The sequence below is a fragment of the Pseudomonas sp. SJZ103 genome (assembly GCF_007828335.1).
Classification (GTDB): Bacteria; Pseudomonadota; Gammaproteobacteria; order Pseudomonadales; family Pseudomonadaceae; genus Aquipseudomonas.
The window spans coordinates 287,783-401,642 of sequence record NZ_VIUN01000003.1 but is presented as its reverse complement, the minus strand read 5'-3'; the positions used below and the strand labels follow the sequence as shown (position 1 = coordinate 401,642).

Sequence of the window (113,860 nt, the reverse complement as noted above, 5' to 3'; positions counted from 1 at the left end):
CGATGACCTTGCCCTTCAGGTAGCCGGCGTCAGTCTTGAAGTCTGCGGTGGCTTTAGGTGCGATGAACTGCAGCTTGTTGGAGTAGTACGGGTCGGTGAAGTCGACGGCTTGCTTGCGCTCGTCGGTGATCGACAGCGAGGACACCAGGAAGTCGAACTTCTTGGCATTCAGGGCCGGGATGATGCCGTCCCAGTCGGACACATACACGTCGCACTTCTCGACTTTCATCTTCGCGCACAGGGCGTCGCCGATGTCTTTGTCGAAGCCGACCACGTTGCCGCTGGCGTCTTTATTGTTGAACGGCGGGTAGGCCGCTTCGATCCCCATGGTCAAGGTTTCTGCCATGGCCGTGGCGCTGAACGCCATCGAGACGGCCGCGGCCAGAAGGAATTTTTTATAGTTCTGCATGCATGTTGCTCCGTTAGCGGTTGCTGGACATGAATTGTTTGCAGCGCGCCGAAAACGGGTTTTCAAACACCTGCTGTGGCGATCCTTGCTCTTCGATCAGGCCCTGGTGGAGGAACACCACTTCACTGGAGACCTGACGGGCGAAGCCCATTTCGTGGGTGACCAGCAGCATGGTGCGGCCTTCTTCGGCCAGCGCGCGGATCACATTAAGTACTTCCTGGACCATTTCCGGGTCAAGGGCTGAAGTGGGCTCGTCGAACAGGATGACCTTGGGCTGCATCGCCAGGGTGCGCGCGATGGCGGCCCGTTGTTGCTGGCCGCCGGACAATTGCGCGGGGTAGGCGTGGCGCTTGTCGGCGATGCCGACCTTGTCCAGCAGGGCTTCGGCCACTTCTATTGCCTCGGCCTTGCTTTGGCCGAGCACGCGACGAGGGGCCTCGATGATGTTGTCGAGGATGCTCATGTGTGGCCACAGGTTAAAGTTTTGAAACACAAAACCGATTTCGCTGCGCAGGCGGTTGATCTGCTTGCCGTCGGCGGCCATCAGCTCGCCGTTTTTCGCGGCCTTGAGCTTGAGTTCTTCGCCGGCCACGAGGATCTGGCCCTGGTGCGGGTTTTCCAGCAGGTTGATGCAGCGCAGGAACGTGGACTTGCCGGAACCGGAGGAACCCAGGATCGAGATCACATCGCCGTCGCGAGCGGTCAGCGAGATACCTTTGAGTACCTCCAGCTCACCATAGCGTTTATGCAAGTTGCGGATTTCAAGCGCGGGCGTGGCCTCGGCCATGTGGGGTCCTCATTGTGTTCATTGCGATCTTCGCTGTTGGGCCGCCTTCCTGGCGAGGCGCCAAGCTAGCATAGCGTCTTGATGGCGGCCAACAGCGCGGCGGGCGGTAAACGGGCGGTGTGCGGCAGGGTGTCGCATCGGTACAGCAGGGTGTCGCGCCATCAACAACCGAACAACCGTTTGAACCCGTGAATCCCGCAGGCTTCGCGTAAAAAAGGGCGCGATGGTGCCAGCTTTGGACGGGTGTTGGAAGGGTTAAACGGGCAAACGGTACCTATCGGCCCTTTTATGGCGCGCGGTGTACTTTTTGTGTGTGCTTTTGGTGCGTTTGTTCGTGTTGAAAGTGAGTCGCACGGTAACGCTATAGCGAAATGCCATTGTTCTCAATGACTTGCGATGACTGTTGAATCGTCCTACAGGCCGCGTCAATCGCGGTCTTGTAACATTTTGGCGCAAATCTTGCGTAAAAAATAAAGAACGCCCTGTTGGTTTCTTTTCACGAGGAAGAGCCCAGGCCGGGCGGACCGTTTTCGCAATTCCTCGCAAAGGTGTGTCAATGAGTAGTACGCAAAGCTCCAATGACCTCGAACAGGGGCTCAAACCGCGTCACGTCACCATGCTGTCGATTGCCGGCGTCATTGGTGCCGGTTTGTTTGTCGGCTCCGGCCACGCGATTGCTGCCGCCGGCCCTGCGGTCCTGCTGGCGTATGCCGCAGCGGGTACGCTGGTGGTATTGGTGATGCGCATGCTGGCCGAAATGGCCGTGGCGTCGCCGGACACCGGTTCGTTCTCCACCTATGCCGACCGTGCGATCGGTCACTGGGCCGGTTTTACTATCGGCTGGCTGTACTGGTGGTTCTGGGTGCTGGTGATTCCGTTGGAAGCCAACGCCGCCGCGACCATTCTCCACGCCTGGTTCCCGGATGTGGCCATCTGGGCCTTCACGCTGATCATCACCCTGCTGCTGACGGCTACCAATCTGTTCAGCGTGAAGAACTACGGTGAGTTCGAGTTCTGGTTTGCGTTGATCAAGGTCGTGGCGATCGTAGGTTTTGTGATCCTCGGCCTGGCGGCGATTTTCGGCTTCCTGCCGACCAGCCAGGTCAGCGGTGTTTCCCACCTCTTTGACACCCAAGGCTTTATGCCCAACGGCATGGGCGCGGTATTGGCGGCGATCCTGACCACCATGTTCTCCTTTATGGGCACCGAGATCGTCACCATCGCTGCAGCCGAATCGAAGAACCCGGGCCAGCAAATCACCAAGGCCACCAACTCGGTGATCTGGCGGATTGGCTTGTTCTACCTGTTGTCGATCTTCATCGTCGTGTCCCTGGTGCCTTGGAATGATCCGACCCTCGCGGCCGTAGGTTCCTACCAGACCGTGCTGGAACGCATGGGTATTCCGAACGCCAAGCTGATCGTCGACCTGGTGGTCTTGGTTGCCGTGACCAGCTGCCTGAACTCGGCGCTGTATACCGCTTCGCGCATGCTGTTCTCCCTGGGCCGTCGCGGCGATGCACCGGCCGTGGCCAAGCGCACCAACAAGAGCGGCACGCCTTACTGGGCGGTGTTGCTGTCCACTGGCGCGGCGTTCCTGGCAGTATTTGCCAACTACGTGGCACCGGCTGCGGTGTTCGAATTCCTGCTGGCCAGCTCCGGCGCCATCGCGCTGCTGGTGTACCTGGTGATTGCAGTGTCGCAACTGCGCATGCGTCAGAAACGCATGGCTGCGGGCGAGAAAATTGTCTTCAAGATGTGGCTGTTCCCAGGCCTGACCTACGCGGTGATGGTGTTTATCGTCGGCACGTTGACCATCATGCTGTTCCAGGAAGCGCACCGGGTCGAGATCATCGCGACTGGGGTCTTGAGCTTGCTGGTGGTGGCGGCGGGGTTGTTTGTGTCGAGCCGTCGCAAGGCGCAGAGAGCAGGCGCTGTGGTGCTGAATTGATGTGATGGAATGCGGTGCTTGATTGCGCCGCAGTTCAAATGTGGGAGGGGGCTTGCCCCCGATAGCGGTGCGTCAGTCGACATCTAATTGACTGATACCACGCTATCGCGGGCAAGCCCCCTCCCACATTTTGTTTTGCGTCAGTCTTGGGAGTTGGTGAGCGCCTGGGATGCGGCGACGTAATCGGCCTGGAACTGCGGCGATTCAATCCACGCCAGTGCGGCGGTTTCATCGTCGCTGTCCGTGGCCCACTGCCGATACTCGATCAGTGCCGCCAGGATAAAGTCGGTGGCTTCTTCTTCGCCTTCCTGCTCCAGCACCAGCGCGAGCAGGGGGTGGGCCAGGAATACCGCGCAGAGGGCCTGCTGGCTGGTCTCGCCGGCGGTGCGCATCTCGACGAACAGCTCGGTCAAATCCACCGACTCAAGGTCAATCCGGTCGTCATCGCCGGCAAACGCATCCGGCTTGCTCGCGACGGCGCGTTGGGTGCGGTTCTGCTTGGCCTTGGCCTTGGCCCGGTGGGCACGTTTTTGCTGCTTGTTCGGCGAGGCCATGGGCTCACGTCCTTGGGTCAGGATCTGGGTGGGGTATTGAAGCGCAGGTTGAGGGAAATCCCAAGGGTATCCGCCGTTAATTGGCCGTGTTGAAGCCATGTCAATGCAATCGGCCACAACCGATCCTGATACTCGCTGCGAAAGAACGCGAAATGTCCGATCTGTTTTTCGCCGATATCTTCCGGGGCGATGCGCAGATGGGTGCGCTCGCTGTTTGCGAAATAGCCCAGCAATCGCTCAATCGCCGCCACGGTGCCGAACGGGTCGTCGGTGATGCTGATCGCCAGCACCTGCGCCTTCACACGACTGAATGGCACGTCGGCCAGGGCACGCCCGCTGGGTCGCGTCTCATACCTGGGCGTTGGCGTGCTCCAGTCACGCACCACGCCTGCCGGCGTATCCTCCAACCAACCCAGGCGCTTGCCGGGGAAATACCCGCAGAGTGCCGTGACCAACGGCATTACCACATGCCATTTGGCAAACATCTGCCAGCGCCCGGCGGCTGCGTAATCGCGCCAGTAGGCGAACTGCGCGCCCACGGTCACGATTCGCCGGATCACCGCGCCGGATGCACCCAGCCCCGCCGCACAGCCGCCAAAACTGTGGCCGACCACATCAATCGGTTGGCCTGGAAACTCCCGCTGTGCCCGCAGCAGGATCGCTTCGAAATCCAGCGTGCCCCAATCCGACCACGACGCCTTGAAACCGCGCAACGAACCGCTGCGCGACTCGCCGATGCCGCGATAGTCGTAGGTGATCACGTCGAAGCCGTTGGCGAACAGGTAATCGGCGAACCGTGAGTAGTGGCGGCAGCGCACGGATGTGGCGGCATTGATGATGACGACCGGGCGTCCAAGGTCGGTGCGCGGGTGGCGCCAGGTGAAGCCGCCGAGGGGGTGGCCGTCTGCGGCGGATTCTTTGAAGGATTCGCTTTGGCTATTTCTGGGTGTAGTTGCAAGTTCTACTGAAGAGGCGTCATTCAAATTCATCGTTTCGAAGCCCCTGCCTGGATTATTATTTTTTAGTAACAGTTAGCCAGTTTGCCAGCACTTGTCTGCCCTTTGATTGGCTCATTAAGCTTCGGCGCTCGCAAAGCGTGCAGAGCCTCGGCGAAAGCCATACATCCGAGAGAAACGACAGCAAACCATGGACAGATTAGACTGGCAGGCACCCATTCCGGAGGTCTCCATGAGCATCCCACGTTCTCCCATCGTTTCAGAGTTTGAAACTGAAGAGCAGGCTGCCAGCTACGACCGTTGGTTTCGTGCCAAGGTACAAGCTTCAATTGATGATCCTCGCCCAAGTATTCCACATGATGAGGCAATGGCCGAAGTCGAGAGGATGCTGGAAGAGAGGCGCAAGGCTCGCCGTGCTGCTCGTTAAATGGCGACCTGAGGCTATCGTCGCCTTGACCGAAATTATTGATTACATCGAGCAGTACAACGCCGCTTCCGCCGCTTCGTTGCACCATACGATTGTGGCGGCCACTGAGGGTTTGTCGTCAATGCCATACGGATTCAGGCAAGGGCGCTTGTCCGGCACTCGTGAAATGGTCGTTCATCCAAACTATCTGGTCGTCTATCGCGTTATGGAACAGGTCGAGATCCTGACCGTATTGCATACGCGCCAAGAATATCCTTCAGAGGCGACCGGTCCGCGTCACTCGACCTCGTGCCAGTAGACGCATAGGCTTGCACCTCTGCGATCCACCAGAGCGTTTTCATGACTCGCGACACCCTCGAACACAACCAGATCCCCCTCTACTTCGCCGCTGTCCTCCTGGCTGCCGCTTTCGGCCTGCTCGCGCCTTCGTTGGCCCATGGCCTCGGCGTGCTGGTCACGCCCGCCATTGCGGTGTTGATGTATGCGATGTTCCTGCAAATCCCTTTTCTGGATCTGCGCCAGAGCTTGAGTCACAAGCGCTTTCTGTCGGCGTTGCTGTTGGCCAATTTCATCCTCGTGCCGTTGCTGGTGTGGGTGTTGACCCGTGGCCTGGTGGAGCGCCCGGCGTTGCTGGTGGGCGCATTGCTGGTGTTGCTGACGCCGTGTATCGACTACGTGGTGGTGTTTACCCATATCGGTAAAGGCGATTCACGCTTGATGCTGGCGGCGACGCCGGTGCTGTTGTTGCTGCAGTTACTGCTGTTGCCGGTGTACCTGGGGTTGATGCTGGGGGCGCAGTCCGGGGTGGTGGTAGCGGTGGGGCCGTTTATAGAGGCGTTTGTATTGTTGATTGTGGTGCCGATGGTGCTGGCGGTGATCACTGCATCCCTGGCGCGCAGATCGGCGATTATCAATGCCTGGAACAATGCCTGGGCATGGTTGCCGGTGCCGGCGATGGCGGGGGTGTTGTTCGTGGTGATCGGTTCGCAGATCACTTCGGTGGTACGTGACATCAGCCTGCTGCTGCCGGTGATCCCGGTGTATATCGGCTTTCTGGTGCTGGCGCCGTTAATGGGGGCGCTGGCGTCGGGGCTGTTCGCGCTGCCGGCGGTTACGGCCCGGGCAGTGACGTTCAGCGCGTCGACACGGAATTCGCTGGTGGTGCTGCCCCTGGCGCTGGCCTTGCCCGACGATGTGCGTGGGCTGGCGGCGACGGCGGTGATCCTGCAAACCCTGGTCGAATTGGTGGGCGAGTTGATTTACGTGCGCCTGATCCCGAGGCTGGTGTGGCCTGCAGGTCGTTGAAATGTGAATGTTCAGGTTTGTTCAGGCGCTATTAGGGATACGTTCGGCACCCTAGGTCGGCGCTCCCTACCTGACAGGCCAACCCATGGATCACAGCAACCGCTTCCGCCTGGAGTCTCTGGGCATTTTCCTGTTCGCGCTGTTGCTGTTCACGCTGGGTATCTGGGACCAGCAACCTCAGGGGTTTGACGGGCGCTGGGCGCTGTTCCTGCAGGAAATGTTTCGTCATGGTGCGAGTCTTTTCCCCACCACCTATGGGCAGCCTTACGCGGACTACCCCGGTACCGCGACCTTCTTCAGTTACGTATTTGCCCGGCTGTTCGGTGCGCCCAACCACTTGGCCAATGTGCTGCCCACTGCCCTTGCATCCGCCGGGGTCGTGGCCTTGATCTATCGCTTGCTGGTCCCGGCGAGTCGCCCATGGGCGCTGCTCACGGTGCTGCTGACGTTGCTCACCACCCAACTGCTGGAAAAGTCGCGCTCGGTCTGTCTGGACCAGATGGTGGCTTTGCTTTGTGTGGGCAGTTTCTACCTGCTGCACAGCGGTGAGCGCCTCGGCTCGCGATGGCGCCAGCTCGCGGTGTTCCCGCTGTTCATCCTGGGGTTTGCGATACGCGGGCCATTGGGCTTGATCGAGGTCTGTGGCGTGGTGTGCGTGTATTGGGTGCTGGGTCGTCCCGGCGAGCGGGTCAAGCAGGTTTTAGCTCACGGAATCGTGGGCCTGGTGTTGCTGGCGGCATGTTGGTGGCTGCTGGTGAAGCTGGCGCGTATCAGCGGTGGCGATGCGTTTGCAGATGAGGTGTTCAAGATGCAAGTGGGCGGGCGCCTCGATGAAGCCGGCGAGCCGTTATATTTCTATTTCCAGCTGAGTTTGTACCGCTATTTCCCTGTGGTCCCGTTGGCGTTGGCCACATTGGTTGCGCTTCGTCATCGCTGGAGTGAACGGTTCGATGACCCTGTGCAACTGGTGATGCGGCTCGGTGCCTGCGGCTTGATGATCTTGATCGGGTTGTCGGTGCCGCACTTCAAACGCGCCTATTACATTCTGCCCATGGTGCCAATGTTTGCCGCTGTCGCTGCTTATGGGCTGCTCCAGGCGCAAGGCTGGCTCGCCGGGGTGCGTCGATGCTACGAGGGGCTTGTCGCGGCGCTGCCGGCGTTGTGCGTGGTTGCGGTGTTTGTCTGTCGACATGGGTGGCAGGAGCATGGTTACTGGCCTGACGTCTCGTTGCCGTTGTTGATTAGCGCGCTGGTGGTGCTGCAAGTGGCGGCGCTGATTGCCTGGCGACGCATTGAGCGGCTGGTGTGGCTCAGCGTATTCGCGCTGGCTGCACAGTGGCTGGTGCTGGTGACGGTGGTGGAGCCCGCCAAGGATTTGCAGTTCGACACTCGGCAATTCGTCCGTCAGGTGGAAGCACTTCGCGTATCGCAGCCTGGGCCACTGGTGTTCCTGAATCTCGGCAGGGACACCTGGGCGGTGCGCTACATGATGAATCTGGATCATGACGAGCAGCCGTCGTTTATCAGCGCTGCAGACATCGAACGATTGAGCGCGTTACCGCGACCTTCGTGGGTCATTGTGGCGCGCAAGGAAACCGCGTTGCTCAAGGGCACGCCTCTGGAGCATCAGGCGCCAAGTTTTGAAGGGCGTTTGAATGACAACCCACTGATGGTGTTTCGGCTGGAATGAATCAGCCGCCTCATCTCAAAATTGCGACTTGGATAGCTCAAATTGCAGGCAACAAAAAACCCGCACTAGGCGGGTTTTTTGTGTGTTTCAGATGACATTTGCACCACCTGAAACTAATGAGTGGTGCCCAGAGACGGAATCGAACCGCCGACACGGGGATTTTCAATCCCCTGCTCTACCGACTGAGCTATCTGGGCAACGGGGCGCATTAAACGGGTTTTTCAGGGGGTCGTCAAGCAAGTTTTCAAAAAATATTTAATTATTACCGTCGCTTACGTGCCGACCCCGGTTTTTGATCAATTATTGAGCAGGTGGCACGTAGCCGTCGGCCTTGGCGTAATCCTCGCCGGAAAAGAACTTGTCCATTTCGCCTGACAGGTATTTACGGTCTTCGGCGTTCATCATGTTCAGGCGTTTTTCATTGATCAGCAGCGTCTGGTGTTTCAGCCAGTCGCCCCATGCCTGAGCGGAGATATGATCGAAAATGTCCTGGCCCTTCGCACCTGGGTACGGAGGGCGTTCCAGGCCTGGCAATTCTTCGTTGTACTTGCGGCACATTACGGTGCGGGTCATGACGACTCTCCTGCGTTCAATACATCGGACGCGCGCTTCAGCAGTTTCTTTACCGGGGCGGCAAGGCCCAGGCGCGGCGGGGTGGCGAGGTTATACCAGAGCCAGTCGGCCTCGGCCACGTGATGGGCAGTTTCCTCGACCTGGACCAGCCAGGGTTCGATGGCCAGTTGGAAATGACTGAAAGTGTGGATCAGCCCTGGCAGTGCCTGGTGCTTGCCCAGTTCGAGCGCGTGCTGGTTGGCCAGGTGTTCGAGGTCTTGCAGGTCGTCCAGCTCGGGCAGGCTCCACAAACCGCCCCACAGGCCTGTGGAAGGGCGACGGTAAAGCAGAATCGCCCCTTCGGCATTGGCCAGCAGCGGCATCAGCGTGCGCTTCTGCGGGATGGTCTTGCGCGGCTTGGGGATCGGGTAGCGGGTCTCCAGGCCGAGCATATGGGCTTCGCAGTTTTTTTCCAGCGGGCACAGCAGGCAGCTGGGCTTGCTGCGGGTGCAGAGGGTGGCGCCCATGTCCATCATCGCCTGGGTGTAGGCATTAACGCGATCATGGGGGGTGAAGCGTTCTGCGGTGGCCCACAGCTGCTTGGCCACCTTCGGTTCGCCTGGGTAGCCCTCTTGCGCGGTAAAGCGTGCCAGCACGCGCTTGACGTTGCCGTCGAGGATCGGCGCGCGCAGGCCCATGCTCAAGCTGGCAATCGCGCCAGCGGTAGACAGGCCAATGCCGGGCAACTCAGTGAGCTTTTCGACATCCCTGGGAAACTCGCCGCCGTACTCCGCCACGATGATCTTCGCGGTCTTTTGCAGGTTGCGTGCTCGAGTGTAATAACCCAGGCCGGTCCACAGGTGCAGCACCTCGTCTTCCGGCGCGGCGGCGAGGGCTTCGACCGTTGGCAGCGAGGCCATGAAGCGGTCGAAGTAATTGAGTACGGTGCTGACCTGGGTCTGTTGCAGCATGATCTCCGAGACCCACACCCGGTAGGGCGTGATGCCCTGTTGCCAGGGCAGGTCATGGCGGCCGTGGCGGTCGTACCAGTCCAGCACCGCCGTTGAAAACTGCTCGTTTCTCATCGTTTGAACAGGCCTTTCAAAGCATCTTTGAGCTGCGGGTTGACCTTGTCGAGCTTCTCTTCCAGCTTCTCGCTGAGTTTGTTGCCGGCCGCCTTGATCGCGACCTGGCTCAGGCCGTCCTTGTCCAGGCGGCAAGCTTTGGCGCCGAGTTCCAGCGGGCCACGGCAGCGCAGCGGCACTTCGATGCCCTGGAAGTTGGCGCCGACTTCGCAGGCTGGGTCCGGTACTTCGCGCTGGTCGCCTTCGACGATGATGCCGACGCGGTAATCCATACCCAGTACGCGTAGGTCGACGTCACCGTTGCCGTTGACCGCCAGCCCTGGGATGCGCACTTTCAGGTCGGGGTTGTTGGCGACGCCATTACGGAAGGTCAGGTTGCCCTTCAACTCCTGGAACGGTGTGTCCTTGCCGCGTTGTTCGCCGCTCAAGGTCTTGCGGTTGAGCAGGGCGATACCGGTGCACAGTTGCTGCTCGAGATTGGCGTTGAGCAGCACGCCGTTGTTGATCACAAAGCTGGCGGTACCGTTGAGGCTGTCGATCAGGGCTTTCTGGCTGTTGCCGCGGCCGCTGAGGTTGCTGTCGAGGGTGACCTGGCCTTTCACCGGTGGCGTTTGTCCCTGGGCCTGCAGGATGCGTTCGACCGGTACCTGCTTGATCCGGCTTTGCAGGGCCAGCAGCGGAATGTCCTGGCGTACGTCCAGGCTGCCGTTGGCCTGGAAGGTGCCGTTGTAGAGCCCGCCGCTCAGGGTGTCGAGCTTGAGTTGGCCGTCGACGCCGGACGCCTTCAGCACGGCATTCTGGATCGGCAATTTACTCAGGGTCAGTTGGCCGAAGGCAAGGTCGGCATTGACATCCAGCTTGCGCAGGTGGGCCAGTGGCCGCAGTTTGTCCGTGCTCCAGGCGCCTTTGGTCGGTGCTTCCGGCAGTGGAGTGGTGCCCCCGGCCGCCATGGCGCCGGCTTCGCTGTTCTGCACTTCGGCCTGGCGGGCGGCGGTTGCGCCCTTGGCGGATTCGGACTTGGCCGGCAGGTAGTTGTCGGCGTTGAAGGTATCGCCCTTGAGCTGCACGCGTAGCGCTTGCTTGGCAAAGTCGTCCACGGCGACGCGGCCGGTGAAGGTGCTGCCATCGAGTTTCAGGTTCAGGTCTTCCAGCGCCAGGCTGGTCGGAGTGCCCTTGAGGCGGCTGACCAACTCGACCTTGCTCAGGCTGCCCTCGGCCATGGGCGGCAGCGGGTTGCCGACGCTGTCGAGGAACTTGGCCAGGTCAAACTGGGCGATGGACAGCGCGCCGCTGAGCTGCGGGGTCTTGTCCAGGTCGTTGACCTTCAGCTCGCCCAGGGCGCGCAGTTGGTTGGCCGAGAGTTTGAGGTTGGTCCATTCGGCGATATTGGCCGCCTGGTCCACCAGTAACTGGCCCTGGGTGGAGAAGGTCACGGTCTTGCCTTGCAGCGGCTCGCCCGTGGCTTCGCCGGTAACTTTCATGTCTTCGAACTGGTAGCGCTTGAGCGCGCGCTCGATACGCAGGTTGCCGTTGAGTTCGGTCTTGACGCGCATCACCGGCTGGTTGCTGCCGAAGAAGGCGGTGAGTTTCACCGGGATGCTCGCACCTTCGTGCACGGCGCCGGTGCTCAGCTGGATACTTTCGGCGCTGAATTGCTTGCCGGTCTGTTCATCGTTGTATTCGACGCGGGCGTTGTTGACCGTCAGGCTGTCGATGTCCAGGCGGATCGGCTTTGACGGTTTTTCCGCTTCGGGCTCAGCAGGCGCTTGCGCTGGCGCGGGGGTTCCGGCAGTTGCCACCGGCGCGTTCTTGCCGATGTCTTCCCAGTTGCCATGGCCCTGCTTGTCGCGGTTCAGGCGCAGGTTGAGGCCTTCGACACGCACATCGCTCATCTGCACCTCGCGACGCAGCAGCGGCAGCACGCGCACCGACAGGCCGAGCATTTGCAGGTCGGCAAAGGGTTGGGTCGGCGTGGTCAGGGTCGCCACGCTGGCCTCGTGCAGTTCCAGGCCGAGCCAGGGGAACAGGCTCCAACCGATATCGCCATTGAGTGTCAGCTCGATGTGGGCCTTGTCGCGGGCAATCTGGCGAATCTCGTCTTTATAGTCGTTGGGATCGAAGAGGTGGGTCAGGGCAAAGCCCAGAGCCACAATGATCAGCAACAGCCCGAGAAGTACCAGACCCAGGATTTTGCCGAACGCTTTCATGGGCGAGTCCTTGTATGTCGATTTCAAAATTTAGCCGCAGAGTATAACGCCCGACGGCCTGCGTCAGGTCACCGATCGTTACATTGTATCCATGGCGGCGAAAGCGGGTTTTTGACGTCAATAAAACCGAAAAATCGCAAAAAGATGATGTCATTTTGGTTTTTCTGTCATCCGCTAATGCTAATCTTCGGCCGTTCGTTCGCCTTCTGCGACTTATCGTCGCGCCAAATGGAGCTTCACTCTACAAAAACGGCCACGCTTTGCGTGCAAGGCCGAGGGAGAGAGCGCCTGACGAACGCATACTAATAACTGGGGGATTCATCAATGAGCACTAGCACTGTGGCCGGCACTACCGCCGCACAGCCTGCGTTCCTGTCCAAGGAGCGCATTATCGCCAAGCCCGGGTTCAACCGCTGGCTGGTTCCACCGGCCGCCCTGGCCATCCACCTGTGCATCGGCATGGCCTACGGCTTCTCGGTGTTCTGGTTGCCGCTGTCCAAGGCGCTGGGTATCACCAAGCCGGTCGCCTGCGCACCGGACATGAGCTTCATCGCCCAAGTCTTCTCGTCCCAATGCGACTGGCCCATCTCCATGCTGGGCTGGATCTACACCCTGTTCTTCATCTTCCTGGGCTGCTCGGCAGCGATCTGGGGTGGCTGGCTGGAACATGCCGGGCCACGCAAGGCCGGTGTTGTGTCGGCGCTGTGCTGGTGTGGCGGTCTGCTGATCTCGGCATTGGGTATCTATACCCACCAGATCTGGCTGATGTGGATCGGCTCCGGGGTCATTGGCGGTATCGGCCTGGGCCTGGGGTATATCTCGCCCGTATCGACCCTGATCAAGTGGTTCCCGGACAAGCGCGGCATGGCCACCGGCATGGCGATCATGGGCTTCGGCGGCGGCGCAATGGTGGGCGCCCCGCTGGCTGCTGCGTTGATGGGGCACTTCGCTTCGCCGACCAGCGTGGGCGTATGGCAGAGTTTCCTGGTGATGGCCGCGATCTACTTCGTGTTCATGATCGGCGGCGCGCTGTCCTACCGCGTCCCACCGACCGGCTGGAAGCCTGAGGGCTGGACCGCACCGGCGAAAAAAGCCAGTAACGCGATGATCACTCACCGTCACGTGCACGTGAATGTGGCGTGGAAAACCCCGCAATTCCGCCTCGTATGGCTGGTGCTGTGCCTGAACGTATCGGCCGGTATCGGCATCCTCGGCATGGCTTCGCCGCTGCTGCAGGAAGTGTTCGGTGGCAAGCTGCTGGGTGTTGATGTGCCGTTTGGCCAGTTGGACGCCGGGCAATTGGCGTCGATTGCTGCCATCGCTGCGGGCTTTACCGGTTTGTTGAGCCTGTTCAACATCGGTGGCCGGTTCTTCTGGGCGTCGTTCTCCGACTACCTGGGCCGTAAAAACACCTACTTCGTGTTCTTCGCCCTGGGCTTTGCCCTGTATGCGCTGATCCCGAACCTGGGGCACCTGGGCAACGTGGCGCTGTTCGTCGCGGCGTTCTGCATCATCCTGTCGATGTACGGCGGTGGTTTTGCGACCGTCCCGGCCTACCTGGCCGACCTGTTCGGTACCCAGATGGTCGGCGCGATCCACGGTCGCCTGCTGACCGCATGGGCAGCCGCGGGCGTATTGGGCCCGGTGCTGGTGAACTACCTGCGTGAATATCAACTGAGCATCGGCGTCGAACGCGCTGCGGCCTATGACATCACCTTGTATATCCTCGCGGGTCTGCTGGTGCTGGGCTTTATCTGCAACATGCTGGTCCGCCCTGTGGCCGACAAGTACTTCATGACCGATGCAGAACTTGCCGCAGAGCAAGCGCTGGGCCATGACAAAGGGGCTGATGCCACCACTTCCCTGGAGTGGAAAGCCGCGTCCGGCACCGTGCCATTGGCGATCGCCGCCTGGTTGGTGGTGGGTATTCCGTTGGCGTGGGGTGTGTGGGTGACCCTGCAGAAGACGGCGGTACTGTTCCACTAAGTTGACTGCAAGCGGGCGCACCATCCTGGAGCGCCCGCTTGTATACACATGTCTATCCCCGACACTCCCCGCTTCAACTCGTCAGTCTTATCCCCTTCGATGTTTCTGTTTAGCGCCCGCGCCCCTATAATGGCTGCCTTTTTCGCCCAATGATTTTGCGGAGCTGGTGATGGCCGAACGTAAGGCGTCCGTCGAGCGCGACACTCTGGAAACCCAGATCAAAGCCTCGATCAACCTGGATGGCACCGGAAAGGCCCGATTTGATATCGGTGTACCTTTTCTTGAGCACATGCTGGACCAGATCGCCCGTCACGGGCTGATCGACCTGGATATCGTCAGCAAGGGCGACCTGCATATCGACGACCACCACACGGTGGAAGACGTAGGCATCACCCTCGGCCAGGCGTTTGCCAAGGCCATCGGTGACAAAAAAGGCATCCGTCGCTACGGCCACGCCTATGTCCCGCTGGACGAAGCGCTGTCGCGTGTGGTCATCGACTTCTCCGGCCGCCCAGGCCTGCAGATGCACGTGCCGTACACCCGCGCCACCGTGGGCGGCTTCGATGTCGACCTGTTCCAGGAGTTCTTCCAGGGCTTCGTCAACCACGCACTCGTCAGCCTGCACATCGACAACCTGCGCGGCACCAACACCCACCACCAGATCGAAACCGTGTTCAAGGCTTTCGGCCGCGCGCTGCGCATGGCCGTGGAGCTGGATGACCGCATGGCCGGGCAAATGCCCTCGACCAAGGGCGTCCTGTAATGCAGACGGTCGCGGTTATCGATTACGGCATGGGTAACCTGCACTCGGTGGCCAAGGCCCTCGAGCACGTAGGGGCCGGCAAGGTGCTGATCACCAGCGATGCCAATGTGATTCGCGAAGCCGACCGCGTGGTGTTCCCCGGTGTAGGTGCAATTCGCGATTGCATGGCCGAAATTCGCCGCCTGGGCTTTGACAGCCTGGTGCGCGAAGTCAGCCAGGATCGCCCGTTCCTCGGCATCTGCGTGGGCATGCAAGCCTTGCTCGACAGCAGTGAAGAGAACGACGGCGTTGACTGCATCGGCCTGTTCCCGGGCAAAGTGAAGTTCTTCGGCAAAGACCTGCATGAAGACGGCGAACACCTGAAAGTCCCGCACATGGGCTGGAACGAAGTCCGCCAGACCGTGGATCACCCGCTGTGGCACGAAGTGCCGGACATGGCGCGTTTCTACTTCGTGCACAGCTACTACATCGCCGCCGGTAAACCGGGCCAGGTGGTGGGGCGCGGGCACTACGGCGTCGACTTCGCCGCAGCGTTGGCCGAAGGTTCGCGGTTTGCCGTGCAGTTCCACCCGGAGAAGAGCCATACCCATGGCCTGCAATTGCTGCAGAACTTCGCCGCCTGGGATGGACGCTGGTAAATGGCCAGGAAGCCGAAGCTGCCAATCTTGAACCTCACGCCCGAACAGGAGAGTGAGGCTACCCTCAAGATCAAGCGCTTCATGGAAGACCGCTTCGAGCTCAAGCTGGGCTCGTTCGAGGTCGCCGAGATTCTTGAGCTGTTCACCACCGAAGTGGCTCCGCATTATTACAACAGGGCGATTTTCGATACGCAGACGCTCCTTAAAGAAAGGTTCGAAAGCATCGAAAGCGACCTGTGGTCGCTTGAGAAACCCTGATTTCCAAGCATTGCTGAATATCGAATAAGGTTTGCCAGATGCTGATTATCCCCGCTATCGATCTCAAGGACGGCGCCTGCGTACGTCTGCGCCAAGGCCGTATGGAAGATTCCACCGTGTTCTCCGATGACCCGGTGAGCATGGCTGCCAAATGGGTGGAAGGGGGCTGCCGTCGTCTGCATCTGGTGGACTTGAACGGCGCCTTCGAAGGCCAGCCGGTCAACGGCGAGGTGGTCACCGCGATCGCCAGGCGCTACCCGAACCTGCCGATCCAGATCGGCGGCGGTATCCGCTCCCTGGAAACCATCGAGCATTACGTCAAGGCCGGCGTGAGCTACGTGATCATCGGCACCAAGGCCGTGAAAGACCCGGCCTTCGTCGCCGAAGCCTGCCGCGCGTTCCCGGGCAAAGTGATCGTGGGCCTGGACGCTAAAGACGGTTTCGTCGCTACCGACGGCTGGGCTGAAATCAGCACCGTGCAAGTCATCGACCTGGCCAAGCAGTTCGAAGCCGACGGCGTGTCCGCCATCGTTTATACCGACATCGCCAAAGACGGCATGATGCAGGGCTGCAACGTGCCGTTCACCGCTGCGCTGGCCGCTGCGACCAGGATCCCGGTGATCGCTTCCGGCGGTATTCACAACCTGGGCGACATCAAGTCGCTGCTGGACGCCAAGGCGCCAGGGATCATCGGCGCCATCACCGGCCGTGCGATCTACGAAGGCACCCTGGACGTCGCCGAAGCCCAGGCTTACTGCGATGCCTACAACGGCTGAGGACTGACCATGGCGCTGGCCAAACGCATCATCCCTTGCCTGGACGTCGACAACGGTCGCGTGGTCAAGGGCGTCAAGTTCGAGAACATCCGTGACGCCGGCGACCCGGTGGAAATCGCCCGTCGCTACGATGAGCAAGGTGCCGACGAGATTACCTTTCTCGACATCACCGCCAGCGTCGACGGCCGCGACACCACGCTGCATACCGTCGAGCGCATGGCCAGCCAGGTGTTTATCCCGCTGACCGTCGGCGGTGGCGTGCGCACCGTGCAAGACATTCGCAACCTGCTCAATGCCGGTGCGGACAAGGTCTCGATCAATACCGCTGCGGTGTTCAACCCGGAGTTCGTCGGCGAAGCCGCGCAGCACTTCGGCTCGCAATGCATCGTGGTAGCCATCGACGCCAAGAAAGTCTCCGGCCCGGGCGAAACCCCGCGCTGGGAGATCTTCACCCACGGCGGTCGCAAGCCGACCGGCCTGGACGCGGTGGAGTGGGCGATGAAGATGGAAGGCCTGGGCGCCGGGGAAATCCTGCTGACCAGCATGGACCAGGACGGCATGAAGAACGGCTTCGACCTGGGCGTGACCCGCGCCATCAGCGATGCGCTGGGTATTCCGGTGATCGCCTCAGGCGGTGTCGGTAACCTGCAACACCTGGCCGACGGCGTGATCGAAGGCCATGCCAGCGCGGTGCTGGCGGCGAGTATTTTTCACTTTGGCGAATACACCGTTCCTGAGGCCAAGGCCTACATGGCGGCGCGCGGTATCGTCGTTCGCTAAACGTTGCTGGACACCATGGCAGGCGCGCGGCACTCTCTGCGCTTGCCATGGATTCCGGTAGCCTTCATGTTCAAACAACTGCTTCTTGCTGTCGCCAGCACGTCCATTCTCTTGGCCGGCTCGGCCCATTGCACAGAGGAACCGTCTGACGCCTCCCTGGTGTTGCTGACGGAAAATTTCCCGCCCTACAACATGGCCAAGAACGGTAAGAACTTCGCCAAGGACGAGAACATCGAAGGCATCGCCGTGGACATCGTGCGCGAGACCTTCAAGCGTGCCGGCATTTCCTACAATCTCACCCTGCGTTTTCCCTGGGAGCGAATCTACAAACTCGCCCTGGAGAAGCCCGGCTATGGCGTGTTCGTGATGGCGCGTCTGCCGGATCGTGAAGCGCTGTTCAAGTGGGTCGGCCCCATCGGCCCGGATGATTGGGTGCTGCTGGCCAAAGCCGACAGCAAGATCCAGCTCGATGACCTGGAGCACGCGCGGCGCTACAGGATCGGCGCCTATAAAGGCGACGCCATCGCCGAGACCCTGGAGAAGCAGGGCCTTAACCCGGTGGTGGTGTTGCGCGACCAGGACAACGCGCAAAAGCTTATGGATGGCCAGATCGATCTGTGGGCCACCGGCGACCCGGCCGGGCGTTATCTTGCGCGCCAGGTCGGTGTGACGGGGCTCAAGACCGTGCTGCGGTTCAACAGTGCTCAGTTGTACCTGGCGCTGAACAGGGATGTGCCGGATGAGACGGTAGCCAAGCTGCAGGCGGCGTTGGATCAGTTGCGCTCTGAAGGGCGGGTGGAACAGATCATGGCGAACTATTTGTAGCGGTAGGTGCCGTTCTTGCCGTGTCCAGCCATGGCTTGATTGCTGCGCACACTGATCATCAACTTGATATCTATCCAGTCGATGCCCTGGGCCTTGAGCTTGGGCAACTCGCGCTCCAGCACTGCCAGGGTTTGTGGGTAAGGGTGGCCGATCATCACCACCGAGCCCTGTTTGTGCGCCAGTTTGATAGCGGTTTGCAGTTGCGTGGTGATCGCCGCTTCGGTGCGTTCGTCATCGAGAAACACATCCCGCGAAACATGCGCCAGGCCAATCTTCTGCGCTTCGGCAGCGGCTACGGTCTGCGCGCTGGTGCGGCTGTCGACGAAGAACTTGTTGCGCCGTTGCAGCTCGGCCATCAGCCAGGCCATGGCGGCCGGTTGCGCGGTCATGCGGCTGCCCATGTGGTTGTTGATACCGGCGGTATAGGGCACGGCGTTGAAGGCCGCGTCCAGGCGTTTGCCCAACTCTTCGATAGGCAGCTCGGGGTGCCAGGCGAACGGGCCGGTGGCGGGGTCCATTGGCATGTGCAGGATCACGATCTTGCCGGCCTTGTGCGCTTCGCGGGCGAATTCGGCGGCGTGGGGCGTGTCGGGCATGATCGCCGTGGTCACCGGCCCAGGCAGGGCCAGCACGCGACGATCCCGGGTCAGGTTTTGCCCCAGGTCGTCGATGATGAGGGTCAGGTAGGCTTTGTGGGATTCGCTGGCAGGGGCCGCGTGGGCGACCCCTGCCAGGCTGCATAGCACAGCGATGATCAGGGCAACACGCATATCAACGACTGCGTGTAATGCTCAAGCCCTTGAGCAGGCTCAGCGCCTGGGCCAGCTGGTAATCATCGTCCTGCGGCATCGGCTTGGCTTTCTTGCTGCTGCCGGTTGGCTGGTCGGCACCGCCGTTGCCATTGCCCAGGTGACCTTGCAGGTCCGCTTCCTTGTAGTACTCGCTGTCGATTTCGTTGGTGATCTTGGCCTTGCGCACTTCGATGTCCGGCACGATGCCCTGGGCCTGGATCGAGCGGCCGTTCGGCGTGTAGTACAGCGCGGTGGTGATCTTCAGCGCACGCTCGTTGTTCAGCGGCAACACGGTCTGCACCGAGCCTTTGCCGAAGCTGGTGGTGCCCATCAGCACGCCGCGTTTCTGGTCTTGCAGGGCGCCGGCGACGATTTCCGACGCCGAGGCGCTGCCGCCGTTGATCAGCACAGCCAGTGGTACGTTTTCGCTGAGGTCGTTGCCGGTGGCCGAGAAGCGCAGCTCGGAGTTGGCGATACGACCCTTGGTGTAGACGATCAGGCCCTTGGTGATGAAGTGGTCGACCACTTCCACCGCCGACTGCAGCACGCCGCCTGGGTTGTTACGCAGGTCGAGCACGATGCCGCTGAGTTTCTTGCCGTTGTCCTTGCGCAGCTTGGCCAGGGCCTTGGCCACTTCGTCGCCGGTCTTGACCTGGAATTGGGTGATGCGGATGTAACCGTAGCCCGATTCCAGCAGCTGGCTCTTCACGCTCTTGACCACGATGGTTGCGCGGGTGAGCGTCACGTCAAACGGGTTGCCGCCGTCGCGCACCAGGGTCAGGGTGATTTTCTGGCCGATCTTGCCGCGCATCTTGTCGACGGCTTCGGTCATGGTCTGGCCACGGGTCGGCTGGCCGTTGATCTTGACGATAAAGTCACCGGCCTGGATGCCGGCCTTGGACGCCGGGGTGTCATCGATTGGCGAGACCACCTTGATATTGCCGTCTTCGGCGCCGACTTCAATGCCCAGGCCGCCGAATTCGCCGCTGGTGCTTTCCTGCAGCTCGGCGAAATCTTCCGGACCGAGGTAGGCGGAGTGCGGATCGAGGTTGCTGAGCATGCCCTTGATGGCATTTTCCAGCAGGGTCTTGTCGTCTACAGGTTCGACATAGGCTGCCTTGATCCGGTCCATGACCTCGGCAAAGGTGCGCAGCTCGTCCAGCGGCAACGGCGCCTTGGTGGTCGCGGCCGTGGCGGCGGGTGCAGCCGGGGCGGCCTGGTCGGCAAAAGCCAGAGGCGCGCCGATCACCAGGGCGATCGTCAGGGCCAGCGAAGTGAGGCGGGACAAATGCAGCATGTCGAACGAACTCCTAATGTAGATGCGACCCTATCCTTGGGACCGGCACCATTGTGCGGGATCGCTCGGGCGACCCTGCTGACGAATAGCGAAGTACAGCGCTGGGGTGTCCTGGCCGCCACTGTTACCGACAGTGGAGATGGATTCACCGGCTTTTACAACATCACCTGCCGACTTGAGTAACGTCTGATTGTGGCCATAAAGGCTTAAATAGCCATTACCGTGGTCGAGAATCACCAACAAACCGGCGCCCCTCAGCCAATCGGCAAACACCACGCGCCCACCGTGTACGGCATGGACCTGGCTGCCGGCAGAGGCGCTGATCATCACCCCGTCCCACTTGGCGCGGGTGTCATCGCCACGGGTTTCCCCAAAGCGTGCCAGTAGTCGACCATCAACTGGCCATGGAAGTTTGCCGCGCGCTGAAGCAAAAGGCCCGCCGAAGGACTCGCCAGCACTGGAAACCAGCGGGCCAGGAGCGGCATGCGCCGGTTTGCGGGGCGCCGGGGCATCGGTGGTGGCTGCCAGTTCGGCCTCACGCTGGCGCTTTTTTTCGGCTTCCTGCTGGGCGATCAGCGCTTTCTGTCGCGCTTCTTCGGCCTCACGTGCCTGGCGTGCCAGGGTTTCTTCAATGGTCTTGAGCACTTTGGCCAGGTCGGCCTGGTCTTGCTCGCGGGCCTGGAGCTTGGCGTCGCGGGCCTTCACGTCGTCATTGAGCTTGGCCAGGGCCAGCTGGCGCTCCTTGCGGACCTTGTCCAGCTCGTCGCGCTGGGCGTTGAGGCTGGCTTTCTGGTCCTCCAACTGCGACTGCTGGTTGGCGATTTCCTGTTCGACGTTGACCAACTGGCGCAGGGTCTCGTTGAAGCTTTTCAACTGCTCCAGTCGGGCCTTGCTCAGGTAGTCGTAGTAGGTCAGGGTGCGCGCGAATTTTTCCGGGTTCTGCTGGTTGAGCAACAGTTTGAGGTATTCCTGGCGGCCGCTCTGGTAGGCGGCGCGGGCCTGGATTGCGATCAAACGCTGCTGTTCAACGCGTGCGCTCTGGAGTTTTTTTTTCTCAGCGTCGAGTCGCTCCAGTTCCGACTCGCTCTTCTTTAGTTCTTTTTGCAGCTCCTGGACCTGCTTCTCCAGCTTGCCCATTTCGGTTTCCGTGCCGCGCAGGTCTTTCTGCACCCCGGATTTTTCTTCCTGGAGCTTGCCGAGCAGTTTTTTCAGCTCGGTAATGTCCTGACGCGTAGCGTCCAACTGTTGTTGAGTTTGTGCACGCTCGTCGGCAAACGCCGGTTGGAGCAGGCAGACAAGAGCAAGGGTAATCAAGGCGCGAAGCATAGAGGCGGGCGACACCAGGGAAAGGGACGGCCTAGTATGCCCGCCAAGCGCCGCAAAAAAAACGCCCAATTCGGACTGGAAGGCAAGATAGGTGCCGAGTGGTGGCGGTATGGCAAAAAGACATCTACCAAACACCGCGAAGCTAATGTGGGAGGGGGCTTGCCCCGATTGCGGTGTGTCAGCTGAATAGGTGTTGGCTGACCCACTGCTATCGGGGGCAAGCCCCCTCCCACACTGTTGTTTGGATCAGACCAGGATCGAGGTCCCGGTCATCTCTTTCGGCTTCTCCAACCCCATCAGCATCAACATGGTCGGCGCCACATCCGCCAGCACGCCGCCATCACGCACTTTGAAGTCGCGCTTGCCGACGTAGATGAACGGCACCGGCTCGGTCGTGTGGGCGGTGTGGGCCTGGCCTGTGGATTCGTCGGACATCTGCTCGCAGTTGCCGTGGTCGGCGGTGATCAGCGCCTCGCCGCCGACTTTTTCCAGGGCGTCGACGATGCGGCCGACGCACAGGTCCAGGCATTCCACGGCCTTGGTCGCAGCTTCCAGGTTGCCGCTGTGGCCCACCATGTCACCGTTGGCGTAGTTGACCACGATCACGTCGTAGCGCTGGTGGTCGATGGCGTCGACGATCTTGTCGGTGACTTCCGGCGCGCTCATTTCCGGCTGCAGGTCGTAGGTGGCGACTTTTGGCGACGGGATCAGGATGCGCTCTTCGCCAGGGAACGGTTCTTCACGCCCGCCGGAGAAGAAGAAGGTCACGTGGGCGTATTTCTCGGTTTCGGCAATACGCAGCTGGGTCTTGCCGTTCTTCGCCAGGTAGTCGCCCAGCACGTTGTCCAGGCTGCCGGCAGCAAAGGCAGCGGGGGCCGGGATGCTGGCGGCGTATTGGGTCAGGCCGACGTATTGGACTTTTGGCTGGCGCGCACGCTCGAATTCCTTGAAACCGTCTTCGACAAACACACGGCTCAGCTCGCGGGCACGGTCGGCGCGGAAGTTCATGAACACCACGGCGTCACCGTCTTCGACCTTTACCGGCTCGCCGATGGTGGTGGCCTTGACGAATTCATCGCTCTCGCCACGGGCGTAGGCAGCTTCCAGGCCTTCCTGGGCGGTGGCGGCGTGGAATTCGGCCTGGCCGTCGACGATCAGGTTGTAGGCCTGGGATACGCGGTCCCAACGGTTGTCGCGGTCCATGGCGAAGTAGCGGCCCACCAGGCTGGCGATGCGGCCCTTGCCCAGGGCGGCGAAAGTGGCGTCCAGCAGCTCGATGGAGGATTGCGCGCTTTTTGGCGGGGTGTCGCGACCATCGAGGAAGGCGTGCAGGTAGATCTTGTCGGCGCCGCGCTTGAAGGCCAGCTCTGCCATCGCCACCAGATGGTCCTGGTGACTGTGAACGCCGCCGTCGGACAGCAGGCCCATGAAGTGCACGGCCTTGCCGGCGGCCACTGCTTTATCTACCGCTGCGCAGATAGTCGGGTTCTCGAAGAACTCGCCATCGCGGATCGATTTGGTCACGCGAGTGAAGTCTTGATATACCACTCGTCCGGCGCCGAGGTTCATGTGGCCGACTTCCGAGTTGCCCATCTGGCCGTCCGGCAGGCCCACGTCCATGCCCGAGCCGGAGATCAGGCCGTTGGGCACCGTCGCGGTCAGACGGTCGAGTACCGGCTTCTTGGCCGCGTACACCGCGTTGTCGTGGTGGCTTTCACTGTGTCCGAAGCCATCGAGAATTATCAGGACCAAAGGTTTAGGCGTGGTAGTCATAGATCCTCTCGCGGCGGTAATAAAGGAAGGCAATTGAAAAGGGAGTGGCAGTTTAAAGCGAAGTTCCGACCACGTCACCGCTTTACGGGGGTTGGCCCCCCCTGACGGCTGTGTATACTTACCGCCATTTTAACGCCCTGGAACCTCCTTGATGGTTGATCACCTGATTGCATTTGCCACTGCCCACTATCTGCTCGTGGGTGCCTTCGTCATCCTGCTGGCGCTGCTGATCGCTCACGAATTGAGCCGTGGTGGCCGCAGCCTGAGCACGTCGGAGCTGACCGCGCTGGTTAACAAGGACGAGGCCATTGTGGTGGATATTCGCCCGGCCAAGGATTTTGCCACGGGCCATATCGTCGGTGCCCTGAACATCCCTCAGGACAAGCTGATCGCGCGCCTGCCCGAGCTGGAAAAGCACAAGGCCAAGACCATCATCCTGGTCGACGCTCAGGGCCAGCACGCCGGCACCCACGCCCGCGAAATGCTCAAGACCGGTTTCATCGCCGCCAAGCTGTCCGGTGGCATCAGCAGCTGGCGCGCCGACAACCTGCCGCTGGTGAAGTGATATGAGCCAGGTCGTCGTATATTCCAGCGATTGGTGCCCTTACTGCATGCGGGCCAAGGCCCTGCTTGAGAAGAAGGGCGTTGCCTTCGAAGAAATCAAGGTCGATGGCAAGCCCCAGGTGCGTGCCGAAATGGCCCAGAAGGCGGGGCGCACGTCCGTGCCGCAGATCTGGATCGGCGCCAGGCACATCGGTGGTTGCGACGACCTGTTTGCCCTGGAGCGCGCCGGTAAACTCGATGCGTTGCTGCTCGTCTGACTCCTAACCCCTAAAAGACCCCAAGATCAAGAAGGATCTGCGATGACTGACCAACAGAACACCGAAGCAGCAGAAGCCCAAGGCCCACAATTTTCGCTGCAGCGTATCTATGTGCGTGACCTGTCGTTCGAAGCGCCGAAAAGCCCGGCGATCTTCCGCCAGGAATGGACTCCAAGCGTTGCCCTGGACCTGAACACCCGTCAAAAGGCACTGGAAGGCGACTTCCACGAAGTCGTGCTGACCTTGTCGGTCACCGTCAAGAATGGCGAAGAAGTGGCCTTCATCGCTGAAGTGCAACAGGCCGGTATCTTCCTGATCCAGGGCCTGGACGAAGCGTCCATGAGCCACACCCTGGGTGCGTTCTGCCCGAACATCCTGTTCCCGTATGCCCGCGAGACCCTGGACAGCCTGGTCACCCGTGGTTCGTTCCCTGCGCTGATGCTGGCTCCGGTGAACTTCGATGCCCTGTACGCTCAAGAGCTGCAGCGCATGCAACAGGAAGGCGCGCCGACGGTTCAGTAATCTCGAACCCGACGCAGAACCCAATGTGGGAGGGGGCTTGCTCCCGATAGCGGTGGATCAGTCACCTAGATGTCGACTGACACTCTGCCATCGGGAGCAAGCCCCCTCCCACATTTGTTATGTGTGCTATTTGAAGCCGAGTTGGCGCCAGCCTTCGTAGACGGCAACGGCGACGGTGTTCGACAGGTTCAAGCTGCGGCAGCCTTCGCGCATCGGCAGGCGCAGGCGATGGCCGTCGGGCAGGGCGTCGAGTACCTCGGCTGGCAGGCCACGGCTTTCCGGGCCGAACAGGAAGGCGTCGCCCTCGGCAAAGCTGGCATCATGAAACGGCCGCGAGCCTTTGGTGGTGAACGCGAACAAGCGCGGGTGTCCGAGGCTTTCCAGGCAGCTGGCCAGGTCGGCATGGCGCTGGAGGGTGGCGTACTCGTGGTAGTCCAGCCCGGCACGACGAAGACGCTTGTCGTCCATGTCGAAGCCCAGGGGCTCGATCAAATGCAGGTGGCAGCCACTGTTGGCGCACAGCCTGATAACGTTGCCGGTATTCGGCGGAATTTCTGGTTGAAAAAGGATGACGTGAAACATGCACGGCTCCGAAGGCAAAGATGCGCTGCATTCTACCCCTGAAGAAGACCCAAGGCCGAAGCTAATGCCGAGGGTCATGGGCTCATTGGCGATTGTCGGCCTGATGGTGGGCCTGATGATCGGCCGCCTGACCACTCCTGACCCGGTCGAGTTGCAGCAGGTAGAGACGGCTGCGGACGGTGTGGTGGTGTGGTTCAACAGCGAACCCAAGCTGCACGGCGAGCACATCGACGGCACCGTGGCGCTGTTGTTCGACGCGCAAGGCAAGGCCGCCAGTGGGCAGCTCAAGGTCAACGACAAGGATGTGAACTGGCGCGTGCGCAAGACCGATGCGGGCTTGCTGCTGAACCTGGTGGCGGCTCGGCCGTTGCGCGGGGAGTGGAAAGGGGAGAAGGCCGATGGCCGCTGGCGGCTGGAGATCCATCTCCAAGAGCAATAAAAGAGGGAATCCCCGGCCTGCCTGTACCAAGGTTCCCAAAACGGGCTGGAGCTATGGGCGCTGAGCCACATAAGCCCCGGGTGTAAAGAAGGGAGTTCCCGGCCTGCCTGTACCAGGGCTCCCAAAACGGGGTGAAGCCAAAGGCTTCGGTGTTAAAGAGGGAGTCCTCGGCCTGCCTGTACCGAGGTTCCCGAAAGCGGTGTGGAGCGCGACGCGGTTCGCATCAAGCACCCCGGGTGTAAAGAGGGGATTCTCGGCCTGCCTGTACCAAGGTCCCCGAAACTGGGTTGTACTGGGGTTATTGCAGGGCGCGTGCCAGAGTGGCTAAGTTGTGGCAAAAAATTTCTCCAGAAAGCGCAAAGCCCCGGAATACGGGGCTTTGGTGTTTTCGAGGTTCAGCATTTTCTTAACAAAACGTTAGTTTCGGGCGTGGAACGTGTGCGCGATGCTAGAACAGGGTGCATTGAAGCGGTGCACGATTCTGAGTCCGTGTGGAGGTCCAAATGTGGGAGGGGGCTTGCTCCCTCCCACATTAGACCTCGGTAGATTGGAGATCAGGCGTCGTCGCCCTCATCGTCATCACCACCATCGACCTTCATGCCCAACTCCTTGATCTTGCGCGTCAGGGTGTTGCGACCCCAACCCAGCAACACGGCGGCGTCGCGACGGCGGCCGGCGGTGTGCTTCAGGGCCGTTTCGATCATGATCCGCTCGAACGCCGGCACGGCGCTGTCCAGCAAGTTCGACTGGCCGCGTGCCAGGGCCTGGTCGGCCCATTGGCGCAGTGCCTGCTCCCAGTTGGTCACAGGGGCCGAATCCTGCGGCAGGCTCAGCAGCTCCGGCGGCAGGTCGCCGATGTGCACTTCGCGGCCGGACGCCATCACGGTGATCCAGCGGCAGGTGTTCTCCAGCTGGCGCACGTTGCCGGGCCACGGCAGGTTTTTCAGGTATTCCTCGGTCTCGCTTTTCAGCAACTTCGGCTCGACGGCCAGCTCCTGGGCGGCGCGGCTGAGGAAGTGGCGGGCGAGGGTCGGAATATCTTCGCGGCGGTCCGACATCCGTGGGATATGGATGCGGATCACGTTGAGACGGTGGAACAAGTCCTCACGGAACTTGCCTGCGTGCACCAGGGTTTCCAGGTTCTGGTGAGTCGCGGCGATGATGCGCACATCGACCTTGACCGGTGTGTGCCCGCCCACGCGATAAAACTCGCCGTCCGCCAGTACGCGCAGCAAGCGGGTCTGGGTGTCGGCCGGCATGTCGCCGATTTCATCGAGGAACAGCGTGCCGCCGTCCGCCTGTTCGAAACGCCCGCGACGCAGGTTGGCTGCGCCGGTGAACGCGCCTTTCTCATGGCCGAACAGCTCGGACTCCATCAGATCCTTGGGAATCGCCGCCATGTTCAGCGCGATAAACGGCGAGGCCGCGCGCGGGCTGTGACGGTGCAGGGCGTGGGCCACCAACTCTTTACCGGTACCCGACTCGCCGTTGATCAGCACGGTAATGTTGGAGTGGCTCAAGCGACCGATGGCGCGAAACACTTCCTGCATCGCCGGCGCTTCACCGATGATTTCCGGGGTGCGGGTCAGGGTCGGTGGGGCTTCCTGGTTCTGTTGTTCCTGGGCGTGCTGGTTGGCGCGCTTGACCAGCGCCACGGCCTCGTCCACGTCAAACGGCTTGGGCAGGTACTCGAAGGCACCGCCCTGATAGGACGCGACAGCGCTGTCCAGATCCGAGTGCGCAGTCATGATGATCACCGGCAGGCGCGGGTGCTGCTCGCGAATCCGCGCCAGCAGGTCCAGGCCACTGGCGCCGGGCATGCGGATGTCGGAGATGATCACGTCGGGCTGCTGACGCGCCAGGCGGCTCATCACCCCGTCGGCGCTGTCGAAGCTCTGGGTGGTCATGCCTTCCTGTTGCAAGGCTTTCTCGAGGACCCAGCGGATAGAACGGTCGTCATCGACGATCCACACAGTTTCACTACGGCTCATGTCGATGAGGCTCCTTGTTCCAGAGGCAGAAAGATCGAGAATGTGGTGTGGCCGGGATGGCTCTCACATTCGATCAGACCCTGGTGCTGGCTGATGATGTTCTGGGTAATGGCCAGGCCCAGCCCGGTACCGTCCGGGCGGCCGCTGACCATGGGAAAGAAGATGGTTTCCTGAAGTTCCGCAGGGATGCCTGGGCCGTTGTCGATGATCTCAACCTTGGTCACCAGGCGATGGCGCACGTGGCCGATGGTGAACTGGCGCAGGGCGCGGGTGCGCAGGCTGATGCGGCCCAGGCGCAACTCGTTCTGGCTGCTGATGGCCTGCATGGCATTGCGTACGATATTGAGCACCGCCTGGATCATCTGCTCGCGGTCGATCAATACGTCGGGAATGCTCGGGTCGTAGTCGCGCACCAAGGTGATGCAGCCCTGGCTTTCGGCCTCGACCAACTGACAGACGCGCTCCAGTACTTCGTGCACGTTGGTCATCGCCAGCGACGGCAGCTTGTTGGAGCCGAGCATGCGGTCCACCAGGTTACGCAGGCGGTCAGCCTCTTCGATGATGACGTTGGTGTAGTCCTTGAGGTGCTCGTCCGGCAGCTCGCGGGCCAGCAACTGCGCCGCGCCGCGAATGCCACCCAGCGGGTTCTTGATCTCATGGGCCAGGCCGCGTACCAGCATCTTGCTGGTTTCCTGCTTGGACAGCTGGGCTTCTTCCTTGGTGATTCGCAGCAGGCGGTCGCGGGGGTGCACTTCAAGCAGCAGCAGGGTGGCGCCGTTGCTCAGGATCGGGGTCACGGCGTAGTCGACGGTCAGCGTCTGGCCGGTCAGTGCCGTGAGCATCGCTTCACGCTTGGTGAACGGATGTGCCTGCTCCACGGCCTGGCGCAACGAACTCAAGGCTTCGGCCGACTCGGTGAACAATTCGCTGATGAACTGCCCATGGCTGCGCTGGCCACTGATGGCCAGGAGCATTTCCGCCGCCGGGTTCATGTACTCAAGGCGCAGGTCGTCATTGAGCAGGATGGTCGCGGTGGTCAGGTTGTCGAGTAGCAAACGGTGCAGTGCATCGCTGATGGTCATCGGGACCTCTTTTGGAGCAAGGCGCGGGCTTGAGGCACACGCTGATACAAGGAAAATGCAAAAAACAAACCAAGGCTCCGAAAAGAAGCGTTAAACCCCTGAAATAGGGGTTTAAGGCGCGAAACTGTGGCGTTCTGCCAGCTTGATCGGGAAGTTTCGAACCAAAATGGTGTGAGTCGTTGGGAAGGGTGCAGGATGTCGCACCAATATAGTGCGGTTTTGTGAAGGTTGTTCAGGAAGTGCCGAAATCACACAAATCAAATCTGGGAGGGGTTGCCCCTCTCCCACATTTTTGGATCGGGTTTACAGTTTTAGTCTTTGTAGATACACAGCTCGGCCGTAGCGCGGATCATCGCCAGTTGCCGCAGTGGGTCGTTCAGCGGCTCATGCACTGCTTCGGCCAGCCATTGAGGGCACTGCGGGTCGGTACGTTGTGGGGTGAAGTCCGCCAGTTGTTGCAGCAGGCGTTTTTGCAATTGATCCAGTTGCGGGCGAATCTGCTTCACCAGGTCCGGGCGCGGGTCGTCGGGTGCCTTGCCCTGGAACTGCCAATCGGACAAGTGGGTGTACTGCACCAGCTTGTTTGCCTCGATCTGTGCCGAGAAAAATTGCTCGGCGGCGGCGGGGGCCAGTTTGTAGCTCGGCGCCTGGGCGACGACACTGGCGATCACCTCTTGTTCGCGCTTCTTATCCTCTACAGGTTTTTTGCTGTCCCATTTGCTCAGGGCCACCTGGTCGGCGATCTCCAGGCGTTCGGCGATGCTGTTGAGCAGCGGCTCAAGAGTGGGTGGCGCAGCCAATGCGCTGGCGCTGAAAAACACTAAAGCGAACGCAAGTCGACGTTTCAATGCTGATCTCCTTGTGGGAGGGAGTGGGGGGATTCGGGTTAATTCCCGGGCAAAAAAAGACCTCCCGAAGGAGGCCTTTTTCTTCACGCTGCGTCAAGCAGCGCTACCGGATCAGCAGCTGTAGTACAGCTCGTATTCCAGTGGGTGTACGAAGGTGCGTACTTTGATTTCTTCTTCGCTTTTCAGCTCGATGTAGGCATCGATGAAGTCGTCGCTGAATACGCCGCCTTTGGTCAGGAACGCACGGCCCTTGTCCAGCTCTTCCAGGGCTTCTTTCAGGCTGCCGCACACTTGTGGGATCTCTTTGGCCTCTTCAGGCGGCAGGTCGTACAAGTTTTTGTCGGCGGCGTCGCCAGGGTGGATCTTGTTCTGGATACCGTCCAGGCCAGCCATGACCAGGGCAGCGAAGGCCAGGTATGGGTTGGCTGCCGGATCCGGGAAGCGGGCTTCGATACGGCGAGCGCGCGGGCTGGACACGTAAGGAATACGGATCGAGGCGGAACGGTTGCGAGCCGAGTAGGCCAGCATTACCGGTGCTTCGAAACCTGGGACCAGACGCTTGTAGGAGTTGGTCGACGGGTTGGTGAAGCCGTTCAGGGCCTTACCGTGCTTGATGATGCCGCCGATGAAGTACAGGGCGGTGTCGGACAGGCCGGCATAACCTTCGCCAGCGAAGGTGTTCTTGCCTTCTTTGGCGATGGACAGGTGAACGTGCATACCCGAACCGTTATCGCCGTACAGCGGCTTAGGCATGAAGGTAGCGGTACGGCCGTAGGCATCAGCCACGTTGTGTACGCAGTACTTCAGGGTCTGGACTTCGTCAGCCTTGGCAACCAGGGTGTTGAATTTCACGCCGATTTCGTTCTGGCCGGCAGTCGCCACTTCGTGGTGGTGAACTTCGATGACCAGGCCCATTTCTTCCATGGCGTTGCACATGGAGGTACGGATTTCGTGGTCGTGGTCGAACGGCGGAACTGGGAAGTAGCCACCTTTGATGCCTGGACGGTGGCCTTTGTTGCCGCCTTCCACGTCCTGGTCGGACATCCACGAACCTTGTTCGGAGAAAATCTTGAACATGGAACCGGAGATGTCGGACTTGAACTTGACCGAATCAAAGATGAAGAATTCTGGTTCCGGGCCTACGAATACGGTGTCGCCGATACCGGTCGACTTCAGGTATTCCTCGGCACGCTTGGCGATCGCACGTGGGTCGCGGTCGTAGCCTTGCATGGTCGAAGGCTCGATCACGTCGCAGACGATGATCAGCGTTGGGTCTTCGGTGAACGGGTCGAGGACGGCAGTGCTGTCGTCCGGCATCAGGATCATGTCGGAGGCTTCGATGCCTTTCCAGCCAGCGATGGAGGAACCGTCGAACATTTTGCCTTCTTCGAAGAAAGCATCATCCAGCGCGTCGCGAGCCGGCATGGTCACGTGGTGCTGAGTGCCTTTGGTGTCCGTGAAGCGCAGATCAATCCATTTAACGTCATGATCTTTGATGAGTTGAACCGACTTCGACATAGTGTCCTCCGGGTGGCTTCGGGCTGGGGTAGTGGAGTTAGCCCTTAGAATGTGGGTGATGCCGGCGCGGATAGTCCGCCATGGCAACCTGCCTCACAAGAGAGCAAATTGCATGCCAGTGCGCCAACATGGGTTTTTTGCTCCAAAAACGCCCTATAAAAGGTACATAGCGACAAAAGCCCGAAATTCGAGCACTGAAATGTGGCGTCTGGCGATGCAAATGCACCTCTTTAGTGCGTGGTGAGTGTTGTGCATATTAACTGGTTAAACCTTGAGCGATTTCCGCTATAATCCGCGCCCCCCTTTTTCGGCAGGCCCTGCGCGCGCTGTTTCCATGAAATTAATCGTTAAAGTCTTCCCCGAGATCACCATCAAGAGCCGACCGGTACGGATGCGTTTCATCCGTCAGTTGGCCAAGAACATCCGTGCCGTGCTCCGCGATCTGGACCCGGCTGTGGTGGTGAACGGTGTGTGGGACAACCTCGAGCTGGAAACCCGCCTGACCGACGCCAAAGCCTTGAAGGACATGACCGAGCGCCTGAGCTGCATGCCGGGTATCGCGCATTTCCTGCAGGTGGATGAGTACCCGCTGGGCGACTTCGACGACATCACCGAAAAATGCAAACGGCACTTCGGCGACAGCCTTGAAGGCAAGATTTTTTCGGTGCGCTGCAAGCGTGCCGGCAAGCACCCATTCAGCTCCATGGACGTCGAGAAATACGTCGGCAGCAAGCTGCGTCGCGAGTGCGGCGCCGCCGGAATTTCCCTCAAGGCGCCGCAAATTGAAGTGCGCATGGAAATTCGCGACCAACGGTTGTTTGTGATTCACAGCCAGCACGACAGCATCGGCGGCTATCCGCTGGGCGCCCTGGAACAGACCCTGGTCCTCATGTCCGGCGGTTTCGATTCCACGGTGGCGGCCTACCAGATCATGCGCCGCGGCCTGATGAGCCACTTCTGCTTCTTTAACCTGGGCGGACGTGCACACGAATTGGGCGTGATGGAAGTTGCGCACTTTATCTGGAAGAAGTACGGCAGCTCCCAACGCGTGCTATTTGTGAGCGTACCGTTTGAGGAAGTGCTGGGCGAAATTCTCGGTAAAATCGATAACAGTCATATGGGCGTAGTTTTGAAGCGTATGATGTTGCGCGCCGCGTCCCGAATCGCCGATCAGTTGCAGATCGACGCGCTGGTGACCGGTGAAGCGATTTCCCAGGTTTCCAGCCAGACGCTGCCGAACCTGTCGCTGATCGACTGCGTGACTGAAAAGCTGGTGCTGCGCCCGCTGATCGCCAGCCACAAGCAGGACATCATCGACTTGGCAGAAGCAATCGGCACCGCCGACTTTGCCAAGCACATGCCTGAATACTGCGGGGTCATTTCGGTGAACCCCAAGACCCACGCCAAGCGCAACCGCGTGGAGTACGAAGAACAACAGTTTGATATGGCGGTTCTGGAGCGTGCGATCCAGAACGCCAAGCTGGTCCCGATCGATCGTGTTATCGACGAGCTGGGCCAGGATGTGCAGATCGAAGAAGTTGGCGAAGCCCTGGCCGGTCAGATCGTCATCGACATCCGTCACCCGGATGCCGCTGAAGATGAGCCGCTGGAAGTCGCCGGCATCGACGTACAAACGCTGCCGTTCTATGCATTGAACGCGCGTTTCAAGGAACTGGATAACAGCCGTCAGTACCTGCTGTATTGCGACAAAGGCGTGATGAGTCGCCTGCATGCCCACCATTTGCTCAGTGAGGGGCATGCCAATGTGCGCGTTTATCGACCGAGCTAAGAGCCCGGGGCTGTTTGCCTGTGGCCTGCGTCACCGGCCCCCCGACTCTGCCGTCAAGCTGTAACGGCAAGGCCTGACTCTACTGTTAATCGCTGCCACGACCTGTCAGCACACCGAATCCTCTGATCGAGATACACAAGTGATCGAAAATCTACGTAACATCGCCATCATTGCCCACGTTGACCATGGTAAAACCACCCTGGTAGACAAACTCCTGCGTCAATCCGGCACCCTGGAGCGCAACGAGCTCAACGACGAGCGCGTGATGGACTCCAACGACCAGGAAAAAGAGCGCGGTATTACCATCCTGGCTAAAAACACCGCTATCAACTGGAACGGCTACCACATCAACATCGTGGACACCCCGGGCCACGCCGACTTCGGCGGCGAAGTAGAACGCGTAATGTCGATGGTTGACTCCGTTCTGCTGCTGGTTGACGCTCAAGACGGCCCTATGCCGCAAACCCGTTTCGTGACCAAGAAGGCTTTCGAAGCCGGCCTGCGACCGATCGTGTGCATCAACAAGGTTGACCGTCCAGGCGCGCGTCCGGACTGGGTTCTGGACCAGATCTTCGACCTGTTCGACAACCTGGGCGCCACCGAAGAGCAACTTGATTTCCAAGTGATCTACGCATCGGCCCTGAACGGTATTGCCGGTCTGGAACACACCGCCATGGCGGAAGACATGACCCCGCTGTACCAGGCGATCGTTGACCACGTTCCACCACCGAAGGTTGACCGTGACGGTCCGTTCCAGATGCAAATCTCGGCACTGGACTACAACAGCTTCCTGGGTGTTATCGGCGTTGGCCGTATCGCCCGTGGTAGCGTCAAGCCGAACACCCCGGTTGTCGCTATCGGCGCCGACGGCAAGAAGCGTAACGGTCGTATCCTGAAGCTGATGGGTCACCACGGTCTGCACCGTATCGACGTTGAAGAAGCCTTCGCCGGCGACATCGTGTGCGTCAGCGGTATGGACTCGCTGTTCATCTCCGACACCCTGTGCCAGCCGGACACTGTCGAGGCGATGAAGCCTCTGACCGTTGACGAGCCAACCGTTTCCATGACCTTCCAGGTAAACGACTCGCCTTTCTGCGGTAAAGAAGGCAAGTTCGTGACTTCCCGTAACATCAAGGAACGTCTGGACAAAGAGTTGCTGTACAACGTTGCACTGCGCGTTGAAGAAGGCGACTCGGCTGACAAGTTCAAGGTTTCCGGCCGTGGTGAGCTGCACCTCTCGGTACTGATCGAAACCATGCGTCGCGAAGGCTTCGAAATGGGCGTTGGTCGTCCAGAAGTGATCATCCGTCAGGTTGACGGCGTGAAGCAGGAACCGTTCGAAAACGTCACCATCGACACCCCTGAAGAATCCCAGGGCAAGGTCATGGAAGAGATGGGCCTGCGTAAGGGCGACCTGACCAACATGGTGCCGGATGGCAAAGGCCGTGTGCGTCTGGAATACAACATCCCTGCTCGTGGTCTGATCGGTTTCCGTAACCAGTTCCTGACCCTGACCAACGGTGCTGGCATCCTGACCTCGATCTTCGATCGCTACGACACCATGAAGTCCGGCGACATGTCCGGCCGTCAGAACGGTGTTCTGGTCTCGGTAGAAACCGGCAAGGCACTGACCTACTCCCTGGAAACCCTCCAGGCGCGTGGCAAGCTGTTCGTTGAACACGGTCAAGAGATCTACAACGGTCAGATCGTTGGTCTGAACAGCCGTGACAACGACATGGGCGTCAACCCAACCAAAGGCAAGAAGCTCGACAACATGCGTGCTTCGGGTAAAGACGAAACCATCGCCCTGGTTCCACCTGTTCGCTTCACCCTGGAACAGGCCCTGGAATTCATCCAGGACGACGAGCTGTGCGAAGTGACGCCGAAGTCGATCCGCCTGCGTAAGAAGATCCTGGACGAAGGCGAGCGTACCCGCGCTGCCAAGAAATCCAAGAACTGAGTTAACTCAGGCTGAATGAAAAACGCCCCCGGTCGAAAGGCCGGGGGCGTTTTTTTATGCCTGCAGTTTTGGTGGTGGTTGTACTGGCCTCATCGGGGGGCAAGCCTCCTCCCACCTTTGAATGTGTTCACAGATCAAAATGTGGGAGGGGGCTTGCCCCCGATAGGACCCTTGAGAGCCCCACAAAACCCGAATCAGAACTTATCGAGGGTCTTGAATTTGGTCTCGCGCACCACTTCCTTCGGCTTGTACGCGCAATACCCCGGCCGCGGCCCGATTTTTGGGTGGTTGCGGCAGGTATCCGGGCGCTTGTCATAAATAGTGCAGAAGCGCGTCTTACGATCCAGGTACAGGCAGTCGTTGTTGCTCATGCGCTGCAGGGTAAAAATCTCGGATTTGTTGTTGTAGCGCTCGACGATACCTTCCTTCTGCAACCGCTTGGCGATGTTCTTCGGCGGGTCGCCGCGCTCGAACTCATCGACGATGCCAATGCGGATCAGGTCCTTGATCTTCACCTCAACCGGCAGTGTGCAGCAGCTGGACACGCAGCCGCCGCACATATGGGCGGAATATTTCTGCCAAGTCTCGAGACGGTCGAGTTCCGCGGCGGCGATCAGTTGAGGCTTCATCGGGGTTCCAAAAGGTGGGGCTGTATCTGGGCGCGCGATAATACCGGGATTGGTGTTTTTTTGAACAATATTTTGCGTATTTCAGCTCAAAGGCTTGGACATGGGCAGATCGGGCACGACCCCTGCATCAAATGCCTGTAAAGGTGAATGAGTTAAAAAACTGCCGAACCAGAGCGTCTACCGTCTGTCAGACCGACTAGGCTCTAGCAACTCCTTCAATCTCGCCCGAGGTCGCACCGATGTCTCAGGAACCGCTTGCACGAGAAGCAGAGGTAGCCGCATTCCGCGATGCTGTCTTGACCAAACTCACCTACGCGGTGGGCAAAGACCCGGACCATGCCTTCGACCACGACTGGTTCGAAGCCATTGCCCTGGCCGCCCGCGACCAGATGGTCGACCACTGGATGGACCACACGCGGCGTATCTACCGCAAAGGCCAGAAGCGGGTTTATTACCTCTCCCTGGAATTTCTTATCGGCCGCCTGCTCTACGACAGCCTGAGCAACCTTGGCGTGCTGGAGATCGCTCGCGAAGCGCTGTCTGAACTCGGTGTGGACCTCGAGCGCATCCGCCTGCTGGAGCCCGATGCGGCGCTCGGCAACGGCGGCCTGGGCCGTCTGGCGGCGTGCTTTATGGAAAGCATGTCGACCTTGGGCATCGCCGGCCACGGCTATGGCATTCGTTATGAGCACGGTTTGTTCCGTCAGGCGATTGTCGATGGCTGGCAGCAGGAGCAGACCGAGCGCTGGCTGGATTTCGGCAACCCGTGGGAATTCGAACGGGCCGAGGTGATTTACCCGATTGGCTTTGGCGGCAGCGTCGAGACCCTGCCGGATGCCTCCGGCAAGCAGATCCAGGTGTGGACGCCCAACGAAACCGTGCGCGCCGTTGCCTACGACACCCCGGTGGTCGGCTGGCGCGGCGCCAGCGTCAATACTTTGCGCCTGTGGCGTGCCCGTGCGGTGGAAGACCTGCACCTGGAGCGCTTCAACGCCGGTGACCATTTGGGCGCCGTCGCCGAAGTGGCCCGCGCCGAGAGCATCTCCCGAGTGCTTTACCCGGCGGACAGCACCGAAGCGGGGCAGGAACTGCGCCTGCGCCAGGAATACTTTTTCGTCGCCGCCTCCTTGCAGGACCTGTTGCGTCGCCACAAGAACATGCACGGCTCGGTCCTGAGCCTGGGTGAACACGCGGCGATCCAGCTCAACGACACCCACCCCTCGATCGCCGTGGCCGAGTTGATGCGCCAGTTGGTCGACCTGCACGACATTCCGTGGGAAGCCGCGTGGGATGTCACCGTCGAAACCCTGTCGTACACCAACCACACCCTGTTGCCCGAAGCCCTGGAAACCTGGCCGGTCGGTCTGATGGAACGCATGCTGCCCCGGCACATGCAGATCATCTACCTGATCAACGCGCAGCACATCGATGCGCTGCGCGCCAAGGGTATTCATGACTTCGACGTGCTGCGCGCCGTCTCCCTGATCGAAGAAGACAACGGCCGCCGTGTGCGCATGGGTAACCTGGCGTTCCTCGGCTCCCACAGCGTCAACGGCGTGTCCGGCCTGCACACCCAACTGATGCGCAGCACAGTGTTCTCCGAACTGCACAAGCTCTACCCGGAGCGCATCAACAACAAAACCAACGGCATTACCTTCCGCCGCTGGCTGTACCAGGCGAACCCCAAGCTCACCGATATGCTGGTGGACGCCTTGGGCCCGGACATTCTCGACAACATGGAAACCCGCCTGGGCGAGTTGGAAACCTTCGCCGAGAAACAGGCCTTTCGCAAAGCCTTCGCCGACCAGCGCCTGCACAGTAAGCGTGCACTGGCCGAGATCATCCATGAGCGCCTGGGCATTTCGGTGAACCCGGCGGCGATGTTCGACGTGCAGGTCAAGCGTATCCACGAATACAAGCGCCAACTGCTGAACCTGCTGCACACCGTGGCGCTGTACCAGGCGATCCGTGCCGAGCCGGGCACCGACTGGGTGCCACGGGTGAAGATCTTCGCGGGCAAGGCGGCGGCCAGTTATCACCAGGCCAAGTTGATCATCAAGCTGACCAACGACATCGCGCGCACCGTCAACAACGACCCGACCGTGCGCGGCTTGCTCAAGGTGGTGTTCCTGCCCAACTACAACGTCAGTCTGGCGGAAAGCATCATCCCGGCGGCGGACTTGTCGGAGCAGATCTCCACCGCCGGCTTTGAAGCATCGGGCACCAGTAACATGAAGTTCGGCCTCAACGGCGCGCTGACCATCGGCACCATGGACGGCGCCAACGTGGAAATGCACGAGCGCGTAGGGGCCGATCACATGTTTATCTTCGGCCTCAGCGCGCAGCAGGTCGAGGCGCGTAAACATGCCGGTGAATTCAACGCCGGGCCCGACATTGCTGCGTCCCACCGTCTGAACGACGTGCTGCAAGCGATTCGGGGCGGGGTGTTTTCGCCGGATGATCCGGGCCGCTATGTGGGCTTGATCGACGGGTTGATCGACTACGACCGCTTCCTGGTCTGTGCCGATTTCGATTCCTACTGGGATGCCCAGGCGCGGGTCGAAGCGCATTGGCATGACTCCAAGGCATGGTGGCGTTCGGCGGTGCTCAATACCGCACGAATGGGCTGGTTCTCGTCGGACCGGACGATCCGCGAGTACGCAACCGAGATCTGGAAAGCCTTGGACTAAACACTGCGATAGCAAATGTGGGAGGGGGCTTGCTCCCGATAGCAGAGTGTCAGTTTGCAGATATGTCGACTGGTACACCGCTATCGGGAGCAAGCCCCCTCCCACATTGATTGCGCGTCGATATACTGAGCGCCGGTTTGCTTAGGGAATATCGACCATGCAATGGATTTTCATGCTGATTGGCCTGGTGCTCGGCTGGACGCTCGATGAGTCGTTCTACGATGCGGGTATCGGTGCGCTGTTGGGGTTGGGCATTGGCCAGGCGATTCGCCTGTCCAAGCTGGCGACCCAGGCGCAGCAGCAGGCTTCTCAGTTGGAAACCACGCAGAAGGCGCTGATCGCCCTGGGTGAGCGCCTGCGGCAACTGGAAGTACCCACGTCGACGAGCCCTGTCATTGTCGAAACACCTGTCTCTGAGCCGGCACCTGTCGCCAAGGCGCCCGAACTGGTGTGGGAGTTGCCGGCTGAATTGGCGCCTGTCGCGATAGTCGCCGAGCCGAGCCAACCACTGCCGGACGACGTCTGGGCGCCCGCCCCGACGCCACGCCCGCCTCAAGAACCTGTCGCTCCCCGTGGCCCCAACCTGATCGAACGTGCCATCAGCGGCGCACGCAATTGGCTGTTTGGTGGCAACACCGTGCTGCGTGTCGGCGTGGTGCTGCTGTTCCTCGGCCTGGCCTTCCTGCTGCGCTACGCCACCGAAGGCATGGTGGTGCCGATCGAGCTGCGTTACGCCGGGGTTGCTGCAGCGGCCCTTGGCCTGCTGGGCCTTGGCTGGTGGCTGCGGCTGCGCAACAGCAATTACGGCTTGATGCTGCAAGGCACCGGCATTGCGGTGCTGTACCTGACGGTGTTTGCCGCGATGCGCCTGCACCCGTTGATCGACCCGAGTGCGGCCCTGGGCCTGCTGGTGGCGGTCACGGTATTCTCGGCGATCCTGGCGATTACCCAGGATGCGTTGGGACTGGCCTGTGCGGCAGCGCTCGGCGGTTTCGCGGCACCGATCCTGACGTCGACCGGCGCCGGCAACCACGTCGCGCTGTTCAGTTATTTTGCCCTGCTCAACGCCGGTATCCTTGCTATCGCGTGGTTCAAGGCCTGGCGCTTGCTCAACCTGATCGGCTTTGTCGGCACCTTCGGTATCGGCTTTGCCTGGGGCATGCGCTCCTACACGCCGGAACTGCTGTGGAGTACCGAGCCGTTCCTGATCCTGTTTTTCCTGATGTACCTGGCTATCGGCCTGTTGTTCGCCCGGCGCAAGTTGCGGGAGATGGGCGATGCGCCCGAAGGCCGTGATGCGTTGTTGCGCTGGTCGGCATCCAAAGGCGATTACGTCGATGGCAGCATGCTGTTCGGCCCGCCGCTGGTGGGTTTTGGCCTGCAGTTCGCGCTGGTGCAGCACCTTGAGTTCGCCGCTGCGTTCAGCGCACTGGGCCTGGGCATCCTCTACATGGGCCTGGCCCGCGTGCTCAGTGGCGGGCGCGCCTTGCTGCTGGCGGAAACCTGCCTGGCTCTGGGGGTGATCTTTGCCAGCCTGGCGATTCCCCTGGGCCTCGATGCACGCTGGACCGCAGCCGCCTGGGCCGTGGAGGGCGCCGGGATCTTCTGGCTCGGCTTGCGTCAGCAGCGGCCGTTGGCGCGGGCATTTGGCCTGTTGCTGCAATTGGGCTCGGCGCTGGCGTTTCTCAGTGAACTGCGCATCGGCGAACACACGCTGCTGGAGGGGGCGCCCTTGGGGGCGCTGTTGTTGGGCGCGGCGTTGTTGTTCAGCTTTGACCAACTGCGCAAGGCCGCGATGGAACAAGCGGCAGACTGGGAGCGCAAGGGCCTGCCGGTTCTGGCCAGCCTCGGCCTGACCTGTGTGTACTTGCTCGCGCCGCTGCTGTTGCTGACTCAAGGCGTTGCCATCAGTTGGGCGCTCGCGGGTCTGGCGACACTGTTTATCGGCTTGCGGATTGGCTCGCGCACCTTCCTGTTCACGGCGTTTGCCGTACAACTGCTGGGCGGGGCGTTGTTCCTGCTGCGCCTGCAAGGCGGCGACTCGGCAGCGGTATTCAACGCCGGTTGGAACGGCCTGCTCACCGCGTCGTTGGTCGGCCTGGCGTTGATCGGCGGCATGCTGCTGGCGGCGCGTGACGACATGGTACGCAGCGATGTGCGCCTGTTGCGCGGGCTGTCCGTGGTGCTGTTGGCCGGGTTGGTGCTGATCAATCTCGCCGTGTTGTTTGTACTGCCATGGGAAAGCGCCAGTGGTGTGTGGGCGGCCAGTGGGTTGTTGATCATCTGGTTGAGCCTGTACCTGCAACAGCGCGTCAGTTTCGTGTTCGGGTTACTGCTGCAAGTGATCGGCGGCGCGTCGTTCCTGCTGGCGGTGCCGGAGCTGCTCGGGCCTCTGACCAGCGAGGGTTTGCGTCCGCTGGGGCATAGCGGTTTCTGGACGCCGATGGTGTTGGGCCTGGCCGCCTTGATCGGTGCCTGGCGCTTGCAACGTGAGCCCCATGCGCCGGTGTTTGCCGTACTCAAGCTGCAACGCCTGTCTGACCTGCTGCTGGTGTGGGGCGCGGCGTGGTGGGCGTTGGCGCTGATCGCTGAAGTGCTGCGGTTTATTCCCGACGAGCTCCAGGGCTCGTTCCTGCTGGGTATAGCGGCGGTCAGCGTGGCGATCTGGGCGCTGCTCGCGACGCGGCTGCGCTGGGCATCGCTGGGCGTGTTGTGCATCTTGTTGATGCCGGCGGCGGGCCTGGTGCTGCTGGTGTCCGCGCATCACTATTACCACCCGGCGGCGCAGTACGGCTGGCTGGCCTGGTTGGCAGTATTTGGCGTGCATTTCATCGCGCTGCGGCGTTTAGCGACGGTGGTGCCGGCCAACGTCCTGAGCGTTGCTCACGTGTTGGGTTGCTGGATGTTGATCGGTGTATTGGCGCTGGAACTGCGCTACGCCCTGTTGTTGCTGTCGAGCGAATACAACGCCTGGCGTTGGTTGGGCTGGGCGATCCTGCCAAGTCTGTATCTGGTGCTGGCTGCTGCACCGCGCAACTGGCCGTGGCCGGTGTCGGCGTATCCACGGGAATATCGAGTGTTGGCGGCACTCCCATTGGCGGTACTGATGCTGGGCTGGTTCTGGCTGGCGAATACCTTCAGCGACGGCACGGCCAAGCCGTTGCCCTATGTGCCGTTGCTCAACCCGCTGGATCTGGGCTTGCTGTTTGCGCTGCTGGGCGTGTACCTGTGGTCGCGCAGCGTGGCGCCGCAGCGAGGGCCGCGCGCTGAATTGATCGCCCAAGGCATTGCGGGTATCTCGCTGTTCGCGTTCTTTACGGCCTTGGTGATGCGCACCGCACACCACTGGGGCGGCGTGCCGTTCCATCTGGATGCGTTGCTGGAGTCGATGTTGGTGCAAGCCGGTCTGTCGATTGTCTGGACCTTGATCGCCCTCGGCCTGATGATCGGCGGCCACCTGTGCCATCGCCGCGAAGTGTGGCTGATCGGCGCGGCGCTGATCGCGGTGGTGGTGGCCAAGCTGTTCTTTGTCGAGCTGAGCAACCGTGGCGGCCTGGCGCGGATCGTGTCGTTTATCGGCGTGGGCGGGTTGTTGCTGGTGGTGGGCTACTTTGCGCCGCTGCCGCCCAAGCGTGCCGAACCTGTGTTGGAAACTGAAGGAGCATCCTCTTGATCGGTAAGTTGAGCGTGGTCGTGCTGGGCATGTGTACGACGTTGTCGGTGTGGGCGCAGGAAACGCCGGCCGACTTCAGCAGCCAGGTGCCGCTGAGCGTCAGCGGCAACGGCCCCTGGTATCGCCTAGAGTTGCCGTTGGCCGTGCAACTGAATGCGCGCCAGGCTGACCTCAGCGATGTGCGCGTGTTTAACGCTGCCGGTGAACCCCAGGCCTACGCGCTGTCGCGTCAAACGTCGCAACGCACCGAACGTCGTGAAGTCACCGACGTGAAGTGGTTCCCGCTGTACGCCGCCGACACCCAGGCAACCTTGCCCGGTGTCGTGATGAAAACCACGGCCGAAGGCACCCTGGTGGAAATCAAGCCGTCCACCGCACCGAAGCCGGGCAAGCAGGTGCTGCGCGGCTGGGTGCTTGACGCCAGTAGGATCAAGGCACCGTTGCAGCAGTTGAGCCTGGACTGGAGTCACGAGCAAGAGGGCTTCCAGCGCTTCAGCATTGAAGCCAGTGATGACTTGCAGCACTGGGAATCCTGGGGGGATGGGCAAGTCGCGCGTTTGTCGTTTGCCGACGAGCGGGTCGAGCAGCATGACGTCAGCTTGCCGGGGCAATCCGCGCGTTACCTGCGCCTGGTATGGAAGGGGCAAGCGGCGCCGTTGCTGACATCGGCCAAGTTGGCCAGTGCAACCAGCAGCAGCCTGCCGATGCCGCTGGTATGGTCGCAGCCTCTCTCGGGCACGCGGCTCAAGGCGGGCGAGTACAGCTGGAAGCTGCCCACCGGGCTGGGTGTCGAGCGCTTGCGTATCGAGTTGAAGCAGCCCAATACGCTGGCGCCGGTGACCCTGGCGGGGCGACGCGATGGCAATCAGGCCTGGCAGCCGTTGAGCAATGGCGTGTTGTATCGCCTGACTCAAAATGGCCAGGACGTGGTGCAGGACGAATTGCAGCTGCCCGGCCAGACGGTCACCGAACTCAAGTTGCAGGTCGACGAGCGCGGCGGCGGCCTGGGCGTCGAAGCGCCGGCCCTGCACTTCGCGGTGCGCGCCACGCAGTTGGTGTTCCTGGCGCGGGGCGAGCCACCGTTCACGCTGGCGTTGGGGAATGCCTCGGCGAAGGCGGCGAACCTGCCGCTGTCGACGCTGATCCCCGATTACAACGCCGAGCGCCTCAACACGATGGGTCAGGCCAAGGTGGCCGGGGCCGTCGCGGTCACTTCGCCGGTGGTCACAGCGGCTGTCGACAGCGGGCCGAACTGGAAAACATTCGGACTCTGGGCCGTGTTACTGCTCGGCGTGGCTGCACTGGGAGCCATGGCCTACAGTTTGCTGCGCAAGCCGCCGGTGGCACGTTAAATAAAGTCCATGAACTCTATTGGGTTTTAATCCTCTGATAGGAGGAAATACGCCCCGACTCGCGTTAAACTGCGCGGGTTTTTAGCCCCCCCCATTCATCGGAGCCTTCCATGTCCCGCGTTACCTTGAGTCGCTATTTGATTGAGCAGACCCGCAGCAACAACACGCCTGCCGATCTGCGCTTCCTTATCGAAGTGGTGGCGCGTGCTTGCAAGGAAATCAGCCACGCCGTATCCAAAGGCGCATTGGGTGGTGTCCTGGGCAGCATGGGCACTGAAAACGTGCAGGGCGAAGTCCAGAAAAAGCTCGACGTGATCTCCAACGAGATCCTGCTCGAAGCCAACGAATGGGGCGGTCACCTGGCCGGCATGGCGTCCGAAGAAATGGACAATGCCTACCAGATCCCGGGCAAATACCCGAAGGGCGCCTACCTGCTGGTGTTCGACCCACTGGACGGTTCGTCCAACATCGACATCAACGCGCCGGTTGGCACCATCTTCTCGGTACTGCGTTGCCCGAGCGAATACCTGAGCCAGAACGAAGCCCTGAACGAAAAGGCCTTCCTGCAGCCAGGCACCGAGCAGGTCGCTGCCGGCTACGCGATCTACGGCCCACAGACCATGCTGGTGCTGACCTTGGGCGATGGCGTCAAAGGCTTCACCCTGGACCGTGAAATGGGCAGCTTCGTCCTCACCCACGAAGACATCACCATCCCGGCTTCCACCCAGGAATTCGCAATCAACATGTCCAACCAGCGTCACTGGGAAGAACCGGTCAAGCGCTACGTGAACGAGTTGATGGAAGGCGAAGAAGGCCCGTTGAAGAAGAACTTCAACATGCGTTGGGTCGCCGCGATGGTGGCCGACGTGCACCGTATCCTGACCCGTGGCGGCCTGTTCATGTACCCACGCGACAGCCGCGAGCCGTCCAAGCCGGGCAAACTGCGCCTGATGTACGAAGCCAACCCGATGTCCTTCCTGGTAGAACAGGCGGGCGGTGCCTCCACCGACGGTCACCAGCGCATTCTCGATATCCAGCCCGACGGCTTGCACCAGCGTGTGGCGGTGTTCCTGGGATCCAAGGAAGAAGTTGAGCGTGTGACCGCTTACCACAAGAAGTAACCTGCTGCGATAAGTGAACGGCATTGTTGTGAGCCGGTTCACCCTTAAAGAAGCCCCGAAACGTTTCAGCGTTTTCGGGGCTTTTTTGTTTTCGTTCGTCGGGAACCAGACACCTCTTTTCCCTTCTAAGCTTCTGGCAGATACCCAGGCTGCTTCGTCCCTCCAGGAGTTATTCCATGTCGTTACGCCGTCTCGCTTTGCTGGCTTTTTGCGTGCTGTTGGCCGCTTGCAGCAAGGTCAATCAAGAAAACTACGAAAAATTGTCGGCTGGCATGGCCAAGACAGAAGTCGAGTCGTTGTTGGGTAAGCCGACCGATTGCTCAGGCGCACTGGGCATGTCCAGCTGCACGTGGGGCGATAAAAACAGCTTTATCAGCGTTCAATATGCCGGTGACAAAGTTCTGATGTTTTCCGGGCAAGGCCTGAAGTAAACCGGGGCGAGAGCCTGCGGGAGAAGAAGAATGATGCGTTTTGTTTTGTTCCTTTGCGCCAGCCTGTTTTTGGCGGGCTGCGCCAGCCATTCTGGCGATGATCTGCAACCCAAGACAGCGAGCAACGTCAACCTCAAGCGTTACCAGGGCACCTGGTATGAGTTGGCTCGATTGCCGATGTACTTCCAGCGCAACTGCGCGCAGTCCGAAGCCCGCTACACATTGCTGCCTGATGGCGATATGTCGGTATTCAACCGCTGCCTCACCACCGAGTGGAAGTGGGAAGAAGCCAAGGGTACGGCCACGCCGCAAGTACCCGGCAAGACCGACAAGCTCTGGGTGGAATTCAATAACTGGTTTACGTCACTGCTGCCAGGCGTCGCCAAGGGCGACTACTGGGTGCTGTATGTCAGCGACGACTACAAGACCGCCATCGTCGGCAGCCCGAGCCGGCGCTATATGTGGATCTTGTCACGCACGCCGACGGTCAGTGCGGACACCCGTGAAGACCTGTTGAGCAGGGCGCGGCAGCAAGGGTATGACACCACGCGTTTGATCTGGCGTACGTCGGATAAGCAGATGGCGAAGACCTCGCAATAATTCTGGATCGCCACAAATCTAATTGTGGGAGGGGCAAGCCCCCTCCCACATTTTTTAACCGAGTAACTCTCTTAAGACCTGCGTAAACGCCCGGCTGCTTTCTTCTTCGCCGGCATGCCGCCCATCGCGCACTACCCACTTGCCGTTGACCAGCACATCGCGCACTTGCCGGTCACCGCCGGCAAACAGCCAGCGATTGAGAATGCCGTCTTCTGTCGCTGTCGCCAGGTAAGGGTCGTTACCGTCCAGCACGATCCAATCCGCACGCTTGCCCACTTCCAGTCGACCTATCGGCTGTCCCAGCGCCTGTGCGCCACCGTCCAGCGCCGCATCGAACAACGTACGGCCCACCATTGGCTGGTCGCTGCGATACAAGCGGTTGCGCCGTTGATCGCGCAGGCGTTGGCCGTATTCCAGCCAGCGCAGTTCTTCCACCACGCTCAGTGACACATGGCTGTCGGAACCGATGCCCAGGCGTCCGCCCTGGGCGAGGAAATCCACGGCAGGGAAAATCCCGTCGCCCAGGTTCGCCTCGGTGGTCAGGCACAAGCCGGCAATCGCGCGGCTCTTGGCCATGCGCGTCACTTCTTCAGGATCCGCATGGGTGGCGTGTACCAGGCACCAGCGCTCATCGACCTCGACATTGTCATACAGCCATTGCAATGGGCGTTTTCCGCTCCAGGCCAGGCAGTCGTCGACTTCCTTTTGTTGTTCGGCAATGTGGATATGCACCGGGCAAGTCTTGTCACTGGCAGCCAATACTTCATTGATTTGTTGTGGCGTGACAGCGCGCAGGGAGTGGAAGCACAAACCCAGTTGCTGCGCCGGTTGTGCCGCAAGGATCAGTTGCAGGCGCGACTGCAGGTCCAGATAGTTTTCGGTGCTGTTGATAAACCGTCGCTGGCCTTCGTTCGGCGCCTGCCCACCAAAACCAGAGTGGGTGTAGAGCACGGGCACCAAGGTCAGGCCAATCCCGCTGCTGGCGGCCGCCTGGCTGATCTGCCGGGACAGTTCCGTACGGTCGGCGTAGGGCTGGCCGCTGACGTCATGATGTACATAGTGAAATTCGGCCACCGAGGTGTAACCGGCCTTGAGCATCTCGATGTACAGCTGGCGGGCGATCACCTGCAGTTGCTCCGGGCTGATCTTGCCGACCATGCGGTACATCAGGTCGCGCCAGGTCCAGAAACTGTCATTCGGGTTGCCGGCCACTTCGGCCAACCCTGCCATCGCGCGCTGGAAAGCGTGGGAGTGCAGGTTCGGCATGCCCGCCAGCACCGGGCCCCTGAGCCGTTCGGCACCGTCTGCGCTGGCGTTGGCCTCAACCTGTGTCAGCAGGCCATCGGCGCTGACTTCAAGACGTACATCGTTGGCCCATCCATTAGGCAGCAGCGCGCGTTCGGCAAAGAAAGCGGACATGATTAGAGCACCCCGGTCGTGTGTTTATTTGTATATACATATACAGACGTTTGCCTGCTCGGTAAACTCCGGCAATCTATGCATCTTTTCCCCCTGCAAGGATTCCCTGTGCCGACTCCGCCCGCCAAGTCTTCACTGGCTGCCCACATGGACGAAAGTCCGGCGCCCTTGTACGCCCGTGTCAAACAGATGATCAGCCAGCAGATCCTCAACGGCAACTGGCCACCCCATTACCGCGTACCGTCGGAAAGCGAACTGGTCAGCCAGTTGGGCTTCAGCCGCATGACCATCAATCGCGCCCTGCGTGAGCTCACCGCCGAAGGTTTGCTGGTGCGCATGCAAGGCGTCGGCACGTTCGTCGCCGAGCCCAAGAGCCAGTCAGCGCTGTTTGAAGTGCACAACATTGCCGATGAGATCGCCTCCCGCGGTCATCGGCATACGTGCCGCGTCATCCACCTGGGCGAAGAGGCCGCCGGTTCCGAACGCGCCGTCGCCCTGGAAATGCGCGAAGGCGGGCGGGTGTTCCACTCGTTGATCGTGCATTACGAAAACGATATTCCCGTGCAAATTGAGGACCGTTTCGTCAACGCCCTGGTCGCGCCGGAATACCTGCAACAGGACTTCACCCTGCAAACCCCCTATGCCTATCTCAACCAAGTGGCGCCGTTGACCGAAGGCGAGCACGTGGTCGAAGCGATTCTCGCCGACGCTGCCGAGTGCGAGTTGCTGCAGATCGAGCCGAGCGAGCCGTGCCTGTTGATTCGTCGGCGCACCTGGTCCGGCCGTCAGCCGGTGACTGCCGCGCGTTTGATCCACCCCGGTTCACGCCACAGCCTGGAAGGACGGTTCAGTAAATGAGTGCAGTGAAAGTCTGGCGCGCCGCTGATTACGTGCGCATGCCGTGGAAAAACGGCGGCGGCAGCACCGAAGAAATCTCCCGCGATGCGGGCGAGGGCCTGGAAGGTTTCGGCTGGCGCCTGTCGATTGCCGATATCGGTGAGTCTGGCGGGTTTTCCACCTTCGCCGGCTACCAGCGCGTGATCACCGTGATCAAAGGCGCAGGCATGGTGCTGACCGTGGATGGCGAGGAACAGCGCGGACTATTACCGCTGCAACCGTTCGCCTTCAAGGGCGACAGCCAGGTGTCATGCCGCCTGATTACCGGGCCGATCCGCGACTTCAACCTGATCTACTCGCCTCAGCGTTACCATGCGCGGTTGCAGTGGGTGGATGGTGTGCAGCGGTTTTTCAGCACGGCGCAGACGGTGCTGGTGTTCAGCGTGGCGGATGAAGTGAAGGTACTGGACGAGGTACTGGGCCATCACGATTGCCTGCAAGTGGACGGTAACAGCGGTCTGCTGGATATTTCCGTCACGGGTCGCTGCTGCATCATCGAACTGACCCCGCAGGGTTAAAAAATGTGGGAGGGGGCTTGCTCCCGATAGCGGTGGATCAGTGGGTATATCCTGGGCTGACACACCGCAATCGGGAGCAAGCCCCCTCCCACATTTGTTTCTCACTGTTCTTGCGATCTGTTTCCAGCTCTCGCACCAATTTGTTACCGAACGCCCCAGCGTGGCGCAAAACCGCGCTGTCGTGACAAACCTCCCTCGCTATAAAACGCCTTCGTAAGAAATTTCATCATGCCTCGAAGCCTTAATTTCCGAGGCTCGCACACGCTTTCCAAAAAAATCCAATCACCTAGCCCAGAAAGTTGGCCGCTTGATTGCATATGCTTGTATGTACAAGTAAAGATGTGTGCGTAAGACTCTCCTTCGCACCATCAATGTTCGCGCATCGATCGCCGAGGAGTTCTTGTTGTGACCAAGCCTACAAAATACCGTGACGTCGAAATCCGCGCCGCCCGCGGTAACAAGCTCACCGCCAAAAGCTGGCTGACTGAAGCGCCGCTGCGCATGCTGATGAACAACCTCGACCCCCAAGTGGCCGAGAACCCCAAAGAACTGGTGGTGTACGGCGGTATCGGCCGTGCAGCGCGCAATTGGGAGTGCTACGACCAGATCGTCGAGAGCCTCACCAACCTGAATGACGATGAAACCCTGCTGGTGCAATCCGGCAAGCCGGTCGGCGTGTTCAAGACCCACAGCAATGCCCCGCGCGTGCTGATCGCCAACTCCAACCTGGTGCCGCACTGGGCCAGCTGGGAGCACTTCAATGAACTGGATGCCAAGGGCCTGGCCATGTACGGCCAGATGACCGCCGGCAGCTGGATCTACATCGGCAGCCAAGGCATCGTCCAGGGCACCTACGAAACCTTCGTTGAAGCCGGTCGCCAGCACTACGATTCAAACCTTAAGGGCCGTTGGGTCCTCACCGCCGGCCTCGGCGGCATGGGCGGTGCCCAGCCTCTGGCGGCAACCCTCGCCGGCGCATGCTCGCTGAACATTGAATGCCAGCAGGTCAGCATCGATTTCCGCCTCAACAGCCGCTACGTGGATGAGCAAGCCACCGACCTCGACGACGCCCTGGCCCGCATCGCCAAGTACACAAAGGAAGGCAAGGCCATCTCCATCGCGCTGCTGGGTAACGCCGCTGAAATCCTGCCGGAACTGGTCAAGCGTGGCGTGCGCCCGGACATGGTCACCGACCAGACCAGCGCCCACGACCCGCTCAACGGTTACCTGCCGGCCGGCTGGACCTGGGACGAATACCGCGCCCGCGCTAAGACCGAACCGGCTGCCGTGATCAAGGCCGCCAAGCAGTCCATGGCCGTGCACGTCAAAGCCATGCTGGAATTCCAGAAACAAGGCATCCCGACCTTCGACTACGGCAACAACATCCGCCAGATGGCCCAGGAAGAAGGCGTGGAAAACGCGTTCGACTTCCCAGGCTTTGTACCGGCGTACATCCGCCCGCTGTTTTGCCGTGGCATCGGCCCGTTCCGTTGGGCTGCGCTGTCGGGTGACCCGCAGGACATCTACAAGACCGACGCCAAAGTCAAAGAACTGATCCCCGACGACGCGCACCTGCACAACTGGCTGGACATGGCGCGCGAGCGCATCAGCTTCCAGGGCCTGCCGGCGCGTATTTGCTGGGTTGGCCTGGGCCAACGCGCCAAGCTCGGCCTGGCGTTCAACGAGATGGTGCGCAGCGGCGAGTTGTCGGCCCCGGTAGTGATCGGCCGCGACCACCTGGACTCCGGCTCGGTCGCCAGCCCCAACCGCGAAACCGAATCCATGCAGGACGGCTCCGACGCCGTGTCCGACTGGCCACTGCTCAACGCCTTGCTCAACACCGCCAGCGGCGCGACCTGGGTTTCGCTGCACCACGGCGGCGGCGTGGGCATGGGCTTCTCCCAGCACTCCGGCATGGTCATCGTCTGTGACGGTACCGACGAAGCGGCCGAGCGCATTGCCCGCGTGCTGCATAACGACCCGGCCACCGGTGTGATGCGCCACGCAGACGCCGGTTATCAGATCGCCATCGACTGCGCCAAAGAGCAGGGCCTCAATCTTCCAATGATCAAGTAACCCATGTGGGAGGGGGCTTGCTCCCGATGGCGGTGTATCAGCCAATAGGCCTGGTGACTGACCCACTGCTATCGGGAGCAAGCCCCTTCCCACAGTTGAGCGGCGGCGACCCCCAAAACAATCCATCAGAGGTTGAACACCCATGGCTGCAAGTGACGCGCGTGCAAGCACCACCCCGTTGATCGAGAAACGTTCGATCGACTACATCCCGGAAGCGGAAAGACACGGTCGTCTATTGAGCCAGTTCACCCTGTGGCTGGGTGCCAACCTGCAGATCACCGCGATCGTCACCGGGGCCCTGGCCGTGGTGCTGGGCGGTGATGTGTTCTGGTCGTTGATCGGTCTGTTGATCGGTCAACTGCTGGGCGGCGGCGTGATGGCGTTGCATGCGGCGCAGGGGCCCAAGCTGGGCCTGCCGCAGATGATCTCCAGCCGGGTGCAGTTCGGTGTGTACGGCGCGGCGATCCCGATCGTACTGGTCTGCTTGATGTACCTCGGTTTCACCGCAACGGGCACCGTGCTTTCCGGTCAGGCCCTGGGCCAGTTGTTTGGCGTCAGCGACAGCGTCGGGATCCTGATCTTCGCCAGTGTCATCGTGCTGGTCACGGTGCTCGGTTACCGGGTGATCCACTTCATCGGCCGTGTTGCCAGCGTCATTGGCGTGATTGCCTTTGTCTACCTGTTCAGCCGTCTGATGAGCCAGGCCGACGTGGGCGCACTCCTGCAAATCCGTCACTTCAGTTGGAGCAGCTTCCTGCTGGCGGTGTCGCTCGCGGCCTCCTGGCAAATCGCCTTCGGCCCATACGTGGCGGACTATTCACGCTATCTGCCGAGCACGACGTCCTCGGTCAAAACCTTTCTTGCCGCAGGTGCAGGTTCGGTGGTGGGTGCACAGGTGGCGATGATCCTCGGCGTGTTTGCCGCGGCCATGTCCAACGGGCAATTTGCCGGCCACGAAGTGGCCTACATCGTGGGCCTGGGTGGTACGGGGGCCACTGCGGCGCTGCTGTATTTCAGCATCGCGTTCGGCAAAGTCACTATCTCCACGCTGAACTCCTACGGCAGCTTCATGTGCATTGCCACTATCATCAGCGGCTTTCGCGGTCGCCTGGAGGTCACGCGCTTGCAGCGGCTGTTTTTCGTGCTGGTCATCGTCGGTACGGCGACTCTGATCGCCTTGCTCGGGCAGCACTCGTTCCTGGGGGCGTTCAAGTCCTTCATCCTGTTCCTGCTGGCGTTTTTTACGCCATGGAGCGCGATCAACCTGGTTGACTACTACTGCATCACCCGTGATCGCTACGACGTACCGGCGCTGGCCGATCCAAACGGGCGCTATGGCCGTTGGAACCTGCTCGGTATCAGCGTGTATGTCTTCGGTGTGCTGGTGCAATTGCCGTTCATCTCCACCAAGTTCTACACCGGTCCCCTGGTGGCGGCCCTGGGTGATGTGGATATTTCCTGGATCATCGGCCTGGTAGTCCCCGCCGCGCTTTACTACTGGGCTGCGAAAAAGTGGCCCGCCGCACACCCTGAACACCTGATCCTGCCGAAAGAGCAGGGCGCTGTACCAACGACGACAAACGGGCTGGTTGCACAGGCCTGAGGGGACGTGGACAGGGCAGGATGCCTACTGACTGCCGTAATCCATTTCATGATTGGGAGCGTCACAACAATGAAAATGCATAAGACCCTGTTGGCCACCGTATTCTCTGCGGGCTTGCTGGCCACTGCTGGCGCCCAGGCGGCCGGTTGGTGTGAATCCGGCAAACCGGTGAAATTCGCCGGCCTGAACTGGGAAAGCGGCATGTTGCTCACCGACATCCTGCAAACCGTGCTGGAAAAAGGCTACGACTGCAAAACCGACAGCCTGCCAGGCAACTCCATCACCATGGAAAACGCCCTGAGCAGCAACGACATCCAAGTGTTTGCCGAAGAATGGGTCGGCCGCAGCGAAGTCTGGAACAAGGCCGAGAAGGCCGGCAAAGTCGTCGGTGTCGGTGCCCCTGTGGTGGGCGCTATCGAAGGCTGGTACGTACCGCGCTACGTGATCGAAGGCGACGCCAAGCGCAAGCTTGAACCCAAGGCGCCGGGCCTGAAAAACATCGCCGACCTGGCCAAGTACGCCTCGGTGTTCAAGGACCAGGAAGAACCGTCCAAGGGCCGTTTCTACAACTGCCCGGCCGGCTGGACCTGCGAGCTGGACAACAGCGAAATGCTCAAGAGCTATGGCCTGGAAAGCACCTACACCAACTTCCGCCCAGGCACCGGCCCGGCGCTGGATGCGGCAGTGCTGTCGAGCTACAAGCGCGGCGAGCCGATCCTGTTCTACTACTGGTCGCCAACCCCGTTGATGGGCCAGGTCGACCTGGTCAAGCTGGAAGAAAAACCCGGTGTGGATAAGACCGTGAGCATCAAGGTCGGCCTGTCCAAGACCTTCCACGAACAAGCCCCTGAACTGGTGGCCGTGCTGGAAAAGGTCAACCTGCCCATCGACCTGCTGAACCAGAACCTGGGGCGCATGGCCAAGGAACGCATTGAGTCGCCGAAACTGGCGAAAATTTTCCTCAAGGAACATCCTGAAGTCTGGCACGCCTGGGTCAGTGAAGACGCAGCCAAGAAAATCGACGCGGCCTTGTAGGTCAAGTGTGCACGGCTACCCTGAGGGGTGGCCGGGTGCCTGGCTACAACCCATTGGATCGAGAGCACGCTATGTTTCCTGAGAGTTTTACGTTTTCCATCGCCGACTGGGTCAACGGTTGGGTGGATTCACTGGTCACCAACTACGGCGATGTGTTCCGGCAAATCTCCGACACCCTGCTGTGGGCCATCGTCAACCTGGAAGGGTTGCTGCGTGCAGCCCCCTGGTGGCTGATGCTGGCCATCGTCGGCGGTGTTGCCTGGCATGCCACTCGCAAGGTGGTGACCACGGCGGTGATCGTCGGTCTGCTGTTCCTGGTGGGCGCGGTTGGCCTGTGGGACAAGCTGATGCAGACCCTGGCGCTGATGATGGTCGCCACGGTGATCTCGGTGTTGATCGGCATCCCGCTGGGCATCCTGTCGGCGCGCAGTAATCGCCTGCGCTCGGTGCTGATGCCGTTGCTCGACATCATGCAAACCATGCCCAGCTTCGTGTACCTGATCCCGGTGCTGATGCTGTTTGGCCTGGGCAAGGTGCCGGCGATCTTCGCCACGGTGATCTACGCCGCGCCGCCGCTGATTCGCCTCACCGACCTGGGGATTCGCCAGGTCGACGGCGAAGTCATGGAGGCTATCAACGCCTTCGGTGCCAACCGCTGGCAACAGCTGTTCGGCGTGCAATTGCCGCTGGCGCTGCCGAGCATCATGGCCGGTATCAACCAGACCACCATGATGGCGTTGTCGATGGTGGTGATCGCCTCGATGATCGGCGCCCGTGGCTTGGGTGAAGACGTGCTTGTCGGCATCCAGACCCTCAACGTCGGCCGTGGCCTCGAAGCCGGGCTGGCGATCGTGATTCTCGCAGTGGTCATCGACCGCATTACCCAGGCCTATGGTCGTCCACGGCATGAGGCGAGCAAATGACTACTGTCAGCAAAATCGAAGTTAAAAACGTCTTCAAGATCTTTGGCGCCCGCTCCAAGGAGGCGCTGGCGATGGTTGGCCAGGGCAAGACCAAGGACCAGGTGCTGGCCGAGACCGGTTGCGTGGTCGGCGTGAACGATTTGTCCCTGAGCATCGGCACCGGTGAGATCTTCGTGATCATGGGCCTGTCAGGCTCGGGTAAATCCACGCTGGTGCGCCACTTCAACCGCCTGATCGACCCCACCAGCGGCGCGATCCTGGTGGACGGCGAAGACATCCTGCAACTGGACATGGACGCCCTGCGCCAATTCCGTCGACACAAGATCAGCATGGTGTTCCAGAGCTTCGGCCTGCTGCCCCACAAGAGCGTGCTCGACAACGTCGCCTACGGCCTCAAGGTGCGTGGCGAAACCAAGCAGGTCTGCGCTGAACGCGCGCTGCACTGGATCGAAACCGTGGGCCTCAAGGGCTACGAAAACAAGTACCCGCACCAGCTCTCCGGCGGCATGCGCCAGCGTGTCGGCCTGGCCCGCGCCCTGGCCGCTGACACCGACATCATCCTGATGGACGAAGCGTTCAGCGCCCTCGACCCGCTGATCCGCGCCGAAATGCAAGACCAGTTGCTCGAGCTGCAAAAGACCCTGCACAAGACCATCGTGTTCATCACCCACGACCTCGACGAGGCCGTGCGTATCGGCAACCGCATCGCGATCCTCAAGGACGGCAGGCTGATCCAGGTCGGCACGCCGCGGGAGATCCTGCATTCGCCGGCGGATGAGTATGTGGATCGGTTTGTTCAGCGACGCGCGGCGGTGGTCTGACCCGGGTTCTGTGGTGAGGCTCAAGCTCCCTCCCACATTTGGAATGCATTCCCCAGTGGGAGGGAGCTTGCCCCCGATGAGGCCGGCGAAGCTGTAGAGAATATGAAGAGGTCAACAATGTCCCAGGCAGCAAAAATCATCATCGCCGACACCCCCCTGCGCTGGCAGGACGTGGTCGCCGTGGCCCGTCACGGCGCGGTGCTTGAACTCTCGGGCCAGGCCTGGGCGCGTATCGACAATGCCCAGGCCATCGTGCAGCGCATCGTCACCAGCGGCGAACGTGCCTACGGCGTGAACACCGGCCTGGGCGCCTTGTGCAACGTGTCGCTTAAAGGCGAGCAACTGAGCCAGCTGTCGCGCAATACCCTGTTGAGCCACGCCTGCGGCGTCGGCCCGGTCCTCAGCGACGAGCAGACCCGCGCGATTATCTGCGCGGCGGTCATCAACTACAGCCACGGCAAATCCGGCCTGCATCCGCAGGTGGTGCATTCGCTGCTGGCACTGCTCAACCACGGCATCACGCCGCAAGTACCGTCCCAGGGCTCGGTGGGTTACCTGACCCATATGGCCCATGTCGGCGTGGCGCTGCTGGGTGTCGGTGATGTGAGCTATCGCGGCCAGATCGTCCCGGCGCAACAGGCCCTGGACGAAGAAGGTTTGCAGCCGGTGGTGCTCGGCGCCAAGGACGGCCTGTGCCTGGTCAACGGCACGCCGTGCATGACCGGCCTGAGCTGCCTGGCCCTGGCCGACGCCCATCATTTGCTGCAATGGGCCGACGTGATCGGCGCCATGAGCTTTGAGGCCCAGCGCGGCCAGATCGACGCCTTCGACGAAGAAATCATCGCCCTCAAGCCGCACCCGGGCATGCAGCATGTTGGCAGCAACCTGCGTGCGTTGCTCGATGGCAGTGAAGTGATCGCCAGCAGCAAAGGTATCCGCACCCAGGACGCCCTGAGCCTGCGCTCGATCCCGCAGATCCACGGCGCGGCGCGCGACCAGGTGGAGCACGCGACTCGCCAGATCGAGACCGAACTCAACAGCGTCACCGACAACCCGCTGGTGCTCGGCACACCGGACCACTACCGCGTGGTGTCCCAGGCCAACCCCCACGGCCAGTCCGTCGCCCTGGCCGCCGACATGCTGGCGATTGCCATGGCCGAAATCGGCTCGGTCGCCGAACGCCGCCTCGACCGCCTGATCAACCCGCACGTCAGCGGCCTGCCGGCGTTCCTGGTGAGCAACCCCGGGGTCAACTCCGGGATGATGATCGTGCAGTACGTCGCCGCGTCACTGTGCGGACAGAACCGCCAGTTGGCGCAACCGGCGGTGCTCGACAACTTCGTCACCTCGGGTCTGCAGGAAGACCACCTGAGCATGGGCACCAACGCCGCGCTCAAGCTGCACCAGGTATTGGCCAACGTCACCCAGATCCTCGCCATCGAGTACCTGCTGGCGGCCCAGGCCTTCGAATTCCTGAAAGACCAACGCTTCGGGGCGGGCACCGACAGGGCCTGGCGCCTGCTGCGTGAAGTGGTACCCGCCTATGAGCAGGACCGTTGGCTGGCGCCGGATATTGCGGCTGCCGCCAAGGTGCTCAAGGACACCGCATTACCGAATCTGCACTGAACACGTATTTCAAAAGAATAATTCACAAGGAGTATGAATGTGACTGCGCTAAACCTGATTCCAGGCCAACTGAGCCTTGCCCAACTGCGAGCCATCTACCAGCAGCCGGTAACCCTCAGTCTGGATGACAGTGCCTCGGCCCAGATCGAAGCCAGTGTGGCCTGCGTGGAGCAGATTCTCGCCGAGAACCGCACCGCCTATGGCATCAACACCGGTTTCGGCCTGCTGGCCTCGACTCGCATCGCCAGCGAAGACCTGGAAAACCTCCAGCGTTCCCTGGTGTTGTCCCACGCCGCCGGCGTCGGTGAGCCGATCAGCGATGCGCTGGTACGGCTGGTCATGGTGCTCAAAGTCAACAGCCTCAGCCGTGGGTTCTCCGGGATTCGCCGGCAGGTGATCGACGCGCTGATCGCGCTGATCAACGCCGAGGTGTACCCGCATATTCCGTTGAAAGGCTCGGTGGGCGCTTCCGGTGACTTGGCGCCGTTGGCCCACATGTCCCTGGTGCTGCTGGGCGAAGGCAAGGCGCGCTACAAGGGCGAATGGCTGGAGGCCACCGACGCGCTGAAAGTCGCCGGCCTGACGCCGCTGACACTCGCCGCCAAGGAAGGCCTGGCGCTGCTCAACGGCACCCAGGTGTCCACCGCCTATGCCTTGCGTGGCCTGTTCGAAGGCGAAGACCTGTTCGCCGGTGCCCTGGCCTGCGGCGGCCTTACCGTGGAAGCGGTGCTGGGCTCGCGCTCGCCGTTCGACGCACGTATTCATGCGGCTCGCGGTCAACGTGGGCAAATCGATTCGGCTGCGGCCTACCGTGACCTGCTGGGTGAGAGCAGCCAGGTGTCGCAGTCGCACCAGAACTGCGACAAGGTGCAGGATCCGTACTCCCTGCGCTGCCAGCCACAAGTCATGGGCGCCTGCCTGACTCAGTTGCGCCAGGCGGCCGAGGTGCTGGTGGTCGAAGCCAACGCCGTGTCCGATAACCCGTTGGTATTTGCCGCTGAGGGGGACGTGATCTCCGGTGGCAACTTCCACGCCGAACCGGTGGCCATGGCCGCTGACAACATGGCCCTCGCCATCGCTGAAATCGGCTCCCTGAGCGAGCGTCGTATCTCGCTGATGATGGACAAGCACATGTCGCAACTGCCGCCGTTCCTGGTGGGCAATGGTGGGGTGAACTCCGGCTTCATGATCGCCCAGGTGACCGCTGCAGCACTCGCCAGCGAGAACAAGGCACTGTCCCATCCCCATAGCGTCGACAGCATCCCGACGTCCGCCAACCAGGAAGACCACGTGTCGATGGCCCCGGCAGCCGGCAAGCGCCTGTGGGAAATGGCCGAGAACACGCGCGGCATCCTTGCGGTGGAATGGCTGGCTGCGTGCCAGGGCCTGGACCTGCGTGAAGGCCTGAAAACCTCGCCGAAACTGGAAAAAGCCCGTGGCATCCTGCGCGCCAAAGTGGCGTTCTATGACAAGGACCGCTTCTTCGCCCCGGACATCATCGCCGCCAGCGAGCTGCTCGCCAGCCGCTGCTTGAATGAGCTGGTGCCGGCCAAGTTGCTGCCGAGCCTGTAACCCTAGGAGTGTCGGATGAAAACCCTTTGGCAGCACTGCCACGTCGCAACCATGGCCCAGGGCAAATACTCGATCATCGAGGATGCGGCCATGGTCACCGTAGGTTCGCTCATCGAGTGGATCGGCCCGCGCAGCGAAGTACCGACGGCGGATTACGCCCAGGTGCATGACCTGCAAGGCGCGTGGGTCACTCCCGGGCTGATCGACTGCCACACCCACACGGTGTTTGGTGGCAATCGCAGCGGCGAATTCGAGCAGCGCCTCGAAGGCGTGAGCTATGCCGACATTGCGGCCAAGGGCGGCGGTATTGCCAGCACCGTGCGCGCCACCCGTGCCGCGACGGAGGATGAACTCTTCGCCAGCGCCCACAAGCGCTTGCGCAGCCTGCTGCGCGACGGCGTGACCACGGTGGAGATCAAGTCCGGTTACGGCCTGGACCTGGCCAACGAGCGCAAGATGTTGCGGGTGGCTCGGCGCCTTGGCGACGCGCTGCCGGTCAGCGTGCGCGCCACGTGCCTGGCGGCCCATGCATTGCCGCCGGAGTACAAGGATCGCGCCGACGATTACATCGAGCACATCTGCGCCGAGATGCTGCCGGCCTTGGCGGCGGAAGGGCTGGTGGACGCGGTGGATGCGTTCTGCGAATACCTGGCGTTTTCCACCGAGCAGGTCGAGCGCGTGTTCAAGGTCGCCCAGCAACTCGGCCTGCCGGTGAAGCTGCATGCCGAGCAGTTGTCGTCGCTGCACGGCTCCAGCCTGGCGGCGCGTTACCACGCGCTGTCGGCGGACCACCTGGAATTCATGACCGAAGAAGACGCCATCGCCATGGCCGCTGCCGGCACCGTCGCCGTTTTGCTGCCGGGCGCGTTCTACTTCCTGCGCGAAACCCAGCTGCCGCCGATGGACGCCCTGCGCAAGCACGGCGTGAAGATCGCCATCGCCAGCGACCTCAACCCAGGCACCTCGCCAGCGTTGTCGGTGCGCCTGATGCTGAACATGGCCTGCACCCTGTTCCGCATGACCCCGGAAGAAGCCCTGGCCGGTGCCACGCAACATGCGGCCACCGCCCTTGGCATGGGCGACACCCACGGGGCCCTGGAAGTGGGCAAGGTCGCTGACTTTGTCGCCTGGCAGATTGATCGCCCCGCCGACCTGGCCTACTGGCTGGGTGGCGAGCTGGATAAACGCGTCGTGCGCCACGGCGTCGACGTCACTGTGTAAGGAGCATTGCTGTGGATAAGGTTCTGAACTTCAAACAAGGCCGTGTGCCGCTGCTGATCAGCATGCCCCACGCCGGGCTGCGCCTGACGCCTGCGGTGGAAGCCGGGTTGATCCCCGAAGCGCAAAGCCTGCCGGACACCGATTGGCACATCCCCACGCTGTATGACTTCGCCGATGAACTGGGCGCCAGCACCTTGTCGGCCGAGTATTCGCGGTTCGTCATCGACTTGAATCGTCCGTCCGACGACAAGCCATTGTATGCAGGCGCCACCACCGGTCTGTACCCGGCCACGTTGTTCGACGGCGTGCCGTTGTTCCGCGAGGGGCTGGAGCCGAGCGAGACCGAACGCGCCAGCTACCTGCAAAAAATATGGGGCCCTTACCACCGCACGTTGCAAGAAGAACTGGCACGGCTCAAGGCCGAGTTCGGTTATGCGCTGCTGTTCGATGCGCACTCGATCCGCTCGGTGATCCCGCACCTGTTCGACGGCAAACTGCCGGACTTCAACCTGGGCACCTTCAACGGCGCCGCCTGTGATCCGGAACTGGCCAGCCAGCTCGAGGCCATCTGCGCCACCCATCCTCAGTACACCCACGTCTTGAACGGGCGCTTCAAGGGCGGCCATATCACCCGCCATTACGGCAACCCGGCGCAGGATATCCATGCCGTGCAGTTGGAGTTATGCCAGAGCACGTATATGGAGGAGTTCGAGCCGTTCCGCTATCGCCCGGATCTGGCCGAGCCGACGCAAGTGGTGTTGAAGCAGTTGCTGGAAGGCTTGCTGGCGTGGGGGCGCAAGCGCTACGGGTGACGAACGGTCGCCTCTGTGCAACTCACAGTCGCCACAGGTCGTGTTGAGAGAGGCCTCGCTCGGTAAGGTTGTGGATACGGCGCACCAGACGCCACTTCCCACAATAAAAGCTGCCGAGTGAGACCTCTTTCATGAAAAGACTGTTCAACCGTTACCTGTTGACCCTCACCGCCGCGGCACTGCTCAGTGCCCAAGCCCTGGCCGCCGAGCCGGCCTCCTGCAAATCCATCCGCATGGGCGTGGTCAGCTGGACCGATGTGGTCGCCACCTCGGGCATGGCCGACGTGCTGCTCAACGGCCTGGGCTATGACAGCAAACAGACCAGTGCTGTGCAGCAGATCATCTTCGCCGGCATTCGCGACAAACGCCTGGACGTGTTCCTCGGCTATTGGAAACCCGCGATGGACAACAACATCGCGCCGTTCCTGGCCGCCAGGCAGGTCAAGGTCTTTGATAGGCCCAGCTTGGCCGACGCCCAGGCCACCCTGGCCGTGCCGCAATACGTGGCCGACGCCGGGCTGAAGACCTTTGCCGATATTGCCCGTTTCAAGGACAAACTCGGCGGCAAGATCTACGGCATCGAACCCGGCAGCGGCGCCAATACCGATATTCAGAAAATGATCGACACCAACCATTTCGGCCTGGGCGGCTTCAAGCTGGTGGCCTCCGGTGAAGCGGGCATGCTGGCCGCCGTGCAACGCGCGGTGAACCGCAAGGAGTTCGTGGTGTTTGTCGGCTGGACCCCGCACCCGATGAACATCAACATGAAAATGGCCTATCTCACGGGCAGCGAAGATGTGTTCGGTCCTGACGAAGGGCGCGCCACGGTCTCCACCGTCACTGCACCGGATTTTGCCGAGCGTTGTCCGAATGCGAACCGGCTTCTGGAAAACCTGACCTTCACCGCCGCCCAGGAAAGCCAGCTCATGGTGCCGATCATGGAGCGCCAGTCACCACAGGACGTGGCCAGGCAATGGCTGCGCGACCACCCCGAGGATTTGCAGCGCTGGTTGGCCGGGGTTACAGCATTTGATGGTAGCGATGGCTTGGCGTCGCTCCAGGCCTACCTCAAACCCTAAGCCAAATGCAGCCCCAACGGTGGGAGGGGGCTTGCCCCCGATAGCGCCATGCCTCACACCCTATCCGGTGACTGATCCACCACAATCGCAAGCAAGCCCCCGCAGGCCTTGAACCTGCTGTGCCAGAGATCATTGCGTATGTACCCACTATCCCCGCAACTCGCCGCCTTCATCGAAAAAACCACGTCCTTCGCCGGCAACGACTCTTCCCCGGCGGGCCTGCGCCAAAGTTACGACCGCATGTGCCAGGCATTCACCCCGCCGAAACCGCAAGGCTTGCAGCTTGCGAACTTCACCCTGGCCGGCGTGGGCGCACGCAGCTATCTGCCGTCAACACCGCCACCCGCCGATGGCTGGCCATGCCTCCTCTATATACATGGCGGTGGTTGGGTGGTCGGCGGCCTGGATTCCCACGACTTCATCTGTTTCGAGCTGGCCAATGCCCTTCAGGTGCTGGTAATCGCCATCGACTACCGCCTGGCGCCCGAGCACCCGTTCCCGGCTGCCTACGACGATTGCCGCGCGGTGTGGCAGGCGATCCAGGCAGGGGAGTGCCCGCACGCCATCAACCGGCAACGCCTGGCGGTGGTGGGTGACAGTGCGGGCGGTAACCTGGCGGCGGCGTTGTGCCTGGGCTTGCGCGATGATGGCCAGCCTATGCCGCGCGTACAGGTCCTGATTTACCCCGGACTGGGCGGCCCGGCCGATTTGCCATCGCGCTGTGACTGCAGGGACGCGCCGTTGCTCAGCAGTGCCGACACCGATGGCTACCTCGCGCTTTACCTGCGTGGTTCGGGCACGGCGTCAGCCTATGCCATGCCGCTGCTGGCCGAGGATTTCAGTGGTTTGCCCAAGGCCTTGATCGCCGTGGCCCAATTCGACCCGCTGCGCGACGACGGCGTGCTGTATGCCGAGCGCCTGCAACAGGCTGGCGTGCCTGCGCTGTTGTATCCGGGCAAAGGCCTGGTCCACGGCTGTTTACGCGCGCGCGGCCAGGCCCCGGAGGTGGATCGGCTGTACGGTTATCTGCTGAATTACCTGAGGAGTGAAGGGCTGACACAGGTCTAAGCGCTCAAGGACATGCTCATTGCACAATTCGGGTTTATAGTGCCAGACGGCAAAATAAAAGACGTCCCCCCAGGGATGAACCCGACCCCCTACGGAGCGCGCAATGCAGACTTGGTACCCGCAGATCAAACCCTACGCCCGGCACGATCTGGCCGTCGATGACACCCACACGCTCTACGTCGATGAAAGTGGCTCCCCCGAAGGCTTGCCTGTCGTATTCATCCACGGTGGCCCTGGCGCCGGTTGCGATGCCCAGAGCCGCTGCTATTTCGATCCCAACCTGTACCGCATCGTTACCTTCGACCAGCGTGGCTGCGGCCGTTCCACCCCGCGCGCCAGCCTGGAAAACAACACCACCTGGGACCTCGTCGCCGACCTTGAGCGCATCCGCGAACATCTTGGCATCGACAAATGGGTGCTGTTCGGCGGCTCCTGGGGCTCGACCCTGGCCCTGGCCTACGCGCAAACCCACCCTGAACGTGTGCATGGCCTGATCGTGCGCGGTATTTTCCTCGCCCGCCCGCAGGACATCGAATGGTTCTACCAGGCTGGTGCCAGCCGCCTGTTCCCGGATTACTGGCAGGACTACATCGCGCCGATTCCTGCCGATGAGCGTCACGACATGATCGCGGCCTACCACAAACGCCTGACCGGCAACGACCAGATCGCCCAGATGCACGCCGCCAAGGCCTGGTCCGGCTGGGAAGGGCGCATGCTGGGCCTGTGCCCGAGCCCGCAGCACGTGGAGCGTTTTTCCGAGCCTCAGCGTGCGCTGTCCATTGCGCGTATCGAGTGCCACTACTTCACCAACAACTCCTTCCTGGAGCCCAACCAGCTGATTCGCGATATGCACAAGATCGCCCATCTGCCTGGCGTAATCATCCATGGCCGCTACGATATGATCTGCCCGCTGGATAACGCCTGGGAGCTGCATCAGGCATGGCCGAACAGCGAGCTGCAGGTCATCCGTGAAGCGGGCCATGCGGCGTCCGAGCCTGGTATTACCGATGCACTGGTACGCGCGACCGGCGAAATGGCACGGCGCCTGCTTGATCTACCGCCAGAAGAAGCATGAAGGGCCTGCTGCAACGGGTGCGCGGCGCCCGGGTCGAAGTGGCGGGCGAAATTGTCGGGGCGATCGAACAGGGTTTGCTGGTGCTGGTGGCCGTCGAACCTTCAGATACGCCCGAGAGCGCCGACAAACTGCTGCACAAGCTGCTTAACTACCGGGTGTTCAGCGACGACGAGGGCAAGATGAACCTGTCGTTGAAGGATATCGAGGGGGGATTGCTGCTGGTGTCGCAGTTCACGCTGGCGGCGGATACCAAGAGCGGCCTGCGGCCAAGCTTCTCCACCGCTGCGCCGCCGGCCCTGGGAGCGGCGCTTTTTGATCACTTGCTGTTACAAGCGCAACAATTGCATGGCAAGGTGGCCTCGGGGCGTTTTGGCGCAGATATGCAGGTGCATTTGGTCAATGATGGCCCTGTGACCTTTCTCTTGCAGACATGAATGTATTAAAAACGACTTTAATGCCTAAAAACGTAGGGTTTCGCTACAAATACTTCGTTGTCCCTGATGCGTTGTTTCGCGGGCTACTAGATAATCGCGCGCTACGGGGATCAGCGTTGTTTGGTCCATTTTTGACTTAGGTAGAGACTTGTCCGACGGCCTCAGGGGAATCATTTTGCCCCAGGGGAGTCGGAACAATGCTCGCCAACCTGGCATATAGATAGCTGGCCGTTGGTTTTTTGATCTGTTTTCGGCGAGGGTTGCTCGTGATTGTTAGTCCCTGTAATGCACCAAAATTGTCTGCCAAACGGTTACGAAACGCACTGGTGACGGGCTCTGCCCTGTTTTGCCTGTTCGGCGCGGGTCAACTGTGGGCATTCAGTCTGGACGATGTGTCGGCCAAGGCAAAAGAGCTGGCCGGGCAGAAATACGAAGCTCCGCGCAGCAATCTGCCGAACGAATTCCGCGAAATGAAGTTCGCGGACTACCAAAAGATTCGTTTCCGCAACGAAAAAGCCGAATGGGCCGATCAAAACACCCCGTTCAAGTTGTCCTTCTATCACCAGGGTATGCATTTCGATACACCGGTGAAAATCAACGAAGTGACCGCCGACAGCGTCCAGGAAATCAAATACGACCCGGCTCGCTTCGATTTCGGCGGCGTGAAGTTTGATCCTAAAGCCACCGAACAGCTGGGTTATGCCGGTTTCCGTGTGCTGTACCCGATCAACAAGGGCGACAAGCAAGACGAAATCATGACCATGCTCGGCGCCAGCTATTTCCGCGTCGTCGGTAAGGATCAGGTCTATGGCCTGTCCGCCCGTGGCATGGCGATCGATACCGCGCTGCCGTCGGGTGAAGAATTCCCGCGCTTCACCGAGTTCTGGATCGAGCGTCCAAAACCGGGTGACAAGCACCTGGTGATCTTCGCCTTGCTGGATTCGCCACGCGCCACCGGTGCCTATCGCCTGATCCTGCGTCCGGGCACCGACACGGTTGTCGATGTGAAATCCCAGATGTTCCTGCGTGACAAGGTCAGCAAGCTGGGCGTTGCCCCGTTGACCAGCATGTTCCTGTTTGGTGCCAACCAGCCGTCCAAGGTGCTCAACTACCGTCGCGAGTTGCACGATTCCAGCGGCCTGTCGATCCATGCCGGCAATGGCGAGTGGATCTGGCGCCCTCTGAACAACCCTAAACACCTGTCGGTCAGCAACTTCACCGTGGAAAACCCGCGTGGGTTCGGCCTGCTGCAACGCGGTCGCAACTTCAGCCACTACGAAGACCTCGACGACAACTACGACAAGCGCCCAAGCGCGTGGATCGAGCCTGAAGGCGACTGGGGCAAGGGTTCCGTCGATCTGGTCGAGATCCCGACTGCCGATGAAACCAACGACAACATCGTTGCATTCTGGAGCCCGGCCGAACTGCCGGAAGTCGGCAAGCCCCTCGACGTAGCCTATCGCCTGCACTGGACCCTCGACGACGCCGCGTTCCACTCGCCGGACAGCGCCTGGGTCAAGCAGACCCTGCGTTCCACCGGTGACGTGAAGCAATCCAACCTGATCCGTCAGCCGGATGGCAGCGTCGCGTACCTGGTGGACTTCGAAGGCCCGGCCCTGAAAAAACTGCTGCCGGACGCCCCGGTGCGCAGCCAGGTGAGCGTGGGTGACAACGCTGAACTGGTAGAAAACAGCGTGCGTTACAACGAGCACACCAAAGGCTGGCGCCTGACCCTGCGCCTGAAGATCAAGGACGCAAGCAAGCCTACCGAGATGCGTGCGTCGCTGGTGCAGGACATCGTGCAGCCCGAGCCCGAGAAGGTTTCGACTCAAGTGCTCAAGGCCGACAAGGTCCTGGCCAAGCAACACGAGAAACAGGCCAAGAAAGACGCGAAAGACAAGGAAGCCAAGCAGCCAGAAGCTGCCCCAGCCACACCGGAGCCGATCAAGACCGAGCAAGTCCTGACCGAAACCTGGAGCTATCAGTTGCCTGCCGATGAGTAATTCTCAAATCCAGCCAGAGACTCTGTCCGAGTACCTGGCGCATCTTCCGATGACCGCTGAGCAGCGCGCCGAGTTGGCGGGCTGCACATCCTTCACCGAGTTGCATGAGCGCTTGTCGTCCAAAGTGTTTGATGCGCCTGTCGACGCCGCCCAGGCGTCGGTGGGTCGCCGGTTGACCCTCAGTACGGCTGAAGAGCTGCAAGACGCTGAAATGCTGGGGGTCGACGCCAGTGGGCGTGTGTGCCTCAAAGCCACGCCGCCGATTCGGCGTACCCGCGTGGTGCCTGAACCCTGGCGCACCAATATCCTGGTGCGCGGCTGGCGTCGGATCACCGGCCGCAGCAATCCGCCGGCCCCGCCGAAGGATGAGCGCGTATTGCCGGCAGCCCGCTGGCGTACCGTGGGTTCGATTCGGCGTTACATTCTGCTGGTGCTGATGCTCGGCCAGACCATCGTGGCCGGCTGGTACATGAAAGGCATCATGCCGTACCAAGGCTGGTCGCTGGTCGACTTCGACGAAATCCGCAGCCAGACCCTGCTGCAAACCGCCACTCAGGTGCTGCCTTACGCCCTGCAAACCAGCATCCTGATCATGTTCGGGATCTTGTTCTGCTGGGTCTCGGCCGGTTTCTGGACCGCATTGATGGGCTTCCTCGAACTGCTCACCGGCCACGATAAATACCGGATTTCCGGTAAAAGTGCCGGCGATGAGCCGATCCCGAAAGACGCGCGCACCGCGCTGGTCATGCCGATCTGCAACGAAGACGTGCCGCGCGTATTCGCCGGTTTGCGCGCGACGTTCGAATCGGTGGCCGCTACCGGTGATCTCGATCGTTTCGACTTCTTTGTGCTCAGCGACAGTAACGAAGCCGACATCTGCATCGCCGAGCAGCAAGCCTGGCTCGACGTCTGCCGTGAGGCGGGTGGCTTCGGCAAGATCTTCTATCGCCGCCGTCGCCGTCGCGTGAAGCGTAAAAGCGGCAACCTCGACGACTTCTGCCGTCGTTGGGGCGGTGACTACAAGTACATGGTCGTTCTCGACGCCGATTCCGTGATGAGCGGCGAATGCCTGACCAGCCTGGTGCGCCTGATGGAAGCCACGCCGGATGCCGGGATTATCCAGACCGCGCCACGTGCGTCGGGCATGGACACCCTGTATGCGCGCATGCAGCAGTTTGCCACCCGCGTGTACGGCCCACTGTTCACCGCCGGCCTGCACTTCTGGCAGCTGGGTGAATCCCACTACTGGGGTCACAACGCGATCATCCGCATGAAACCGTTTATCGAGCACTGCGCCCTGGCGCCATTGCCGGGTAAAGGTGCATTCGCAGGTTCCATCCTGTCCCACGACTTCGTTGAGGCGGCGCTGATGCGCCGTGCCGGCTGGGGCGTGTGGATTGCCTACGACCTGCCGGGCAGCTACGAAGAACTGCCGCCGAACCTTCTGGATGAACTCAAGCGTGACCGTCGCTGGTGCCACGGCAACCTGATGAACTTCCGCCTGTTCCTGGTCAAGGGCATGCACCCGGTGCACCGCGCGGTGTTCCTGACCGGCGTGATGTCCTACCTGTCGGCACCGTTGTGGTTCCTGTTCCTGGTGCTGTCGACGGCCTTGCTGGCGGTCAACACCCTGATGGAGCCGCAGTACTTCATGGCGCCACGCCAGTTGTACCCGCTGTGGCCGCAATGGCATCCGGACAAGGCGGTGGCGCTGTTCTCCACCACCATCGTGCTGCTGTTCCTGCCGAAATTGCTGAGCATCATCCTGATCTGGGCCAAGGGCGCTAAAGAGTTCGGCGGCAAGTTCAAGGTGACCATGTCGATGCTGCTGGAGATGCTGTTCTCCATGCTGCTGGCGCCGGTGCGGATGATTTTCCACACCCGTTTCGTGCTCGCCGCGTTCCTCGGCTGGGCCGCGACCTGGAACTCGCCGCAGCGGGACGACGACTCCACGCCGTGGGGCGAAGCGATCAAGCGTCACGGCACGCAGACCTTGCTGGGCTTCTTCTGGGCGCTGCTGGTGGTGTGGCTGAACCCGAGCTTCCTGTGGTGGCTGGTACCGATCGTGGGTTCGTTGATGCTGTCGATCCCGGTGTCGGTGATTTCCAGCCGGGTCAACCTCGGCTTGAAGTCCCGCGACGAGAGCCTGTTCCTGATCCCTGAGGAATACAATCCGCCACAGGCGTTGCTGTCCACCGACAAGTACACCCACGAAAACCGTTGGCACGCGCTGAAAGATGGCTTTGTGCGCTCGGTGGTCGACCCGCAGCAGAACGCCCTGGCCTGTGCCCTGGCAACCTCGCGTCACGGTCAGGCCGAGCCGATCGAGTACCTGCGTGCCGAACGTGTGCGCCACGCGTTGAAAGTCGGCCCTGCCGGCCTCAACAACGGCGAACGCCTGGCGTTGCTCAGCGACCCGGTAGCCCTGGCCCGCTTGCACGAGCAGATCTGGAGCGAAGGGCATGCCGAGTGGCTCGCTGCCTGGCGTGATTCGATCAAGGCCGACCCGCACGCGCCTTTGCTGCCGCTGCAACCGCTGTCATCCCAGGCCCAACCGGCCTGATTCAGGCGCCCCCGAGGGTTCACTTCGGGGGCGTTCGAAGCGCTGGTCCTACAGCGTTTCCATCTTCTTCTTTATCGCCCTAACTCCTTGTTATTTCGAAACAAAAGACCCTTGTTCGAGGCGTATTTACGTGCCCGTGAGTGGGGTAGGATCGCCCCCCAAATTTGACTCGGTCACAGGGGGATTCATGATCAAAAGGTATTGTTCGGCATTGCTGATCGGCGTTATTGCATTGATTCACGGAGGTCTGGTGCAGGCCGGTGCCATCGACGACGCGGTTCGGCGTGGTGTGCTGAAAGTTGGCACCACGCCCACCTACATCCCCTTTGAAATGACCGATAGACAGGGGCGTATCGTTGGCTTTGAAATCGACCTGCTCAAGGTGATGAGCCAGGCCCTGGGCGTCGAGCTTGAATTGGTCAGCGTGCCCTACACCGAGCTGCTGCCTGGGCTGCAGGCGAAAAAGTTCGACCTGATCGGCAGCGGCATGACCGTTACCCAGGAGCGCAACCTGAAGCTCAATTTCAGCGACTCCTTTATCGTGGTGGGGCAAACCGTGTTGCTGCACCCCAGCCTGAGGGGCAAGGTCACCAGTGTTGAAGACCTGGACGACGCCACTTACCGGGTCACCACCGTCCAAGGCACCACTGGCGAGGCAGCGGCGCAACGATTCCTGGGGGCGGCGCGGTTGAGCGCTTTTGCAACGCCACAGGAAGCCGTGCGCCAAGTGGTGAACGGCGCCGCCGATGCCTTTATTTATGATGCGCCGTATAACCTGATTGCCCTGAGCTTGCCGGAAAACCGTGAGCTGCTGGCGCTTGAACAGCCGTTCACCTTTGAACCCTTGGCGTTTGGCGTGAAGAAAGGCGATTTTGACAGCCTTAATTGGATCAACCATTTCCTCAATCAGGTCGCCCAGGACGGGACCTACGATCGCTTGCACGACAAGTGGTTCAAGGACATGGACTGGATGGTTGAGGTTGACTGGAAGTCATAACTTCTTACACATCAATCCGTTGCCGATGTGGCCGACGCAAGTGTCTATCCCTGCATTTGGCCGCACCGTTGTGGGGCTTTTCCGACATACGCAGATAACAATTACCCGTGAAACCTTTGTGACGGGCAATGAGTGGGTTAGGATCGCACCCCGAATTGGTGCAGCCCTTTTGCGCGCCGACCTTATAAGAATCGTTCAGGGGACTTGATGATGAAAAAGTATCTTTCGATGCTGCTGCTCGGCGTCACCGCGCTGGTCGCGGCCAATGCCGCCCAGGCCGGTGCCATCGACGATGCAGTCAAGCGCGGCACGCTGAAAGTCGGCATGGACCCGACCTACATGCCGTTTGAAATGACCGACAAGCGCGGGGAAATCATCGGCTTCGAAGTCGACATCCTCAAGGCCATGGCCAAGTCCATGGGCGTCAAGCTGGAGCTGGTGTCCACCGGCTATGACGGCATCATCCCGGCGTTCCTGACCGGCAAGTTCGACATGATCGGCAGCGGCATGACCCTGACCCAGGAACGCAACCTGCGCCTGAACTTCAGCGAACCCTTCATCGTAGTCGGCCAGACCCTGCTGATCCGCAAGGAGCTGGAAGGCACCATCAAGTCCTACAAAGACCTGAACGACGAGAAATACCGCCTGACCTCCAAGCTCGGCACCACCGGTGAGATGGTCGCCAAGAAGCTGATCTCCAAGGCCAAGTACCACGGCTATGACAACGAGCAGGAAGGTGTGCTGGACGTGGTCAACGGCAAGGCCGATGCCTTTGTGTATGACGCGCCGTACAACGTGGTCGCCGAGAAAAAAGTCGGTAACGGCAAGCTGGTGTTCCTCGAAGAACCCTTCACCTTTGAACCGCTGGCGTTCGGCTTGAAGAAGGGTGACTACGACAGCATCAACTTCATCAATAACTTCCTGCACCAGATCAAGAACGACGGCACCTACGGTCGCATCCATGACAAGTGGTTCAAGAGCTCCGAGTGGCTCAAGGACATGGAATAAAGCGGGACTGTTTTCTGTTGTGAGGGGGCTTGATGTGGCAAGCCCGCTCGCCACCTCAGGTGTGCGTGCCACGATTCTTTTGGATGCTGAGTAAATGAAACAGAAAAAAGCCCAATGGCCCTGGCACCTGCTGACCGTGGTTGTGCTGGTTGGCCTGGCCGGCGCGTTGTATTACGCCACCTCGCTGATGTCCTACGAATGGCGCTGGAACCGTGTGCCGCAATACTTCGCCTACCAGGCCGAAGAGGCCCAGCGTGCCGCAGACATCTCGACTGTCGTCGAGCTGGCCCGCAAAGGCGATGTGGCCGAAGTCACCCTGCGCAACGATGCCGGCGTCGAACAACGCGTGAGTGTGGCCGACAACAGCGTGCAAGTGGCGCGCGGCGATGATGTGGCCGAAGGCGATGTCATCGGTGTTAACCGCCATTGGGCGTTGGGCCCGTTGATGTGGGGTTTGTGGACCACGTTGTGGCTGTCGGTGGTGTCCGGGATCCTCGGCCTGGCGATTGGGCTTGCCACCGGGTTATGCCGACTGTCCACTAACCCGACCCTGCGCGATCTGTCGACGATCTACGTCGAGCTGGTGCGTGGTACGCCGCTATTGGTGCAGATCTTCATTTTCTATTTCTTTATCGGCACGGTGCTCAACTTGTCCCGGGAGTTTGCCGGGATCGCCGCGCTGTCGCTGTTCACCGGCGCTTATGTAGCGGAAATCGTCCGCGCGGGTGTCCAGTCCATCACCCGTGGCCAGAACGAGGCGGCTCGCTCCCTGGGCCTGAGCGCCAGCCAGTCGATGCGCCATGTGGTGCTGCCGCAGGCCTTCAAGCGCGTGCTGCCGCCCCTGGCGGGGCAATTTATCAGTCTGGTGAAAGACACCTCGCTGGTCTCGGTGATCGCCATTACCGAGCTGCTCAAAAGCGGTCGCGAAGTGATCACCACCTCGTTCTCGCCGTTTGAAATCCTGTTCTGCGTTGCAGGGTTGTACCTGCTGATCAACCTGCCGCTGTCGAAAATGGCCAGCCGGCTTGAGCGGAGGCTCGCCCAAAGTGATTGAAGTCCGCGATCTGGTAAAAGTCTTCGATACCCGTGGGCACGTGGTGCGCGCGGTGGACCATGTCACTACCCAGGTGGCCAAGGGCGAAGTGCTGGTGGTAATCGGCCCGTCCGGCTCCGGCAAGTCCACGTTCCTGCGTTGCCTCAATGGCCTGGAAGAGTTCGATTCGGGTTCGGTGAGCATCGATGGCTTGCAACTGGCCGACCCGAAAACCGATGTGAACGCCTATCGGCGTGAAGTCGGCATGGTGTTCCAGCACTTCAACCTGTTCCCCCACATGACGGTGCTGGAGAACCTGTGCCTGGCGCAAAAAGTCGTGCGCAAGCGCGGCAAGAAAGAGCGCGAAGCCAAGGCCCTGGCACTCCTGGAAAAGGTCGGCATTGCGCAGAAAGCCAACGAGTTTCCATCACGGCTTTCCGGCGGACAGCAACAGCGCGTGGCGATTGCCCGGGCGTTGGCGATGGAACCCAAGGTGATGCTGTTCGACGAGCCCACCTCGGCCCTGGACCCGGAAATGGTTGGTGAAGTGCTGGATGTCATGAAGACCCTGGCCCTGGAAGGCATGACCATGGTCTGCGTCACCCACGAAATGGGCTTTGCCCGTGAAGTGGCGGACCGGGTGCTGTTCTTCGATCATGGCAAGTTGCTCGAAGATGCGGCCCCGGCCGAGTTCTTCGCGGCGCCTAAAGACCCGCGCGCCCAGGCGTTCCTGCGTCAAGTGCTATAGGGCGCGGGGCGTTCATACCTTGAACCGCCCCACGCACTGCTGCAAATCCGTTCCCAGCCGCGCCAGTTCGATACTGGCCGCTGCCGTCTGTTCACTGGCGGCGGCGGCTTGCTCCGAGGCGTCGCGCACTTTCAATACGCTGCGATTGATCTCTTCGGCCACTGCACTTTGCTCCTCGGCGGCGGCGGCGATCTGCGGGTTCATTTCCTGGATGACCGCCACCGTGCGGGCGATCTCCGTGAGGGAGTCCCCGGCGTTGCGGGCCAGGCCGACGCTGTTGTCGGTCAGGGTGCGGCTGTAGTCCATGATGTCGGCCACCTGTTGTGTACCGCTGTGCAGGCCTCCAATCAGCTCTTCGATTTCCTCGGCGGACTGCTGGGTCCGCTGGGCGAGACCGCGCACCTCGTCGGCGACCACCGCGAACCCTTGACCGGCCTCGCCGGCGCGAGCGGCTTCTATCGCGGCGTTGAGCGCCAGCAGGTTGGTCTGCTGTGACACAGACTTGATCACATCCAGCACGCTGCTGATTTTCTGGCTTTCCCGTTGCAGTCCTATCATGGCCTGGCCTGCGCGCGCCATTTCATGGGCAAGGTGCTCGATTTGCGCCACGGCATCCGTCACCACCTGATCGCCCAGTTCAGTCTGTTGATTGGCCTGGCCGGCAGCGATCGACGCCTGCTCGGCGTGGCGCGCAACCTCATGGGCGGTGGCGAGCATCTGATTCATCGCGGTTGCGACCTGCTCGGTTTCATCGCGCTGATTGTTCACCCCGGCACGCGTTTGTTCGGTCACGGTGGAAAGTTCTTCGGCAGCGCTGGCGATTTGCCTCGCGTTGTCGCTGATGTTGCCAATCAGCCCCCGTAGGCTAAGCGTCATTTGGGTCATGCTGCTTTGCAACTGGCCCAGCTCATCCCGGCGTCGGGTCTGCACATCTTGGCTCAGGTCGCCCTCGGCAATGCGATTGGCGACTGTCAGCGCCCTACGCAGCGGCTTGACGATTTGCCCGGCAATCACCCAGGCGGCCAGGGCGCCGAAGAGCAACGCAGCAGCAGTAATGCCCAGGGTTTGGGTGCGGGCCTGCTCGGCTTCACTGTCGCGTCGTTGGGTCTGGTCCTGGCTCAAGAGATCACTCTGCCCGAGCAACTGATCTAACTGCTGCTCCAAGTGGTTTTGCGTGTTTTCGGTGGCGAGTTGGGTGTCCTTGAGGCGTGTCAGGTGGGTGCGAATGCTGAGCACGGCGTTTTTCAGCACGCCGCTATCGACCGGCAGTTTTGCCACGGCTGCCTGGGCGAGTTCGAGGTTGCGCTCGGCGTCGCTGACGGCCTGGGCGTAGGCATCCAGCGAACTGGCGGCCCAGGCAGGGCTCTGGGCACGATCTTCGGCCTGTTCGATGGCTTGGCGCAGGTCTTCGATGGCGTCCAGGGCCTTTGTGTCGTCCTGGTCCGGGAGATCGCTTGCGAGTTGGGCCAGGACATCACCGGTCCGCGTGGTGGTCTGCTTCAGTTGCTCTCGGGCGTTTTCGCGTTTCTCAACCAGTGAGGGTACGTCTTTGAGGGTGGTTTTGAACGTTGCATTGATGCGGGCCATTTCCTGCAGATACCCAATGGATTTTGGCACTTTGAGCCGGCTGGAAAGCTCCACCAGAAGCCCGTCGATCTTTACCGTGCTCACACTCAATCGATTGAAGCTGGTGGGGTCGTCCAGGGTGCGGTAAATGATTCTGTCGGCCCGCAGTTCTTCGCCAGCCACCGCCAGTTGCGCGAGTACGGTCAGCGTTTGCGAGCGGTAAAGGGACGCAGCCAGGGCTTGCCAGCCGGTCACGGCAATCACGAAGCTCAGGGCCAGTACCAAGGAGAAACCCAGGGCGAGTTTGAGGGTGACACTGGCGTCACCCAACAGATGAGTCATTCGACGAAGCATGATTAACCTCCGACAAGTGAACAATGGGCGTTCTCGACATGCGCAAGCACATTGAGCTGAATTGAACGCTAGTTCTCTTGGCGCAGAGGTGGGGCTGATAAACGCGTAGGAAATTTCAGAGGTCGCAGGTGGCGACCCAGGACAGGTCGCCGCGCGGGGAGGGGGTCAGACCCGGAAGCGGCCGACCAGTGTTTGCAGATGGGTGCCCAGGCGTGCCAGTTCGGTGCTCGACGTGGCGGTCTCTTCGCTGGCGGCAGCCGTTTGTTCCGACACATCGCGCACGTTCAGCACGCTGCGGTTGATCTCTTCCGCTACGGCGCTCTGCTGTTCGGCAGCGGTGGCGATCTGGGAGTTCATCGCCTGGATGGTCGATACCGTTCGTGTGATGTTTTCCAAGGCGCTGCCGGCGCGGCGCGTCAGCTCGACACTGCTATCGGTGAGGCCACGGCTATTGTCCATGATGTTCGCCACCTGCTGGGTGCCGCTTTGCAGGCCGGCAATCAGTTCCTCGATCTCTTCGGTGGACTTCTGGGTGCGCTGGGCCAGGCTGCGCACTTCATCGGCCACCACTGCGAAGCCACGTCCGGCTTCACCGGCCCGCGCTGCTTCAATCGCGGCGTTGAGAGCCAGCAGGTTGGTTTGCTGTGCCACCGACTTGATCACGTCGAGCACACTGCCGATCTTGTCGCTTTCGCGTTTCAGATCGGCCATGGCGACGGTGGAATTGCCGACTTCAGTGGCCAGGCGTTCGATCTGGGCGATGGCTTCACCGACCACCTTGTCGCCTTCGCGGGCCTGCTGGTCAGCCGCTGCGGCGGCTTCGGACGCTTCTTCGGCATTGCGCGCCACTTCCTGCACGGTCGCGGCCATTTCGTTCATGGCGGTGGCCACTTGGTCGGTCTCGACTTTCTGGCTGTTGACCCCGGCGCTGGTCTGCTCGGTCACGGCCGACAGTTGCTCGGCGGCGCTGGCGATCTGGGTGACACCTTCGCTGATGCCGCCGATCAACTCGCGCAGGCCCACAGTCATGCTTTGCATGGCGCGTTGCAGTTGGCCCAATTCATCCTGGCGCAGTGAAATGAGGTTGTGACTCAGGTCACCCGAGGCAACGCGCTCGGCAACTTCGAGGGTCTGGCTCAGCGGGATAATGATCTGACGGGTGATCGCCCAGGCCGCGACCAGGCCGAAGATCAGCGCCAGCCCGGCAGCCAGTAGCAGGAAGTATTTGGCTTGCGCGGCATCCGTATCGCGTACCGCCGTCTGGGATACCGTCAGTTTGTCACTGTGGCCCAGCAGGATATCGCCCTGCGCAGACATGGTCTTGAGCGCCGCTGCGCTGGCCACCTGAGAGTCGCGGTATTGGCTGACAGCGGCGCGGTAGGCTTGCAGCGAGACGCTGGCCTGTTGCAGGTTGGCCGAATATTGATCAGGCACCTGGCTGGTGAGGTTGGTAATTTTTTTCAGGGCGTTATCGATGGCATCCAGCGCCGGCTGCTCGGCTTCGACCTTGCCGCTGTAGGTGTAGCCGCGCACTTGAAAGCGTGCTTGCTGGATCAGCTTGCTCAAGTCCACCACACTGTTGAACAACGTGACGCTGTCGCCTTGCAGCAGGGATTTCTCCACTTCGCCGACCTTTAGTACTGCATTGTCGGCCGTGTCGCCGAGCTTGCTGCGGGCATTTTCGCGGCTGGCGCCGGCCTGCACCATCTCGTTGAACGCGCGTTTGTATTGGTCCACGGCGGCCAATTGTTCATCGACCAGGGCCGTGTCCGCGGGTTGTTCGATCAGGGTGCGTGCGGTCTTCAAGCCACTGTCCAGCTGGTTCAGCAATTCGTTGACCGCGGTCGGGCCTTGTTCGCCACGGCGCATCTCATAGTCCAGGCGTGCCAGGCGCAGGTCTTTGGTCAGGCCGTTGAGGCTGGAGATGTAACCCAGCTTGTCACCGCGGTTGATCACGTCACCCAGGCCGGTCCAGCCAGTGAAGGTGATCATCAGGGTCAACAGCAATACCAGGCCAAAGCCTACGGCCAGCTTGGTTTTGACGCTGACATTCCCCAGTTTTTCGGCTAACCAACGATACATGCTGCAAACTCCCTTGGAACAAGGCTTGGACTTATTCAGGAGTTATCGGCCTGCCCACGGGATTCTGTAGCGACGCGGTACCAATGTGGGAGCAAGCCCCGACCGCGGTGTTGTCAGAACAGGCGGGCGAGCAGGGCGGTGACGGCGGTTTCGACGCGCAGGATGCGGGCGCCCAATTGCACCGGCTGCAAGCCGGCCTTGGCCAGCAGGTCCACCTCATAGGGGATCCAGCCACCTTCCGGGCCTATGGCCAGGGTGACGGGCTCATCCAGCCCACGGGGGCAGGGTGGGTAGTCGCCGGGGTGGCCGATCAGGCCAAGGGTGCCTTCGGTCATGGTTGGCAGGCGGTCTTCGACGAAAGGTTTGAAGCGCTTTTCGATAACGATTTCCGGCAGCACCGTGTCCCGCGCCTGTTCCAGGCCGAGGATCAGTTGCTCGCGAACGGCGTCGGGTTCCAGGAAGGGGGTTTGCCAGAAGCTTTTTTCCACCCGGTAGCTGTTGACCAGCACTACTTTCGGCACGCCCATGGCTGCCACGGTTTGCAGCACCCGGCGCAGCATTTTCGGGCGTGGCAAGGCCAGCAGCAGGGTCAGGGGCAGTTTGGCCGGTGGCGGTTGATCGAAGCTTACTTGCAGTTCGGCTTCGCGGGCTTCCAGGCGCAGCAGTTGCGCGTTGCCCATCAACCCGCCAAGGCGCCCGACCCGCAGGCTGTCGCCCACGGCGGCGCGGTGGACTTCCTGCATATGCACCAGGCGCCGATCACGCAGGATCACTCGATCGGCCGCGATAAAGTCGGCATCGAACAGCAACAGCAGGTTCACGGCTGGGTCGCTGGCGGCTGGTCGTCGTCGGCGGGTTGGTCATCCGGGTGATCGCCACGCTTGCTGATCAAGCCGCTGAACAGGATGCCGATCTCGAACAGCATCCACATCGGCACGGCCAGCAGGGTCTGGGAGAAGATGTCCGGCGGCGTGAGGATCATGCCGACCACGAAGCAACCGATGATCACATACGGGCGGATCTTCTTCAGGTACTGCACGTTGACCACGCCGATCCACACCAGCAGCACCACGGCCACCGGTATTTCGAACGCGACGCCAAAGGCGAAGAACAGCGTCATCACGAAATCGAGGTAGCTGGTGATGTCGGTCATCATCTCCACGCCGGCCGGAGTGGCGGCCGCGAAGAACTTGAAGATCAACGGGAATACCAGGAAGTAGGCGAAGGCCATGCCGGTGTAGAACAGCAGGATGCTCGACACCAGCAACGGCACCGCGATGCGCTTCTCATGCTTGTACAGGCCTGGCGCGATAAAGCCCCAGATCTGGTGCAGGATCACCGGGATCGCCAGGAACAGCGAAACCATCATGGTCAGCTTCAACGGTGTGAGGAACGGCGATGACACATCGGTGGCAATCATCGTCGCACCGGCCGGCAGGTACTGGCGCAGTGGCGTGGAGACGAAGGTGTAGATCTGCTGGGTGAAGGCGAACAGCCCGGCAAAGATCACGAAGATCGCCGCCACGCAACGCAGCAGGCGGGTCCGCAGCTCGGTCAAGTGCGAGACCAGCGGCATATGCTGGTCGTTTTCCGGTTTATCAGCGCTCATGGGGCTCGCGGCGGCAATGTAGGATCATGGGGCGCGGGCGACGCAACAGGCGTCGGCGCAGGCTCGGTTGGAGCGGTCGGGGTCGGGGCGGCGGGCGTAGTTTCAACCGCGGGCGCGATGCTGTGCTCGGCCACAGGCTCCACCGGTTTGGTGGGTTCCTGTACCGGGGACAGAATCTTCCGGGCTTCCTGCTCCAACGACAGAATATGTTCGTTGTGCAGCTGGCGGCGAATCTCGTCGGCGCCGATTTCCCGTTCAACTTCCTGTTTGATGGCGTTGAAACTGCGTTTCAGGCGCCCGATCCACAGGCCGGCTGTGCGCGCGGCGCCGGGCAGGCGTTCCGGCCCCAGTACCAGCAAGGCAACAAGGCCGACGAGCAGCAGTTCAGAGAAGCTGATACCAAACATTAGTCAGTGCTCACGAGTCTTTGCGGGTCGGCTCTTCGACTTTTTCAGCCTGCACGTCGAAGGTACGACGCTCGGTGATCGGCTGGGTGGCCTGCGGGTGTACAGGCTGGGCCGGTGGCACCGGATTGGCGGCCGGGTCGGCAGGCTTCTCATCGTCGTTCATGGCTTTACGGAAGCCCTTGATCGACTCGCCCACGTCGGTGCCGAGGTTTTTGAGTTTCTTGGTCCCGAATACCAGTACCACCACCACCAGAATGACGATCCAGTGTTTCCAGTCAAAAATGCCCATGCTGCAAATCCTCTAGTAAAAGTTATTCAAGCGGACGGGCGCGAGGCCTTTTCGGCATGCCCGGACAAGCCGAAGCGACGGTCCAGTTCATCCAGCACGGCCTGTGGATGCTGCCCCAGTTGGGCGAGCATGACCAGGCTATGGAACCACAAGTCAGCGGTTTCATAGATTACATCGCTGCAATCGCCGCTGATTTGCGCGTCCTTGGCAGCGATGATGGTCTCGATGGACTCTTCGCCGAGTTTTTCCAGAATCTTGTTCAGGCCCTTGTGGTACAGGCTGGCGACGTAGGAGCTGTCGGCGTCCGCACCTTTGCGGTCCTCCAGCACCTGGGCCACACGGTTCAGGGTATCGCTCATGGTCAGTGTCCTGCGGAGTAGATGGCGTGCGGGTCTTTGAGCACCGGCTCTACAACCTTCCATTCGCCGTTCTCGAACACGCGATAGAAGCAGCTGTGGCGGCCGGTGTGGCAGGCGATGTCGCCGATCTGCTCGACCTTGAGGATCACCACGTCGGCGTCGCAGTCGATGCGCATCTCGTGCAGGGTTTGCACGTGCCCGGACTCTTCGCCCTTGCGCCACAGTTTGCCACGGGAACGTGACCAGTAAATGGCGCGCTGCTCAGTGGCGGTGAGGCTCAGGGCCTCGCGGTTCATCCAGGCCATCATCAGCACGCGCCCGGTCTTGTAGTCCTGGGCAATGGCCGGCACCAGGCCGTCACTGTCCCACTTGATCTCGTCCAGCCAGTCTTTCATCTTCGGCTCCGGCAATTTGCGACAGTGTATAACCGGATGGGCTATCGACGCACGATCAGATAAACACCCACGGCGACCATGATGCCGGCCGGCCAGTGGCCCAGTTGGTTCAGCGGCCCACCAATGGCCAGCATCACGCCACCGACCAGGTGCGCGGCACCCAGCAGGCGCAGGAACCAATCGTCCTTGCGCTTGCGCCATGGCGGTTCCGGGTCTTTGGCGTGGGGCTGGGACATGCGCTCCAGCAGGTCGCGGGTCATGTTGGCCAGGTGGGGCAGTTGTTCCATCTGGCTATGCAAGTTGCCCAGCATGGTCTTGGGGCTCATGCGCTCGCGCATCCAACGCTCCAGGAAAGGCTGCGCGGTGTTCCACAGGTCAAGGTCCGGGTACAGCTGACGACCCAGGCCTTCGATGTTCAGCAAGGTCTTTTGCAGCAAGACCAACTGCGGCTGCACTTCCATATTGAAGCGCCGCGCGGTCTGGAACAGACGCATCAGCACCTGGCCGAAGGAGATATCCTTCAGTGGTTTTTCAAAGATCGGCTCGCACACCGTGCGGATCGCCGCTTCGAATTCATTGAGCTTGGTTTCCGCCGGCACCCAGCCCGAATCGATGTGCAACTGCGCCACGCGGCGGTAGTCGCGCTTGAAGAAGGCGAACAGGTTGCGCGCGAGGTAATCCTGGTCTTCCGGGGTCAGGCTGCCGACGATGCCGCAGTCGATCGCAATGTACTGCGGGCTCCACGGGTTGACGGTGCTGACGAAGATATTGCCGGGGTGCATGTCGGCGTGGAAGAAACTGTCGCGGAACACCTGGGTGAAGAAGATCTCCACGCCGCGCTCGGCGAGCATCTTCATGTCGGTGCGCTGGTCGGCCAGGGTCGCGAGGTCGGTGACCTGCACGCCGTAGATGCGCTCCATCACCAACACTTTCGGGCGGCACCAGTCCCAATACACTTGCGGCACGTACAGCAGCGGCGAGCCTTCGAAATTGCGCTTGAGCTGGCTGGCGTTGGCCGCCTCGCGCAGCAGGTCGAGTTCGTCGTAGATGGTTTTTTCGTAGTCGGCAACCACATCCACCGGGTGCAGCAGGCGCGCATCCGCGGAGAAACGTTCGGCGGCGCGGGCGAGGATAAACAGCCACGCCAGGTCCTGGCCGATGATCGGCTTGAGGCCCGGGCGGATCACTTTCACCACCACTTCTTCGCCGGTCTTCAACTGCGCGGCGTGCACTTGCGCCACCGAGGCCGAAGCCAGCGGTTCAACGTCGAAGCGGCTGAACACCTCGCTGATCTTCTTGCCCAGTTGCTCTTCGATCAGCTTCATCGACTGCTGCGAATCGAACGGCGGCACGCGATCCTGCAGCAGCATCAGTTCGTCGGCGATGTCTTCGGGCAGCAGGTCGCGGCGCGTGGAGAGGATCTGCCCGAACTTGATAAAGATCGGCCCCAGGTCCTGCAGCGCCAGGCGCAGGCGCGCGCCCCGGCTCAGCTCCAGTTGCTTGCGCGGGAACCAGCGCCACGGCAGTACATAGCGCACGGCCAGCAGGAACCATGGCAAAGGCAGGGCGAACAGCAGGTCATCGAGGCGGTAGCGGATTACGACGCGCTGGATACGGAACAAACGGCGGACGGCGAGCAGCTTCATGCGTTATCGCTTGGATCAAGGGAACGGCTCAGGCGCTCGAAGCGGGCCTCGAGACGTTCCAGGTCGATTTTGGCCTTGTCGAGTTCACGAAAGCGCGCTTGCGCTTCGCGTTCTCCGACCAGGGTGCGCGATTCTTCGCTCAGGTATTCGGCGAGGTTCTGGTTGAGGCTGGCGAACCCCTGCTGGTACCAGCGCGTGCGGCTGCGCAGGTGCCCGCTGATCAGCTGGGTGGCGACGGGGCCGATCCAGCGTGACAGCTCGTATTCCCAGTCCAGTTCCAGGTCTTGGAGTACGGCAGCCAAGTCCATCAGTACCGCACTGTCGCCTTCCAGGTGCACTTCGGGGCCGTGGAGGATGGCGGTCTTGTTGCGGCTCAGCGCCAGGTGCAACAGGCTGGTGGCCGGTGCACGCAGGGTGCAGTCGGCTTCAGCGGCCCATTGAGTGGCAAGCAACAGGCCTTCATCGCTGGGCAGGATAAACAGCTGCAGGGCGGGGCTGGTGCAGTCCACGGCGATGACCTTGCCGTTCAAGTGCGCGAGCCGCGCCAGGGCGGTGCTGTCCAGGCGCAGTACACGGTTGAGGCCGTGTTCGACGCTGGCGAGAAGGCCTTTGAGCAGCATCAGGGCTTGATGCCACGGTGCAGGGCGACGATGCCCGAGGTCATGTTGTGGTAGGTCACACGGTCGAAACCGGCCTCTACCATCATCGACTTCAGGGTTTCCTGGTCGGGGTGCATGCGGATCGATTCGGCCAGGTAGCGGTAGCTCTCGGCATCATTGGTGATCAGCTTGCCCATCAACGGCATGAAGGCAAAGGAGTAGGTGTCGTAGACCTTGGACATCAGCGCGTTGGTCGGCTTGGAGAACTCCAGTACCAACAGGCGGCCACCCGGCTTGAGCACGCGCAGCATCGAGCGGATCGCGTCTTCCTTGTGGGTCACGTTGCGCAGGCCGAAGGCGATGGTCACGCAGTCGAAATGGTTGTCGGGGAACGGCAGCTTTTCAGCGTCGGCCTGGACGAATTCGATATTGCCGGCCACGCCCTTGTCGAGCAGGCGATCGCGGCCGACCTTGAGCATCGAGCCATTGATGTCCGCCAGCACCACCTGGCCGGTAGGGCCGACGAGCTTGGAGAACTTGGCCGCCAGGTCACCCGTACCGCCGGCGATGTCCAGCACGCGGTTGCCGGTGCGTACACCCGACAGCTCGATGGTGAAGCGCTTCCACAGGCGGTGCATGCCGCCGGAGAGCACGTCGTTCATCAGGTCGTACTTGGCCGCCACGGAGTGGAACACCTCAGCGACTTTTTCCGCTTTCTGGCTTTCCGGGACGTTCTTGAAACCGAAGTGAGTGGTGGGTTCGGCATCGCTGCCTTTGCGCTGATCAGTCATATCGCTGTCACCAAAAGAGAATGCGGGACATGATAATCCCCAAGGCCTGCTTTGTCTTGGCAAGGCTGCAGGTAAGATAGGCGGGCACCGAGACCTTTTGCCGCATTCAAGGTATTCAAATCCCTATTAAAGAGGAGTCATTGCAATGGCCCGTATAACCGTTGAGCGTGCGCATTCCCTGGGTAAAGAAGCGGCACGCGCAAAGGCCGAAAAGTTGGCGCACAAACTCCAGGAGCAATATGGCCTGGAGCCTTCGTGGTCTGGCGATACCTTGAACCTCAAGCGGTCAGGGGTTAAAGGCACGGTATTAGTGGCGGAGGATTCGCTGCGCATTGATGTGGAACTGGGCCTGTTGATGTCGGCCATGAGTGGCACCATCAAGTCCGAAATCGAGAAAGCCCTGGATAAAGCCTTGGCCTGATCCGCGAGTACTTAGGGTGCCGATTCTAATTTTCCAGCCTACTTTGTGCCCAAGCCCTCAACTCCTGCGGGCCGTTCCTCCCCCCTATCCTGCGTGAGGTGCACCATGGCCAAAGTTATCCTGAAGAAAAAAATCGATGCTCAGACCGGCGCTTTGAGTGACGTTAAAACCTACGCCCGCAAGATCTGGTTAGCGGGTCTTGGTGCCTACGCGAAGGTCGGCAGCGAGGGCGGCGACTACTTCAAAGAGCTGGTTAAAGCGGGTCAACATATTGAAAGTAAAGGCAAAAAAGTTGCAGTGGAACAACTTGATGCGGCCAACAGTCAGATTGATCAAGTAAAGAGTAATGTCTCCGCGGTCAAAGGTCTGGTAGAAGTTCAGCTGGATAAAGTTGAAAAAGCTTTTGATACTCGCGTTGCCAGTGCCTTGAATCGAATTGGCATTGCGTCTAAACATGACGTTGAGACACTCTCTGCTAAGCTCGAAGAGCTGACGGCATTGCTCGAACGTGTCGCGCGTAAACACTAAGGAGACATCGGGATGGCTGTTAAAAAGACTACTCAGAAAGAAGGCAGCTCGTGGGTCGGGAAAGTTGAAGAATATTCCCGCAAGATCTGGCTGGCTGGTTTAGGCGTTTACTCGAAGATCGACAGTGACGGCAGCAAACTCTTCGAGACCTTGGTTAAAGACGGCGAGAAGGCCGAGAAGTTGACCAAGAGCGCAGTGGGTAAACAAGTAGGCGCTGCTAAAGCGACTGCCGGTTCGCGCATCAGTGATGCGAAGAAGCAGGTATTGGGTACTTGGGGCGAACTCGAAGGGGCTCTGGACAAGCGCCTCAACAGTGCTATTTCGCGCCTGGGCGTGCCAAGTAAAGCTGAGCTGAAGACCCTGCACAGCAAGGTCGATACCCTGACCAAGCAAATCGAAAAACTCACCGGTGCCAAAGTGGCTCCAGTGAAAGCGGCTGCCGCTAAACCAGCTGCCAAGCCTGCCGCTAAAACCGCCGCTGCCAAACCTGCGGCCAAAACGGCCGCCAAACCGTTGGTGAAAGCTGCCAGCAAGCCAGCTGCAAAACCAGCGGCCAAGGCCCCGGCAAAAGCGGCTGCTAAACCCGCCGCCAAAACTGCAGCGGCCAAACCGGCTGCCAAGCCTGCCGCTAAACCCGTGGCTGCGAAAGCGGCTGCCAAACCTGCGGCTAAGCCAGCAGCCAAGGCCGCCGCAAAACCGGCCGCTAAGCCCGCGGCCAAAACCGCCGCCGCCAAGCCAGCCGCTGTTAAATCTGCAGCCAAGCCTGCTGCCGCGAAGCCGGTGGCCAAGCCAGCAGCAAAACCTGCTGCTGCGAAGAAGCCAGCTGTAGCGAAAAAACCAGCAGCGCCTAAGCCAGCTGTTGCCGCCAAGCCCGCAACCACGGCGCCTTCTGCTTCGACAGCCAACTCGGTGTCGGCGCCGACGCCTGCTGCTGCCCCGACTGCAACGCCGGTAACCCCGACGCCAACCAGTCAGTCCTGACTTTTCCGGGACACGTAAAAATGCCTGGCCTGCAAAGGCTGGGCATTTTTTTGCGCGCTTACCGTGTGATCGTGGGCCCAAGCTCGGTCAGTTGTAGGTGATCGAAACGGTAACTGCGCTGGCCAGGGTGCCTTGGGTGATCGCTGCGCCGGTTTTGTGATACGCCGCTGTCAGGGGGATCACGGCCTTGTTGCTGCTCGTTGCAATGGTCCGGCTGCGCTGGGCGGGGGGTACCGTTGGCAGGAATGGCATAAGCGGGAGAGACGCGGTGCAGTAGTTGAAGGGCAGTACCCTTTGACGTCCCCGTATTGGAAAACAGCGCGGCGTTCCCCGTTGAGGCGGTGCCTGCGAACAGGAAAATCACGTTGCGTAAATCCGATTCGCAATCGGCAGAGATCTCGAAATCGAACGCGCCCGCGCTGGAAGTCGCGCCAAAGTCGGAAATCTTGATAGTCGGCAGTGTGATGGTACGGTTTTCGTCGCCGGCAGCCAGGTTGCACGTACCGGCATTGACTTGGCCGGTAAAGCGCAAGGTGCCCGTAGTCGCGGCATGGACCACAGTGGTGGCCAGGCTCGCGGTGATTACCAGCAGCAGGGGCAGGGCTCGAATCCTCATTCCATGATCCTCAGGTTTTTAGTTGTAGGTGATGCTGACGGTGGTGGTGGCGATGAGCGTGCCTTGTCTGACCGTGCCGTTCTGGTGATAGGCCGCGCCGAGCGGCAACACGGCGCGGCCGCCCGAGACCGGCACCGTGCGCGTGTTTTCGGTGCCGTCGGCGAGAATGTTCTGGATACCCCCGCCAATGCGCGAATACAGCCACAGGGCAACGCCACCGGCAGTGCCCGTATTGGCGAAGAGCCGGTCATTGCCCGGTGCGGGGGTTCCGGAAAAACGAAAAGTGACGCTGGATGCGTGTGCGCAGTTTGCAGTAAGTTCGAAGTTACGTTGGTTTGCGTAAGTGGCGTCTTGAAGCGTGCTGACTTTAACGGGGTCGAGGGTGATCGTGCGGTTGACGTCGCCAGTCGCCAGGTCGCAGGTGGCGGCGGGGCTGACAAAGCGCACGGGGTTGCCGAGTCTCAGGGTGAAACTCTCTGGGTGGTTATCCCATCGCCTCACCCAAATGTTTCCGGCGGGCACTGTCTGGTCTGTTACCGGCCCGACTTTATGGAACCTCAGCTCCGCGGCCGTGAAGCTGGTGTAGGGGCCGCTGTATGGGACTTGTTGGTTAATCATGGCAAAGAAAGGATAGAGTCCGCTTGCATCTCGGATGCGCAAGCGTACGCCCACACCTGAAGCCTCGGTCTGATAGATGTTTGGGTAACCTGCAACCCTTGCTTGGTATCGCCCGATGATCGTAAGTAAAGTGGAGCTGCAATACGCGGTAAAAGCGGGCGCCGTACCACTGAATTCCCGAATGATAATTTCAGCGCCCACCGGGAGACTGTCCGGCACGGTGATTGTGGAAGGAAGGGTGAGTGTGAGTGTGGCGTTCTGATACCTGTCACACGCCGCTTGAGCAGCGATGGGCAGGTTGAACACCAATAGGGTCGAAATGAATTGAATAGAGTGCTTCATTTTTCAGTTCCACGATGAGCGCAAGTTGGCCAGATCATTGGCAAATGGCTGCACGATGAGATCGCCAACGACCTCGCAAGCGCCCCCGTCCAGTTGCAGTAATCGAGCTGAGTCCTTGGCTGGCGTCTTTGCTTCCACTTCGTAGCGCATCCGGCACATCGCCGAATTACTGCTCCCCCACTTGACCGTCAACTTCCCCCGCGGGCGAGACACCCGGACGAAGGCCTTGGCGCCCTGCCCGACAACCCCGACGCTGGCGCCGTCCTCATCGAACACATCCGCACCAAACGGCAGCGGGCTGCCATCCTCGCGCCGTGCCGTGATCAACAAGGCCTGGCCGCTGAGCGTCTCGAACTGCAGTTGCACCACTGCACCGGCGCGCGGGGCGACATTCCGGGCGGCGGTCTTGAGTTCCACGTCGGTGGACAATTCCTTGGGGTCCAGTTCCACGATGTTCTGGCGGTAGGGTGTGAGGTGGGGCACCACCGCGAAGCCGCTTTTCCCGATTTTCGCGCTGTGGTTGCCATTGATTTGTGCGCCTTGGGCGTCAGGCGCCTGGACGATGCCGAGGGTATCGCCGAGTTCTGGGGCGAAGGTCACACCGCCTGCGTGGGCGACAATACCGCCGGTCATGCCAAGCGATGTGGAGCGGTACGCGCTGCTCTTACCATGACTGGCGGACAGTACGCCCTGGCTGGTCTGGTATTTCATGTCGGCACTGGTAGCGTTGTTGCTGTCCTGGGTCCGGTTGGCACTGACGCTATAGCTGAACTCACCGCGCTCGCCCACGCTCCCACCCAGGCTGACGCGCTCACCGCTGCCTTGACCGCCTCGATAGGCCGTGGTGGTCAAGGTCGGCGAGTGGGCGTGGCTGCCCAATGGCAGGCTCAAGGTGAGTTCCAGTTGCTTGTCCACGCGTTCACTGCGCAGATCACGGCTGCGCTGTGCACTCAGCAGATAGTGAAGGCCCCGCCACGTGCCGCTGTACCCGGTGGTGAAGGTCAGGTTGCCATGGTCGCGATTCCAATAGTGTTGCGAAGAACCGGTCAGGTACACGGAGCCGTTGCTCAGGTTCTGGTTGAGGCTGATGTCCATCCTGTTGCGTAGCCGCGACAGGTTATCCGGGGTCAGCCCGTCGATGGCCAAGTCACGAACGTGTGCCGCATCGCCCACATTCAGGAACCCCTCAGTGGAGTAGCGGTAAGCCCCGAGGGCGAAATGGGTGCCGGTGTCCGTGAAATTCTTGCTGTAGCGCAGTTGTACGCTTCGCCCCTGGCGTGACCCGTGACCTGGTACATGGGCGTTCGAATGGGTCAGGTCGCACGACAGCGCACCCATTGAGGTATTGAACGCGGTACCCAGCAACTGCGATTGGTAGTCCTCGCCAATCGTCGCGCCGGTGTACCCGGTCAGCAGGTTGCTCAGGCCCAGCTGATAAGTGGCCTGCATCAACGTGGGAGGGTGATGCAGACCTATTTCATCCAGTTGGCCAACGCTCAATGCGTAGCGGTGGTGGTCGGGGCGCAGCAGGTTGGCGTTGGCGGCGAACGGCACGATGAACTCGCGCTGGCGGCCATCGGCCTCGGTAATGGTGACGCTCAGGTCGCCTCCATACCCGGTGGGGAACAGGTCGTTGAGGACAAACGGGCCGGGCGCTACAGATACTTCGTCCAATAGCACGCCGCGTTGGCGCATGCTGACCCGCGCGTTGGTCTCGGCAACGCCACGTACCACCGGCGCAAACCCGGTCAGGGAGTCGGGCAGCATCCGATCATCGCTGAACAGGCTGGCACCGCGCAGACGTACGCTATCGAACAGTTCCCCCGGTGTGTAGATCTCACCCGCCATCAGCTGTGACTGCAACCGGCTCACTTCGTGTTGCACGTAGGTGGCGCTGCTTTGATAACCCGAGGCGACCTCTGAATGGCTGTAGCTGCCAGTATGGCGCCAGTGCCAATCGCCAAGGTTGAGTCCGGTGTTCAGGCCCAGGTAGCTGGAGCCGAGTGTGCGCGTACCGGCCTGGGTGGCGAACGTATTGGCGTTGTACCGTACAAAGGCGGCGTCGATCCCGCTGTCCCAGTGCCGCGGGTCGACATAGCCCCGCGCCTTGCGCGCCAGGTAAACCTGCGGCACTTGCAGGTCGAGGCGGTTTTCGCCTGAATCGAATTGGCTGCTGGCACCCGGCAGATAGGTCCCGATCTGCGCACAGCGCGCAAACGGCATGTGGGAGGCCTGATTGAGCTCATTGGAATCCAGGTCAATGCCAAACCTGAGCAGCGCATCGCGCTCCAGGCACAGCTGCGCCGTTTGCTGCCCTTCGACCGCGCTGAAGGTTAGGTTTTCACGCCCGATCCACTGGCCGTTGAGATGAATGTCGGTGCGATAGTTGCCAGGTAGCACGACGTTACCTTGGCCGAACTTTGCAATATCGATCTGCAGGTTGGCCCGGCCACCCGCGAAGAAAGCCGGGTTGAATTCGACCTGTTCTGCGCTATTGGCGGCCACGGCATGGGCACCGCTCACCAGCAGCAAGCTACGCATCGTCTGCTTTAAACGGGGTCGGCTTGCGAGCCTGGCGGGCGGGTACAAACTCATTTTTCACGTTTCCATAAACCGGGCTCCCCGAATCTCGGCACAGGGCGTCCCTGCCCACTGAATGGGCATCAACCTAAGGTGTGTTCGATAAGGCGCAGTGGGATTGCTACATAAGAACGGTTGTCATGGAGAGACCTCTGCGCTGTGGTGGGTCTTGACCCCAAAGTCGTCGAGCGTCTGGAACTCCACGCTTGCAGCGCTGCCCATCGGGGGAGGCAGGCGAGGCAACTCAAAGCGGGCGCGCCCACCTGGCGTCACCATGTTCTCGGCACTCGACGCTGCGGGTTCTCGGACATGACGCCGCCCTGCCACCCGCACTTCGATGCGTTCGAATGTCACGTGGTAAGGCGTGGGATTAAGGACTTCCAGCGCCAGGCCCTGCTCGGTCGAGACAGACCGCCACAGCAGCTTTCCAGGCGCTGCCTCGACCCCGTAAGGCAAGTTCGACGGGCGCCAAAACAACTTGATGCGTGAGTGGAAGGCGAATTGCAACTGATCGCCCGGTTGGCCGCCATGCGATCGTGAGGGCACTTCCAGCACGTTGAACCAGAACAGGCTTTCCTGTGCCGACGGCAAGGCCTCGCCGGTGTAGGCCAGGCGTACAACCTGTTGCTTGCCTGGCTCCATGCGAAAGATCGGCGGTGTGAGAATGAAGGGCGCTGTCGCCAGATCCGGCGTTGAATACTCATCGCCGTTGTCCAGCCAGGCCTGGATCAGCACCGGTGCCTGGTTCTTGCTGTGCAGCCTGATGCTCACCTCCTTGTCGTCCTGCGGGTAAACAATTCGGGTGCTGTTGATGACCACGCTCGCCTGCGCGGTGAGCGTGGTCAACAGCGCAAGCATCAACGCCATGCACTGCAGCGGTAAGTGTGAGCGGGTGGTGGCCGGCATGTTATCGATCATCCTGCGGATGAAGGGTAAGGCGGGCCGAGTGAGGTACTCGGGCGCCAAAATCGCTGACGGTGCTGAACTCGACCGTAGGCGTATCGACCGGCTGATGGCGTAGCAGGGGCAGCGCAAACAGTTTCACGTCGCCGGCAGGCATCAGCAGGCTGTCATCGACGGCTTTGTTTGCAGCTTTACTGAACCGCTTGCCGCCGCTCAGCAACTCAATCGAGGCGAGGGAAATATGGTACGGCGTAGGATTGGTGGCTTGCAGGGCGAACCCCTGTTCATGGGCTACCAGCTTCCATTGCAGCTTTTCGGCGGCGCTGTCGACTGGGTAGGGCAATGCCTGCGGACGCACAAACACACGCAGACGGGTGCGGAACGACAATTCAATCTGGTTTTTCTGTGCGGCGTCGGCGGCGAGCGGAGGTACTTCCAGCACGTTCAGCCAGAACAGGCTTTCGCGGTCGGTCGGCAAGGCGCCTCTAACATAGCGGAGGCGCAAGGCTTGTTGCTGGCGCGGTTCAATGCGGAAGATCGGTGGCGAAAGAATGAAGGGTGTGTGTGCTGTTGCCGGTGTCGAATGCCGGTCGCCCGTGTCCAGCCAGGTTTGCACCAGCGCCGGAAGCGGCCCCTTGTTCTCCAGGCGCACCACGACTTCCTGCTGCTGCATGGGGTAGATCACGCGTGTGCCATGGATGATCACGCCTGCCCGAGCAGGAAGCGGCAGCAGCGAGAGCCACGCGCAAGCAGCGGTAGCAGCCAGCATCAGGCAGGCGATTCTTTTCATCGTTTCAGGCCTCTGGAATGCCTTACTCGGCGTACTCGATCAAAAAGCCCACACGGGTGTTGACCTTACCTTCGGTTGCGGGGCCGCTTGCGTACATCTGCGCCGCCAGTGGGATGACTGCCTGGTTGTCGACGATCACCGCGCCTGCCGATTTCTCGGTGTAGACGTTGATCGGCGTGCCATCGCGCTGAGTCACTTCCACCTGTACGTTCTTGGCGCTGCTGGTGTCGGTCGGGTCGTCGTAGCCGTCGATGTTCAAGCGCCCGGTCGCCACATCAATGGCCGGGCTGGTCGGATCGAAGGCAACCATGGCGGTGCGCCCGTTGGTGCAACTGCCTTCGCCTGGCGCTCCGATACGGATGGTGAAGCCTGTCGGGTTGGCGCGACTGCCAGCGCTTGCCAGGCGTGCCGCCGAGACGCCGCCCAGGTTGACGTCCTTGACGATTGCGCCAGAGCCGGGTGCCGCGCCTTCTACCGTGCAAGTCAGGTCGGTCACAAGACCACTGAACTTGATAATGCCATCTGCTGCGTATGCCGATTGTGAGGCGACGGCGGTCAAGACCAGGATGGCCGCAACCGTGGAGAGGAGGTTAACTTTCATGGTGTTCCCAGTCGTGATTCATAGGTATGGCCCATCGCAGTTGAAAGCACTGATCTCTCGACTGGCGGGGTGCCCTAATTTGTCGCGTTTGCCGAGCGGTATCTATAGAGAACTAACGAGACCCATCTCGTGATCGTTCGATAAGTTGCTTTCAACTTATGTAGGTGTTTTCTGTAGTACTGGGAATTGTCTGTAAGTTATGACTGAAGGACTTTAACTTGCTGAGTTGTCGTATTGATCCTGGGCTGTAACTGGGTATACCGTGTATTTAACCAGAGCGATTATGGGGGCGGTGCTGTATTCACTTATATGGGTGTAATTATGGCTACTTCAATATCCACTGCGCATACCGTCATGCTGTTGGATGACCACGAGATGGTTCGGCAGGGCATCGAGTTGGGGTTGAGCAAAGAAGCCGACCTCGCTGTGATCGGTTCCTTCGGAACAGGCAGGGAACTGCTGGAAGCCCTTAAGCAGCGGCCGGCCGATGTCGTGGTGATGGACTTTATCCTCGCGCCATCGGACAGCGATGGTCTCAGCCTGATCCAGGTACTGCACCGGCGCTTCAGCACCTGCAGGCTCTTGATTGTGTGTTCGCACTACACGCCTGCCATTGTTTCTTTGTCGTTGAAGGCGGGATGCAGGGGGATTATGGGGAAAAGCCAGAACCTGACGGAGTTGATCACGGCTATCCGAACGGTCGCCCAGGGACGGATCTACCTGCAGCTTTGTATGGTGCCCGCGTTGCAGGGTGTACAGTCCGTGTTGGAGGGGGGAAAGATTAAATCGGAAACAGATGTTTCAATACCACTGCGGTTCAACGAGTGTCTGACGCCTAAAGAGCAGGAAGTATTGCGTTGTTTTCTGGACGGTATGTCCGTGAATTCAATTGCGCAAAAGTTTTCGCGTAGTGCAAGTACGATCAGTACGCAAAAACAATCAGCCTATCGAAAACTGGGGATCAGGAACGACAGTGAACTGTTCAAGTTTACTCACCAGTTCGGGCAGCTTGGGTAGTTAATCCTGATCCTCCAGATAACGCAGCGCCAACCGTTCAGTCGCCAGCCGTGCCGATGTCAGCAGGTGCGGTGCTACCAGCATCATGATCTGGTACACCACCACCCGAACCTCGCCCTCACGGTCAAGAATGCGTTGGTAATCCAGGGAAAACAGCAGGGTCATAGTGATCTGTTCCACCAGTTGCCCCAGCGCTTGAGTATCGCTGACCACTTGCCCGGCCGCCTGCAACCTCGCCAGCAAGGATGCCAGGGTGCGTTTGAGCGCCGTGAGCAGGTTGCGAATGCCTTTGGCCAGCTTTGGCAGACGTCCCGCCAGGTTCGACAGGTCCTGGAACAAAAACCGGTACTGGGCCATGCGCTCGACGATCAGGTGCAGGAACAGCCAGTAATCCTGGGCCTGCAGTTGCGCGTCCGCCGGTGGGTCGAGCAGCGGCGCCAACTCAGATTGGAAACGCTCGAACAGGCCAATGACCAGCGGTTCCTTGCCATGGAAATGGTAGTAGAGGTTGCCGGGGCTGATCCCCATTTCATTGGCCACCTCCATGGTCGACACGTTCGGTTCGCCCTTCTGGTTGAACAACTGCAGAGCACATTCAAGGATACGGTCGCGGGTCTTCATCCAGTCTTCTTAATCTGATCGTTGAGCTCAGCGCACGCGCACGTAGGTGCCCGGCGCCGCTTCCATCGGTGGGTAATTCTGGTTGCCCAGGGCAGTGAGGGGCTCGCGCTGTACGCCCGAGCGCTGCTGGATCCACGCCAGCCACTGTGGCCACCAGCTGCCTTCGACGTGGCTGGCGTCGTAGTACCAGGCGCGTGGGTCGCTGCTCATCTTGGGGTTTTCGACGTAGTTGGCCTTGGGGTTGCCCGGGGGGTTGAGGATGCTCTGGATATGCCCGCTGTTGGACAGCACAAAGCGCCGTTCACCACCCAGCAATTGCGTGGAGCGATACACCGCGTCCCACGGCGTGATGTGGTCGTTGATCCCGGCCACGCTGAAGCTGTCCACCGTGACCTTCTGCAAGTCGATGGGCGTGCCACACACCTCCAGGCCACCGGGATGGCTCAGGGGGTTGTGCTTGAAGAAATCGAGCAGGTCGCCATGCAGCGCGGCGGGCAGGCGCGTGTTGTCGTTGTTCCAATAAAGGATGTCGAACGCAGGCGGTTCCTTGCCCAGCAGGTAATTGTTGATCCAGTAGTTCCAGATCAGGTCATTGGGGCGCATCCACGCGAACACCCTGGCCATGTCGCGGCCGTCGAGCACGCCTTGCTGGTAGGAACGGCGCTTGGCTGCTTCCAGGGTTTGCTCGTCGACGAACAACGTGGCAGGGCTGTCGATCTGGCTGTCCAGCAGGCTCACCAGGTAGCTGGCGCTGGAGATGCGCCGCAGCTGGCGCTTGGCTTGCAAGTGGCCTTGCAGGGCGGCGATGGTCAGGCCCCCGGCGCAGGCACCCATCAGGTTGACCTCGCGGGCGCCGGTGATGGCCCGGCAGACGTTGAGCGCTTCTTCCAGCGCCGCCACATAGGTGGACAAACCCCACTCGCGATGGCGCACGTCTGGGTTGCGCCAACTCACCATGAAGGTTTGCAGGCCGTTCTTGAGGGCGTACTGCACGAAGCTGTTGGCCGGGCTCAGGTCGAATATGTAGTACTTGTTGATTTGCGGCGGCACGATCAGCAGTGGCCTGGCGTACTGTTTTTCGCTCATGGGCTTGTATTGGATCAACTCCAGCAGCTCATTGCGAAACACCACCGAGCCTGGGGTGGTGGCCACGGTCTTGCCGACTTCGAAGGCCTGTTTGCTCACCTGGCGCGGCAGGCCGTGGTTGTGCAGCAGGTCATCGAACAGGTTGCTCACGCCGCGCACCACACTGTTGCCGCCGGAGTTGAGCAGCTCCTTGACGGCCAGGGGGTTGAGCAGGGTGTTGGAGGGCGACACGGCGTCGTTGATCAAGGCGAAGGCAAAGTGCGCCCGCGCGCGGTCGTCGTCACTCAGTGAACTGTCATCGATCCACTGGCGGGTCTGCTTCTGCCAGCTCAAATAGGCTTGCAGGCTACGTCGGTAGAACGGGTTGAGCGCCCAGGTCGGGTCGCTGAAGCGGCTGTCCCGTGGGTTGGGCTCGTGCACGGTTTCACCCAGCAGCACGCGCCCCAGCTGACCGCCCAGGGCCAGGGCGTGACGGGCGGTATGCACCGGGTTGCGCCAGCCGTGGGCGGCAACGCTGCGCAGGGTCGACAGCAAATCCCGACCGCGCAGGCCGGTGATCGCGCTTTGTGCGTTGATGAACGCGGCAGGGGTGGGCGCCGGGTTCGTCACGGGTCTTTCTCGCATGAGCCAACACTCCTTCGTCAAGCCATCAACAGGCACGCCAATTCAGAACCATAGTCGGTTCTGGGCAAGTTGCGCGGCGGTGTGGTCCTTACACCGCTGGTCGCGGGTGAATCACGGCCCGCATGCGCTCCTCCTCGAGAAACTTCATGATGATCGGTGCCACGGCTTCAGCCCGGGTGATCAGGAACAGGTGGCCGTCATCGATGATGTGCAACTGTGCGTTGGGAATGCGCCAGGCCAGCATGCGCATGTTGACCAGCGGGATCAGCGGGTCGTCGTCCCCGGCCAGCACCAGGGTGGGCTGGCGGATCTTGTGCAGCCAATGGATGCTGGTCCAGCCCAGCCCAGCGAACAGCTGCCAGTAATAGCCCAGCTTGCCGGCCGAGCGCACTTTGCTCGCGTGCTCGGCCGCCAGTTTCGAATCGCGGCGGAACGAACCGCCATAAATCATCGGTGCGATGCGCACCACATGGGACGGTTGGATATAACGCCGGGGGCTGGCCATCAGCCACAACACCTTCGGCTTGCCCGGCACCATAAAGGCACCGGCCGCGGTCGCCGCCAGGATCAGCTTCTTGCAGCGCTCCGGGTAGTCGTAGGCAAACTGCTGTGCCAAGGCGCCACCCCAGGACACGCCCACCGCATTTACCTGGCCGTAATCCAGGTAATCGAGCATGCGTGCAGTGAGCTTGGCCAGGCCGGGAAAACGATAAGGCCGGTTGGGCGTCGAGGAACCGCCCACGCCCGGCACATCGAAGGCGATCACTTCCAGGTCCGGGTCCAGGGCCTGGACAAACGGAAACACCAGCTCAAGGTTGGCGCCGATGCCATTGAAGATAAGCAACGGCGTCAAGTGGGGCTTGCCTGGGCGTACCGCCGTGCGGATGGTCTGGCCATCCAGGTCGATGGTACGGAAGATGAACGGTTGCGGCATGCTCAGACCCTGTGAAGTGTTACAGCTGGAATGCAGTCAGTGTGGGAAGGGGCTTGCTCCCGATAGCCGTGTGCCAGTTTCAGATGTTGTGCCTGACACGCCACAATCGGGAGCAAGCCCCTCCCACATTTGAACGCATTTCAATTTAGCGTTCGTGTACGTAAGTCCCTGGGGCGGCTTCCGCTGCGGCATAGGTCTTGTTACCCAAAGTCGTCGGCGCCTTCTTCAGCTTGCCCGCTCGCTCCGCCTGCCATGCCTGCCAGTGCAGCCACCAGGAATCGGTGTGCTTGGTCGCATTCTCCTGCCACTCCAACGGCTTGCCTGCCAAGCCATCGCTGGTCTGGTAGCGCGCCTTGGGGTTGCCCGGCGGGTTGAGGATGCTCTGGATATGCCCGCTGCTGGACAGTACGAATTCCACCTTGCCACCAAACAGCTGAGCCGACTTGTAGCACGACTGCCATGGCGTGATGTGGTCGTTGGTGCCGGCCAGTGAGTAAATATCGGCCGTGACCTGCTTGAGGTCGATCGGCGTGCCGCACACTTCCAGGGCATTGGCGCGCACGAGTGGGTTGTTTTTGAACAGCTCGATCAGGTCGCCGTGGAACGCCGCCGGCAAGCGCGTGGTGTCGTTGTTCCAGAACAGGATGTCGAACACCGGCGGCTCATTGCCCAGCAGGTAGTTGTTGACCCAGTAGTTCCAGATCAGGTCGTTGGGGCGCATCCAGGCGAACACTTTGGCCATGTCGCGGCCCTCCAGCACGCCGGCCTGGTAGGAGTGGCGCTTGGCTGCTTCCAGGGTCTGTTCATCCACAAACAGCGCCACCTGGGTGTCCAGGGTGGTGTCCAGCACGCTCACCAGCAGGGTCAGGGCGTTGACTTTCTTCTCACCCAGCGCCGCGTAGTGGCCGAGCAGGGCGGTGCAGGTGATGCCGCCGGAGCAGGCGCCGAGCATGTTGATGTCCTTGCTTCCGGTGATTGCCGTGACTACATCGACCGCTTCCTTGAGCGCCTCGATATAGGTCGACAGGCCCCACTCGCGCTGGGCCTTGGTCGGGTTGCGCCAACTGACGATAAAGGTCTGCTGCCCATTGCGCAGGCAGAAGCGCGCCAGGCTCTTCTCCGGGCTCAGGTCGAATACGTAGAATTTGTTGATCTGCGGCGGTACCACCAGCAACGGGCGTTCGTGCACCTGTTCGGTGATCGGCTTGTACTGGATCAGCTCCAGCACGTCGTTGCGAAATACCACCGCCCCCTCGGTGATGCCCAGGGTCTTGCCAACTTCGAACGCGCCCATGTTGACCTGGCTCGGCATGCCGCCGTTGTGCACCATGTCCTTGGCCAGGTGCGACAGGCCGTCGAGCAGGCTCTTGCCGCCAGTTTCAAAGAAGCGTTTGACCGCCGCCGGGTTGGCCGCGCTGTTGGTGGGCGCCATGGCTTCGGTCATCAGGTTGATCACGAAGTGGCCGCGGCTGATGTCCTGTTCCGACAGGTTACTGTCGCCGATCCAGTCATGCAGTTCCTTGCGCCACGCCAGGTAGGTTTGCAGGTAGCGTTTGTAGAGCGGGTTCTGGCTCCAGGCGGGGTCGTGAAAGCGACGGTCATCGCTTTCGGGCTGCAGCTGCGATTTGCCGAACATCACGTTCTTCAATTCAACGCCAAAGTGGGCGACGTGCTTGACGCTGTGCAACGGCTGCTTGATGGCTTGGGTCAGCACCATCTTGGCCGAGGTCAGTAAATCCTTTTTACGTAACGCGATGATCGGGTTGAGCCCCAGGGTGTTTTCCGAGGCCTGGCGTTTCAAGTCATCGTTGTTCTTGTTACTCATCTACGACGCTCCATTGTCCGAAAGACGAGTACCGGGTACCGCTGCGCACCAGGTTTCGATACACAACACAAGCCAGGTACTGCGACTCGGGTGACCGTTGATACCGCATCGTCAAATGCAGGGAACTTGCCAGTTCCATTGGTTACCCGAGTTTAATTTTTTTCGCAAGCGGGCCAATCGTTGGCCACGCGACAGGGCATTCAAGCAGATGAAATTAGAAAATGCCCTCTAAAGAGCAAGAGGCTTGAACTAGAGCATTAGCCGCACGACCGATTCACTCGGGTCGCGGGTTTTTCCGGCCGCCTTGAGCTCGGCAAGATAATCGGCCCACAACGCATCCTGACGCACGGCCAATTGGTAGAGGTAGTCCCAGGTGAACAGTCCGCTGTCATGCCCGTCGTCGAAGGTCAATTTCAGGGCGTACTGGCCGGCCGGTTCGATCTTGGTCAGGCGCACGTTGAGCTTGCCGAACTGCAGGATAGGTTTGCCATGGCCCTGGACCTCGGCGGAAGGCGAGTGCACCCGCAGCAGTTCGGCGGGCAACTGGTAAACCTCGTCGGGGCCGTAGGTGAGGCCTAGGGTGTTGGAGGTTTTGTGCAGGTTTACAGCGGTAGGAAACTTGGCCATATGAGGTGCTCTTGAATAAACCGGCTTAAAAACGTGGGAGGGGGCTTGCCCCCGATGGCAGTGGGTCAGCTATAGATAAGCTGACTGATCCACCGCTATCGGGGGCAAGCCCCCTCCCACATTTGAAGCAAAGCAGTTCTGTGTGAGGCTTACAGAATATACCGCGACAAGTCCTCGTTCTGCGCCAATTCGCCCAAGTGGCTGTTGACGTAGTCGGCATCGATCTTGATCGCTACGCCATTCTGCAAGCCTGCCATGTCGCCGGCGCTGAAGGACACTTCCTCAAGCAGGCGCTCAAGCAGCGTGTGCAGGCGACGCGCACCGATGTTCTCGGTCTTCTCGTTGACCTGCCAGGCAATCTCCGCCAGGCGCTTGATACCGTCCGGCAGGAACTCGATGCCCAGCCCTTCGGTTTTCAGCAGCTCGCGATATTGCTCGGTGAGCGACGCATGCGGTTCGCTGAGGATGCGCTCGAAGTCGCCCGGGGTCAGCGCCTTGAGCTCTACGCGAATCGGCAGTCGACCTTGCAACTCGGGCACCAGGTCGCTTGGCTTGCTCAGGTGGAACGCCCCCGAAGCGATAAACAGAATGTGGTCGGTCTTGACCATGCCCAGCTTGGTATTGACGGTACAGCCTTCGATCAGCGGCAGCAGGTCGCGCTGCACACCTTCGCGGGATACATCGACGCCGCCGGAGTTGCCGCGCTTGGCCACTTTGTCGATCTCGTCGATAAACACGATGCCGTGCTGTTCAACCGCTTCCAGGGCCTTGGCCTTGAGTTCTTCCTCGTTCACCAGGCGCCCGGCTTCTTCGTCGCGCACCAGCTTCAGCGCTTCCTTCACCTTGAGCTTGCGGCTTTTCTTCTTGCCCTTGCCCATGTTGGCGAACAGGTTCTGCAGCTGGCTGGTCATCTCTTCCATGCCAGGCGGTGCGGAGATGTCGACGCCCGAGACTTCAGCGACTTCGATCTCGATTTCCTTGTCGTCCAGCTGGCCTTCACGCAGACGCTTGCGGAACAGCTGGCGGGTGTTGGAATCCGAGGCCGGTGCTGCGTCTTCGTTGAAGCCCATGCGCGCCGGTGGCAGCAGGGCGTCGAGGATGCGTTCTTCGGCGGCGTCTTCGGCGCGGTGGCTGACTTTGGTCATTTCCTGTTCGCGCAGCAGCTTGAGGGCAGCGTCGGCCAGGTCACGAATGATCGACTCGACATCGCGGCCCACATAGCCGACTTCGGTGAACTTGGTGGCTTCGACCTTGATGAACGGCGCGTTGGCCAGCTTGGCCAGGCGTCGCGCGATCTCGGTTTTACCGACGCCGGTCGGGCCGATCATCAGGATGTTCTTCGGCGTTACTTCAACGCGCAATTCTTCGGGCAGTTGCATCCGGCGCCAGCGGTTACGCAGCGCGATGGCAACGGCGCGCTTGGCATCGTCCTGGCCGATGATATGGCGATTGAGTTCATGGACGATTTCGCGGGGAGTCATGGACATAGTGTTTGGCGGCCTCAAGCGGGAATAAGCCTACGGCTTACTCGGCGAGGTCCTGCTCCTCAATGGTGAAGTTGTGGTTGGTGAACACGCAGATGTCGCCGGCGATGCCCAGGGCAGTCTCGACGATTTCGCGGGCCGACAGGTCGGTCTTCTTCAACAGTGCGCTGGCTGCGGCTTGTGCATAACCACCGCCGGAGCCCATGGCGATCAGGCCATGTTCAGGCTCAACCACATCGCCGTTACCGGTGATGATCAGGGACGCATCTTTGTTGGCGACGGCCAGCATGGCTTCCAGGCGGCTGAGGGAGCGGTCGGTGCGCCATTCTTTGGCGAGTTCGACAGCGGCGCGTACGAGGTGGCCCTGGTGTTTTTCCAGCTGGCCTTCGAAACGCTCGAAGAGGGTGAATGCGTCGGCGGTGGCACCGGCAAACCCGGCGAGGACCTGGCCGTGGTACAGGCGACGCACTTTTTTCGCGTTGCCTTTCATCACGGTATTGCCCAGGGAAACCTGGCCGTCGCCGCCCATGACGACTTTGCCGTGGCGACGTACTGAAACGATGGTGGTCAAGGGGAGAGTCTCCACGCAGCGGGGCGAAAATGCCCTGATGGAAACTCATATGGGGGTGGCGGGGGGGATTTCAACCATAGGGGTTTATGGCGGACGAGTGGTGTTTATCGGTCTGACGCACATTTCAGAGCGCTGCAGAACCAAATGTGGGAGGGGCTTGCCCCCGATAGCGGAGTGGCAGTCAATGAATCTGGTGACTGATACACCGCCATCGGGGGCAAGCCCCCTCCCGCATTTTGATCGAAGTTGAGCCCGAATCAGCGGCTCTGGCGCTGTTGTAACAACAGGTTGCTAAACCCGGCCCCGGCCAATTGTTTCTGCGCCACGGTCAGCTGTTCGCGGTTGCTGAACGGCCCCACCAGTACGCGATACCAGGTCGCGTCCTTCACCGTGCCGGACTCCACCGTCACCGTCTGGCCCAGCAGAATGATTTGCGCACGCACGCGATCCGCGTCCGCCTGTTTCGGGAAGGAGCCCGCTTGCAGGAAGAACTTGGTCACAGGGGCGGCTTTGGTCTCCGCAACCGGTGGTGCTGGCGGCGGAGTAATCCCGGCCAGTGCTGCCTGGGCCCGCGCGGTGTCGATTTTCGCTGCTTCTGCCGGGGTCACCGGGGTGGTCGGCACTTGCGGCGTCGGCAGGGTTTTCTCCGGCACGGCGTCAGGTGGCACGATCACTTCCGATTCCGGCAGCAGCGTATAGAAGTCGTACTTCGGCTTTACGGGTGCCGTTGGGCTCGGCGCAGTCTTGTTGGCTTCAGCCATTTTCGTGGCCTTCTGCTGTTCCTGCTTGACGCGTTTGACGTCATCGCCCTGGCCTGGGTCCAGCTTCATCAGGAACACGATAAACGCGCCAACCGTGAGGCCGATGGCCATCCACAACCAGCCTGGAATAGGCTTCTTCGCCGGGGCCTGGTAGCGGCTGGCGCCGCGCTTGGGTGCAGGTTTTTTCTTGGCAGCCAACTTACATACGCTCCAGAGTTTCCAGGCCCAACAGTTCCAGGCCTTGCTTGAGGGTCCGTCCAGCCAGTGCGGCGAGGCGCAGGCGACTTTGCTTCTGGGCTTCGTCGTCGGCGGTGAGGATCGGGCAGTTCTCGTAGAAGCTGGAGAACAACCCGGCGACTTCGTACAGGTAGGTGCAGAGGATATGCGGTGTACCTTTCTCGCCGACGCTGTTCAGCACTTCGCCGAATTGCGCCAGCTTGGCGGCCAGTTCCTGTTCATGGGGCGCGTCCAGCACGATCCGGCCTTCGACTTCGCTGAAGTCCTTGCCCAGCTTGCGGAACACACCGGCCACGCGGGTGTAGGCGTACAGCAGGTACGGCGCGGTGTTGCCCTCGAAGTTGAGCATCAGTTCGAAGTTGAAGCTGTAGTCGCTGGTGCGGTGCTTGGACAGGTCGGCGTATTTCACCGCGCCAATCCCCACCACGCGGGCGATATTGCGCAAGTCGGCCTCGGCCAGCTCCGGGTTCTTTTCCTTCACCAGGTTGTAGGCACGGTCCTGGGCTTCGTTGAGCAGGTCGATCAGCTTCACGGTGCCGCCGTCGCGGGTCTTGAACGGGCGGCCGTCGGCGCCGTTCATGGTGCCGAAGCCCATGTGCTCCATGTGCATCGGGTGCGTGACGAAACCGGCGCGACGTGCCACTTCGAACACCTGCTGGAAGTGCAGGGCCTGGCGTTGGTCGACGAAATACAGCGCGCGGTCGGCCTTGAGCACGCCGCTGCGGTAGCGCACGGCCGCCAGGTCGGTGGTGGCATAGAGGTAGCCGCCATCGGCCTTGACGATGATCACCGGCAGCGGCTCGCCGTCGGCGGTCTTGAATTCTTCGAGGAACACGCACTGCGCGCCGTTGCTCTCGACCAGCAGGCCCTTGGCCTTGAGGTCGTTGACCACGTTGATCAGGTCGTCGTTGTAGGCGCTTTCGCCCATCACGTCGGCCATGGTCAGCTTGACGTTGAGCAGCTCGTAGATTTCCTGGCAGTGGGACAGCGAGATCTCGCGGAAGCGGCCCCACAGTTCCAGGCATTCCTTGTCGCCGGCCTGCAGCTTGACCACCAGGCCGCGCGCGCGATCGGCGAACTCTTCGGATTCGTCGAAACGCTTCTTGGCGGCGCGGTAGAAGTTCTCCAGGTCCGACAGCTCGTTGCTGGTGATCGGGTTTTCCTGCAGATAGGCCATCAGCATGCCGAACTGGGTGCCCCAGTCGCCCACATGGTTCTGGCGGATCACGGTGTCGCCGAGGAATTCCAGCACCCGCGCCACGCCGTCGCCGATGATGGTTGAGCGCAGGTGGCCGACGTGCATCTCTTTGGCCAGGTTGGGCGCCGACAGGTCAATGGCCACGCGCTGAGCCGGACCGGCCTTGCGCACGCCGATCCTGGCGTCGGCCAGGGCTGCATCCAGGCGTGACGCCAGGGCCTGGGTGTTCTGGAAGAAGTTGATAAAGCCAGGGCCGGCGATTTCGGCCTTGGTAACACTCTCGTCGGCGGGCAGCGCGGCGATGATTTTCTCCGCCAGGTCGCGCGGCTTCATGCCGGCCGGCTTGGACAGCATCATCGCAATGTTGCTGGCGAAGTCGCCGTGGGTCTTGTCGCGGGTGTTTTCCACCTGGATCGCCGGCGTCAGGCCTTCAGGCAACACACCTTCGTTGACGAGTTGGGTGAGGGCTTGTTGGATCAGCTGGCGAATGGTGTCTTTCATGGTGTTCTCTTTCGACCGCAAGCGGCGGCGCGCGATGCGCAGGTGGAAAAGCTGGGCATTATCCGTGGCGAGGGCGGGCTTGCCAACCTTCGCAGGACCTGTGGCCAGGCTTAATACAAATCTACCGGGTCTACATCCAACGACCATCGCACCTGGCGGCCACTCGGCATTTGCTCCAGCGCAAGCAACCAGCTACTTAATAGCCGATGCAGCGGTGCACGGGATGTCGCTTGCAACAGTAGCTGAGCACGATAACGCCCGGCGCGACGTTCCATGGGCGCTGGCACCGGGCCAAGCAGCTCGATGCCGCTCAGCCCCAGCTCGCCGAGCAAGCGTTCGGCGGCGCTGCAGGCTTCATCCAGAAAGCCCTCGGCCTGCCCCGGTTTATGGGCTTCGGCGCGCAGCAGCGCCAAGTGTGCAAAGGGCGGCAGGCCGGCGGAGCGGCGTTCGCTCAGCGCCTGTTCGGCGAAGGCGAAGTAGCCTTGTTCTGTCAGTTGAATCAGCAGCGGATGGTCGGCCAGGTGGGTCTGGATAATCACCTTGCCCGGCTCTTCGGCACGCCCGGCGCGGCCGGCGACCTGCACGATCAACTGCGCCATGCGTTCGCTGGCGCGGAAGTCGCCGGAGAACAGGCCGCCGTCGGCATCCAGGATCGACACCAGGGTCACCCGTGGGAAGTGGTGCCCTTTGGCGAGCATCTGCGTACCCACCAGGATGCACGGCTGGCCCTTCTGGATGGTGGCGAAGAGTTGGTTCATCGCGTCCTTGCGCGACGTACTGTCGCGGTCGACCCGCAATACCGGGTAGTCCGGGAACAAAATGCCCAGGCGCTCCTCGGCGCGTTCGGTGCCTGCGCCCACCGGGCGCAGGTCGACCTTGCCGCACTGCGGGCAGTGGCGCGGTACACGCTCCACATGGCCGCAATGGTGGCAACGCAGCTCGCCATGGCGCTGGTGCACGGTCATGCGCGCATCGCAGCGTTCGCACTCGGACATCCAGCCGCAGTCATGGCACAGCAGCGTCGGTGCAAAGCCTCGGCGGTTGAGAAATACCAAGACCTGCTGGCCGGCCGCCAGGGTCTGGCCGATAGCTTGTTGCATCGGCCCGGAAATGCCGCTGTCCAGAGGCCGGCTTTTTACGTCCAGGCGCAGGAAGCGGGGTTGCTTGGCGCCGCCTGCCCGCTCGTTCAAGCGTAGGAGCCCGTAACGACCGGTGTAGGCGTTGTGCAGGCTTTCCAGGGAGGGTGTGGCCGAGCCCAGCACAATCGGGATGTCTTCCTGACGCGCGCGCACCAGTGCCAGGTCGCGGGCGTGGTAGCGCAGGCCTTCCTGTTGTTTATAGGAGCCGTCGTGCTCCTCGTCGATGATGATCAGCCCGGGATTTTTCATCGGCGTGAACAACGCCGAGCGGGTGCCGATAATAATGTCGGCTTCGCCATCCCGCGCCGCCAGCCACGACTCCAGGCGCTCACGGTCATTGATCGCCGAGTGCACCAGGGCGATGCGCGCATTGAAACGCTGTTCGAAGCGCGCCAGGGTCTGCGGGCCCAGGTTGATCTCGGGGATCAGCACCAGTGCCTGTTTGCCGGCCTGCAGGGTTTCGCGGATCAGCTGCAAATAGACTTCGGTCTTGCCGCTGCCGGTGACGCCGGCCAGCAGGAACGCATGGAAGCTGCCTGCACCTGCGTGAATCGCTTCATAGGCGGCGCGTTGTTCAGGGTTCAGCGGCAGTTCGGGCTGGGCCAGCCAGTGTTCGTGGCGCGGGTCGGGGGCGTGCTTGCGGATTTCCACCTGCACCAAACCCTTGGCCAGCAACAGGTCGAGGCTGTCCTTGCTCAGCATCAGCTTGCTCAATAGCTGATGGGCGACGCCATGGGGATGCTGGGCCAGGGTCGCCAGGGCTTCCCGCTGGCGCGGGGCGCGGGCGATGCGCGGGTCGTCGAGACGTGCGCCGGGCACCGTCGACCAGAAGCGTTCCTGACGCGCTTCGGCCAGTTCGCCCTGGCGCAACAGCACCGGCAATGCCCAGCTCAACGTGTCACCGAGGCTGTGCTGGTAATACTGGGCGGTCCACAGGCACAGCTTGAACAGTGCGGGCGGCAGCGGTGGCGTGGCGTCGAGCATGGCGATGGCCGGCTTGAGCTTCTCGGCCGGCACTTCGCTGTGGTCGGCGACTTCCACCAGAATGCCGATCATCTCCCGGCGGCCAAACGGCACGCGCACGCGCATGCCTGGCTGCAACTGCGCCCGCAGCACACCGGCCGGAGCCCGGTAGTCGAACAGGCGGCGCAGGGGCGAGGGCAGGGCTAGGCGCAAAATGGCGTCGGGCACGCGGGGAGTCTCATATAAAGGCAGGCGGTGGCGCAGGGGCGGGAGCCTAGCAGACAGCGGGAGGCTTGGGGTAGCCGCCAGTTTTCTGATGAAAGGTGCTTTTATGTTGACACGCGACGGGTGTCGCCGCTTGCGCGTTTAAAAAGGTCTGGTAGAATCCGCGGCCTAATTACGTGCGGTATTCGACAATAGTGTCGAGTGGCGGCACGCTAGCCCGAGGAAGTCACCATGAAAGCCGATATCCATCCAGCGTACGAAACCATCGAAGTGACCTGCAGCTGCGGCAACAAGTTCGAAACTCGCTCGAACCTGTGCAAGCCACTGGGTACTGACGTATGCAACGAGTGCCACCCGTTCTACACCGGTAAGCAGAAAACTCTGGACACCGGCGGCCGTGTACAGCGCTTCGCAGATCGCTTTGGTGCTTTCGGCAAGAAGCCTGCTGCTACTCCAGCAGAGTAAGGCTCAAAAGCCTTATGGGCTTTTGCCAGCTGTTGAAAAAGGCGTCCCTTGTGGGCGCCTTTTTTGTGCCTGCGATTTGGTTGTCGGCGGCCCAGGCTCAGGTGTTTTGCCCGGCGCCAGCGGCCCTGGCCCGCGTGGAAGTGCAGCGGGTGGTGGATGGCGACACGGTGCGCCTCAAGGATGGCCGCAGTGTGCGGATGATCGGTATCAATGCCCCGGAAACCGGCAGGAAGGGGCGCGCCGACGAGCCTTTTGCGGTCGCGGCTCGTCAGCGTCTGCAGGCGTTGGTGCAGGCCAGCGGTGGTCGTGTCGGCGTGGTGCTGGGGCGTGAGGGCAAGGATCATTACGGCCGCACCCTGGCCCATCTCTATGGTGCCGACGGCAAGAACCTGGAGGCGCAACTGTTGGCCGAGGGCCTGGGATTCCAGGTGGGCGTGGCCCCCAATGTCGATCTCGTCGCCTGTCAGCAGGCGGCTGAGAACAGCGCCCGCAACGCGCGGCTGGGCCTGTGGCGCCAATCGCCGGTGCAATCCGCGGCGCACCTCAAGCGCTCCGGGTTTGCCGTGGTCAGCGGCCGGGTCAGTCAGGTAAAGCGCAATCGTGGTGGTATCTGGATTGAATTGCAGGGCTCACTGGTATTACGCATCGCCCCTGCTCTGGTCAGCCAATTCGATGCTGCCACGCTCAATGGTCTGCAAGGGCGCACTATCGAGGCGCGTGGGTGGGTGCAGGATCGCTCGCGACGTGGGGGCCTCAAAAATGGCCAGGCCCGCTGGCTCCTGCCGTTGACCGATCCGGGCATGTTCAAAACCTCGCCTTGAGAAAAATTGTAGACATTTTTAAATGCGATTGTGAACAGTTAAGCCCTTGTATACCGTGGCTCTTGGCCGAAAGTCTTACTGCAGGGCCCTTGACACCTGTGACTGCCCAGTCTTGTAGGGGCTTTACGACACGAGTATCCTCGGCGGTCCGTCGACCAACAGTAAAAGCGGAATGCCGATATGTCTGATTTGAAAACTGCCGCTCTCGAATATCATGCCCATCCTCGTCCAGGAAAGCTGAGTGTAGAGCTCACCAAAGCCACTGCCACCGCCCGCGACCTGTCGCTGGCCTACAGCCCTGGCGTGGCCGAGCCCGTACGTGAAATCGCCCGCGACCCTGAACTGGCGTACAAGTACACCGGCAAGGGCAACCTGGTTGCAGTGATTTCCGATGGCACCGCGATTCTGGGCCTGGGTAACCTCGGCCCACTGGCCTCCAAGCCAGTCATGGAAGGTAAAGGCGTGCTGTTCAAGCGCTTCGCCGGCATCGACGTTTTCGACATCGAAGTCGATTCCGAGAGCCCGCAGGCTTTCATCGACACCGTCAAGCGCATCTCCATCACCTTCGGTGGCATCAACCTGGAAGACATCAAGGCACCTGAGTGCTTCGAGATCGAAAAGGCCTTGATCGAGCAGTGCGACATTCCGGTATTCCACGATGACCAGCACGGCACCGCGATCGTCACCGCTGCCGGCATGATCAACGCCCTGGAAATCGCTGGCAAAACCCTGGCTGACGCCAAGATCGTCTGCCTGGGCGCCGGCGCTGCAGCCATCTCCTGCATGAAGCTGATCGTCAGCATGGGCGCCAAGCTGGAAAACATCTACATGGTCGACAGCAAGGGCGTGATCCAGTCCGAGCGTACCGACCTGAACCAATACAAGGCGATGTTTGCCCACCCGTCCTCCAAGCGTACCCTGGCTGACGCCCTGAACGGTGCCGACGTGTTCGTTGGTCTGTCCGGTCCGAACCTGCTGAGCGCTGAAGGCCTGAAATCCATGGCGGCCAACCCGATCGTGTTCGCCTGCTCCAACCCTGATCCTGAAATCGCCCCGGAACTGGCCCACGCCACCCGTGACGACGTGATCATGGCCACCGGTCGTTCGGACTACCCGAACCAGGTCAACAACGTACTGGGCTTCCCGTTCATCTTCCGTGGCGCCCTGGACGTTCGCGCCAAGCGCATCAACGAAGAGATGAAAGTGGCTGCCGCCAACGCCCTGCGTGAACTGGCCAAGCTGCCGGTGCCTCAGGACGTGTGCGACGCCTACGGTGGCGCCAAGCTGGAATTCGGTCGTGAGTACATCATTCCGAAACCAATGGATAAGCGCCTGATCACCTTGATCTCCGATGCCGTGGCCAAAGCCGCGATCGAGACCGGTGTGGCCACACTGCCGTATCCGAAAAACTACCCGCTGCAAAGCGTGGATGATGTGTTCAACGGCTAAGCCGTTGTAGCGCACCAACAAAAAGCCCCGGCTCTCGCGAGTCGGGGCTTTTTGTTGGGGGGCGATTAACTTGTGTCTTGTGGAGATCAAATGTGGGAGGGGGCTTGCCCCCGATGGCGGTGTGTCAGTCACTCGATGAGTTGGCTGGTCCAGTGCTATCGGGGCAAGCGCCCTCCCACATTGGGTTCTGCGTAGGCTTAAGGTCCAGGTTAGAACAGATCGATCGGCGCCGCTTCATCCGCCGGCAACGGGCTTCCCGGTACGACGCCGTTGCCCAGTTCATTGACCGACGGCGGCGTGTCTTCGCTCTTGAACAGTTCAAAGTACGCATTCGGCGTGCTCGGCGAAGCCGCACGGCCACTGACCGGGTCGATCCGCAGGCTGAGGATGCCTTCCGGCTCCGGTTGGGTGTGCAGCGGCTTGTCCTTCAGGGCGGCGCCCATGTAGCTCATCCAGATCGGCAGCGCGACGGTGCCACCGAACTCGCGGCGGCCAAGGCTTTCCGGCTGGTCGTAGCCGGTCCACACGGTGGTCACGTAGTCGGCGTTATAGCCGGAGAACCAGGCGTCCTTGGATTCGTTGGTGGTACCGGTCTTGCCCGCGATGTCCGCGCGGCCCAAGGCCAGGGCGCGCCGGCCGGTCCCCTTCTTGATGACGTCTTCGAGGATGCTGTTGAGGATATAGGTGGTACGGCCATCCACAATGCGCTCGGCCACGGCAGGTGCTTGCGGTTCAGGTGCAGCAGCATTGGCGGCTGGCGCGGTACCTGGGGTCGGCTCGATGGTGATACCGCCATTGCTTGGCGCGGCCAGGCCGTCCGTTGCGGCTACGCCGTTGACCACGTCACCCGGCACTCGCGGTGGGTTGGCGGTGAACAGGGTGTCGCCGTTGCGGCTTTCAATCTTGTCGATCAGGTACGGTGCGATCTTGTAGCCGCCGTTGGCGAAAGTACTCCAGCCGGTGGCGATTTCCATCGGTGTGAGGGTCGCGGTGCCCAGGGCCAGGGACAGGTTCGGCGGCAGGTCCGACTTGTTGAAGCCAAAGCGCGTGATGTAGTCGATGGTCTTGCCTACACCCATCGCCTGAAGCAAGCGGATCGACACGAGGTTACGCGACTTGTACAGCGCCTCACGGATACGGATAGGGCCGAGGAAGGTGTTGGTGTCGTTCTTCGGACGCCATACTTTGTCCAGGTACTCGTCGACAAACACGATGGGCGCATCGTTGACCAGGCTGGCGGCGGTATAGCCGTTATCCAGGGCGGCGCTGTAGATGAACGGCTTGAAGCTCGAGCCCGGCTGGCGCTTGGCCTGGGTGGCCCGGTTGTAGTTGCTCTGTTCGAAGGCGAAGCCACCCACCAGAGCGCGGATTGCACCGTTCTGCGGGTCCAGCGATACCAGTGCGCCCTGGGCCAGCGGCACCTGGCTGAACTTAAGGCTGTCGTCCTTCTGGCGTTGCACGCGGATCAGGTCACCCACTTGCGCGACATCCGACGGCTGCTTCGGCATCGGGCCCATGCTGTTGGTGTTCAGGAACGGGCGCGCCCATTTCATGCTGTCCCAGGCCACATGGGCTTCGCCGGTGCGAGTCAGCACCTGCACGCCATCTTTCGTCACCTGAGTGACGATGGCCGGTTCCAGGCCGCTGATCGCACGTTGTTTGCCCAGCTCGGCCGTCCAGGCGCTCAGGGTCTTGCCCGGCAGGCGCGACTCAGGGCCTCGGTAGCCGTGGCGTTGGTCGTAGGTGATCAGGCCGGAATGCACTGAGTCATTGGCGATGTCCTGCAAACCGCTCGGAACCGTCGTGGTCACGCGGAAGCCTTCGGTGTAGGCCTCGCTGCCATAACGGCCGACCATCTCGGCACGCGCCATTTCAGCGATATACGGGGCATTCACTTCCGGTGTCTGCACGTGGTAGCTGGCGTTCAACGGCTCGGCCACCGCACTTTCATAGGCGGCCTGGTCGATCTTGCCCAGCTTGTACATGCGCCCCAGGATCCAGTCGCGGCGTTCTTTGCTGCGCGCCGGGTTGGCCAGGGGGTTGAAACGCGAAGGGGCCTTGGGCAGGCCGGCAATCATGGCCATCTGCGCCAGGCTGGCGTCACGAATCGACTTGCCGTAGTACACCTGGGAAGCGGCTTCGATGCCGTAGGCGCGGTTGCCCAGGTAGATCTTGTTGACGTACAGCTCAAGGATCTCATCCTTGGTCAACTGACGCTCGATCTGCAATGCCAGCAGGATTTCAGTGGCCTTGCGCGAAAAACTGCGTTCGCTGGTAAGGAAGAAATTCTTCGCCACCTGCATGGTGATGGTGCTGCCACCGGATTGAATGTGGCCGCTTTTTACCAATTGCGTGGCGGCGCGCACCAGGCTGCTGGGGTCGACGCCATAGTGGTTGGCAAAATTATCGTCTTCGGCCGACAGCAACGCGCTGATGAAATTAGGTGGAATGTCGGCAAAACGGATCGGTGTGCGGCGCATTTCGCCGAACTCCGCGATCAGTTTTTCATCGCTGCTGTAGACCCGCAAAGGAATCTGCAACTGGATACTTCTGAGAGCCTCTACGGACGGTAAACCCGGACTAAGGTAGAGGTAGGCCCCGCTGAGTACGAGCAGCAGCCCGCAGACGATCGCGACAATGGAGTACCCGAAAAACTTCAGCAGACGGATCAAGGCTTTTGGATTTCCAGAGAAAAGAATGGGTTACGCGTCGGGGCATGCATGGCAAACGATGGATCGACCCGAGCTGCAGATAAAAAGCGGGGAAAAACGCTGGGCATTAAAGCATTTTTCGCCTTGGGGCGTCATTCGCGCCGGCTCAACAAGTCGACCGAATGCAGGGCGTTCAGCTGCAATCAGGCGTTAAGACAGGGAAAGCTTTGGGGAGTTTTATGGGAAAGGGATTTTTCAGGCGAAAAGTCGACACCGTCCTTGGCGTCGACATCAATGAGGCAGGGATCAGGCTGGTAGAGCTGAGCTGTTCAGCCAACCGTTACACCGTGCAGGGCTACGCCACACAGGCGCTGCCGGCCCAGGCGGTAGCCGACGGCGTCTGGCTGGACCTGGAAGGCATAGGCCATGCGCTGTACATGGCACTGTCCCGGCTGCGGACGTCAACCAGGCAGGCGGCAGTCGCCGTTTCCGGTCCATCGGTCATTACACAGGTAATTGAAATGCAGGCGGGGCTTGGCGACGACGAAATGGCCTGGAGGGTGCAGATGGAGGCAGATCAATATATTCCCTACCCGCTGGACGAGGTGGCGCTGGACTTTCAGGTTCAGGGGCCGTCGACACAGGATCCCGCGCGGGTCGAGGTGTTGCTGGCGGCGTGTCCCAAGGAACACGTCGAGGTCCGTGAAGCCGTTTTGGCCTTGGCGGGGCTGGTGCCCAGGGTGGTGGATGTCGAAGGGTTTGCATTGGCGCGCGCTTGCCGTCAGGATTTCTCCAGCTTTACGCCGGGCCATCGAGTCGATGGTGCACAGTGGATCGTGGACGCCCCTGGGATGGGAGTCGCTTGCGGGTTGGCCCTGAGGAGTTTCGCTGGATGACACGAATCAATCTTTTGCCTTGGCGCCAGGCGCTGGCTGAACGGCGGCGTAAATATTTCCTGATGCTGCTGGTGGCGTTTGCCTGCGTGGCGCTCGGGACGGTGTGGCTGGCAGATCAGGTGATCGACCAGGCGATCGACCGGCAGGTGACGCGAAACGATCATGTGCGTAAGGACGTCGGCGTCCTGGACTCGCGTATCAAGACCATTGACGACCTCCAGGTGCAAAGCCAGCAATTGGAGGAGCGTATGAAAGTCGTGCAAGACCTGCACGATAATCGCTCGGCCGGTGCACAACTGCTGGATCAGTTGGCCCGTGCGGTGCCTGACGGTGTGCATTTGCATGAGGTCGTGGCGAAAGGCGATACGGTGAGTATCAGCGGCAGTGCTGAATCCAGCCAGGATATTGCCCAGTTGATGCGTCGCCTGGAGGCATCCGAGGGTGCCCACGCCACTCGCCTGCAACACGTACGAACCGACGGCACTCGCGGCAATAATGAATTCCAGTTGATGGTGCGCCAGGGCGAATCGTCCGAGGCCCAGCCATGAGCCGGCCCTGGCTCGAATTTTCCGCGCTGACTCACACTGCTGCCAAATGGCCCTTACCCGGCAAGATCTTACTGGGCTGCGCGTTGGCCGGCGTGGTGCTGCTGGTGGGCGACCTCGTGTACCTCAGCCCGTCGCGGGAGCGCTTGCGTGAGGTCCAGGTGCAGGAAGTGAGCTTGCAGCAGCAACTCGCGGAAAAAGCCGTCTTGGCTGTCAATCTTGAAGGGCGGGCTCGCCAGGTCCAGCTTATGCAGGAGAAGGTCAGCGGGCTTTTGCAGCAAATGCCGGAAGAGTCCGAAATGCCCGGCTTTCTTGAAGACATCGCCAGGATGGCGCTGGCCAACGGTTTGTTGATTGAGAGCGTCACTCCGTTGGATAAGCTGTCTCGGCCGTTCTATCACGAACAGCCCGTTCGCATCGGCGCCACCGGTACCTATCACGACCTGGCGACGTTTGTGAGTGCCCTGGGTAGCCTTTCGCGAATCGCCACGGCGCACGATATTGCCATGCGACGTGACGGCAAACTGCTGCACCTTGATCTGCTGGCCAAGACTTATTGGCATGAGCGACAAGGCATCAAGCGGGACACGGCTGTCATGCAAGGGCAATCCTTTGTATACGGCGCCTCCGGTATTCGTGATCCGTTCCAACCCATTGCCCTGCAAGTCGACCGCGCGCCAGGGCGGACGGCCGCTGCGCCGGACCTCGCTCGACCGCGCGAAGCCTTGGAAGGCCACCCAGTGGATCAGTTCGAGATGGTCGGCACGTTGTCCCGTGGGGCGCAGACCTTCGCCTTGCTGCGCCAAGCCTCAACCGTGCATCGCCTGGCAGTCGGCGACTATGTGGGGCCGGATCATGGTCGAGTCACAGCGATTCATGAGGGCCATATCGAACTGGTCGAGTTATTTCCCGATGAACAGGGCGCATGGCTGGAGCGCCCTCGAACCCTCGTGCTAAACGTCAACTCATAACGGAACCAAACAATGAAAAGGACTTTCTCGTCCTTCGGTGTGGCGCTATGGATAGCGTTCACGGCACCGATGGCTGCAGCTGTGCCCAACCGCGTGGACCTGATCCAGTTACCGCCTCCCGGCAGCGCGGTGTCCGGTGCCTATAGCGGTGACAAATTGAACCTCAACTTCCAGGACATCGGGCTGCGCGCTGCCTTGCAGCAAATCGCCGACGTGGCAGGCCTCAATCTGGTGGTCGGCGATGACGTGCAGGGCTCTATCACCCTACGGCTCAAAGGCGTGCCCTGGGATCAGGCGCTGGACCTGGTGCTGCAAACCAAGGGCTTGGATAAGCGGATAAAGGCCGGCGTCCTGCTGGTGGCGCCTGCCGAGGAGCTGGCCGCTCGCGAGCTGCTGACGCTGGAATCGCGCAAGCAGATGGCCGACCTGGCGCCGCTGCGCCGTGAGCTACTGCAAGTCAACTACGCCAAGGCGGCAGACCTGGCCAAGCTGTTTCAGTCGGTGAGCGGCTTTGAAGGCACGACCGATGAGCGTGGTTCAGTGGCAGTGGATGACCGCACCAATAACATCATTGCCTACCAGACCGGCGAGCGCCTGGAAGAGTTGCGGCGGATCGTGGCGCAACTGGATGTGCCGGTGCGCCAGGTGATGATCGAAGCACGGATTGTCGAAGCCAACGTCGACTACGACAAAAACCTGGGCGCGCGTTGGGGTGGGCGGCTCAATCGAGGGAATTGGGCGGCTGGAGGTATCCAGAAACCTTTGCCGGACGGCGCCCAGGCGCCGGAAAACGTGCCCAGCTCGCCATTTGTCGACCTGGGTTCACTCACGGGTACATCAGGCCTGGGGATCGCCTTCATCACCGATAACCTCCTGCTGGACCTGGAACTGACCGCCATGGAGAAAACCGGCAATGGCGAAATCGTCTCGCAGCCCAAGGTGGTCACTTCCGACAAGGAAACCGCGCGCATTCTAAAGGGCACCGAAATTCCCTATCAGGAATCCACCTCCCAAGGGGCTACGTCGGTGTCGTTCAAGGAGGCTTCCCTGTCATTGGAGGTCACGCCGCAAATCACCCCCGATGACCATGTGATCATGGTGGTCAAGGTCACCAAGGATGAGCCCGACTATCTCAATAAACTCAACGACGTACCGCCGATCAAGAAAAACGAGGTGAATGCCAAGGTGCTGGTCAAGGATGGCGAGACCGTCGTCATCGGCGGGGTTTTCTCCAATACTCAAAGCAAAGTGGTAGATAAAGTGCCATTTTTGGGCGATGTACCGTATCTTGGCCGCCTTTTCCGGCGCGATGTGCTGGCGGAGAAAAAATCCGAGCTGCTGGTATTCCTGACTCCGCGTATTATGAATAACCAGGCGATTGCTGTGAGTCGTTGATTCTGTGCGAAATTTGATTCTTGTAGGACCGATGGGGGCTGGAAAAAGCACCATCGGCCGATTGCTGGCCAAAGAGCTGCGCCTGCCATTCAAAGATTCCGACAAGGAAATTGAATTGCGCACGGGTGCCAATATCCCATGGATCTTCGATAAGGAAGGCGAGCTGGGCTTTCGCGACCGCGAGCAGGCGATGATTGCCGAGCTGTGTGGCTGTGACGGCGTGGTATTGGCCACCGGCGGCGGTGCGGTAATGCGCGATGAAAATCGGCGGGCGCTGCATGCCGGTGGTCGGGTGGTCTATCTGCATGCGTCGGTCGAGCAGCAGGTGGGTCGTACCGCCCGCGATCGCAATCGTCCTTTGCTGCGCACGGCGAACCCGGAAAAAACCTTGCGGGACCTGCTCGCGCTGCGCGATCCGCTGTATCGGGAAATCGCCGATCTGGTGGTGGAAACCGATGAACGGCCGCCTCGGATGGTGGTTCTCGACATTCTTGAGCGCCTGCAACGGCTGCCACCCCGTTAAAGCCAGGCCCGAAATGCGCTATTCTCGGCGGCGCGCTATCACCCTGCGGGGTGTGGCGTAGAGCCATCAGGCGGCGTCAGATATCGACGTTACCGGTCGTCAATACATCTTCAACGCGGGGACACATGCAGACACTTAAGGT

102 protein-coding genes, 1 tRNA gene and 3 pseudogenes (2 of these 106 cut by a window edge) are annotated in these 113,860 nt (G+C 61.0%); 58 read left to right on the top strand and 48 right to left on the bottom strand.

The features are described 5' to 3' along the window. On the bottom strand, positions 1–409 hold the 5' portion of the coding sequence (locus FBY10_RS09920) for an ABC transporter substrate-binding protein (protein WP_131696927.1). 344 nt of this gene lie to the left of the window's left edge; only the first 409 of its 753 coding nucleotides appear in the window; the start codon lies at positions 407–409; the stop codon falls past the left edge of the window. 13 nt (positions 410–422) lie between these two features. Then, positions 423–1,196, bottom strand: a complete 774-nt coding sequence (locus FBY10_RS09915; protein WP_145335861.1) for an ABC transporter ATP-binding protein — start codon at positions 1,194–1,196, stop codon at positions 423–425. A gap of 556 nt (positions 1,197–1,752) precedes the next feature. Here FBY10_RS09915 and gabP point away from each other — a divergent pair. After that, positions 1,753–3,144 (top strand): GABA permease, encoded by a 1,392-nt coding sequence (gene gabP, locus FBY10_RS09910; RefSeq protein WP_145335863.1) that lies wholly within the window; start codon positions 1,753–1,755, stop codon positions 3,142–3,144. Positions 3,145–3,284: 140 nt separating this feature from the next. On the opposite strand, the gene FBY10_RS09905 is transcribed toward gabP, so the two are convergent. After that, positions 3,285–3,698 carry a hypothetical protein gene (locus FBY10_RS09905; RefSeq protein ID WP_131696925.1) on the bottom strand — a complete coding sequence of 138 codons (414 nt, stop codon included), beginning with the start codon at positions 3,696–3,698 and terminating at the stop codon, positions 3,285–3,287. A 17-nt stretch (positions 3,699–3,715) separates the two neighbouring features. After that, positions 3,716–4,687, bottom strand: a complete 972-nt coding sequence (locus tag FBY10_RS09900; RefSeq protein WP_145335865.1) for an alpha/beta fold hydrolase — start codon at positions 4,685–4,687, stop codon at positions 3,716–3,718. Positions 4,688–4,886: 199 nt separating this feature from the next. Between FBY10_RS09900 and FBY10_RS09895 the strand changes: the two genes are divergently transcribed. The 4 genes from FBY10_RS09895 to FBY10_RS09880 all read left to right on the top strand — a co-directional run bounded on the left by FBY10_RS09895 (position 4,887) and on the right by FBY10_RS09880 (position 8,076). After that, positions 4,887–5,081, top strand: a complete 195-nt coding sequence (locus FBY10_RS09895) for a stability determinant (protein WP_081744416.1) — start codon at positions 4,887–4,889, stop codon at positions 5,079–5,081. Then, a complete protein-coding gene (locus tag FBY10_RS09890) occupies positions 5,071–5,379 on the top strand; it encodes a type II toxin-antitoxin system RelE/ParE family toxin (protein ID WP_178116735.1) in 309 nt (102 codons plus the stop codon). The genes FBY10_RS09895 and FBY10_RS09890 overlap by 11 nt, the downstream gene beginning before the upstream one ends. 41 nt (positions 5,380–5,420) lie before the next feature. Next, the gene (locus tag FBY10_RS09885; RefSeq protein WP_145335867.1) at positions 5,421–6,386 is read left to right on the top strand and encodes an arsenic resistance protein; all 966 of its coding nucleotides are present in this window, start codon (positions 5,421–5,423) and stop codon (positions 6,384–6,386) included. Between the two features lie 85 nt (positions 6,387–6,471). Next, positions 6,472–8,076, top strand: coding sequence for a glycosyltransferase family 39 protein (locus tag FBY10_RS09880; RefSeq protein ID WP_145335869.1), 1,605 nt, complete (start codon positions 6,472–6,474; stop codon positions 8,074–8,076). A gap of 121 nt (positions 8,077–8,197) precedes the next feature. Here the strand turns inward: FBY10_RS09880 and FBY10_RS09875 are convergent. The 4 genes from FBY10_RS09875 to FBY10_RS09860 form a co-directional block, all read right to left on the bottom strand. Beyond that, positions 8,198–8,273: transfer RNA gene (locus tag FBY10_RS09875), tRNA-Phe, on the bottom strand. A 103-nt stretch (positions 8,274–8,376) separates the two neighbouring features. Then, entirely contained in the window at positions 8,377–8,649 is a 273-nt protein-coding gene (locus FBY10_RS09870; RefSeq protein WP_027605083.1) for an oxidative damage protection protein, read from the bottom strand. Next, positions 8,646–9,713 carry an A/G-specific adenine glycosylase gene (mutY, locus tag FBY10_RS09865; RefSeq protein ID WP_131696921.1) on the bottom strand — a complete coding sequence of 356 codons (1,068 nt, stop codon included), beginning with the start codon at positions 9,711–9,713 and terminating at the stop codon, positions 8,646–8,648. The genes FBY10_RS09870 and mutY overlap by 4 nt, the downstream gene beginning before the upstream one ends. After that, entirely contained in the window at positions 9,710–11,920 is a 2,211-nt protein-coding gene (locus FBY10_RS09860; protein ID WP_145335871.1) for an AsmA family protein, read from the bottom strand. Before FBY10_RS09860 ends, mutY begins: the two co-directional genes overlap by 4 nt. A gap of 324 nt (positions 11,921–12,244) precedes the next feature. Here FBY10_RS09860 and FBY10_RS09855 point away from each other — a divergent pair, with 324 nt between their 5' ends. The 7 genes from FBY10_RS09855 to FBY10_RS09825 all read left to right on the top strand — a co-directional run bounded on the left by FBY10_RS09855 (position 12,245) and on the right by FBY10_RS09825 (position 17,946). Beyond that, positions 12,245–13,906: an OFA family MFS transporter gene (locus FBY10_RS09855; protein WP_131696919.1), complete on the top strand. Its 1,662-nt coding sequence runs from the start codon at positions 12,245–12,247 to the stop codon at positions 13,904–13,906. A 169-nt stretch (positions 13,907–14,075) separates the two neighbouring features. Next, a complete protein-coding gene (hisB, locus tag FBY10_RS09850) occupies positions 14,076–14,669 on the top strand; it encodes an imidazoleglycerol-phosphate dehydratase HisB (RefSeq protein WP_003218037.1) in 594 nt (197 codons plus the stop codon). Next, positions 14,669–15,307, top strand: coding sequence for an imidazole glycerol phosphate synthase subunit HisH (gene hisH / locus FBY10_RS09845; RefSeq protein ID WP_145335873.1), 639 nt, complete (start codon positions 14,669–14,671; stop codon positions 15,305–15,307). Before hisB ends, hisH begins: the two co-directional genes overlap by 1 nt. Then, positions 15,308–15,565 (top strand): DUF2164 domain-containing protein, encoded by a 258-nt coding sequence (locus FBY10_RS09840; protein ID WP_065925755.1) that lies wholly within the window; start codon positions 15,308–15,310, stop codon positions 15,563–15,565. It begins immediately after the preceding gene. A 38-nt stretch (positions 15,566–15,603) separates the two neighbouring features. Then, on the top strand, positions 15,604–16,341 hold the full coding sequence (gene hisA, locus FBY10_RS09835) for a 1-(5-phosphoribosyl)-5-[(5-phosphoribosylamino)methylideneamino]imidazole-4-carboxamide isomerase (protein ID WP_057010603.1): 738 nt from the start codon (positions 15,604–15,606) through the stop codon (positions 16,339–16,341). A 9-nt stretch (positions 16,342–16,350) separates the two neighbouring features. Next, a complete protein-coding gene (gene hisF / locus FBY10_RS09830; protein WP_003171107.1) occupies positions 16,351–17,121 on the top strand; it encodes an imidazole glycerol phosphate synthase subunit HisF in 771 nt (256 codons plus the stop codon). A gap of 66 nt (positions 17,122–17,187) precedes the next feature. Beyond that, on the top strand, positions 17,188–17,946 hold the full coding sequence (locus tag FBY10_RS09825; protein WP_131696916.1) for an ABC transporter substrate-binding protein: 759 nt from the start codon (positions 17,188–17,190) through the stop codon (positions 17,944–17,946). Here the strand turns inward: FBY10_RS09825 and FBY10_RS09820 are convergent. From FBY10_RS09820 to gpmI, 4 genes are all read right to left on the bottom strand, one after another. Beyond that, on the bottom strand, positions 17,937–18,716 hold the full coding sequence (locus FBY10_RS09820; RefSeq protein WP_131696915.1) for a divergent polysaccharide deacetylase family protein: 780 nt from the start codon (positions 18,714–18,716) through the stop codon (positions 17,937–17,939). The genes FBY10_RS09825 and FBY10_RS09820 overlap by 10 nt on opposite strands. A gap of 1 nt (position 18,717) precedes the next feature. After that, the gene (locus tag FBY10_RS09815; protein WP_131696914.1) at positions 18,718–20,034 is read right to left on the bottom strand and encodes a S41 family peptidase; all 1,317 of its coding nucleotides are present in this window, start codon (positions 20,032–20,034) and stop codon (positions 18,718–18,720) included. A 30-nt stretch (positions 20,035–20,064) separates the two neighbouring features. Then, the gene (locus tag FBY10_RS09810) at positions 20,065–21,360 is read right to left on the bottom strand and encodes a murein hydrolase activator EnvC (RefSeq protein ID WP_145335875.1); all 1,296 of its coding nucleotides are present in this window, start codon (positions 21,358–21,360) and stop codon (positions 20,065–20,067) included. 246 nt (positions 21,361–21,606) lie between these two features. Beyond that, positions 21,607–23,133: a 2,3-bisphosphoglycerate-independent phosphoglycerate mutase gene (gene gpmI / locus FBY10_RS09805; protein WP_131696912.1), complete on the bottom strand. Its 1,527-nt coding sequence runs from the start codon at positions 23,131–23,133 to the stop codon at positions 21,607–21,609. Positions 23,134–23,284: 151 nt separating this feature from the next. On the opposite strand from gpmI, the gene FBY10_RS09800 reads away from it, so the two are divergent. The 3 genes from FBY10_RS09800 to secB are packed head-to-tail and all read left to right on the top strand — an operon-like array spanning position 23,285 to position 24,476. Beyond that, the gene (locus FBY10_RS09800) at positions 23,285–23,698 is read left to right on the top strand and encodes a rhodanese-like domain-containing protein (RefSeq protein ID WP_131696911.1); all 414 of its coding nucleotides are present in this window, start codon (positions 23,285–23,287) and stop codon (positions 23,696–23,698) included. A gap of 1 nt (position 23,699) precedes the next feature. Continuing rightward, a complete protein-coding gene (gene grxC, locus FBY10_RS09795) occupies positions 23,700–23,954 on the top strand; it encodes a glutaredoxin 3 (RefSeq protein WP_033896917.1) in 255 nt (84 codons plus the stop codon). A gap of 42 nt (positions 23,955–23,996) precedes the next feature. Beyond that, positions 23,997–24,476, top strand: a complete 480-nt coding sequence (secB, locus tag FBY10_RS09790; protein WP_014716520.1) for a protein-export chaperone SecB — start codon at positions 23,997–23,999, stop codon at positions 24,474–24,476. Between the two features lie 126 nt (positions 24,477–24,602). Here secB and FBY10_RS09785 read toward each other — a convergent pair whose 3' ends face one another. Next, complete coding sequence (locus tag FBY10_RS09785) at positions 24,603–25,058, bottom strand: tRNA (cytidine(34)-2'-O)-methyltransferase (protein WP_010563141.1); 456 nt, start codon at positions 25,056–25,058, stop codon at positions 24,603–24,605. Between FBY10_RS09785 and FBY10_RS09780 the strand changes: the two genes are divergently transcribed. Beyond that, a complete protein-coding gene (locus tag FBY10_RS09780; protein WP_131696909.1) occupies positions 25,057–25,497 on the top strand; it encodes a hypothetical protein in 441 nt (146 codons plus the stop codon). The genes FBY10_RS09785 and FBY10_RS09780 overlap by 2 nt on opposite strands. 554 nt (positions 25,498–26,051) lie before the next feature. Here the strand turns inward: FBY10_RS09780 and ntrC are convergent. From ntrC to glnA, 4 genes are all read right to left on the bottom strand, one after another. Beyond that, positions 26,052–27,488 (bottom strand): nitrogen regulation protein NR(I), encoded by a 1,437-nt coding sequence (gene ntrC, locus FBY10_RS09770; RefSeq protein WP_027605069.1) that lies wholly within the window; start codon positions 27,486–27,488, stop codon positions 26,052–26,054. Continuing rightward, positions 27,485–28,570: a nitrogen regulation protein NR(II) gene (glnL, locus tag FBY10_RS09765; protein ID WP_131696908.1), complete on the bottom strand. Its 1,086-nt coding sequence runs from the start codon at positions 28,568–28,570 to the stop codon at positions 27,485–27,487. The genes ntrC and glnL overlap by 4 nt, the downstream gene beginning before the upstream one ends. A gap of 311 nt (positions 28,571–28,881) precedes the next feature. Beyond that, a complete protein-coding gene (locus tag FBY10_RS09760; RefSeq protein ID WP_145335877.1) occupies positions 28,882–29,418 on the bottom strand; it encodes a chorismate mutase in 537 nt (178 codons plus the stop codon). Between the two features lie 111 nt (positions 29,419–29,529). Further along, a complete protein-coding gene (glnA, locus tag FBY10_RS09755; RefSeq protein WP_024072899.1) occupies positions 29,530–30,936 on the bottom strand; it encodes a glutamate--ammonia ligase in 1,407 nt (468 codons plus the stop codon). Positions 30,937–31,270: 334 nt separating this feature from the next. On the opposite strand from glnA, the gene thiI reads away from it, so the two are divergent. Both thiI and typA read left to right on the top strand, forming a co-directional pair. Beyond that, positions 31,271–32,725, top strand: a complete 1,455-nt coding sequence (thiI, locus tag FBY10_RS09745) for a tRNA uracil 4-sulfurtransferase ThiI (RefSeq protein WP_145335879.1) — start codon at positions 31,271–31,273, stop codon at positions 32,723–32,725. Between the two features lie 139 nt (positions 32,726–32,864). Continuing rightward, positions 32,865–34,685: a translational GTPase TypA gene (gene typA / locus FBY10_RS09740; RefSeq protein ID WP_131696905.1), complete on the top strand. Its 1,821-nt coding sequence runs from the start codon at positions 32,865–32,867 to the stop codon at positions 34,683–34,685. A 194-nt stretch (positions 34,686–34,879) separates the two neighbouring features. Here the strand turns inward: typA and FBY10_RS09735 are convergent, their stop codons facing one another. Next, positions 34,880–35,314, bottom strand: coding sequence for a YkgJ family cysteine cluster protein (locus tag FBY10_RS09735; protein WP_024072902.1), 435 nt, complete (start codon positions 35,312–35,314; stop codon positions 34,880–34,882). Positions 35,315–35,553: 239 nt separating this feature from the next. Between FBY10_RS09735 and FBY10_RS09730 the strand changes: the two genes are divergently transcribed. From FBY10_RS09730 to FBY10_RS09705, 6 genes are all read left to right on the top strand, one after another. Then, on the top strand, positions 35,554–38,004 hold the full coding sequence (locus tag FBY10_RS09730) for a glycogen/starch/alpha-glucan phosphorylase (RefSeq protein WP_131696904.1): 2,451 nt from the start codon (positions 35,554–35,556) through the stop codon (positions 38,002–38,004). 157 nt (positions 38,005–38,161) lie between these two features. After that, positions 38,162–41,677: a DUF2339 domain-containing protein gene (locus FBY10_RS09725; RefSeq protein ID WP_145335881.1), complete on the top strand. Its 3,516-nt coding sequence runs from the start codon at positions 38,162–38,164 to the stop codon at positions 41,675–41,677. Then, a complete protein-coding gene (locus FBY10_RS09720) occupies positions 41,677–43,029 on the top strand; it encodes a DUF3999 domain-containing protein (protein ID WP_145336120.1) in 1,353 nt (450 codons plus the stop codon). Before FBY10_RS09725 ends, FBY10_RS09720 begins: the two co-directional genes overlap by 1 nt. A gap of 110 nt (positions 43,030–43,139) precedes the next feature. Beyond that, positions 43,140–44,150 carry a class 1 fructose-bisphosphatase gene (locus FBY10_RS09715; RefSeq protein WP_131696902.1) on the top strand — a complete coding sequence of 337 codons (1,011 nt, stop codon included), beginning with the start codon at positions 43,140–43,142 and terminating at the stop codon, positions 44,148–44,150. A 176-nt stretch (positions 44,151–44,326) separates the two neighbouring features. Next, positions 44,327–44,581: a hypothetical protein gene (locus FBY10_RS09710; protein ID WP_131696901.1), complete on the top strand. Its 255-nt coding sequence runs from the start codon at positions 44,327–44,329 to the stop codon at positions 44,579–44,581. A 30-nt stretch (positions 44,582–44,611) separates the two neighbouring features. After that, positions 44,612–45,181: a lipocalin family protein gene (locus tag FBY10_RS09705; RefSeq protein WP_027605060.1), complete on the top strand. Its 570-nt coding sequence runs from the start codon at positions 44,612–44,614 to the stop codon at positions 45,179–45,181. Between the two features lie 54 nt (positions 45,182–45,235). On the opposite strand, the gene FBY10_RS09700 is transcribed toward FBY10_RS09705, so the two are convergent. Beyond that, the gene (locus tag FBY10_RS09700) at positions 45,236–46,600 is read right to left on the bottom strand and encodes a formimidoylglutamate deiminase (protein WP_145335882.1); all 1,365 of its coding nucleotides are present in this window, start codon (positions 46,598–46,600) and stop codon (positions 45,236–45,238) included. Between the two features lie 147 nt (positions 46,601–46,747). On the opposite strand from FBY10_RS09700, the gene hutC reads away from it, so the two are divergent. From hutC to FBY10_RS09595, 21 genes are all read left to right on the top strand, one after another. Then, positions 46,748–47,458 carry a histidine utilization repressor gene (gene hutC, locus FBY10_RS09695; RefSeq protein WP_237683111.1) on the top strand — a complete coding sequence of 237 codons (711 nt, stop codon included), beginning with the start codon at positions 46,748–46,750 and terminating at the stop codon, positions 47,456–47,458. Continuing rightward, positions 47,455–48,015 carry a HutD family protein gene (locus FBY10_RS09690; protein ID WP_145335884.1) on the top strand — a complete coding sequence of 187 codons (561 nt, stop codon included), beginning with the start codon at positions 47,455–47,457 and terminating at the stop codon, positions 48,013–48,015. The genes hutC and FBY10_RS09690 overlap by 4 nt, the downstream gene beginning before the upstream one ends. 405 nt (positions 48,016–48,420) lie before the next feature. After that, complete coding sequence (gene hutU, locus FBY10_RS09685) at positions 48,421–50,091, top strand: urocanate hydratase (RefSeq protein ID WP_053140434.1); 1,671 nt, start codon at positions 48,421–48,423, stop codon at positions 50,089–50,091. A gap of 142 nt (positions 50,092–50,233) precedes the next feature. Then, entirely contained in the window at positions 50,234–51,694 is a 1,461-nt protein-coding gene (locus FBY10_RS09680; protein ID WP_145335887.1) for a cytosine permease, read from the top strand. A 69-nt stretch (positions 51,695–51,763) separates the two neighbouring features. After that, a complete protein-coding gene (locus FBY10_RS09675; protein WP_131696895.1) occupies positions 51,764–52,729 on the top strand; it encodes an ABC transporter substrate-binding protein in 966 nt (321 codons plus the stop codon). Positions 52,730–52,800: 71 nt separating this feature from the next. Next, positions 52,801–53,652, top strand: coding sequence for a proline/glycine betaine ABC transporter permease (locus tag FBY10_RS09670; RefSeq protein WP_032890174.1), 852 nt, complete (start codon positions 52,801–52,803; stop codon positions 53,650–53,652). Further along, positions 53,649–54,473: a glycine betaine/L-proline ABC transporter ATP-binding protein gene (locus FBY10_RS09665; RefSeq protein ID WP_051429333.1), complete on the top strand. Its 825-nt coding sequence runs from the start codon at positions 53,649–53,651 to the stop codon at positions 54,471–54,473. The genes FBY10_RS09670 and FBY10_RS09665 overlap by 4 nt, the downstream gene beginning before the upstream one ends. Before the next feature lie 117 nt (positions 54,474–54,590). Then, positions 54,591–56,099 (top strand): histidine ammonia-lyase, encoded by a 1,509-nt coding sequence (hutH, locus tag FBY10_RS09660; RefSeq protein ID WP_131696894.1) that lies wholly within the window; start codon positions 54,591–54,593, stop codon positions 56,097–56,099. A gap of 33 nt (positions 56,100–56,132) precedes the next feature. Next, positions 56,133–57,671, top strand: coding sequence for a histidine ammonia-lyase (gene hutH, locus FBY10_RS09655; RefSeq protein WP_131696893.1), 1,539 nt, complete (start codon positions 56,133–56,135; stop codon positions 57,669–57,671). 15 nt (positions 57,672–57,686) lie between these two features. Next, a complete protein-coding gene (hutI, locus tag FBY10_RS09650; RefSeq protein ID WP_145335888.1) occupies positions 57,687–58,892 on the top strand; it encodes an imidazolonepropionase in 1,206 nt (401 codons plus the stop codon). An 11-nt stretch (positions 58,893–58,903) separates the two neighbouring features. Beyond that, positions 58,904–59,704 (top strand): N-formylglutamate deformylase, encoded by an 801-nt coding sequence (gene hutG / locus FBY10_RS09645; protein WP_131696891.1) that lies wholly within the window; start codon positions 58,904–58,906, stop codon positions 59,702–59,704. A gap of 131 nt (positions 59,705–59,835) precedes the next feature. Further along, positions 59,836–60,783 (top strand): choline ABC transporter substrate-binding protein, encoded by a 948-nt coding sequence (locus FBY10_RS09640; RefSeq protein WP_131696890.1) that lies wholly within the window; start codon positions 59,836–59,838, stop codon positions 60,781–60,783. A gap of 138 nt (positions 60,784–60,921) precedes the next feature. Continuing rightward, positions 60,922–61,851 (top strand): alpha/beta hydrolase, encoded by a 930-nt coding sequence (locus FBY10_RS09635; RefSeq protein ID WP_145335890.1) that lies wholly within the window; start codon positions 60,922–60,924, stop codon positions 61,849–61,851. A 103-nt stretch (positions 61,852–61,954) separates the two neighbouring features. Continuing rightward, positions 61,955–62,926, top strand: coding sequence for a prolyl aminopeptidase (gene pip, locus FBY10_RS09630; RefSeq protein WP_027605045.1), 972 nt, complete (start codon positions 61,955–61,957; stop codon positions 62,924–62,926). Continuing rightward, the gene (dtd, locus tag FBY10_RS09625; protein WP_145335892.1) at positions 62,923–63,360 is read left to right on the top strand and encodes a D-aminoacyl-tRNA deacylase; all 438 of its coding nucleotides are present in this window, start codon (positions 62,923–62,925) and stop codon (positions 63,358–63,360) included. Before pip ends, dtd begins: the two co-directional genes overlap by 4 nt. Before the next feature lie 323 nt (positions 63,361–63,683). Next, entirely contained in the window at positions 63,684–65,363 is a 1,680-nt protein-coding gene (locus FBY10_RS09620; protein ID WP_205885666.1) for a glucan biosynthesis protein G, read from the top strand. Further along, a complete protein-coding gene (gene mdoH / locus FBY10_RS09615; protein ID WP_131696886.1) occupies positions 65,356–67,926 on the top strand; it encodes a glucans biosynthesis glucosyltransferase MdoH in 2,571 nt (856 codons plus the stop codon). The genes FBY10_RS09620 and mdoH overlap by 8 nt, the downstream gene beginning before the upstream one ends. Positions 67,927–68,113: 187 nt before the next feature. Further along, positions 68,114–68,923, top strand: a complete 810-nt coding sequence (locus FBY10_RS09610; protein WP_131696885.1) for a transporter substrate-binding domain-containing protein — start codon at positions 68,114–68,116, stop codon at positions 68,921–68,923. 210 nt (positions 68,924–69,133) lie between these two features. Further along, positions 69,134–69,931: a transporter substrate-binding domain-containing protein gene (locus FBY10_RS09605; protein WP_145335894.1), complete on the top strand. Its 798-nt coding sequence runs from the start codon at positions 69,134–69,136 to the stop codon at positions 69,929–69,931. A gap of 94 nt (positions 69,932–70,025) precedes the next feature. Beyond that, positions 70,026–70,985 carry an amino acid ABC transporter permease gene (locus tag FBY10_RS09600; protein WP_145335896.1) on the top strand — a complete coding sequence of 320 codons (960 nt, stop codon included), beginning with the start codon at positions 70,026–70,028 and terminating at the stop codon, positions 70,983–70,985. Further along, positions 70,978–71,712 carry an amino acid ABC transporter ATP-binding protein gene (locus FBY10_RS09595; RefSeq protein ID WP_027605038.1) on the top strand — a complete coding sequence of 245 codons (735 nt, stop codon included), beginning with the start codon at positions 70,978–70,980 and terminating at the stop codon, positions 71,710–71,712. The genes FBY10_RS09600 and FBY10_RS09595 overlap by 8 nt, the downstream gene beginning before the upstream one ends. 12 nt (positions 71,713–71,724) lie before the next feature. On the opposite strand, the gene FBY10_RS09590 is transcribed toward FBY10_RS09595, so the two are convergent. From FBY10_RS09590 to ubiE, 12 genes and pseudogenes are all read right to left on the bottom strand, one after another. Then, complete coding sequence (locus tag FBY10_RS09590; RefSeq protein ID WP_178116731.1) at positions 71,725–73,632, bottom strand: methyl-accepting chemotaxis protein; 1,908 nt, start codon at positions 73,630–73,632, stop codon at positions 71,725–71,727. Positions 73,633–73,797: 165 nt separating this feature from the next. Then, a complete protein-coding gene (locus FBY10_RS32145) occupies positions 73,798–74,502 on the bottom strand; it encodes a methyl-accepting chemotaxis protein (protein WP_371920970.1) in 705 nt (234 codons plus the stop codon). 201 nt (positions 74,503–74,703) lie between these two features. Beyond that, positions 74,704–75,624 (bottom strand): annotated as a pseudogene (locus FBY10_RS32140) (methyl-accepting chemotaxis protein); the annotation flags it as partial. Between the two features lie 203 nt (positions 75,625–75,827). Next, complete coding sequence (locus FBY10_RS09580; RefSeq protein ID WP_131696882.1) at positions 75,828–76,535, bottom strand: 16S rRNA (uracil(1498)-N(3))-methyltransferase; 708 nt, start codon at positions 76,533–76,535, stop codon at positions 75,828–75,830. Next, positions 76,532–77,323: a twin-arginine translocase subunit TatC gene (tatC, locus tag FBY10_RS09575; protein WP_027605034.1), complete on the bottom strand. Its 792-nt coding sequence runs from the start codon at positions 77,321–77,323 to the stop codon at positions 76,532–76,534. The genes FBY10_RS09580 and tatC overlap by 4 nt, the downstream gene beginning before the upstream one ends. Next, complete coding sequence (gene tatB / locus FBY10_RS09570; RefSeq protein WP_131696881.1) at positions 77,320–77,730, bottom strand: Sec-independent protein translocase protein TatB; 411 nt, start codon at positions 77,728–77,730, stop codon at positions 77,320–77,322. The genes tatC and tatB overlap by 4 nt, the downstream gene beginning before the upstream one ends. 10 nt (positions 77,731–77,740) lie before the next feature. Then, positions 77,741–78,019 (bottom strand): twin-arginine translocase TatA/TatE family subunit, encoded by a 279-nt coding sequence (locus FBY10_RS09565; RefSeq protein WP_003171180.1) that lies wholly within the window; start codon positions 78,017–78,019, stop codon positions 77,741–77,743. 26 nt (positions 78,020–78,045) lie between these two features. Further along, positions 78,046–78,378: a phosphoribosyl-ATP diphosphatase gene (locus FBY10_RS09560; protein ID WP_027605032.1), complete on the bottom strand. Its 333-nt coding sequence runs from the start codon at positions 78,376–78,378 to the stop codon at positions 78,046–78,048. Positions 78,379–78,380: 2 nt separating this feature from the next. Further along, positions 78,381–78,773, bottom strand: coding sequence for a phosphoribosyl-AMP cyclohydrolase (gene hisI, locus FBY10_RS09555; RefSeq protein ID WP_012721796.1), 393 nt, complete (start codon positions 78,771–78,773; stop codon positions 78,381–78,383). A 41-nt stretch (positions 78,774–78,814) separates the two neighbouring features. After that, the gene (ubiB, locus tag FBY10_RS09550; RefSeq protein ID WP_145335900.1) at positions 78,815–80,419 is read right to left on the bottom strand and encodes a ubiquinone biosynthesis regulatory protein kinase UbiB; all 1,605 of its coding nucleotides are present in this window, start codon (positions 80,417–80,419) and stop codon (positions 78,815–78,817) included. Continuing rightward, positions 80,416–81,039 (bottom strand): SCP2 domain-containing protein, encoded by a 624-nt coding sequence (locus FBY10_RS09545; RefSeq protein ID WP_145335902.1) that lies wholly within the window; start codon positions 81,037–81,039, stop codon positions 80,416–80,418. Before FBY10_RS09545 ends, ubiB begins: the two co-directional genes overlap by 4 nt. After that, positions 81,039–81,809 carry a bifunctional demethylmenaquinone methyltransferase/2-methoxy-6-polyprenyl-1,4-benzoquinol methylase UbiE gene (gene ubiE / locus FBY10_RS09540; RefSeq protein WP_003171186.1) on the bottom strand — a complete coding sequence of 257 codons (771 nt, stop codon included), beginning with the start codon at positions 81,807–81,809 and terminating at the stop codon, positions 81,039–81,041. The genes FBY10_RS09545 and ubiE overlap by 1 nt, the downstream gene beginning before the upstream one ends. Positions 81,810–81,954: 145 nt before the next feature. Between ubiE and FBY10_RS09535 the strand changes: the two genes are divergently transcribed. The 3 genes from FBY10_RS09535 to FBY10_RS09525 all read left to right on the top strand — a co-directional run bounded on the left by FBY10_RS09535 (position 81,955) and on the right by FBY10_RS09525 (position 83,739). Further along, complete coding sequence (locus FBY10_RS09535; RefSeq protein WP_131696878.1) at positions 81,955–82,230, top strand: polyhydroxyalkanoic acid system family protein; 276 nt, start codon at positions 81,955–81,957, stop codon at positions 82,228–82,230. A 105-nt stretch (positions 82,231–82,335) separates the two neighbouring features. Continuing rightward, positions 82,336–82,758 (top strand): phasin family protein, encoded by a 423-nt coding sequence (locus FBY10_RS09530; protein ID WP_145335905.1) that lies wholly within the window; start codon positions 82,336–82,338, stop codon positions 82,756–82,758. A 12-nt stretch (positions 82,759–82,770) separates the two neighbouring features. Continuing rightward, a complete protein-coding gene (locus FBY10_RS09525) occupies positions 82,771–83,739 on the top strand; it encodes a phasin family protein (protein WP_145335906.1) in 969 nt (322 codons plus the stop codon). Positions 83,740–83,826: 87 nt separating this feature from the next. Here the strand turns inward: FBY10_RS09525 and FBY10_RS09520 are convergent. From FBY10_RS09520 to FBY10_RS09495, 6 genes and pseudogenes are all read right to left on the bottom strand, one after another. Continuing rightward, positions 83,827–84,355, bottom strand: a pseudogene (locus FBY10_RS09520) (fimbrial protein). An 18-nt stretch (positions 84,356–84,373) separates the two neighbouring features. Beyond that, complete coding sequence (locus tag FBY10_RS09515; RefSeq protein ID WP_145335908.1) at positions 84,374–85,315, bottom strand: fimbrial protein; 942 nt, start codon at positions 85,313–85,315, stop codon at positions 84,374–84,376. 3 nt (positions 85,316–85,318) lie between these two features. Then, the gene (locus FBY10_RS09510; RefSeq protein ID WP_256663411.1) at positions 85,319–87,856 is read right to left on the bottom strand and encodes a fimbria/pilus outer membrane usher protein; all 2,538 of its coding nucleotides are present in this window, start codon (positions 87,854–87,856) and stop codon (positions 85,319–85,321) included. A gap of 177 nt (positions 87,857–88,033) precedes the next feature. Next, positions 88,034–88,762: a molecular chaperone gene (locus FBY10_RS09505; RefSeq protein ID WP_145336124.1), complete on the bottom strand. Its 729-nt coding sequence runs from the start codon at positions 88,760–88,762 to the stop codon at positions 88,034–88,036. 40 nt (positions 88,763–88,802) lie between these two features. Then, positions 88,803–89,588 (bottom strand): molecular chaperone, encoded by a 786-nt coding sequence (locus FBY10_RS09500; RefSeq protein WP_131696872.1) that lies wholly within the window; start codon positions 89,586–89,588, stop codon positions 88,803–88,805. Between the two features lie 22 nt (positions 89,589–89,610). Further along, a complete protein-coding gene (locus FBY10_RS09495; protein ID WP_131696871.1) occupies positions 89,611–90,189 on the bottom strand; it encodes a fimbrial protein in 579 nt (192 codons plus the stop codon). Positions 90,190–90,510: 321 nt separating this feature from the next. On the opposite strand from FBY10_RS09495, the gene FBY10_RS09490 reads away from it, so the two are divergent. Beyond that, positions 90,511–91,206, top strand: a complete 696-nt coding sequence (locus FBY10_RS09490) for a response regulator transcription factor (protein ID WP_256663413.1) — start codon at positions 90,511–90,513, stop codon at positions 91,204–91,206. Here the strand turns inward: FBY10_RS09490 and FBY10_RS09485 are convergent, their stop codons facing one another. From FBY10_RS09485 to FBY10_RS09440, 10 genes are all read right to left on the bottom strand, one after another. Beyond that, complete coding sequence (locus tag FBY10_RS09485; protein ID WP_131696870.1) at positions 91,207–91,827, bottom strand: TetR/AcrR family transcriptional regulator; 621 nt, start codon at positions 91,825–91,827, stop codon at positions 91,207–91,209. Between the two features lie 27 nt (positions 91,828–91,854). After that, positions 91,855–93,537, bottom strand: a complete 1,683-nt coding sequence (gene phaC, locus FBY10_RS09480; RefSeq protein ID WP_145335913.1) for a class II poly(R)-hydroxyalkanoic acid synthase — start codon at positions 93,535–93,537, stop codon at positions 91,855–91,857. Positions 93,538–93,625: 88 nt separating this feature from the next. Continuing rightward, on the bottom strand, positions 93,626–94,471 hold the full coding sequence (gene phaZ / locus FBY10_RS09475; RefSeq protein WP_027605018.1) for a poly(3-hydroxyalkanoate) depolymerase: 846 nt from the start codon (positions 94,469–94,471) through the stop codon (positions 93,626–93,628). A 145-nt stretch (positions 94,472–94,616) separates the two neighbouring features. Further along, a complete protein-coding gene (gene phaC / locus FBY10_RS09470) occupies positions 94,617–96,296 on the bottom strand; it encodes a class II poly(R)-hydroxyalkanoic acid synthase (RefSeq protein ID WP_145335915.1) in 1,680 nt (559 codons plus the stop codon). Positions 96,297–96,545: 249 nt separating this feature from the next. Continuing rightward, positions 96,546–96,923 (bottom strand): gamma-butyrobetaine hydroxylase-like domain-containing protein, encoded by a 378-nt coding sequence (locus FBY10_RS09465; RefSeq protein WP_027605016.1) that lies wholly within the window; start codon positions 96,921–96,923, stop codon positions 96,546–96,548. Between the two features lie 149 nt (positions 96,924–97,072). Further along, the gene (gene hslU / locus FBY10_RS09460; RefSeq protein ID WP_131696866.1) at positions 97,073–98,410 is read right to left on the bottom strand and encodes an ATP-dependent protease ATPase subunit HslU; all 1,338 of its coding nucleotides are present in this window, start codon (positions 98,408–98,410) and stop codon (positions 97,073–97,075) included. 37 nt (positions 98,411–98,447) lie between these two features. Then, entirely contained in the window at positions 98,448–98,978 is a 531-nt protein-coding gene (hslV, locus tag FBY10_RS09455; protein ID WP_010563201.1) for an ATP-dependent protease subunit HslV, read from the bottom strand. A 257-nt stretch (positions 98,979–99,235) separates the two neighbouring features. Next, positions 99,236–99,937 carry an SPOR domain-containing protein gene (locus FBY10_RS09450; RefSeq protein WP_027605014.1) on the bottom strand — a complete coding sequence of 234 codons (702 nt, stop codon included), beginning with the start codon at positions 99,935–99,937 and terminating at the stop codon, positions 99,236–99,238. A 1-nt stretch (position 99,938) separates the two neighbouring features. Beyond that, positions 99,939–101,675, bottom strand: a complete 1,737-nt coding sequence (gene argS, locus FBY10_RS09445; RefSeq protein WP_027605013.1) for an arginine--tRNA ligase — start codon at positions 101,673–101,675, stop codon at positions 99,939–99,941. Between the two features lie 110 nt (positions 101,676–101,785). Further along, the gene (locus tag FBY10_RS09440) at positions 101,786–104,005 is read right to left on the bottom strand and encodes a primosomal protein N' (protein WP_131696865.1); all 2,220 of its coding nucleotides are present in this window, start codon (positions 104,003–104,005) and stop codon (positions 101,786–101,788) included. Positions 104,006–104,233: 228 nt separating this feature from the next. On the opposite strand from FBY10_RS09440, the gene rpmE reads away from it, so the two are divergent. The 3 genes from rpmE to FBY10_RS09425 all read left to right on the top strand — a co-directional run bounded on the left by rpmE (position 104,234) and on the right by FBY10_RS09425 (position 106,737). Next, positions 104,234–104,467, top strand: coding sequence for a 50S ribosomal protein L31 (gene rpmE, locus FBY10_RS09435; protein WP_005784030.1), 234 nt, complete (start codon positions 104,234–104,236; stop codon positions 104,465–104,467). Positions 104,468–104,481: 14 nt separating this feature from the next. After that, the gene (locus FBY10_RS09430; RefSeq protein WP_145335917.1) at positions 104,482–105,288 is read left to right on the top strand and encodes a thermonuclease family protein; all 807 of its coding nucleotides are present in this window, start codon (positions 104,482–104,484) and stop codon (positions 105,286–105,288) included. A gap of 180 nt (positions 105,289–105,468) precedes the next feature. Continuing rightward, a complete protein-coding gene (locus tag FBY10_RS09425; RefSeq protein WP_027605010.1) occupies positions 105,469–106,737 on the top strand; it encodes a malic enzyme-like NAD(P)-binding protein in 1,269 nt (422 codons plus the stop codon). 209 nt (positions 106,738–106,946) lie between these two features. Here FBY10_RS09425 and FBY10_RS09420 read toward each other — a convergent pair whose 3' ends face one another. Continuing rightward, the gene (locus FBY10_RS09420; RefSeq protein ID WP_371920969.1) at positions 106,947–109,406 is read right to left on the bottom strand and encodes a penicillin-binding protein 1A; all 2,460 of its coding nucleotides are present in this window, start codon (positions 109,404–109,406) and stop codon (positions 106,947–106,949) included. Between the two features lie 221 nt (positions 109,407–109,627). Here FBY10_RS09420 and pilM point away from each other — a divergent pair, with 221 nt between their 5' ends. From pilM to aroB, 6 genes and pseudogenes are all read left to right on the top strand, one after another. Then, a complete protein-coding gene (gene pilM / locus FBY10_RS09415) occupies positions 109,628–110,284 on the top strand; it encodes a type IV pilus biogenesis protein PilM (protein WP_131697042.1) in 657 nt (218 codons plus the stop codon). After that, positions 110,281–110,832: a PilN domain-containing protein gene (locus tag FBY10_RS09410; RefSeq protein WP_131696862.1), complete on the top strand. Its 552-nt coding sequence runs from the start codon at positions 110,281–110,283 to the stop codon at positions 110,830–110,832. The genes pilM and FBY10_RS09410 overlap by 4 nt, the downstream gene beginning before the upstream one ends. After that, positions 110,829–111,800, top strand: a complete 972-nt coding sequence (locus FBY10_RS09405; protein ID WP_145335921.1) for a pilus assembly protein PilP — start codon at positions 110,829–110,831, stop codon at positions 111,798–111,800. Before FBY10_RS09410 ends, FBY10_RS09405 begins: the two co-directional genes overlap by 4 nt. 138 nt (positions 111,801–111,938) lie before the next feature. Beyond that, positions 111,939–113,195: pseudogene (locus tag FBY10_RS09400) on the top strand (type IV pilus secretin PilQ); the annotation flags it as partial. A 4-nt stretch (positions 113,196–113,199) separates the two neighbouring features. Beyond that, positions 113,200–113,718: a shikimate kinase AroK gene (gene aroK / locus FBY10_RS09395; protein ID WP_003171222.1), complete on the top strand. Its 519-nt coding sequence runs from the start codon at positions 113,200–113,202 to the stop codon at positions 113,716–113,718. A gap of 125 nt (positions 113,719–113,843) precedes the next feature. Continuing rightward, positions 113,844–113,860, top strand: partial view of a 3-dehydroquinate synthase gene (gene aroB, locus FBY10_RS09390; RefSeq protein WP_122673881.1) — the 5' portion only. Its footprint extends 1,084 nt past the window's final position; the window shows 17 of its 1,101 coding nt (coding positions 1–17); its start codon is at positions 113,844–113,846; its stop codon lies beyond the right edge, outside the window.

What these genes read in the sequence shown, in the direction of transcription:
- FBY10_RS09725 (WP_145335881.1), top strand. Translation starts at nt 38,162, where the DNA reads ATGCAATGGATTTTCATGCTGATTGGCCTGGTGCTCGGCTGGACGCTC.
- gpmI (WP_131696912.1), bottom strand. Translation starts at nt 23,133, where the DNA reads ATGACTACCACGCCTAAACCTTTGGTCCTGATAATTCTCGATGGCTTC.
- FBY10_RS09610 (WP_131696885.1), top strand. Translation starts at nt 68,114, where the DNA reads ATGATCAAAAGGTATTGTTCGGCATTGCTGATCGGCGTTATTGCATTG.
- FBY10_RS09505 (WP_145336124.1), bottom strand. Translation starts at nt 88,762, where the DNA reads ATGGCGTTGATGCTTGCGCTGTTGACCACGCTCACCGCGCAGGCGAGC.
- tatC (WP_027605034.1), bottom strand. Translation starts at nt 77,323, where the DNA reads ATGAGCGCTGATAAACCGGAAAACGACCAGCATATGCCGCTGGTCTCG.
- dtd (WP_145335892.1), top strand. Translation starts at nt 62,923, where the DNA reads ATGAAGGGCCTGCTGCAACGGGTGCGCGGCGCCCGGGTCGAAGTGGCG.
- FBY10_RS09860 (WP_145335871.1), bottom strand. Translation starts at nt 11,920, where the DNA reads ATGAAAGCGTTCGGCAAAATCCTGGGTCTGGTACTTCTCGGGCTGTTG.
- FBY10_RS09870 (WP_027605083.1), bottom strand. Translation starts at nt 8,649, where the DNA reads ATGACCCGCACCGTAATGTGCCGCAAGTACAACGAAGAATTGCCAGGC.
- FBY10_RS09590 (WP_178116731.1), bottom strand. Translation starts at nt 73,632, where the DNA reads ATGCTTCGTCGAATGACTCATCTGTTGGGTGACGCCAGTGTCACCCTC.
- mutY (WP_131696921.1), bottom strand. Translation starts at nt 9,713, where the DNA reads ATGAGAAACGAGCAGTTTTCAACGGCGGTGCTGGACTGGTACGACCGC.
- FBY10_RS09670 (WP_032890174.1), top strand. Translation starts at nt 52,801, where the DNA reads ATGTTTCCTGAGAGTTTTACGTTTTCCATCGCCGACTGGGTCAACGGT.
- FBY10_RS09690 (WP_145335884.1), top strand. Translation starts at nt 47,455, where the DNA reads ATGAGTGCAGTGAAAGTCTGGCGCGCCGCTGATTACGTGCGCATGCCG.
- FBY10_RS09800 (WP_131696911.1), top strand. Translation starts at nt 23,285, where the DNA reads ATGGTTGATCACCTGATTGCATTTGCCACTGCCCACTATCTGCTCGTG.
- FBY10_RS09405 (WP_145335921.1), top strand. Translation starts at nt 110,829, where the DNA reads ATGAGCCGGCCCTGGCTCGAATTTTCCGCGCTGACTCACACTGCTGCC.
- FBY10_RS09915 (WP_145335861.1), bottom strand. Translation starts at nt 1,196, where the DNA reads ATGGCCGAGGCCACGCCCGCGCTTGAAATCCGCAACTTGCATAAACGC.
- FBY10_RS09900 (WP_145335865.1), bottom strand. Translation starts at nt 4,687, where the DNA reads ATGAATTTGAATGACGCCTCTTCAGTAGAACTTGCAACTACACCCAGA.
- argS (WP_027605013.1), bottom strand. Translation starts at nt 101,675, where the DNA reads ATGAAAGACACCATTCGCCAGCTGATCCAACAAGCCCTCACCCAACTC.
- hutC (WP_237683111.1), top strand. Translation starts at nt 46,748, where the DNA reads ATGGACGAAAGTCCGGCGCCCTTGTACGCCCGTGTCAAACAGATGATC.
- hutI (WP_145335888.1), top strand. Translation starts at nt 57,687, where the DNA reads ATGAAAACCCTTTGGCAGCACTGCCACGTCGCAACCATGGCCCAGGGC.
- FBY10_RS09490 (WP_256663413.1), top strand. Translation starts at nt 90,511, where the DNA reads ATGGCTACTTCAATATCCACTGCGCATACCGTCATGCTGTTGGATGAC.
- FBY10_RS09785 (WP_010563141.1), bottom strand. Translation starts at nt 25,058, where the DNA reads ATGTTTCACGTCATCCTTTTTCAACCAGAAATTCCGCCGAATACCGGC.
- FBY10_RS09710 (WP_131696901.1), top strand. Translation starts at nt 44,327, where the DNA reads ATGTCGTTACGCCGTCTCGCTTTGCTGGCTTTTTGCGTGCTGTTGGCC.
- FBY10_RS09425 (WP_027605010.1), top strand. Translation starts at nt 105,469, where the DNA reads ATGTCTGATTTGAAAACTGCCGCTCTCGAATATCATGCCCATCCTCGT.
- FBY10_RS09810 (WP_145335875.1), bottom strand. Translation starts at nt 21,360, where the DNA reads ATGCTTCGCGCCTTGATTACCCTTGCTCTTGTCTGCCTGCTCCAACCG.
- FBY10_RS09665 (WP_051429333.1), top strand. Translation starts at nt 53,649, where the DNA reads ATGACTACTGTCAGCAAAATCGAAGTTAAAAACGTCTTCAAGATCTTT.
- FBY10_RS09430 (WP_145335917.1), top strand. Translation starts at nt 104,482, where the DNA reads ATGGGCTTTTGCCAGCTGTTGAAAAAGGCGTCCCTTGTGGGCGCCTTT.
- FBY10_RS09635 (WP_145335890.1), top strand. Translation starts at nt 60,922, where the DNA reads ATGTACCCACTATCCCCGCAACTCGCCGCCTTCATCGAAAAAACCACG.
- FBY10_RS09820 (WP_131696915.1), bottom strand. Translation starts at nt 18,716, where the DNA reads ATGCGTGTTGCCCTGATCATCGCTGTGCTATGCAGCCTGGCAGGGGTC.
- grxC (WP_033896917.1), top strand. Translation starts at nt 23,700, where the DNA reads ATGAGCCAGGTCGTCGTATATTCCAGCGATTGGTGCCCTTACTGCATG.
- FBY10_RS32145 (WP_371920970.1), bottom strand. Translation starts at nt 74,502, where the DNA reads ATGGCCGCGACCGTGCAGGAAGTGGCGCGCAATGCCGAAGAAGCGTCC.
- ubiE (WP_003171186.1), bottom strand. Translation starts at nt 81,809, where the DNA reads ATGACTGATCAGCGCAAAGGCAGCGATGCCGAACCCACCACTCACTTC.
- FBY10_RS09465 (WP_027605016.1), bottom strand. Translation starts at nt 96,923, where the DNA reads ATGGCCAAGTTTCCTACCGCTGTAAACCTGCACAAAACCTCCAACACC.
- ubiB (WP_145335900.1), bottom strand. Translation starts at nt 80,419, where the DNA reads ATGAAGCTGCTCGCCGTCCGCCGTTTGTTCCGTATCCAGCGCGTCGTA.
- FBY10_RS09515 (WP_145335908.1), bottom strand. Translation starts at nt 85,315, where the DNA reads ATGAAGCACTCTATTCAATTCATTTCGACCCTATTGGTGTTCAACCTG.
- glnA (WP_024072899.1), bottom strand. Translation starts at nt 30,936, where the DNA reads ATGTCGAAGTCGGTTCAACTCATCAAAGATCATGACGTTAAATGGATT.
- hisH (WP_145335873.1), top strand. Translation starts at nt 14,669, where the DNA reads ATGCAGACGGTCGCGGTTATCGATTACGGCATGGGTAACCTGCACTCG.
- FBY10_RS09510 (WP_256663411.1), bottom strand. Translation starts at nt 87,856, where the DNA reads ATGCGTAGCTTGCTGCTGGTGAGCGGTGCCCATGCCGTGGCCGCCAAT.
- FBY10_RS09700 (WP_145335882.1), bottom strand. Translation starts at nt 46,600, where the DNA reads ATGTCCGCTTTCTTTGCCGAACGCGCGCTGCTGCCTAATGGATGGGCC.
- FBY10_RS09600 (WP_145335896.1), top strand. Translation starts at nt 70,026, where the DNA reads ATGAAACAGAAAAAAGCCCAATGGCCCTGGCACCTGCTGACCGTGGTT.
- FBY10_RS09735 (WP_024072902.1), bottom strand. Translation starts at nt 35,314, where the DNA reads ATGAAGCCTCAACTGATCGCCGCCGCGGAACTCGACCGTCTCGAGACT.
- FBY10_RS09495 (WP_131696871.1), bottom strand. Translation starts at nt 90,189, where the DNA reads ATGAAAGTTAACCTCCTCTCCACGGTTGCGGCCATCCTGGTCTTGACC.
- FBY10_RS09715 (WP_131696902.1), top strand. Translation starts at nt 43,140, where the DNA reads ATGTCCCGCGTTACCTTGAGTCGCTATTTGATTGAGCAGACCCGCAGC.
- FBY10_RS09560 (WP_027605032.1), bottom strand. Translation starts at nt 78,378, where the DNA reads ATGAGCGATACCCTGAACCGTGTGGCCCAGGTGCTGGAGGACCGCAAA.
- FBY10_RS09485 (WP_131696870.1), bottom strand. Translation starts at nt 91,827, where the DNA reads ATGAAGACCCGCGACCGTATCCTTGAATGTGCTCTGCAGTTGTTCAAC.
- FBY10_RS09730 (WP_131696904.1), top strand. Translation starts at nt 35,554, where the DNA reads ATGTCTCAGGAACCGCTTGCACGAGAAGCAGAGGTAGCCGCATTCCGC.
- thiI (WP_145335879.1), top strand. Translation starts at nt 31,271, where the DNA reads ATGAAATTAATCGTTAAAGTCTTCCCCGAGATCACCATCAAGAGCCGA.
- pilM (WP_131697042.1), top strand. Translation starts at nt 109,628, where the DNA reads ATGGGAAAGGGATTTTTCAGGCGAAAAGTCGACACCGTCCTTGGCGTC.
- phaC (WP_145335913.1), bottom strand. Translation starts at nt 93,537, where the DNA reads ATGCGAGAAAGACCCGTGACGAACCCGGCGCCCACCCCTGCCGCGTTC.
- FBY10_RS09530 (WP_145335905.1), top strand. Translation starts at nt 82,336, where the DNA reads ATGGCCAAAGTTATCCTGAAGAAAAAAATCGATGCTCAGACCGGCGCT.
- phaZ (WP_027605018.1), bottom strand. Translation starts at nt 94,471, where the DNA reads ATGCCGCAACCGTTCATCTTCCGTACCATCGACCTGGATGGCCAGACC.
- FBY10_RS09545 (WP_145335902.1), bottom strand. Translation starts at nt 81,039, where the DNA reads ATGCTGCTCAAAGGCCTTCTCGCCAGCGTCGAACACGGCCTCAACCGT.
- FBY10_RS09535 (WP_131696878.1), top strand. Translation starts at nt 81,955, where the DNA reads ATGGCCCGTATAACCGTTGAGCGTGCGCATTCCCTGGGTAAAGAAGCG.
- pip (WP_027605045.1), top strand. Translation starts at nt 61,955, where the DNA reads ATGCAGACTTGGTACCCGCAGATCAAACCCTACGCCCGGCACGATCTG.
- FBY10_RS09705 (WP_027605060.1), top strand. Translation starts at nt 44,612, where the DNA reads ATGATGCGTTTTGTTTTGTTCCTTTGCGCCAGCCTGTTTTTGGCGGGC.
- FBY10_RS09780 (WP_131696909.1), top strand. Translation starts at nt 25,057, where the DNA reads ATGCACGGCTCCGAAGGCAAAGATGCGCTGCATTCTACCCCTGAAGAA.
- hisF (WP_003171107.1), top strand. Translation starts at nt 16,351, where the DNA reads ATGGCGCTGGCCAAACGCATCATCCCTTGCCTGGACGTCGACAACGGT.
- FBY10_RS09895 (WP_081744416.1), top strand. Translation starts at nt 4,887, where the DNA reads ATGAGCATCCCACGTTCTCCCATCGTTTCAGAGTTTGAAACTGAAGAG.
- FBY10_RS09880 (WP_145335869.1), top strand. Translation starts at nt 6,472, where the DNA reads ATGGATCACAGCAACCGCTTCCGCCTGGAGTCTCTGGGCATTTTCCTG.
- FBY10_RS09680 (WP_145335887.1), top strand. Translation starts at nt 50,234, where the DNA reads ATGGCTGCAAGTGACGCGCGTGCAAGCACCACCCCGTTGATCGAGAAA.
- gabP (WP_145335863.1), top strand. Translation starts at nt 1,753, where the DNA reads ATGAGTAGTACGCAAAGCTCCAATGACCTCGAACAGGGGCTCAAACCG.
- FBY10_RS09500 (WP_131696872.1), bottom strand. Translation starts at nt 89,588, where the DNA reads ATGAAAAGAATCGCCTGCCTGATGCTGGCTGCTACCGCTGCTTGCGCG.
- hisI (WP_012721796.1), bottom strand. Translation starts at nt 78,773, where the DNA reads ATGAAAGACTGGCTGGACGAGATCAAGTGGGACAGTGACGGCCTGGTG.
- mdoH (WP_131696886.1), top strand. Translation starts at nt 65,356, where the DNA reads ATGAGTAATTCTCAAATCCAGCCAGAGACTCTGTCCGAGTACCTGGCG.
- FBY10_RS09675 (WP_131696895.1), top strand. Translation starts at nt 51,764, where the DNA reads ATGAAAATGCATAAGACCCTGTTGGCCACCGTATTCTCTGCGGGCTTG.
- hutH (WP_131696894.1), top strand. Translation starts at nt 54,591, where the DNA reads ATGTCCCAGGCAGCAAAAATCATCATCGCCGACACCCCCCTGCGCTGG.
- FBY10_RS09855 (WP_131696919.1), top strand. Translation starts at nt 12,245, where the DNA reads ATGAGCACTAGCACTGTGGCCGGCACTACCGCCGCACAGCCTGCGTTC.
- FBY10_RS09815 (WP_131696914.1), bottom strand. Translation starts at nt 20,034, where the DNA reads ATGCTGCATTTGTCCCGCCTCACTTCGCTGGCCCTGACGATCGCCCTG.
- phaC (WP_145335915.1), bottom strand. Translation starts at nt 96,296, where the DNA reads ATGAGTAACAAGAACAACGATGACTTGAAACGCCAGGCCTCGGAAAAC.
- ntrC (WP_027605069.1), bottom strand. Translation starts at nt 27,488, where the DNA reads ATGAGCCGTAGTGAAACTGTGTGGATCGTCGATGACGACCGTTCTATC.
- hisA (WP_057010603.1), top strand. Translation starts at nt 15,604, where the DNA reads ATGCTGATTATCCCCGCTATCGATCTCAAGGACGGCGCCTGCGTACGT.
- secB (WP_014716520.1), top strand. Translation starts at nt 23,997, where the DNA reads ATGACTGACCAACAGAACACCGAAGCAGCAGAAGCCCAAGGCCCACAA.
- FBY10_RS09525 (WP_145335906.1), top strand. Translation starts at nt 82,771, where the DNA reads ATGGCTGTTAAAAAGACTACTCAGAAAGAAGGCAGCTCGTGGGTCGGG.
- rpmE (WP_005784030.1), top strand. Translation starts at nt 104,234, where the DNA reads ATGAAAGCCGATATCCATCCAGCGTACGAAACCATCGAAGTGACCTGC.
- FBY10_RS09825 (WP_131696916.1), top strand. Translation starts at nt 17,188, where the DNA reads ATGTTCAAACAACTGCTTCTTGCTGTCGCCAGCACGTCCATTCTCTTG.
- hslU (WP_131696866.1), bottom strand. Translation starts at nt 98,410, where the DNA reads ATGTCCATGACTCCCCGCGAAATCGTCCATGAACTCAATCGCCATATC.
- FBY10_RS09885 (WP_145335867.1), top strand. Translation starts at nt 5,421, where the DNA reads ATGACTCGCGACACCCTCGAACACAACCAGATCCCCCTCTACTTCGCC.
- FBY10_RS09905 (WP_131696925.1), bottom strand. Translation starts at nt 3,698, where the DNA reads ATGGCCTCGCCGAACAAGCAGCAAAAACGTGCCCACCGGGCCAAGGCC.
- FBY10_RS09605 (WP_145335894.1), top strand. Translation starts at nt 69,134, where the DNA reads ATGAAAAAGTATCTTTCGATGCTGCTGCTCGGCGTCACCGCGCTGGTC.
- FBY10_RS09565 (WP_003171180.1), bottom strand. Translation starts at nt 78,019, where the DNA reads ATGGGCATTTTTGACTGGAAACACTGGATCGTCATTCTGGTGGTGGTG.
- FBY10_RS09840 (WP_065925755.1), top strand. Translation starts at nt 15,308, where the DNA reads ATGGCCAGGAAGCCGAAGCTGCCAATCTTGAACCTCACGCCCGAACAG.
- hutH (WP_131696893.1), top strand. Translation starts at nt 56,133, where the DNA reads ATGAATGTGACTGCGCTAAACCTGATTCCAGGCCAACTGAGCCTTGCC.
- tatB (WP_131696881.1), bottom strand. Translation starts at nt 77,730, where the DNA reads ATGTTTGGTATCAGCTTCTCTGAACTGCTGCTCGTCGGCCTTGTTGCC.
- FBY10_RS09410 (WP_131696862.1), top strand. Translation starts at nt 110,281, where the DNA reads ATGACACGAATCAATCTTTTGCCTTGGCGCCAGGCGCTGGCTGAACGG.
- hisB (WP_003218037.1), top strand. Translation starts at nt 14,076, where the DNA reads ATGGCCGAACGTAAGGCGTCCGTCGAGCGCGACACTCTGGAAACCCAG.
- glnL (WP_131696908.1), bottom strand. Translation starts at nt 28,570, where the DNA reads ATGACCATCAGCGATGCACTGCACCGTTTGCTACTCGACAACCTGACC.
- FBY10_RS09640 (WP_131696890.1), top strand. Translation starts at nt 59,836, where the DNA reads ATGAAAAGACTGTTCAACCGTTACCTGTTGACCCTCACCGCCGCGGCA.